This window comes from Hoeflea sp. EC-HK425 (genome assembly GCF_902498795.1).
GTDB classification, from domain to species: domain Bacteria; phylum Pseudomonadota; class Alphaproteobacteria; order Rhizobiales; family Rhizobiaceae; genus Hoeflea; species Hoeflea alexandrii.
Genome location: NZ_LR701572.1, coordinates 3,610,240 through 3,725,582, shown reverse-complemented (window position 1 = coordinate 3,725,582; position 115,343 = coordinate 3,610,240). Strand labels below are relative to the sequence as shown.

The window sequence follows — 115,343 nt, the reverse complement described above, 5'->3', positions numbered from 1 at the left end:
GCTTCTTCCGTGGTGCATTCACTCTGATGCTCAATGTCGAGATCGTCGATCTGCTCGATCTTGATGTCCGGGAACTTGTCACCCCGGTAGGCGATCGCCGTGAATATGTCGTCCACATCCTTTTTGCAGTTCTCTGCGTTGCTCGTGCATCGGTCTTCGAAAACGACTTTGTAGCCATCTGGGAGTATCGCTTCGGCAGCCGCTTCACTTCCGAGTTCCTGAAGGGCGAGAATATCCACATCAAGAGCCTTGATGGTGTCCCGGAGGATTCTGTAGTCGTTTTCCGTTCTGACATGGCCGCGAAGCGCTATGCCCGGGCCTTCAGCAAGATTGGCAATGTTCCAGCTTCCAATCTTCAATTCTTCAGCGTTTGCGGTCGGGGCGGCCAAACAAGAAAACAGGGCCAAAGTGAAACGAGTAGATTTCCAGTTCATGAATCTTACTCCGAGCGAGAGGGCATATCCATCCTGTAGTTGTATCCCTACTATCTTCGCGCCATGTGACATTTGCAAGAATGGTTTTCATATTTATGGGCACGCCGGCGTTGCCGTCAGGCTCTATGCGCTCTCGCGCACCGAACCCGGAGGCGGTTTCGGCCATGGGGTGACGATCCTTCGTGCAAATGGGAGATGAAGGCGCTGCCTTACTCTCCCCGCAAGGGACGGCTCTGCCTCTTCGCCCTTGCCCCCTCTCTATCCGCTCTCGGCGATGCCAGGAGCCATGGCCTTTGCCATGCTCCTGTTTCACCTGCCGGCGTGTGAGGGGCTGTGCTGCATTGTCACTGCACGTACTCGCTTGGCATCGCCAAACTCTTGGAACCCACCTAATGGTGAGATAGGGCAATATACAAATATATACTTGAGGTGGAAATGTTTATGGAATACAATTAATTTAGCAATGGGCCGGATAACGATAATTTTCACGAGGTATTGGTATGAATAATCACGTCGATCCTGAAGCGCTTATTTCGTCTACTGCGTTGAATTTTCTATGGCTTGAGCTTACCAACACCTGCAATCTGGAATGTGTGCATTGCTACGCACAATCAGCACCCGATTGGGTTGATAAAGACCCGCTAAGCGTACGAGAGTACCAGACGCTCCTCGAAGAGGCATATGACAACGGCTGCAGAGCCGTGCAGTTCATAGGCGGAGAACCGACTTTGCACAAAGGCCTGCCTTCGCTTCTTGAGAGGGCGCATACACTTGGTTACGGCATGATCGAGGTTTATTCGAACCTGATTGCGCTTCCGGCTTCGCTGTTGGACGTCTTTACAGTTACTGGCGCGACACTGGCGACTTCAGTCTACTCGTCTGACGCCGAGGTCCATGACTCCGTGACAACGCGTCCCGGCAGTTTTTCACGTACTGCTGCTAATCTGGAGAAGCTGGTGGCTGCGGGCATTCCCGTCCGGGCTTCTTTCATCGAGATGTCCTTCAACAAGGGTCATTTTGAAGCCACACGGACTTGGCTCAACCAGTTGGGTGTGGAGAGCGTCGGATTCGACGAGGCGCGCGCCTTCGGGAGATCCAATCCCGGAACAACGTGCGACATGGGAGAACTCTGCGGAGAATGTGCGAGGGGAACGCTATGCGTCGACCCCGAGGGAAGCGTTTCGCCCTGTATCATGTCGAAGTCCTGGAGCGTCGGCGACCTGAGACAGACGTCGTTGAACAACATCTTGACGTCTACGCGTCTTTCCGACGTGCGCCAGGATATTTTCCGGCACACCTCGGGGCATCAAGGCGCAAGCATGGGGGGCTGCAACCCGAGTTCACCGAACCCTTGCGGCCCAAACCAAGGCGGTCCGTGCAATCCATGCTCCCCTAATGGGCTTTGCGGCCCGAACAAGTGCCAGCCGACGGGTGGCTGAACTCAACCTACCCAAGAAGGCTGCACGTCGAGGCGTCGAGCGCTTACGCGGTGCGCGTGTTTTATCGTATCGTGGTTGCCTTTGTAGGCTTCGAACAAAAGCGTGTGTATGCCGCAATCCGAAAGATGGCAGAAGGTCCGATATTTAAGCCAGGGCCCGGCCCATTTGCCGCGCATTTCAGGTGCGATCATGATAGCGAAGAAGAATGCGCTTCCGCCGCAGGTCTCAGAGAGGACGAAGCTGCATCCGATTGGTACCGGGCCCAGTTTTAACCCAAGGGACAATCCATGCGAGTATGAAATGCGGTGCGCAGGGTTTTGGAAACGGCGCGCGAGTTCTGATGTCGAAATGGGGAGAAGCAGCGAGTGAAGCGCGGCGGCCTCTTCATACTCTCCCGCGCTGATCGTCGTAGTTGCGGCGGTTGCCGGGATCCGGTCACGCCGTTCGAGCCTGAGGACGAGAGGCTCGATATCGGCGATGAGAGCGGGAACGGAAGCTTCGAAGGTGATTTGAGTCATATGCCAAAGAGATCTCCACTTTCCTGCGAGGATCAAGTCCTAATTCAGGATCTGTCCGAGCGTGGGTTTCATATCCTTCCCTCCAGATTATCACAGCCCAGTCTAGGGCGGGTAATCGACTGTCTCAAACAACAGCGACTTCGCCGGACACCGCTGAATGATACGGATCATTCGCATTGGTGGGATGAGGTCGACTGTCCCGCCAACACTATCGCCGCGCAACATCTCTTTACCGAACAAGTGAAGGAACTTGTCTCCCAGATATGGGGTCCTCCGTCCCTGTGTGTTTTCTGGGCAAACGTCTACCGGGCAGGAGAGCGGATTCCCCGGCACCGCGATACGGAAGGCGAGCTTCAAATCATCACTGCCCTCTCTATTCCACCGCATGCATGCGGAGGAGCACTGATCATTCATCATCAGCAATCGCACGAAGTACTTCTTTCTCCAGGAGACCAGCTAATTTTCTCCGCGAGTACGACCGATCACGAAACGTCGGTTTTGAGCGGTACAGCGGATTGTCCCAATCCGATCCGAGCCGTCGGGGTCTGCCGACTTTTCTTCTCTGCCGCAGAAAACGGCTCTGTCGCGAATTCTTCGCTTACGTGACGGCTTATATATGCAGGATCCAGAGTGAGCTTCCTAAGTAAAACTGTCCGCATATTTTTTATGCGCGACAGGACTTACGAATGGCCACGGGTAGCTAATCAGTCTCACTGATACTAAAATTGTGTTGGGCTGTTTTGCCAGCGGCGTTGCTGGCACGCAATGTCACATTTTAGCGGTTGCCACCTGTGCCTGATAACAGAGCGTGAGGGCTTGTGCTGCTCGTCTCCTAGCGCTTGAAAGCAGTTTTACTTACCGAATTTATAGGCGTGTCGTGCAAATGGGAGACGAAGGCGCAGCCTTACTCTCCCCGCAAGGGACGGCTCTGCCTCTTCGCCCTTGCCCCCTCTCTATCCACTCTCGGCGATGCCAGGAGCCATGGCCTTTGCCATGCTCTTGTTTCACCTGCCGGGGTGTGAGGGGCTGTGACGCTTCCGCTGCGCGGGTGTCAGGTGCTTGTTTCTGGCCACCGGCATAAGGAAACAACGCCCACCGCAAATGGGCCAACCTCATGATTACGTTTTACAGCACTGAACTGTTTCGCGCTGGTTTTGCGGCCAGGCGACCCGCCCACTCGAACTGCCGCCCTTCGGGGCGGTTTGTTTTTTTGGAGTTTCTCTCTTTCTTTTGGTTGGTCAGACTGTCGTCCCTTGTACTCGGGTCAACCGGATGCCCGCTCCATATCCGTGTTACCGGTATGACCCTGCGCCAAAGCGACAACGGGCGTTTCTTCATCAACAAAAGGAGAAACGACCATGACAAAAACAAACACACCTCATCCTCGGGTTATTCGAGAGCCAGGTCAGCCCAAAACCTACCGCGTGCAGTTCGTGGAATGGGTGCTGTACGAAGACATCATCGAAGCCGGCAGCTCTGAAGAGGCCATTGACCTTGTGGACCGCAAGGTGGCCGAAAACGGTGTCGACGACCTGCGTGTCCGGGACAACGGCTTTGAAGAGTTCACAGCGACCTTGGAAAGCTGACTCACGCCCGATCGCATTGAGGGCGGCCGATTGGCCGCCCTCTTCTTTAGTCGAGGCGGTAGCCGACGAAATCGCCATGCGCGCCGATTCTTCTGCGTGGCATTCTGCCGAGAGCACCATGCCAGTCGCGCCGAACTGCTGCACATTCTGGAACACGCCGCATTTGGCTCGCGCGAAGCGCCGGCCGCGCGCAACAGCGTCCTCAATGGCTGGAACAAGCGGCGTGGCGTTGTCCCGCCTCCAAGCGGCCACTGCCCGGCTGAGCAGTGTCTGCCATGCCGCCTGCTCGCGTTTGTAGCATTCTGTCATACCCGAGAGACGATTGAGGGCATTCTCATTGTCGGATGCCCCAGCCAAGCAACGGTTGGCGATGAGGCCGATACATGACGCGTAGGCTTGAGTTTCCATCCTTGCGCCAAGGCACTGTACAAGCGCGTTCAACTCACCGTCTGACGCCTTGGCCGGTTCAGGTGAAGCCAGCATCCCGATTACCGCCGCGACCGCCAGAAACGTGCGCGGGGAAACATCCCGCGCACGGTTTTGAGACGAAGTCCTCATGGCTTCGGACCAAATTTCTGCGCCAGATCGCACGTGGCGATCGGCGGTATCAGATTGTGGAGCAGGCCTATGCGGTAGGTGTCTGACAGAATGCCTTCATCCACATGCAGCACCAGCAGCGTGTCGTGCTCCAGCCCCAGAATGCCGCCGCGCCATAGCACACGAAGAACACGGAAACGATCACCGCCTTGAGACCGGTTGGCAGCCAGATACTGTTCCAGTTTGCTCAACAAGGACGGGCTGGCAATGTCAGGCAACACCGAGGTCGCATCAGCAGCGCGCTCAAAACGACCATCCGGCCAGAAGCAGGATATGCCCAAGCGCCCCCACTCCGCTGCCTCCTCTTTCGATAGCTCCTGAGCGCTCACCGTGGCGCTCCCAGCCATAACAACCGTGAGCGCAAGTACAGCAGATCTTGTCAAATTTCGCTTGCTCATTGTCTGCCCTCCTCAGCCCATGTTCCGCATCACGTTCATCGAACGGCGATGCGTGAAGAACAGGATAATGGGGGCGATCACGCCAATGGCGGCGACGTACTGAAGTACCGTGAACATAACCCCGAACTTCGGGGTTGAACGCTGCACATTGATGTAAGCGGCCCAACCGCCTAGGCCCAGCCAGACAGCTACGAAAATCAGAAAGCTGGCTTGCGCTTGACTGTCAAACGAAGCCACCCATCCGGCGAAGCCAGAGAGCAGGGAAAGTAGGACAAGCGCGAACGTCCAGTTTCGGATCATGCCGAAACCATATTGTTCGATTGCCTGCCTTGCGACCTTCATGATGACGAATATCGTTCCCGCCACAATTGCAATCGGAATGATGACAGCGAGTGCTTCCATGTTAGTCCTCCATGTCGGACCGAAACGAGCACTCGCAAGAGCGGATGAAATGTGTCATCCTATTGGAGGCAATAGGGTTCCTTTTTGTCTATACATGGGTTGTTCTTTCCGGTTCCGGTTGAACTCTTTTGTATCAACGCACTAAGGGCCTATAAAACGACTGTTCGCTCAACGGCAAAAGGGAACCCTTTTGTCAAACTGAAAACGCCAGTTTTCCGCGAACTTTCATGCCTAAAACCACCAAAGAAAGACCCAGAATGCGTGTTGGTTACGCCCGTGTATCCACGGCGGAGCAGAGCCTTGATTTGCAACGCAATGCCCTGCGCCAAGCTGGCTGTGAGCGGATATTCGAGGATCATGGCGTCTCGGGCAGCGCCATGCACCGATCGGGGCTTGATGAAGCCTTAGCCGCCTTGGCCAAGAACGATACGCTCGTTGTCTGGCGACTGGATAGGCTAGGAAGGTCCCTGGTCCATCTCATTGATACGGTCAACCTGATTGCCGCCAAAGGCGCACATTTTCAGTCCCTGAATGAAGCCATCGATACCGCCTCATCCGGCGGACGGCTCGTCTTTCACATCATGGGTGCTCTTGCAGAATTCGAGCGTGCCCTTATCAGCGACCGCACCAAAGCTGGTATGGCCGCTGCGCGGCGTGCCGGTACCTCCATCGGCAGGCCGCGGGCTTTGACCCAGAAGCAGATTGAGTATGCCCGTGAGGCATTGGCGGAGCGTGGTGATGACCTGGGCACGCTGGCAGACCTGTTTGGTGTTCACCCGCGCACACTTGCCCGCGCCCTCGACAAGGCATGATGATCGTCACTTTGGAATCTGCGTTTTCCGACACTCAGGTTCTCTGACCCTTCCAGCGCGTTGATCCGTTGTTCTTGATACGCGGTGTCTAAGCGACTCAGCAGCCCGTCGCACAAGGCTCGTCGTCCGTTTTTCTCCCCGCTGACGCTTCCTCGCGAACACTGGGATTGCCACGGCAATCCGTTCCAGAAAGACAAACGTCTCCCCTCTCGACTTTCAGTCTCGCCGTTCGGTGTGCTCGCCGCCGGGTCGCTCTCTCCAGACCCCGTCGAACAACGCGCAACGCGCACATTGAAAGGAGAGAACCATGACCGACAAACAGAAAAAAGCAGATGTCTACACTCAAGTGACCAACACCATCATTGCCGCCATCGAGAAAGGCGCCGGCACCTTCCAGATGCCCTGGCATCAAACAGGCTCAACCCACATGTGCCCCGTGAACATCGATACCGGCAATGCCTATCGCGGCATCAACATCATCTCCCTTTGGGCCTCCGCCCAAGGCCAAGGCTTCACCGATGGCACCTGGGGCACCTACCGTCAGTGGCAGAACCAGGGCTGTCAGGTCCGCAAGGGCGAAAAGTCATCCCTCGTCATCTTCTACAAGGAGTATGAAGCGAAAGACGCATCCGACAATGAAGATCCGGCCGACAATCGCCGCTTTGCAGCTCGTGCATCCTACGTCTTCAATGCCGCTCAGGTTGACGGCTATGAGCCGGTCATCACCGAGACTCCCCCGGCCCAGCCGATCGAAACCCTCCAAGCGGTTGAGCGCTTCGTTCAGGCGACCGGCGCAGACATCCGCATCGGGGGCGAGCGCGCCTGTTACAGCCTTCTGTCCGATCATATCGAGATGCCCGACAAGGCGCTCTTCACCGGCAGCGCAACGAGCAGCGCGACCGAAAGCTGGTACAGCACATTGCTCCATGAGCTGACACACTGGACGGGTCACGCCAAACGCCTGGAGCGGATCAAGCCTATCGGCTCCAGGAAAGCGGACTACGCCCGCGAAGAACTTGTGGCCGAAATCGGTGCAGCGTTCCTATGCGCGGAGCTGGGCGTCACCCTTGAGCCGCGTGCCGACCATGCCGCTTATATCGATCACTGGCTGGAGCTCCTGCGCGAAGACAAGCGCGCCATCTTCAAGGCGTCCAGCGCAGCGTCCAAGGCAGTTGATTACCTCAAAGGGCTGCAATAGGCGGCCTGAAGTCTTATGCGAACAAAACACCCCCGCCAATGGCGGGGGTGTTACTCGATTAGGCATAATACGACCTGCTCATACACATGTTTCTATTGCATGTCGGAAAGATGGGGCGAAATTTTCTGAACTGTGAATTACCAAATCAACCTTTTTCGAATGACATACAAAATTGATGGAATTGATCCCAGAAATGCTAGAGGTATGAGCCAAACTATTTCGCTATTTGTTTTCAACAAGATGGCGATTGTAAAGGGTGTTGCTGAGGCAATGAACCAATGAGCACAGTTATTCATATCAAAATATGCTGACTGCGATGACTTCCAGATGGCTAAAGCCACGAATGGGACAAAACCTAAAACTATTTGAATTGTAGTTATTCCCGGATAAAGTATGCCAAGAAGGAGTGATAAAGCTATCCATAGCATGAAAAAGCTCCAGTACGTCTGAAAAGAAAAAACAGATTGATAGCAAGGATACAATATCATGGATAAAGAAAGAGAGCAAAGAATACTTCTTCTTGCTAATGAGATTAACAATTTCTATTCTGATATTTTGTATAAAAGAGTTGATAGCAAGGAAAAACTAGGATTATTATTAGGTAATATGTGCAGGGTATTTTCTTTTCATATGAGTAATGGTGATTTTGAACACCTTTTCTTCGATTCTCGAGCTTCTGGCGACGTAAACAAAATTCTAGGAGACGCATCGAATTTTCTGGATGCTCTTTCGCAGGAGCGTGAGATCTTACTGCAGGCTGGTATCAATACGCATCTTACGGATCATATAATCAGTTATTCCGTCTCAATTCGTGAGCAACTGATTTCAGAAAAATTTGAACCTGGCGCTTGTTTTGACGCAGTGAGAGAATTTAATGAAAAAATATGCTTTGCAGAACGTCAATTCATTAGTAATGCGGCGTTTCCTGAGGTCAAGGACAAATTTTTTCAAGGTTTTGCATTACTTCTAGGAGGTGCAATCTGGATAACGAATACAGTAGGAATTGTGAAAGGTGCTCAATTTGTTTCTATTTCTTATCCTATTTCAAATAGCATCATGCTCGGCGATGGGTTTCGCAAATTTTTTAAATGGTAATATATTCAATATTGAAACAGCCTCACCATTGCTGGTGAGGCTGTCCCTTTTTTAGGCTGCACACGGTCCCTGCAACTCGCTTTTAATGTTGGGTTGGGACAACACGGTGGCTATCCACCCACCTCGCAAATTCAAGACGATCAATCAAAATCTTGCGTGAGATTTTGAACACCGCCTTATTCAGCCCATTGGCATCTCTGTGAAAAAGATACCAACGAAGCATATCCTTGGTCATCCAAGGTGTCTCATCTACAAGTTGCTCGACAGTACGCAGTTCTCCATAGTTTGCAGCCATATGCCTGCATCCCTTTCAATTGGAAGAAAGAAAGATACAAAACGTCGCGATTGTGCCGCACTCTTTTCACTTGATCAATACCAAGGCGTCTCTACGCATCCATGCGTGACGGGCGCGTTTGTGTCCCCGTAGTCCTCTCCCCTGTCATTTGAAACGCGCTGTTTCTTATGACGGGATAGGAAACCTTGACCGGCCATGGTGCTGCAAGGCCACGTGTTGCTTTTCTCCCCGCCTGCGGCTTCCTCGCGAACACTGGGATTGCTGTTGCATCCGTTCCAGAAAAGCACCCCTTTGGCCTCTCCACATGCGTTGCGCCTGCCGGTGCGCCATGCCCTTCAAGGTTTCAGGTCTTTCCCGCGAAACAGCGCATTTTGCGCCAAATGAAGGAGAGAATCATGAACAAGACAACACCCCTCACACATGGCGGCTATCAGGCCGGCCACCCTTGGTACTACTATCTCGGTGGGCGAATTCCGCGCCTCAAGGAAATCCGGGATGCCGTCATCCAGTCCGGCTATCGCGGCTACATGGCTGAGCGTATCGACACTCTGGAAGCCCTTCCCGAGCCACGCCGCAGTGAGAAGCTTCGCACCTTGCGGGATGATGTGCGCGCCGAGTTGTACCGGGATATCCGTCGCTACCGCGTCGTCGCCCGCGCGCTCCGTTCCTATCGGCATGAGCAGGCAACCACGTCACCTGGCCATAGCTGCGATGACGTTCACACCGCGATGAGCTTGAAATACGCGCACATCTACAATGGGCTTGCCCATCTGCACGTGCTTGACGCGCTGCTTGGCAAACAGCCGGATCTGTTTGCCCTATGAATTGCCTAGGCGCTACCTAGCGCCTTCATAGGCAAATCCGTGTATCGGGATCGGCCGATTCATGCCGTGTCGCACGCGCCGGTAAGCTCAACATAGCCAAAACCATACCCAATTATACCCAATAATACCCGATCGGTGATACTCTCTCTGCGGCACCACGGCCCCGCTGCCGAGTGGCGCGCCCTAGCGCCTACCTATGCGATACCTATTGAATAGCTAGGCGCAACCTAGCCCCTAACTAGGGACTGCCTAGGGACTAACTCGCCACTACCAAGCCGCTATCTATTGCAAATATATCACCTAGCTAGCGGCTATCTGTCGGCTAGGTATGTGTCAGTCATCGCTTACGCTTGCTATGCGAGGCAGATGTGCGGTGCAATAAAGGCAGGAGGAAGAAACTCATGCCAATTATCGTATTCGCAAACTCTAAAGGTGGTGTCGGAAAATCCACATCCGCCGTTGTGCTCGCACAGGTGCTTGCCAAGCGGGGTGCCAGTGTCGCCTTGATCGACGCCGACCCCAACCAACCCCTCGCGGCCTGGAAAAACCGTGACCCGGCCCGCGTGCCCGCAAACCTCGCGCTGATCGCAGGGGTGTCCGAGCACTCTATTGTCGACGCCATTGATGACGCCGTCGAAAAACATGCCTTCGTAATTGTGGACTTGGAGGGGAGCGCCAACATGGCCGTCTCCTACGCCATCGGCCGCGCCGACATCGTGCTTGTGCCGATGCAGGGCAGCCAGCTGGACGCCGACCAGTCCTGTCGGGTTATTGACCTGATACGCCGCGAGGAAAAGGCTTTTCGCCGTGACATCCCTTACGCGGTGTTTTTTACCCGCACCAGTGCGGCCATCCGGTCCCGTGATCTGGCCCACATCCAAAAGGATCTGGCTACGGCAGATATTCCCGTTTTGCCGGTTGAACTCACCGAACGCGCTGCCTTCCGCGCCATCATGCAGCTTGGCGGGACACTCTACGATCTGACCCCCGAGGAAGTCTCCAGGCCTGAAGCCGCCATCGAGAACGCCGAAGCCTTCGGACGGGCGGTTCTCTCGGTTCTGAGCGAGAACACCAAAGAGGAGGCCGCCGCATGACCCGCGAACGACCCAAGACATTCGCTCCGGCGGCAGATCCGCTGAGCAATCTGGCCGACTTCCAACCTAAAATCGTGCGCGCAAAACCTGATCTGAAAGAAGCCGAAAAAGTCGCGGCTGAAAGCGGATTCACCGCCCGACAAGGGCAGGGGGCTCCCGCGCCCGAGAAAAAAGTCATTGATGCGCGCAGCCTCCGAAAGACAGCCCGCACAACACAGCTCAATATCAGCGTATCCCCAGGGACCAAGGAGAAGTTCTGGGACTATGCGATGGCGCAGAACTGCGAGACGGGAGAGGATGCGCTCTTGATGCTCCTGGATCGCATCAAAAGTGCCTTATAAGGCACCTGAGAAGCTTGGAGCGGTCCGCTGGTATCCTTGCAAATTTAAAGTCTGATTTTAAAATTGCAAGGATAACGCATGTTCGGGAAGCGGACATGCAAGCGGACATTTAACCGGTCATGAATTCACTCGGAAAATGAAATTATTTATGATATAAAGACACTTATGACAATTGAGAATGCGGACAAACAAGCGGACATTAACCCGGCAGGTTCCAGCACTGGGCTCATGGAGCCCATGCTGGTGTCTGAGGGGAGTCGTCGGCGCGAAGATCTCGCCGATCTTGCTGTGGAACTCGCATCAGCCTCAGCGGCCTTTCGCGCCCAACTTCCGTCAAGCATCGTATCCGCGCTAGCCGGACTCGTCCGCTCCATGAATTGCTATTACAGCAACCTCATTGAAGGTCACAACACTCATCCCATCGATATTGAACGCGCGCTTAACAACGACTACAGCACAGATCCTGAAAAGCGCGATCTTCAGCTCGAAGCAAAAGCCCATATCATTGTCCAGCGATGGATTGACAACGGCGCTGGACGTGGGCGGGTAGCGCAACCGGAATTTCTTTGTGAGATGCACCGACTATTTTGCGAAGAACTCCCCGAATCCCTTCTTTTCGTTGAAGACCCCAAGACTGGCGAGCGATTTCCCGTCGTGCCAGGCGAATTGAGAAAACGCCACGTCCAAGTCGGCCGACATATCGCTATCCATCCCGATGACGTGCCACGCTTTCTGGCGCGTTTCGAACAGGCTTATGACAAATTGAGCCGAACTGCCTCGATCATCGCCATGGCTGCTGCCCATCACCGTCTGCTCTGGATACACCCGTTTCTTGACGGAAATGGTCGTGTTGCACGCTTGATGTCTCATGCCATGCTTCTCGAAACGCTCGATACCGGCGGTATCTGGTCCGTTGCACGCGGATTGGCGCGCAATGAAAAAGAATACAAAATTCACTTGGCTAACTGCGACTTGCCAAAGCGCAACGACCTCGATGGGCGCGGGACGCTGAGCGAAGAGGCATTGATAGCATTCACAGCGTTCTTCCTGAAAACTTGTCTGGATCAAGTCAACTTCATGCGCACCCTCGTAGAGCCTGAAGCCTTGCGTAAACGCATTGCACAATGGGCAGAGAAGAAAACCAAGGAGGGTGAGCTTCCCGCAAAAGCAAGGCTCGTTCTGGAAGCTATTCTGTACCGAGGAGAATTGCCGCGCGGTGATGTGCCTGGGCTTGTCGGGCTCACAGAAAGGCAAGCGCGACGAATTACCAGCGCACTCCTGGATATGGATGTGATCGAATCCGACGGGCCGAAAGCCCCGTTGAAAATGTCATTCCCAGCCAAGCTTGCACATGAGTGGATGCCAGGCCTCTTTCCCGAAAAGCCATCAGATGACGTCGCATAAACAGGGCGTGAGATCCCCTTACGCCCTATTTATGGAACAGATTCGCGGAATACGGTTCTTCCGAACAACGCGAACTGCGATGAGGAAATCCTGCCCCCCTAGGTCATAATCTGCCGGTCAATCCTCTCGGCCAGCTTTGACTTGTGACCCTCTGACAGATGCGCGTACCGGCGCACCATCTGAAGGGTCTTGTGGCCCAGCATGTCGGCAATCTCCAGGAGGCTTGCCCCCTGCATCGCCAAATAGCTGGCAGTGGAATGCCTCAGGTCATGGAAGCGGAAATTTTGCACGCCAGAGGCCGTGAGCGCGTTCTCCCATGCTTTTCTGATATCTACTGGAGCTAGGAGGTCACGGCGCGGGAAAAGCCATCTCACGTCCGTTTCTGGCGCGATTTCATCGTAACGCTCATTCACCCACGCGATGTGGTCAGCGAGGATATCCCGCAAATGTCCGACAATCGGCACCGACCGCGTTTCCCCGTTCTTCGTATCCCGCAGAATGGCAACCCCACGCGCCAGATTGACGTCTGCTAGGCTTAACCCAAGGATCTCGCCTTTGCGTGCGCCCGTTGACAGCGCGAAAATCACAATCGGATAAAGCTGCGTGTTGGGACTGATGCGGCATTCATGGAGGAGGGACGCGCGCTCATCATCCGCAAGATAGCGGTCCCGCTCATTGCGGATGCGCGTCACCCGATCGACCCCGCTCATGGGGTTGCTCCCGAGCCAACCCCAGTTCTGGGCGCTCTTCAGCGCAACCTCCAATGTGTCCCGGTAATGCTTCAGCGTCTTGCGGCTCTTCGGCCGGGCTTCCTTCCCCTTGATACGCTGATCCGGGGTTTCAGACAGCTTTCGCATTTCATCGGCGATCAGGTCAGGCGTGATATAAGACAGCGCGAAACGGCCAAGGGCTTCCCGCCAATATCTCAGATAGGTCTGAGCGGCGCGCTGAGTGCTTTTGGCGAGGTGGGGAAGGGTATCACGCTCATAGCGATCTAAAACGTCTGAAAATGTCTTACGCTTCGCCGCTGCATTGATAGGCCGATGAGAACCATCTCGGATCTCGGCTTCTGTGCGCGATGCCCAGAGTTTGGCATCCGTCAGACGCCGGAAGGTCTTCTTCTGTCGTGGATATCCCGCAAGCCGAATATCCACCAGATACACCGTTCCGTCTTTGCGTTCGCGCTTCTCAATTGTTGCCACTGCCGCCTCCACCTCATGCCCCTGGACCATCGGGACATTTCAACCTGAAGGGCTGAAAAATCCGCCTTAGGGGCACTTTAGGGGCACAAATATCCGACAAAACACAACGCTGGTCAATACCGTCCAACACATTGTTCCTGATTAAACCATTGAATTATTTATTTTAAATAATTGGCGTGTGTTGAGGAAGGTAGCCGTACAATGGGCTCATAACCTGAAGGTCGCAGGTTCAAATCCTGCCCCCGCAACCAAATCACCCAAATTACCAAGTAATATGTTCAGCCAGCGTCGCTGGCGCGGAAGCTCCGCTTCCGCTGGCGAGGTAGCTCCTCGCGCTATGCGCCATAACCTGAAATCCTCTCGGCGGTTGATGCGCAATGAAATAGTGAATCAGCGGGTCTCGGCTATTCCCTTATATAAATAAACGAGTTCTCGATCGCACGGCTGCACAGCCTCGGCGTTCAATTCCTGATTTGTATCAGCTCGATCCAGGGTGCGATTGTCGACTACGGAGAGCGCCACCGAGCTGGGCTCCGCGTTGCCACGACCCGCGCTGAGTCGGCAGTGAATTCCCTGGTCGGTAAGCGGATGGTGAAAAGCAGCAGATGCGGTGGTCGTTGCACGGTGTGACTATGCTCATGCAGGCTTAAACTGCAGAGGCAAATGGCGACCTTCGAGATCGATTGCGGGAACCTTTTAGACAGCTGCAGCGAACGTGGTACCGCTATCCAAAGCAAAACCGCCCCTCTTGCGTACCGCCTATTCCCAGTGACGTTACCGGTCTCAGTTTATCAGAACTTAGACGCCTTCATGGAGCTCTACTTCTGTCCCGGCAGTGATCACAAACGAAAAATTCCAGCTTCATACGGTACACTTTGGCGGGGGAACATCAGAATCACGCGAGAGGGCATCGCGCACTTTTATACAAATATCCTATATAATTAAGTGGATATGGTTTCATTCCGACCAGAGCTTTACGGTCATTCTCATTCGCACGGAGACGGCTAGATGAGTTTGGTATCAGCAGCAAAGTATCTGGATGTCGCCCTGGCAGGGATCGAAGACGGATTGATCGTCGTTCTTTCACTGGCCGCACTTGCACTCGGGGTGATGCAGGTCACTCTGCGCTACGTCTTCAATACTGGATATGAGTGGAACGAAGCCGCGTTCGTGCTCGTCACCATCACCGCCATGTTGACGGCGGGGGTGAGAGCTGTCCGTGAAGACCGTCACATCAGCGTCGACATTCTTCCCTCCATTGCCCCGCAACCGGTCGCAGCCATCATGAATGTCACGGCGGTTCTGGCATCACTCGGCCTCTGCGTGTTTTTGGCATGGTGCGGATGGCTTTTTGTCGGATTTGCCAGGATGATGGATACGGCGTCGCCCGAGACCGGGATAAAAGACTGGATCGTCTATTCGATCATGCCCACGATGATGTGCCTATTTGCGTTGCGCTATATCATCCGGCTGATCATCGGAGTGCAGAGCAAGCCTTCCCATGAGGAAGGTGCATCGTGACCATTCTCCTTCTTGTCGTCGCGTTTTTCCTGCTCATTGCCATCGGGGCGCCGGTTGCCGTTGCGCTTGGCGGATCCGTGGTCGTCACATCATTGCTGCTCGATCCGATCCCGCTTGCGATCATCGGGCAGAAGGCATTTGCCAACCTCGATCATTTCTCCTTGATGGCGGTGCCATTCTTCTTCCTCGCGAGTGCGCTGATGGACACAGGCGGGCTGGTTCGCCGCCTGATCGCCTTCGCAAACGCCTTCGTCGGTCATTTCACCGGGGGACTCGGCATTACCACGGTCCTGAGCTGTGTGTTCTTTGCCGCGATTTCCGGATCGAGCCCGGCGACGGTCGCAGGCGTCGGACGTATCATGTACCCGGCGCTTATCCGGGACGGTTACACAAGCCGCTATGCGCTTGGGGCCCTGGCCACCGCCGGTTCGATCGGCATCCTGATCCCGCCATCGATCCCGTTGATTATCTACGGCTTCGTCACCGAGACCTCAGTCACCCGGCTGTTTCTCGCCGGTGTCATCCCGGGCGTGATATATGCGCTGGGCATGGTGTTTATGGCGGCGCTTCTGGCCCGGCACTCCGACGCTCCCCGCCACAGCCGGATGCCCTGGACGGAGCGTGCCAGAGTGACCCGCAGCGCCCTGCCAGCCCTGATGCTGCCGGTGATGATCTTCATCGGGATCTACGGTTTGCCGGCCTTCGAGTTCGGACCGATCGCGAGCGACGGCGGAGCCATCTTCACGCCCACCGAAGCTGCCGTCATGGCCATGTTGCTGGCGATTGTCATCGGCATGTTTGTCTATCGCGAACTCTCGCCGCGCGACCTGTTCCGCACGATCGCCGATACCGCGCCGTCGGTCGGCATGATCTTCTTCATCACCACCAACGCGCTTCTGTTCGCCTTCTTCATCACCAAGATTGGCGTCCCTGCAGCCGTGACACGGATGATCGTGGACCTTGGCCTCGAGCAATGGCAGTTCCTGCTGCTGGTCAATGTGCTGTTCCTGATCGTCGGATTCTTTCTCGAAGGTGTGCCGACCATTCTGATGTTCGTGCCCGTACTCTTTCCCACGGCCGTGGCGATGGGCGTCAATCCTGTGCATTTCGGCATCATCGTCATCGTCAACATCGAGCTTGGCCTCGTCACACCGCCGGTCGGCCTCAACCTTTTCGTGGCGTCAGGCGTTTCCGGCAGGCCGGTCCTTGAGGTTTTCAGAGGCGCTCTGCCCTGGATGGCCGTGACCATCTGCGTGCTGATGCTGGTGACGTTCATACCGCAACTCTCACTGTTTCTGCCCGAGCTGGTGTTCGGCAAGTAGAGATCAATTGAAGGAGGAGATACCATGAGAAAACTGTTGCTATCGATCATGTGCAGCGCCGCCATGCTGGTCGGTGTTCATCAAGCCAACGCTGCCGACAGGATCATCCTGTCCAATGATACCAGCGCGCTGAACCTGAAAGGCCAGACCTTCGAAGTTCTGGCAAAGGAACTCAAGGAGCGGCTCGGTGACACGGCCGCGGTGGATGTGTTCCACTCCGGCGCACTGCTCGACCAGAAGACACAGATCCAGGGCCTTCAGCTCGGTTCAGCGACGTTCGTTGCCCCGACATCCGGCATCTATTCGCCACTGGCGGCCGGTCTCAACGCTCTCACGCTGCCATTCCTGCTGACCTCCAGCGAAATGGTCAATACAGCGTGGAACGACCCGGTCGTGCGCGAGGCCTTCGTACCGGAATTGCGCAAGAAGAACATCGAGCCGGTCGCGATCTGGCTGTCGGGGCAGCGTGAGCTGAGCTATCGCGGAAGCAAGCCGATCCTCACGCCCGAAGACATGAAGGGTGTTAAGATACGGGTTCAGTCGGTGCCCTCGGATATCGAGGCATTCAAGGCGGTTGGTGCGAATGTCATCAGCATGGCCTGGGGCGAGGTGGCTTCTGCCCTGCAGCAGGGCGTCATCGATGCGGTTGAACCCACGCCGATGTCGCTTGACAGTGCGGGCATGGTGGAGGTGATCGACCAGATGACCCGTATCGGCTACCAGTACGCGTTCTACATTGTCGGCGCCAACAAGACCTGGTGGGATGGCCTCTCCGACGCGGATCGCGCTTCCGTCCAGGAAGCCCTGGAAGTGGCCAATGCCTTTAACTGGGAAAACGCCGCCAAGGAGAACGAGGCCGCCTATGCCAAGATCCGGGATGCGGGCAAGACGATCCACGAACTGACGCCGGAACAACTGGCCCAGTGGAAGGAAAAGATGCAGCCGGTGTGGGATGAGTTTGGAAGCGAACTTGTCGGTCAGGACGCAATGAACCGGTTGATCGAGATTTCCTCGGGCAACCAGTGATCCGCATGAACCGGTAAGCCTTTCATGCGCTGTGACAGCCACGTTCACGTAGTTGCCCCGGTATCGGAGTGCGCCCAGACCCCCGGGCGTACCTTTCTTGCCGAACCGGCGCCGCTGCAAACCCTTGTCGAGAACGGAAGACCGCATGGCATTGATCATTTCGTGATCACCCAGCCAAGCTTCTACGGCACTGACAACAGTGTTCTGCTCGATGCGCTTGACAGGCTGGAAGGTCGCGGCAGCGGTGTGGCCACATCTGCCGCCGGCATCTCAGACGAGCAACTTGAAGACTGGCGGTCCCGGGGCGTCTCGGGGCTACGCGTCAATCTCTACAGCCCGGCTGCGATGAATGTCGGAGAAGGCAGCGACGATCTCGAGGCGGTGGCATCGATCGCCAGGCGGCACGGGTTTCATGTCGAGATCATCGCACCCTTGCCGGTGCTCGCGGCGCGCTCCGACGCGATCGCAGGCCTGCCCGTCGCCTGCGTCATCGATCACTACGGGTTGTTCGGAAGGGCCCGCCCCGATGATGCCGAAGCACGCATTCTGTTTGATCTGATGAGGGACGAGCACCTGTGGATGAAGCTTTCCTCGCCCTACCGGCATCCGGATCACCCCCTGAGCATCGAGCCTGACCGCGAATGGCTCGATGCCTTTCTCGACATCTGCCCGGACCGCTGTGTCTGGGGCAGCGACTGGCCGCATCCGCCTCCCCACGATGAACACAGGGGTCCCGATGCGGTCGTTGCCTGGCGTTCGCTGTCTTATTCGGGACTGCTGGAGCGGTTCATTGATGCCGTCGGCTCGGACGCACTTGTCGATCAGATCATGTGGGAAAATCCCGCGCGCCTTTATGGGTGGTCGCGGGAAGAATAGCCCGCAGGGTCCTGCAGCCGCAGCAGTATGACCATACCGCAATCGGTGATCAACGCTGAAGCTGTACCCGGCTCTAGAATATCAGGATTGCTCTGAAATCATTCACATTGGTCATAGTCGGACCGGTCACAACCTGATCGCCGATAGAGCCGAAGAAGCCGTGTGCGTCATTGGATGACAGTGCCGCGGACGGATCGATGCCCATCATTCGGGCCTTCGTAAGGGTTTCGGGACCGATGATCGCGCCAGCGATGTCCGCCGATCCGTCCACGCCATCGGTATCACAGGCAATCGCATGAACACCGGGTGCTCCACCGAGCGCGATCGCCAGAGCCAAACAATATTCGGCGTTGGGTCCGCCGATACCGTCACCGCGACGGGTCACGGTGAGTTCGCCGCCCGAGAGCAGCAGCACCGGCGCGTCCTCCGGGCCTCGGTCACGGGCTATGGCGGTCGCCAGTTTTGCGTGTTCCCGTCCCAGATCGCTTGCCTCGCCCTCGAGGGCATCGCCAAGCAATCGGACGTCATAGCCTGCTGCCCGAGCCATTTCCGCTGCGGCCGAGAGGGATTGAGCAGGTGCCGCGAAGATGTGGTTTTCAGTCGTGCTCAGGCGTTTGTCTGAGGGGGCAATGACTCCGCTGCCTGCCCGCAGCGCCTCGGTGACCGAAGCCGGAACCTCGATGTTCCATTTGCTCAGGACGGCAAGAGCATCTTCTGGGCGGGAGGTGTCTCCGACTGTAGGGCCTGAACCGATATCGGCCGGGTCATCTCCGGGGACATCGGACATCAACAGCGTACGAACCCGCGCGGGAAACGCCGCGGCCGCAAGCTGCCCGCCCTTGACCCGGCTGAGGTGCTTGCGCACCACATTCATTTCGCCGATGGGCGCGCCCGAAGCCAGCAGAGCGCAATTCACCGTCTGTTTTTCGGCAAAGCCCACTCCTTCGATCGGCGCGGTCAGCAGTGCAGAGGCTCCACCGGAGATGAGAGCCAGAACAAAATCATCCGGACCAAGGCCGCCCACCAGATCGAGCATTCTCCGGGTCGCATGAACACCCGCAGCATCCGGGACCGGATGCGCCGCCTCGATGATTTCTATGCCCTGACATGGCCGCCCATACCCATAACGGGTGATGACCATCCCCTCGCAAGCCCCCCATGTGGCCTCCACGGCTTCCGCCATCCGGGCGCTGGCCTTGCCCGCGCCGACCACGATCAAACGTCCAGCGGGTCGCTTGGGCAGGTGATCAGCCAGGCTGCGCATCGGGTCAGCGACTTCGACTGCGCGTTCAAAAAGGGAGAGCAGAAAATTCTCGGGGAATTTCAGCACGTGGCGGCTCTTTCGACGGGCAATCCGGAAGCAGGCGATACTCGCCTGTTCAAATGTTGGAGCCGCGGATCGCGTCGCACACAGCGTCGGTCACTTGCTGTGTATTGGCGGTTCCGCCCACATCCGGGGTCATGGTACCGTCCTCGCAGACCTTTTCCACCGCGCGCATCAGCCGGTCGGCCGCAGCATTCTCGCCCAGGTGTTCGAGCATCTGCGCCGCAGTCCAGAAGGTTGCCACGGGGTTGGCGATGCCCTTGCCGGTGATGTCGAAGGCCGAGCCGTGGATCGGTTCGAACATCGACGGATATCGCCGCTCGGGGTCTATGTTGGCGGTCGGAGCAACGCCGAGGCTTCCCGCGAGCGCCCCTGCAAGATCGGACAGAATGTCGGCGTGCAGGTTGGTGGCAACGATTGTGTCAAGACTCTTGGGATCCTTGACCATGCGCACAGTCATGGCATCGACAAGCATCTTGTCCCATCTGACGTCCGGAAACTCCCTGGACACCTCTGCGGCAATCTCGTCCCACATAACCATGCCGAACCTCTGGGCATTGGATTTCGTCACCACTGTCAGAAATTTGCGCGGTCGCGATTGGGCCAGTTTGAAGGCATAGCGCATGATCCGGGTAACGCCGACGCGGGTAAAGATCGCGACCTCGGTGCCGACTTCTTCCGGCAGGCCCTTGTGGGCACGACCGCCATGACCGGAATACTCCCCCTCGGAATTTTCGCGAACGATAACCCAGTCCAGGTCACCGGGTCCCACGTCGGCGAGCGGCGAACTGATGCCCGGAAGGATCCTGGTCGGACGGACATTCGCATATTGGTCGAAGCCCTGGCAGATCGGTAGGCGCAAGCCCCACAGGGTCACGTGATCGGGAACATCCGGGGCTCCCACAGCGCCGAAAAAGATGGCGTCGAACTTCTTCAGTTGCTCGGTCCCGTCTTCGGGCATCAGGGTGCCTGTTCGTTTGTAGCGGTCCGACCCCCAGTCGAATTGGGTGACATCAAGAGTGAAGCCACCGTCACGCTTCGCCAGTGTTTCAATAGCCTGAAGTCCGGCTGCGATTACTTCCGGGCCAATTCCGTCAGCCGGTATCGCCGCAATCCTGTATGTCTTCATAGCCATTTTCCGTTTTCACCCCATCAAACAGCGATCAGTACCGTTGCCACGGTGCTCGCTAGCGGCGCCAATCTCGCAAGTTGTGCTGGTTGCGGCAATGCGTCGATGATCATATAAATAAATGAAATAATGTAAGTGGACGGGTCGATGGAGTTTCTTCAATTGCGCTGTTTTGTGACGGTCGCCGAGATGCTGCATTTCGGCAAAGCCGCGCAGCACCTCGAAATGTTGCCGGCATCGCTCGGGCGCCAGATCCGGCTGCTGGAGGAGCGGCTCGGCGTTCGCTTGTTATCTAGGACAACACGCAATGTAGCGCTGACGGAAGCCGGCAGCATTCTGCTCCCCGAAGCGCTGGAGATAATTTCGCGTGTGGAACGGCTCGAAACCAGGCTTCGGGATCACAAGAATCAGAAAGCCGTCGCACTGCGCATCGGTGCGATTGACAGCGCGGCGGCTGGGTTGTTGCCGCAGCTGCTGCCGCAGTTCCGGGACTTCCATCCCGAGATCGTTGTGCAGCTCATCGAGCAGAAGACCATCAGGCTGTTGCCAAAGATCCTGTCCGGGCATCTTGATATTGCCATCGTACGCCCGCCAGAAACCCCTGATCGGGGGTTGGAGTTTCACCCGCTCTTCCACGAAACAGCAGTCGTGGCCTGCCCTGAAGGGCACGCCCTGGCAGAGTATGAGGAGGTAGACGTTCAGCAGTTGGCCGACCAGCCGCTCATTGTCCCGGACAGGAAATCCCGGCCGCATAGTCATGACTTGAGCATGCAGCTGTTCATCGAGGCTGGCCTCTCCGCCCGGGTTGTCCAGATTGCCGAAGAGAAGCAGACGATCGTCAACCTGGTGGGGCGTGGCATGGGTATCGCCATCGTGCCGCGCTGGGCATCGCGTCTCGGCGTCGATGGTGTCCGGTTTGTGCCGCTCAGGATGCCGGAGAGCCCGATCCGCAACAAACTCGCACTTGCAGCCTGCTGGATGCGGGATACCAAGGACCCGGCCCGCGATGCATTCATGGAGCTGCTTATGCGCAATATCGGAACCATCGCGGAAACAGCTTAGCGATTAGTCGATATTTTTATATAATCGATGGTTCTTGAGGGCCTGCATCGTCAGGCGTTAGCGTCTCCTGAACGACACCATAAGGTGTATTCACGGGAGGAGTGAGCCATGAAATTCATCACCAAATCTGTCATTGCGCTGGCGGTCGCCAGCAGCTTCGCGTTCTCGGCTGCCGCACAAGACAAGACCGGCTGGCCCGAGACTGTGGCATTCGGTACCGGAAGCCAGGGCGGGTCCTACTTCGCCTATGGAAGCGGCTTTGCCGGCCTGATCAGCGAAAAGCTCGGTCTCAACGCAAGCGTGGAGGTCACCGGCGGCCCCGGACAGAACGTCACGTTGGTCCAGACAGGCGATTTGAGCATGGGCTTCGTCACCATGGGCCCGGCCTATGATGCATGGGTCGGCAAGAGCGAAGTCATGCCAGGGGTCGAGCACACTGCGGTTCGGGCAATGTTCCCGATGTATCAGACCCCGCTGCAGGCAGCGGTGCTGGCAAGTTCCGGCATCAAGTCGTTCAAGGACATGGAAGGCAGGCGGATCGGCGTTGGTCCGGCCAGCGGCACTTCAGCCGCTTACTGGCCGCGTTACTTCAAAGCGGCCGGCATGGACGTCAACATCTCTTACGCAGGTGCCAGCGATACCGCCGGACAGTTGAAGGACGGCCTGATCGATGCATTCGTTTATGCTGCAGGCATTCCCAACGGCGCCTATACGCAGCTCGCTGTCGAGAATGACGTTGTCTTCATAAGCATGACCGAAGAGGAACGCGCCATGTTCCTCCAGGCCGAGCCTGCCATGTCGGCCTTCACGATTCCGGCCAACACCTATGAAGACCAGCCGGATCCGGTCGAGACAGTCTCGCTTTGGAACTTCGCGATCGTTCACGAAAGCATGCCAGACAGCCTGGTGTACGAAATCACCAAGCTGGCGATGGAAGAGCATGAGCGCATGCTGCAGGCCCACAAGGCTGCAGCGGAGACCCTGCCGGAGCATTTCGACAAGAACACCTTCATGCCGTTCCACCCTGGCGCAGCCAAGTGGTTCGAGGAGAACGGCTACAAGATCGCCGACGAACTGAAGTAGGGCCTTGACGAATCCGTCCGGATAATCCGGTCGACCGGGGACCAGGAGCAGGGCGGGATTGCACATTCCGCCCTGTTTTTTTGAGCCGGGACGAGACTATCACTGCCGGTGGGAGGGCACACCATGTCAGACGCAAATCCGAAGCAAACCAAAGAAGATGTTCATCACGAGGTGTCACTCGCAGAGGCCGTGTCGCACGTCGATGAAGAACCGGTAGGCTTCAACCAGCGTGTCTTTTCGGGGACGCTGTTGTGGGTGGTGGCAGTCGCTTGCGTGGCCTATTCCGCCTTCCATCTCTACGTCATGAACATCTATCCGCTCGAAACCTGGGCCTACCGCCTGTCGCATATTGGAGGCGGGTTGGCGCTCGGTTTCATGATCTACGCCGCAGGCGCCACCCGGAACGAAGACGTCTCTAAGCGCAATCTTGTCGGAGATACGGTTCTGGCCCTGGCGGCGGTCGGGGTCTTTACCGGTTTCGCCATGATGATCGCCATCTGGTACAATGTAATGCAGACCGGCATGCCTGCGGGGCAGCCCTGGGCGCTGCGCTTCTACGGCATCCCGTTGTTTGCCGGCAGCGTACTGGCCGTGATGCACGGCTGGTTCTTTACCGTACGGCTGAAAGACCGTATCTCTCTCGCGGACGTGCTGCTGGTCGCGGCGACATTCAGCGCCATCGCCTATCTCATCCTGTTTTCGCGACAGTTGCAGTTGCGCGGCGGTATCTCGATGGCGCTGCCGTCGGACATGTGGGCGGCCGTCACCTGCGTGGTGCTGGTGGTCGAACTGACCCGCCGTCTTGCCGGCATGGCGCTGGTCATCATTGCCAGCGTTTTTGTCGGTTATGCCTTTCTCGGGCCTTGGCTGCCCGGGATCCTTTACCATCGGGGCTATGATGCGAAGCGGTTCTTCACCTACATCATTACCGACAACGGCATCCTGAGCGCTCCCATCGCCATCTCGTCGACCTACATCATCCTTTTCGTGATCTTCGCGGCTTTCCTGCAGGCGACCCGCGTCGGTGAGTATTTCGTCAATTTCGCCTTTGCGGCCGCTGGTCACAAGCGCGGTGGACCGGCCAAGGTTGCCGTGTTTGCATCCGGCCTGATGGGGATGATCAACGGAACTTCCGCCGGCAATGTTGTCGCCACCGGCAGTCTGACCATCCCGATGATGAAAAAGGTTGGCTACAAGCCGCAGACGGCCGCCTCGGTCGAGGCCGCTGCATCGACGGGCGGCCAGATCATGCCGCCTATCATGGGGGCGGGCGCCTTCATCATGGCCGAGATCACCGGCATCCCCTACATCAACATCGTCTATGCGGGCATTATTCCGGCGGTCATCTATTTTCTTTCGATCTTCTTCATGGTCGATCTGGCGGCACAGAAATACGGCATGGTCGGTCTGCCTCGGGCCGACCTGCCGAAATTCGGCAAACTCCTGAAGCAGGTCTATCTGTTCACCCCAATTATCGTGCTGATAGGCTCATTGCTTTCGGGCTATTCGGTTATCCGATGCGGCACGCTGGCGATGGTTTCGGCTGCAGTAGTCTCCTGGCTGACGCCACATCGCATGGGGCCGAAGCAATTGTTCAGGGCGCTGGAACTGGGCGCACGCATGGCGCTGCAACTGGTTGCGGTCTGTGCGACGGCCGGCATTATTGTCGGGGTTATCGCGCTCACCGGAATCGGATCGCGGTTCTCCGCGGTGCTGCTCGGACTTGCAGAACACAGCCAGTTCCTTGCGCTTGTCTTTGCGATGCTCGTCTCCATCGTGCTTGGCATGGGCATGCCAACGACTGCCGCCTATGTGGTTGCCGCAAGCGTCATGGCACCCGGCCTGATCAACCTTGGGATCGAACCGCTTACGGCGCATTTCTTCATCTTCTACTTCGCGGTGATTTCGGCCATAACGCCACCGGTGGCGCTCGCGGCCTATGCAGGGGCAGCGCTTTCCGGCTCGGATCCGCTCAAGACCAGTGTGGAGAGCTTCAAGTTCGGGCTTGCGGCGTTCATTGTGCCCTACATGTTCTACCTTTCCGACGAGATGCTGCTGCAGGGAAGCTGGGTTGACTCAATCCACGTCACGGCGACTGCGGCCGTGGGTGTCTATCTGCTGTCGGCTGCTGTCCAGGGATGGTTTTTTGACCGCGCAAACAACGTGGCACGGATCGTTCTGCTCGCGGGAGGTTTGACGATGATTGACGCCGGCTGGCTGACCGATGTTGTTGGCGTGACCGTCGGTATCGCTGTGTATGTCTATCAGAAGGGGTTCGTGCGACCCCGCGATATGGCGCGTGGCGCGGACTGAGCAATAACACTGTTTCAGAATCATGGTCACCGGCTTCGTCCCTAACCGGGACCGCTCAAGGGTGTAGCTGCAAGCGCGCCGTATGGCTTGCTTCCAAGTCGTGTGAACAGTATCTGCAACGTCGGTTGCCATCAGTGGTTCGAAGTGGGTCCTGCGTGTGTCCGGCGGCCAGTCTTCACCGCCGCTTCCATGGCAAGATGAACCGTGGTGCGATGGTCAAGGCGGCAAGCAATGTCTGCCTCGTGGCGGACTCGACCAAGATCAACTTACTTCGTTCACCCGTCTCGGGGCTCTCGAGCCGGTGCATACCTTCGTCACCGATGATGGAACATCGGATGCCGACGCCAAGGAACTCGAACGCCGCAGGGTCGAAGTGCTGATGGCTGAGTGAGGTGTGCGCCGCCGGTTGCGGCAAGCACAGAGCACGGTGGAACCGATTCCGCTTTGACGGCGAAAGAAGGCAGCTTAGAGCCCGGTTTTTGCCTGGATGAAAAAATTGCGGGTTCCCATCTGTCCGCCCTTGAGCGTCACCTCCAACCCATCGATTGCCGCGTCGCGGGAATGAGCACGGCAAACCGGTGCGCCCGGTGCAAGGGGAGCGACCACTGACAAGGCCGTCAACCCAAGCGCGGTCATTGCATGCCCCGACGTGTCCCCGCCTGCAACCACGGCGCGGCGCAACTTCGTCCTCGATCGAACATCGGCAAGCAGCTTCCCCAGACCTGCACCAATCCTGTCGTTGACCACTGCCGCGGAGCTTCCGGAGCTTGTGATTGCCTCCTTGAGGCGGAGGGACGAAGCGTCCGAACCGCGTGCGGTGGCGACGATCACATCGCGCCCCCTTGCAAGTTCTGCAAGGGACATCTGCAGCGCCCGGTCCAGAGCGAAATTCCATTCTGCCGGGTCAAGGGCGCGTGTCGCGTCGAGATCAATGATGAAAAAGCCTTGCGCCTCTGCGGCTGCGATCTGAGCACTGTTGATCGGGGAACAAGAACCTGACACGCAGAATATCCGGTCCACCGCCGCGAGCTGTGGCGGCTCGAAAGTCGGGGCGATCCTCCCGATTGCGCGCAGATGAGCAACCAGCGCGTACTCGACCCCCTGAGATCCGACCGCAAGGACCGGACCGCGACCCTCGTTCCACAGCAACCGACCGGCTTCAGCCAACGTCTGGTCGTCGAGAACATCGATCGCGATGATCTCGGCGCCGACCTTGATCTGCTCCGCCAGAATATGGTCGGTTCGTCCGGATTTAATGCTCGCAAGATCGACCAGTCCGATATTGCGGCAGGTCTGGCGCGACAAATGCAGCTTCACATCAGCTTCGTGCATCGGAGTGACGGGGTGCCGGCTCATCACCGGGTGCCGGTCAAGCCGATAGACATCGTCGTCGGTCCCGGCGAACAGGTTGCCGAAGGCCTGGTAGCGGCGGATGGCCGGTGCGCCGACGATCAGGGGGTGCCAGGCGCCGCCGGCAATCGGCGCACCAATGTCGATGGCCTTGCCGATCGATCCGCGTGTCGGCGATGAATCGAAAGTGGAGCAGACCTTATAGTGCACGATCGGCGCACCGAAATCAGTCAGGGCTGCAAACGACGCTGGCAGGTTATCCTCCATCCAGGCTGGATCACGCGACCTCGCCACTCCGGCGATCCCCATCGCGGCGAGACCCGGAAAAGCCGCAAGATCCTCGGCACTCGGTGGCTCTAGGAACATTGCCGTTGGAATGCCGGCAAACGACAATACCTCCATAACGGCGGAAGATCCGGTGAAATCATCGCCATAGAAGGCCAGTATGGGATCTGCCACTGGATCGTCCTTACGCCGGATAGGCATCAAGCGCGGCCGCGAGCGCCGGGCTGCCCTCAGCTTGAGTTTCGATTGCGACGTCCGACATGGCCGCGTCCCATGCCTCAATCATCGCTTCAACCCCTGCGGCGACCCCCATCGGGTGCGCCACCACGCCGCCACCGGCGGTGAAGATCAGGTCGGGTGATCTGAGCGCTGCCCAGGTGCCGGCGGCCTGCCGGATGGTCTGGCCAGACGAGAACACCGGGACCGCGTTCATCGGCGCGCGTTCAAACAGCGGATCATGCAGGGACCGGGCAGAAGCGATCACGCTGTCATCGGGCTCACTGAACTTGTTGGCAAGTCCGTTGACGTGCAGATGATCGCAACCGGCGAGCCGCCAGAGCTTCGACCAGGCGGTGAATGACCACCCTAGGCTCGGCGCACGGGTGAGCGCTCCCCAGCCGTTGCGATGTGCATGCAGCGGCAACTCGGTGTGGCGCGCAAGCTCCACGATGCCGGCATAGCCGACCGATATCAGGCTGGCCATCACACATGTTCCGCCTTGGCCCAAGACAAAATCATGGCGGCGTTTCATCTCGTCGATTTCTCCGGTGAGATTGAAGGCCACCATGGTCTTCTTGCCTGTCTTGTCCGCCGCCCGGTTCACGGCCTTCATGACGGCTGCAACCCTGTCCTCGAACGGACACGCCGGACTATCCGCCTGCAATTCATCGTCCTTGATGAAATCGATACCGGCGTCTGCGAGCACGCCGACCAGATCGCCGGTGGCCTCGGCTGACAACCCGACGCTTGGCTTGATGATGGTACCGATCAGCGGACGGCCGTGAACGTCCGAGAGCTCGCGGGTGCCGTCCATCCCGAATTTCGGGCCGCGATATTTCTCGGCAAAGGCGCCTGGCAGCCTGACGTCGAGAAGCCGCAGGCCTGAAAAGGCCTTCAACTCAAAAAGATTGCCGGCAATCGTTGCAACCAGGTTTGGCAATGACGGCCCGATGTTATCTATCGGCCAGGACAGGGTCACGAAGGCCCGCCGGTAGACCGGCCTTGAGCCGGACGGAGTACATGCACCCGGAAGCGACGGTGCGGGAACTTCATCGAGGATCCGCAACGTCTCGACCCTTGCTGCCGAGCGGGCCTTCAATTCCGGTGTTTCGCCCGGGACCGCAACGAAGGTGCCCGAGGATTGTTCCCCCGCCATGATTGCTGCCGCCTCAGAGGGGTCGAAGGCTGTTTCAATCAGGTAATCGGCCTCAATACGAACTGGGTCAGGCATCGGCATTCACTTTGCTGGTATTGCGGCGACGTCTGTCTCGACAAACAGAATCGCCCATGGGTTGAGGAGTATGGAACTGGACACCAGTTGCGTACTGGCGTGTTCGAACCACTGCGGATCTCTGACAGCCGCTTCAAAGCTGCTGGTATCGAGGATTGCTGCCCGGCCTGTTTCTGCCAGACGGACCCGTTGCTGCTCCGGGCTGGGGTTTGCAATCACCAGTCGCGTTGCGGTGGCGGTAGCGAAGGCGATGGCAGCCAATCCGGCCGATCCCCCCAACACTCGAAAACGTTGGCTTCCCGCGGCCACAAAGCGAAGGGCATGAAAGATGGGATAGACCACAGCCTCGGGGTGGTCGTCGTACCAGGGGCGGGCAACAGTCCCGGCCCGGGAGACAACTCCAAACGGCCCGGCCGGCGCAGCCAGGGCGATTGCCTCGATGCCGAAACCTTCGGTCTTTGCAAGTGCCCCGATCGCCCAGGCCGCCCCGAATAGTGCACGGGCTCGAGGGTCCGATGTTGCCATTGTCAGCCTGGTCTGCTCAGGGTTTGGCGAGACGGCACTGCCGTAGGGGTTCGAGGGCATGCCGATCGCGGTCAATCCGAGACGATAGCCGAGGTCGCCGCCAATCTCCTGCGCGGTGGCGAAAATATCCGGTAGGGCTTCAAGGGTTTGCGCCACGCTCCAGTCGTCGGCGGCGTGGACGGTTGCCGAGTTCCCGTGGGTGAAGAAATCAGCCGTTTCGTCAATGGGACGGCAGCGGTTGAATTCCGTGAAATTTGTCAGCATGCCGCAGCCGGACCTGGCCTCGGGAAAAGCCTTGCGTGCTGCCTGGCTGGCATCAAGCGGCGACATTCCCTCAGGCCAACGGCCTGTGGGCTGATAGCTTGAGAGATAGGCCGAGGGCAGGGCGATAATGTGCCGCGGAGCAACGCCTTGGGCTCGACAGGCTGATGCAACCCGCTCAAGCTGCGGCCAGGCGGGCGTATCGTCATCCAGAACGATTTCCAGGTCCAGCGATCCGGCAGTTGCGGCCAATGCGTGTGCGGCGCCCTCGACGTCCGAGTCAGCAGTGTGCGGCGTGGTGCGCAACAGCAGGGACGTAAACTGGCCGGACGCCAGAACTGCTGCTTCATGGCTTGTCGGCAGCCACTCGCCCCGCGTTGCGAGAAGCATCTCGGGAAGCGGCTCCGTCAGTGATGGACCTATCCTGATCGCCTGCGGTTCGGTAGATGTTGATGCGGCCGGTGATCCTGAAATCCTCAGCCGGATTTCCTGCCGGACAGTTGAACCGGCACTTATTTCATAGGCAAACGGTTCGATCAGCGGCCGTGAATAGGTCTTGAAGGACGCGTCCGACCAGTTGCGCTGGTCTTCCATCTCGAAGATGTCGCCCTTGAAGCTGATGTCGAGACCCACTCCGTGAACATCAAACGTCAGCCCGGCAATGTTCCTGATCGGTTGGGCCGGGGATATGGCATCCGGCATCGTCTCTTTCAGACGCTCGCCCTCCGGTGTTGTCACCGTCACTGGCAGGCCGGCAACTCCGGAGATCGGGTGCAGCAGTGTAAACCCGGTCCGATTGGTGAGGAAGTTACGCCGGGCTGTCGCCTCGCCCGTGGCGGCAACGGTACCGTCTTCATGTCCTTCAAACACGACGCGGCAGGTCAGGGTACCATCGGCCAGCTCGAAACAACGCTCATGGCGGAACCCGCCCGAGGTCACGTCAAGCCTCTCGGAAATCACGCGTGGCGGAAAAGTCGCCCAATTTTCGTCCCGGACTGGGAAGTCGATCTGGCGGACGACTTCGACCGGACCCAGCGCAATCCGCCTCAATGCACCGTCGTCGATGACCGCTGACAGCTTGCCTGCCTGCACCAGTCTGGGGGCAACTCGGGTTTCGGTCGTTCCGGTTTCGAAGATCTGACGGGTTGTCGAATCCAAGCTGTGCTCTCCTCCATCATCATCGGCTTCGCTGCGGGACTGACTCAATCTGCGATGACGCCACTTGTTGCCCCGGATGTGCGGGCCGCGCACGAATTCGCAGACTCGCTCTTGCATCCGGATAAAACTGGTATAACCTGTTAATGAGGTGACGTCTATCGGAGGATGGAGCTGTCACTCAACATTCTGGGAGGAAGAACTTTGAAAAATCTATTCGCTGCAACGCTGTTTGCTGTTGTGACCGCTACGCCGGCCCTTGTGGCTGCACCCGCCATTGCCGCGGACAAGCCCACCGTGGCGCTAAGCAACGCCTTTCTGGGCAATGCCTGGCGCCGTTCAATGATCACTGCGTTTGAAGAGGCTGCGACCAAGGCCGAGGCTGATGGACTGATCGCCTCGTTCCAGGTGTCCAATGCACCGGGCGAGAACTCGGCTACGGAACAGATCGCGCAGCTCAAGGCGCTTCTGCTCGATGAGCCGGACATCCTTCTCGTCAATCCCGCGTCTCCGACGGCACTCAACCCCACGCTCCATCAGGCTTGCGAGATGGGGATCGTTGTCGTTGTCTTTGACAGCTCGACGGATCTTGAGTGCGTTCACATCGTCACCAACAGCTTCGGCGACTGGGCGCGCCTGTCGACGCAGGCCGTCATCGACGGCATCGGTGGCAAGGGCAATGTCATCATCGCCCGCGGTGTTCAGGGATCACCTCCCGAGATCGAAATGTACGATGTCCAGATAGGGTTGCTGCAGGAAAATCCCGACGTGAAAGTCGTAGGTGAATTCTTCACGTTCTGTGACAGCGCCAAGGCGCAGGAAGCTTTGCTCGGCACCATCGCAAGTCTGCCGGAGGTTGACGGGGTGATCGGTTGCGGTGAAGGGCTGGGTGCGGTCCAGGCATTTCAGACTGCCGGACGTCCTGTCCCGGTCGTCGCGTTCGCGCCAAGCGGACGTGCGCTGAAATTCTGGGGCGAAGGCAATGGCGCGCCGGGCTCGGTCGCGGTCATGTCCGATCCAGGCCAGGGTGTTGCCGCACTCTTTACTGCCATCAGTATCCACAACGGGCAGGACATTCCCCGAACTACGATCTTTCCGCCTGTGGTGGTGAGCGATGATGCCCGCGACCAATGGATTGCTGCTGTCGGCGACGACGAGATCGCCTCTTGGCAGTGGACCCAGGAGCTTGTCGACGCACAGTTGAAAGCCAACATTGATGGAACGGTGACCGCCGCAGCGCTTCCTCCGGTTCCGGTCAGGTAGTCGGGTTTCGGGTCCGCGCCGCCAAACGGCGCGGACCATCTTCTCCAAAATGGTGCAATAGCTGCCGTGCTGACACATACAACACCGACAACACAAAACACGATCACTGCCGAGCGTGAACCTCTGGTTCAGGTCAAACACGCAGTCAAAGCATACGGACCCACGAAAGCGCTATCCGGCGTCACACTTGATGTGTATCCGGGCGAGGTCTTTGGCATTGTCGGCCACAATGGCGCTGGCAAGAGCACTCTGATGCGGGTTCTGAGCGGGCTTGATGCAATCGACTCCGGATCGGTTCAAATCGGTGCAGTGACCAGCCCATCTGTCAAGGGGTATCCAGGTGTTCGCATGGCCTATCAAGAAGGCTCTCTTGCGCTCGAACTCAGCGTTTACGAGAATGTCTACCTCTCCAGCAGGAGCTGGATTCCCGACCGGAGATGGCACGAACCCGCGTCGCGACGCGCGGCCGAACGTCTCGACCAGATTTTCCCCGACCATGGTATCAAGCCGACCGACTATGTCGATGATCTCACGCTTGCCGAGCGGCAGATGGTGGAGATTTCGCGAGCAACGATTGCGGATGATCTGAGACTCCTGATTCTTGATGAGCCGACCGAATCCCTGAGCGGCAGCGCGGTCGATCATCTGTACGCCTATGTGCGCAAGCTGCGTTCAAGCGGTCTTGCCGTCATTCTCGTCTCCCATCGCCTCAAGGAGATTCTTGCCGTATGCGACCGGGTTGCGGTGATGAAGGATGGCGCTGTTGTCTCCACGCACGCGGCGGACAGCGTCACCGAAAAGGATCTGTTTTTGGCCATGGGTGGCGAGGTGGTGACCGAAAGGGTGGGAAGCCGGAAAAGACCTGCCGTCGCCGACAGCTCGCGCCCTGTTGCAGTGAAGGTTCCGATGCCCACCGTCGATGGGGCGCAGACCTGGATTGTGGCCCACAAGGGTGAAGTGATCGGGCTCGCAGGGATCGCCGGGCAGGGACAGGAGCAGGTCCTTGACCTGCTGTGGCGGCGCAGTTCCGATGTGCAGGTCAGTGCTGCCCTGGCCTATGTGCCCGGCGACAGGCAGCGCTCCGGCATCCTGCCGATATGGAATGTCGCCAGAAATCTGACTATCACTGCCTTGCCCAGATTGGGGCGGAACGGACTGCGCCAGGTGGACAAGGAGAATTCCCTCGTCGCGGAGTGGGTCGAGCGCTTGAAGATCCGCGGCGGCGCCGGTGCCTCAATCACGGGCCTTTCGGGCGGAAATCAGCAGAAGGTCATCGTGGCGCGTGCATTTGCGTCTGACGCCGACACGATACTGCTCGATGATCCGTTCCGCGGCGTGGACGTTCATACCAAGGCCGAACTCTACCAATTGATCAAATCGGAAGCCGGGAAGGGGCGGACGATCGTCTGGTACTCGAGCGAGAACACCGAAATGCAGCATTGCGACCGTGCCTATGTCTTGCGCGCCGGTCGCATCGCTGGCGAGCTCCACGGCGGTCAAATCACCGACGAGCGGATCATTTCGCTGTCTTTCGCGGAAGCCAGGGAGTCCAGTTCGTGAGTACCGCGATCCCGGATCGGGCCCGTTTCCGCTTGCCCAAAGGCCTTGCCCGCCGCGTGCTGCCGGGTGTCCTCACCTTCATCGCGATGGTGCTGATCCTGCTGGTTTGCGGGGCAATTCAACCGAGAATCTGGTCACAGAACGGGCTCACCCTCATCATGTCACCGATAGTGGCACTTGCCATCGCCTCGATGGCGCAAATGGTGATGATGAGCATCGGCGACATTGATCTCGGCATCGGCTTCTTCGTTGGAATGATCACAACGATCGTCGCCACTCTGCTCCGGGAAGTTCCTGTGCTGGGCGTGTTGGCTCTGGCGGGCTCGGTCCTCGCCTATGCGCTTCTGGGCGCCCTTGTTCAGCTTCGCTCGGTGCCCTCTCTCATTGCAACACTGGGCGCTTCCTTCGTCTGGCTGGGACTTGGCCTGTTTGTCTTGCCGGTCCCGGGAGGCATGGCGCCGGACTGGCTGTTCAACTACGCGTTCTGGAAGCCGCCCCTGTCGATACCGGCTCCGCTCGTGACCATGGTATTGGCCACAGCGCTGACCTGGTTCGTGACCCGCCGAACCGGGCTTGGGGTCCGGTTTCGCAGCCTTGGCAGCAATCCTGTCGCACTTGTCCGATCCGGAGGGTCCCTCGTCGTTACACGAATGCTTGCCTATGCGGTTGTCGGAGTTCTCGGTGTGCTGGCAGGGATCACACTCACCGCCGAGATCGGCGGCGGGGATGTCAATGCCGTCCCGGGATACACACTGACCACCGTGGCCGCGGTCATATTGGGGGGAGGTATGTTCACCGGTGGCCGTGCGGTGGCCTGGGGAACACTGGCGGGCGCGATCACGCTCGGACTGCTCACGGTGCTGCTTACTCTGCTCAGCCTGTCGTCGAACATTCAGCCGGCGGTTCAGGGCTTCATTGTGATCGCTGTTCTGGCTGGACGGCTTGTTGTGGAGCGCATGGCGCGATGATCAAGTTGCAAAATCACACCATTCCGCCGTGGACCTGGTCATTTCTGGCGGCTATGGCGGTCCTCGTCCTGACCTACATCGTTTCAGGCCGTGGGGGTGCGCAGACTATTACCCTTGCCTTCACTGTTGCACCGTACCTCGTCCTTGTTGGACTGGGGCAGATGCTGGTGATGAGCGCCGGACCGGGCAACATCGATGTATCGGTCGCCAAGGTCTTCTCGTTGGGCGGCCTGACTGCAATCGCCGTGAGTGACCATACAGGATCCTGGGTGCTGGGTCTTGGCGCCGCCGTCGCGGTCGGCTTCGCCATGGCGTCGATCAGTGTTGTTGCCATCCTCCATGTGCGTATTCCACCGATTGTTGCCACGCTCGCCACCAGTCTTATTGCATCGGCAATATCACTCACTCTGGCCAAGAGCTTTCAAGGCTCCGCCGATCCGATACTGAAGGGATTTCTGAATTGGGCGCCCTTCGGCATTCCGGCATTCGCCCTCTTGGTGCTGCTCTTTACCGTTCTCGTGTCCCTGTTTCTCAAATGGAGCACATGGGGCTCTCAAATGCTGGCTGTCGGCCAGGCCCGACGCGCAGCCGAATATGCAGGTGTGAACGCCAGAAAGATCATGGTGTTCGTCTATCTGACTTCCGGCGTTCTGGCGGCGCTGGCCGGAGCCCTGCGTGCGTCCTTCTCGGCTCCGAATGTGGAGCTCGGCAATGATTATCTGCTCGATTCCATCGCCGTGGTAGTCATTGGCGGGACGCTGATGACCGGCGGCCGTGCGGTCCCTGCAGGCGTGTGGGGTGGAGCGCTGTTCTTCATCCTTCTGGACGGTTTGCTCAACCTTATCGGCTGGAGCTATGCGGGCCAGAATGTTCTCAAGGGCTTTCTTGTTCTCGCGGTCCTTTTCCTTGCCAGCGGGGCACCAATCCTGGGCCGTCGCGCGCCGTCGAGCCCCGACGCGGTAAAGGACGAGGATCTCGAAGAGCCAGAGGTCAAGCCATTGACCTGAACTGCCTGGGCTTCAAACCGGCCGGACAGCCCCAAGCATCATTTGCAAGGAGCTGGGAACGAACGGCCACCGAAATTCAAGCCGAGTTTCTCGACCCCGAGTGACGGCGGCTAAACATCAGAGCAGGAGTGAATGGATATGACAAAAATTGCGCTGTTTGGAGCCGGGGGCAAGATGGGGTACCGCCTGTCGACGAACTTCATCGGTTCCCGATATGCAGTAGCCCACGTGGAAGTCAGCGAAGCCGGTTGTGAACGTTTGAAGACCGGACTGAACATCGACACGGTTTCCTCCGACGAAGCGCTGGAAGGTGCAAAGGCCATTATTCTGGCAGTGCCAGACACCCATATCGGCCGGGTGATGTCCGCTATCGAAAGCAAGATCAAGGCGGGTACAATGGTTATTGCCCTTGATGCGGCAGCCCCGTTCGCCGGTCATCTGCCGGACCGGCCGGACCTGACCTATTTCATCACGCACCCCTGTCATCCGCCGATCTTCAATGATGAGACCGACCCTGCGGCGAAGCGCGATTACTTCGGCGGCGTCATGGCCAAGCAGCACATTGTCAGCGCCCTGATGCAAGGCTCCGAAGCGGATTACGCCAGGGGCGAGGAGATCGCGCAGGTCATCTGGGCGCCGGTCATGCGATCACACCGCGTGTCGGTTGAGCAGATGGCTCTTCTCGAGCCGGGACTTTCTGAGACGGTCTGCGCGTCACTTCTCATGGTGATGAAGGAATCAGTCGACGAAGTGGTCAAGCGCGGTGTTGACCGTCAGGCCGCGACCGATTTTCTTCTCGGTCACATGAATGTGCTCGGCGCGGTGATCTTCGGACAGACCGAAGGGGTGTTTTCCGACGCTTGCAACAAGGCCATCGAATTCGGCAAGCCCGTGCTGATGCGCGACGACTGGAAGCGCGTCTTCGAACCCGACGAAATCGCCGCCAGCATTCGCCGCATCACGTAACGCGTGCAAGATATTCTGTAGATGGATTGACCAGGAAACCACGTTGATGGACCGTTTCAAGATGGCCCAGCGGGGTTTGCGCCCGACTGGCAGCGCGGCGTTGCAAAGGGGTTGCGGCGCTGCGCCAATCCACCAATTGGCCAGATCGGACGGATCTGTTCGCCAGGATACCTTACCAGAAAAGATCTTTGGCGCGTGAGAAGAGCAGCAGCTGTCAGGATGCGACGTTCCGCGCATACAGCGCGCGCGACCGCTCAAGATGCTTGATCATGGCATTTTCCGCGGCGCCGGCGTCATGCCGGGCAATGCAGTCGATGATTTCCTCATGTTCGGACAACGTAATGTTTTCCTTGCCGGTCCAAATCAGCATCTCTGTATGGTATTCCTTCAGCCAGCTCAGCATCGCTTCGCTGAAGGCGACGTAGATCGGATTGCCGGAGATGACCGCAATCTGGGTGTGCAAGAGCATGTCGGCAACAATGAAGGCTTCGGCATTGCCAAGCGCCGCCCGCTGTGTTTCCTGGATTTCCCGCAGCCGGGCGATGTCGTCCTTCGATGCCTTTTCCGCAGCTTCTCGGACCATGCCACGCTCAAAGAAAATCCGGGCGGATTTCAGATGTTCCAGGGAATCCTTTGATGAGGCCAGCATCATTTTTGCTGTGGCGTCAACCTGATTGATGATCGATCTGGCGGAGAGCTCCAACACCTTGGCGCGTTCGCCATGGGAAATGGCCACAAGTCCCATACTCGCAAGTGCCTGCATTGCTTCCCGAATAGCAGGACGCCCAACTTTAAAACGGGCCATCAACTCGCGTTCTGATGGCATTTCGTCACCTGGCTGAAGCTCGCCTCCTGCGATCAGACCTTTCAGTCGATCCAGCACCTCATCGGAAAGTTTGCGTCGGATGATAGGTCCAGACTGGTTCATTGCGGAATTGCGCTCCTGTTACAGCATCACAGCTGAGCCGGCTTTGCCACATCTAAATTCGGCTGCCAACCGATTGCAAAGTTTCGCTTATTCAGTTGTTGAGATCAGTATACCAGCTACCCCATCGGATGGAAGAGCTTGTTGGAGGGGGCACTGCAAAAACGGCCTTGTCAGGTGAGGTCTTGAAGCTGACCTGCCTGAACGGTGGTCAGTCGAGGGGTATGGATCGCGTGTCAGTCTTTTGATACTGGCGCGGCGACCGTCATTTTGTGCAATCCGGATGAACGAAGACGGGACGTAGCCGGTGGGTGGGGCGGTTCAGCTTTCCGTCCTACCAAGGAACTGGTCGCCCGCACCCGCGGCCTTCCGCTCACTCCAGTATTCATTGGCGGTACGGCGGTTGGCCTCCAGCATCTGTTCCATTTCATGCCGGGCCAGCGCTCCGTTGCGATCACGAATGGCTTCGGCGACACGGATGTGGCCTTCGCGGAAAGGGGTGCCTCCGTTTTCGGTCTGCACGCCGAATTCATAGGAGATCCGCAAAATGCTGATGATCATCGGGCGCAATTGCCGCATCATAAGGTTGCATGTGGCATCCAGGATGGTGCAGTGGAACCGGCTGTCCTCTGCGTAGAGTTCGCTGGTGTTCAATGCACCGGGATGCAGGGCATGAGCAGCGTCAAGGATGACGCCAATCTGCTCAGGCGTGGCGCGCTGGGCGGCGAGTTCAGCAGCGGCCGGCTCAAAGATACAGCGCAGCTCCGTCGTTTCCACAAACATCTGGCCGATGCGACTGTGCGTTGGCTCGTGCCAGGAAATAACGTCGGAATCGAGAAGGTGCCACTCGCTGATCGGACGAACCTTTGTCCCGTATCGTCTCGCCGTGCGGATCATCCCCTTTCCGGACAAAACCTTGATTGCGTCACGAATGGTGGTTCGGCTCACGCCGAGCGAGACTGCCAGTTCCGGCTCTGTCGGTATGGCTTCGCCCTGCGGGTAGATGTCATTGACGATCCTGCGGCCCAGTTCCTCAACGGCATCCCGCGCCGCGCCGCGCGGCATCGAGGCTGCAACTTCGGTAGGCACAGACGGGTTCAAGGTTTTTTCGCTCATGTTTCCCAACCTGTGGTCTTGGCGACCACCATCCAATATATGTTTCTACATCACATCTAGACTCTAGATACGATCTATGCTAAATCACACCTAGACGCTTACAACAGTTCTGCGGCGATCGCCAGAGTGGTCATTCGTCACAGAAGCCAGAATGGGAGAGGGCATCACTGTGATCAGGGCACGAGGGGGATTTTTCGAAGGAGTTCGCGTGAAATACGGCTCGCCGAACAGTCGGATATGCCGACGACGGCCGGCCGACAGCGCGGGCTCCTGCGCCCGAATCAGGCAATTCCGCTCATGAAAATCACTTCCATACAAACCATTGTGGTCAACGCAGATATTCGCAACTGGGTACTTGTGAAAGTCGTCACCGACCAGCCCGGCCTGTGGGGTTGGGGGGAGGCGACACTGGAATGGAAGACCCGTGCGGTGACCGGGTGCATTGATGATCTGGCGCCACTGGTTGTCGGCGAGGATCCGATGCGGATCAACCATATTGTCAACCGTATGACCCGGTTCAGCTTCTGGAAGCTCGGCGTCATAGGGATGAGCGCGGCCTCCGGAATCGAGCAGGCGTTGTGGGACATCAAGGGAAAGGCACTGGGTGTGCCGGTCTGGCAGTTGCTGGGCGGGCGGGTGCGCGACGGCGTGCGGGTCTACACCCATCCATTGCGGGGCAACCTCGCAGAGACAGCTGAAGCTGCCGACATCTCGGCTGTTTGCGATGATGTCCAGAAGACCGTTGAAATGGGGTACTTGGCGGTCAAGGTCGGGATGATTCCCTATACCGGCTATGACGCCCCGATAGCAGCCGTTCGGCATGTCGCCAAGCTTGCCGAAGCAATCCGGGAGCGGGTCGGCGACGATATCGCGTTGATGACCGATTTCCACGGCCGGCCTGAATCCGCAAGCGCCGCGAAGGCCTATATCGATGTGATTGCGCCGATCGCTCCGCTGTTCGTGGAAGAACCGATCCAGCCCGGCAACGCCCGGCTGATGGCCGAATTAAAACGGCAAGTCGCATGCCCTTTGGCGACCGGAGAGAGGCTACTGCAGCCGGAGCAGTTTTCCGAACTCGTCGAGCATGACGCTGTTACTTACGTGCAGCCGGACCTTGCGCATTGTATGGGTTTTTCCGGCGCGCGCCGGATCGCAGCAATTGCGGAAGCGCACAATATAGGCATCTGCCCACATAACCCCTTGGGTCCGGTCGCCAGCGCTGTTGCGCTGCAGTTCGATGCGGCAACAACCAGTTTCGTCATTCAGGAAGAATGCGTCGGGCTGGTCCCCTGGTTCGAGGACATCTGCTCCGCCTATCCGGTCAGCCTGGTCGATGGTTGCTGGCAGATTCCGGACGCGGCGGGCATCGGCATCGAAATCGACGAGACCGAGGCAGCAAAACATCCATTCAAACAGGAACGCATTCTGGCCAGGGATGCGATCCTGCCAGACGGAACAATCGCCAACTGGTGAGGAGGAACGCTGGTCAAGACCAACGCATACGTAGTGATCAATTGAAAGTTGATACGAAACTCAACTTTTGACTTCAATCAAACTGGGAGGAATGACAATGAAACTCAAAACGATAATGTATGGTTCGCTTACCGCAACCTTTCTGTCGACTGCAGTCGCCAGTGCGCAGGACCTCAAGATCTGGACAATCAATTACACGTCCGACAAGCAGGTCTCGGCGCTTACTGCGGCTGAGGAGGAATTCGAAAAACTCAATCCTGGTGTCGATGTGCAGATCGTCATGCGCGGAACCGACGAGCACAAGACCGCACTGCGCGTGGCCTCAGGTTCGGATACAGGTCCGGATATCTATGCCTACTGGGCAGGACTCGGCCTTGGCGGCGAATATGTTCAGGCCGGCATGAGCGCCGACCTTTCGAAGTATTACGAAAGCTATGGCTGGGGTGACCGCCTTACGGTCCCGTCACTGGCATTTTCGGAAAGTTTCGCCGAGGGCAAGCACGGCATTCCGTTCCGCTTCTCGGGCGAGGCTGTGTATTACAACAAGGAACTCTTCGCCAAAGCCGGCATCGAGGGCGAGCCGTCAAACTATGAAGAGTTGAAGCAAGCCGGTATCAAGCTGAAGGACGCCGGAATTCCGGCCTTCACTTTCGGTGGCACAGTCAACTGGCATGTGATGCGTCTGATGGACGTGATCCTTGAAACCACCTGCGGCGCCGAAAAGCATGATGCGCTGAGGGCGATGGAAAGCGACTGGGCCAGCGAGCCTTGCGCGCTTGAAGCGTTCACCGAGATGAAGTGGTGGACCGACGAGCATTTCCTCAAGCCGTTCATGGGTATCGACAATCGTCAGTCGACAACGCTGTGGTTCGCCGACCGCGCGGCCATGATGCTTGAAGGTGACTGGCACGTACCAACCATCGACGAGAACTCCGACATGTCCAAATACGGCATGTTCCCGTTCCCGACAGGCACTGGCCGCCTCTATGGCTTTGCCGAATACATGTACATCTCGACCAAATCGGACAAGGCTGATCTGGCCGCGAAGTTCCTCGACATGTTTATCTCGGACGAGTTCCAGGTGGCACATATTGGTGCGTTTGGTGCCTTGTCGGTGAACCGGAACGTCAAGCAGGGCGATGACGCTCTTGAGCTTCACAAGGAATGGCTGGACGTGTTCGCCAATGCCAAGGGAACCTTCGTCAATGGCGATCAGGCGTTCCCGCTGGACGTGACGACCGAGTATTTCCGGATCATCAACGAACTGGCCTCGGGAAATCTGGAGCCTCAGGCTGCAGCTGACGCGATGGCTCAGTTCATCGCCAACCGGTAATCCAGGAGCATGGCTTTCGCGGGGTGTATTTCCGCCCCGCGGACCCGTTTGGCCAACACCTCTCCGACACCCTTGTCACGGAAGACCGACCCATGACGACTACGGATTTGTTTCGAACACCGCGCGGCCAGGCCGTCGTCCTGATGGCGCCGGCGCTGGCTGTCTATTCCTTGTTTGCGATCTGGCCGATGATCGATGTGGTGATCCTGAGCTTGCAGGACTGGAACGGTATTGAGGAAAACCGTGAATGGGTCGGACTGCGGAACTATTATCATATCCTCTACAATGATCCTGTTTTCTGGGTCGCGTTCCGCAACACGGTGATCTGGACGATCATGTCGGTGGTGTTTCCGCCGGTGCTCGGCCTGATGCTGGCGCTCGGTTTGAACCAGAACTTGATCGGGCGGGCGCCGCTGCGGGCAATCTATTATCTACCGGTGATCATTGCCCCCATCGCCGTGGCGACCATGTGGCGCTGGATGTACGATCCGTTCTTCGGCCTGTTCACCCAGATGCTGACCGACATGGGCCTGTCCGGCTGGGTCGTCGACTGGCTTGGCGACAAGGATGTCGCGCTCTATTCGATCTTTGTCGCCTATGTCTGGCAGAGCGTCGGTTTTTCGATGGTACTGTTCCTGGCGGGCCTGCAAAGCGTCGACAAATCGCTGATCGATGCGGCTCATATCGACGGCGCCAACCGTCGCGAAATCTTCAAGCACGTGACCTTGCCCGCGCTGCGGCCGACGATCACGATCGTCCTGGTGCTCTCGACAATCTCGTCGCTCAAGGCCTTTGACATTGTCTACGGCATGACCGGCGGCGGGCCTGCCCAATCGACCCAGATGCTGGCGCTCTGGGCCTTTACCCAATCCATGCAGATCTTTGACTATGGCCGAGGCTCCGCCGTATCGGTCGTGCTGCTGGCGATCACCCTGGTGATCGTCGTCCCCTACATGCGCTGGTCGCAACGCCGCGAAGAGGAGGTCCGCTGATGACCGATGTTTCATCGACCATGATCCCCAGGAAGCGGCGCGACCCGGTTCTGATAGGGCTCTGGATATCGCTGGTGGTCGTGGCGTTGATCTGGCTGGCGCCGGTGGTGTTCATCACCTTCACCTCGCTGAAATCCGAAGCCGAGATCTTCTCCTCCGCCGCCTTCGCCTTTCCATCGGAAATCCAGTGGGGCAATTACAGCGTCGCCTGGGCCAAGGGCAATTTCAACCAGACGTTCGTCAACAGTTCGGTGATCACGGTGGTCAAGGTGCCGCTCGGTCTGCTGATCTCCGCGATGGCGGCCTACGCGCTGGCGCAGATCAAGACGGGCTGGAACAAGCTGCTGCTGGTGTTTGTGCTGTTCGGCGCCATGATCCCGTTTCAGGTCATGCTGGCGCCACTGTTCACGCTGGTCAATTCGATGGGCCTGATCGACACCTATCCCGGCATCATTCTGCCCTATCTGGCCTTCGGCGTGCCCTATCAGGTGTTCATCCTGTACGGCTTCTTCAGGGCGGTGCCGAAAGAGCTGACGGAAGCCGCATTGATCGACGGGGCGAGCCACTTCACCATCTTCCGGCGTATTTTCCTGCCGGTCTCGCTGCCGGTTCTGTCCGCTCTGCTGATCCTTGATTTTGTGTCGACCTGGAACGAATTCGCGATGGCACTTGTCTTGCTGCAGGACAAGAACATGTGGAACCTGCCGCTTGGCCTGATGTCCTATCAGGGCCAGTTTTCCAACAATTACGGGCAGTTGAATGCCGCCATCGTGATGACCGTCCTGCCGGCCACGATCGTGTACCTGATTTTCCAGCGCTACTTCGTCAGCGGTCTGACCTCGGGCGCGGTAAAAGGCTGAACCATGAAAAACGAACTGACACGACTGCAAAGGCTTGCAAAATGGCAACTGTAGAGATCGCTGATCTGAAGAAAAGTTTCGGTGCCTTTCCGGTGGTGCATGGTGTTTCCATGGACTTCAAGGATGGCGAGTTCATCATCCTGGTCGGCCCCTCCGGCTGCGGCAAGTCAACCCTTCTGCGGATGATTGCCGGGCTTGAGGATGTCACATCGGGCACGATTTCCATCGGTGGCAAGGTAGTCAATACCCTTTCGCCCAAGGAACGGAACATCGCCATGGTGTTTCAGAACTATGCGCTTTATCCGCAGATGACGGTGGCACAGAATCTCGGATTTTCGCTAGAACTGAGCAAAATGCCCAAGGCCGAGATCGACGTCAAGGTCAACGAATCCGCCGAAATCCTGGGGCTGGCGCCGCTTCTGGATCGCAAGCCGTCGCAGCTTTCCGGCGGCCAGCGGCAGAGGGTGGCCATGGGCCGCGCCATCGTGCGTGATCCGCAGGTTTTTCTGTTTGACGAGCCTCTTTCCAATCTCGACGCCAATCTGCGGGTCAAGATGCGCGCCGAGATCAAGGCGCTGCATCAGCGGCTGGGCTCGACCATCGTATACGTCACCCACGATCAGGTCGAAGCGATGACCATGGCTGACCGTATTGTTGTCTTGCGATCCGGTGTGGTCGAACAGATCGGCACTCCACTGGAGCTTTACGACTTTCCGAAAAACATGTTTGTCGCGGGTTTTCTTGGATCTCCCGCCATGAACTTTCTTCCCGGCAAGCTTGCTGCGGATGGCAGTGCGGCGCTGGTCCTGAACAACGGGGAAAGCGTGGCGCTGGCGCGCCGTCCCGATGTGGTCGGTGACAACGACATCGTGCTGGGGGTGCGCCCGCAGGACATATCGCAAGATCCTGACAACGGCACTGCGGCTACGGTGAAAGTGATCGAGCCCACCGGCGCAGACACCCATGTGCTGGTCGAACTCGCCGGAAACGAGATCACCTGCGTGCTGGGCGCGAGGCTGGACATGAAGCCCGGCGATCAAGTTCGGCTGTCGTTCAAGACACCGGCAGCGCATTTCTTCGATGCAAAAACCGAAGCTCGGCTTGAGGCCTTCTCCAATGAAAACAAGGGACAACAGGCATGACCGTATCAACCACCGCTCAATGGGACCTGATCGAGCACGAGATCAAGGCCGGTGTTTCCGGCAATCCCTATCTCGAAACGGAATTCTGGGGCGTGTTCTCGCAGGACAACCGTCATATCCGTGTTCCGGGCTTTTATGATGGAGACGGGTGCTTCAAGGTTCGCTTCTGTCCGGATCGGCCCGGCACATGGACATTGCGCACGGAATCCGCGACGGCGGCTCTGGATGGTCAGACCGCCAGTTTTGGGGTCACTCGGCCGCGTGATGGCGTGCATGGCCCGGTCAGTGTGCGCAACCGGTTCCATTTCGGCTATGCCGATGGCACCCCATTCAAGCCTTTCACGACCACCTGCTATGCATGGACTCACCAGCCGCTGGAGCAGCAGGAGCTGACCTTGAAGTCACTTGAGTGCCGTGCCTTCAACAAGATGCGCATGTGCGTCTTTCCCAAGCACTACCCCTACAACGAAAACGAGCCGCTGCACCATGTCTATGAACTGGATTCGGACGGCAAGTACGATCCCGACAAGCCGAACTTCGAAGCCTTCCGACATTTTGAAAACCAGATCGCCAGACTGGGCGAAATGGGAATCGAGGCGGATGTCATCATCTTTCACCCCTATGACCGCTGGGGCCATTGCAAGTGGACCGAGGAGCAGGACTACCGCTATCTGCGCTATCTCGTGGCGCGGATAGCGGCCTACCGGAATGTGTGGTGGTCGCTGGCAAACGAGTATGACTTCATGCTCGACATCAAGCCGATGGAACGCTGGGATCGGTTCTTCTCGATCATCGAGGAAGGTGATCCACTGCGCCATCCCAAGTCGATCCACCAGGGCAACCCGTCCATGCTCTACGATCACCGCAAGCCGTGGGTCGATCATGTGTCGATCCAGCATTTCGAAACGGCGCGGACGGCGCAGTGGCGGTCAGATTACGGCAAGCCAATCGTCAATGACGAGATGCATTACGAAGGAGATATCATCCAGTGCTGGGGCAGCATCACCGCTGAAACCATGGTCGACCGGTTCTGGATGACGGTGATGAAAGGCGGCTATGCCGGCCACGGCGAAACCTACAGTCACCCAAAGGATCTGTTGTGGTGGGCCAAGGGTGGCGAGTTACGCGGTCAAAGTGCTCAGCGGATCGCTTTCCTGCGGAAGATCGTTGAAGAGGACGCAACCCATGGCCTGACCCCGTTCGAGGAAATCGACGGCTTGCGCGCATGGCGCAGCCTTGGCGTGTCACGCGACGGAGATGTTACCTATATCTATTTCGGCGAACATCGCCCTGTCATCTGGTCGCTCGGATTGCCTGAAAAGGATGGCGACTGGGAGGTCGATGTGATCGACACCTGGAACATGACGATCACGCCTGCAAAACGGGTTCCGGCACCAGTTCCTGTCGCGATCAAGCACGCGGAAAGGACGGTCGGAGGCAAGGCGGACGCTGCCTTCGGCATCGAGCTTCCGGGCAAACCAAAACTCTGTGTCAGGGTGCGACCGACCAGAAAACACCAGTAGCCGCGAACTTGGGAGAAGTGATCCCTCGCATCTTCATGCCTTGGGATGAGTACGCCAGTCGCTCCGCAGCATTGAAGAACTGGTTCCCGCTCGGATGCGTCAGCCAACATACAAGCACTGTCTGGACAAGCTGACCCGATTGGTCAGCTTGTCCGGCTGCGTCCGTTCGGGTGAGCATTCCGCACCCTGCTGTGAGAGGCTGCCAAAGAAGCGGAGCCTGATAATGCAGCTATTTGTTGGACCAAAATTCTCTCAAGGCACGATAGAACGAGACTATTGACTCAAAACCGGGGTCATCATATCTAATTGTCCTACAAATGGAGACTTGCAAAGTGGCGCGCGACAACGAGACATCCGGATCCAGTCCGATCATTGAGGTCGGTTCGGTGGTCGAGGCAGAGGAAGACGCGACCACTCGCTCATCCTCCCGCTCGGCGGTGGATGAAATGGTGCAAAACATCCGCGGGCTGATCTCAAGCGAGGGACTGACCGTTGGTGACAATCTGCCGACGGAACGGGAACTGTGTGAGCGCTTTGAGGCCAGTCGCAATACAGTGCGGGAGGCGATGCGCATTCTCAAGGCCTACGGCATCGTCTCGGTACGCCCGAAAGTCGGTGCGACGATAATCGATGATCGCATGCAGCGGGCGCTCGATCTGTTCTCGTTCAATACGCTTGAGGTTTCACGCGACACATTTGTCGATGTTCAGGGGTTTCGCGGCCTGCTCGAAGTTGCCTCCGTCGACTTGCTGTTCGACAAGCTCGTTCCGGAGGACATTGCCAGCCTTCACGCTGCCAATGAAGATCTTCGAAAGGCGGAAACCGAACTGGATGCGTCAGAAGCCGATTTCCGGTTTCACACCCGGCTTGTCCAGATCATGGACAATAAGGCTGTGCTTGACGTCTACAAGATCATGAAGCCGGTGATCCTGAGGATCATGCTGCGCGGTAAGACGCGCCAGACATTCTCGACCTTGACGTTCGCCGAGCACGCGGAAGTCCTGCAAGCGCTCGAAGCGCGTGACCGAACTGCATACCAGTACAAGATGAAAACACATCTGGAGAACGGCTTCAGGCATTTCAGCGTCTAGCTGCTGAACGTTCGCTCTGTCGTTGCGCTGGGAGGCAAGACGGCGAGTGGGGAGGGATGACCACCTGGAGTGGCATCAAGACAAGGCGCAGTTGGGCGCCAAGGGAGGAGAGACATGAAGATCAAGACTTGTATTGCCGCGGCTCTAGCCAGCTTTATGCTGTCGACAAGCCTAACACTAGCTGGCCCGGCAGTTGTTGCCGGCCCGGGCGTAAACCCGGAATGTTTTGCGCCGTGGAGCGCTGACACCAAGTACTACCAGTGGCCGGCAAGGGAAGGCCCTTACAAGGTCGCAATCGTCAACGGGTTCGTCGGCAATGGCTGGCGCATTCAGATGATCAAGACCGCAAAGGCCTTTGCGGAAGACCCCTCGATGAAGGACAAGATCGCCGATTTCAAGGTCGTTTCGACAGGTACTGATGCCGCCACTCAGCTCGGAGCCATCGAGGACTTCATCAATCAGGGCTTCGATGCCATCGTGACGATTGCAGTTTCGTCCGAGGGGTTTGATCGTGTGATCAGGCTTGCTGACAAGCAGGACGTTGTTCTGGTCCCATTTGACAATGTGCTCGACACCGATGCCGTCATGCAGGTCAATGAAGATCAGCTGGCGATGGGACGCACCTGGGCGGAGTTTGTGCTCAAGCAACTCGCCGATGCCGGCAAGACCTCGGGCAAGGTACTGGAAGTGCGCGGCTTGGCAGGCAACTCGGTGGATCGCGACCGCTCCATCGGAATCAATGCTGTGCTTGACGAGTCCGGCGGCGACTGGGAGCGGGTTTCCGTTGTCGGCAACTGGGATGACGGAACAGCACAAAAGGTCGTGGCCGACGCTATCGCTGTTCATGGCACTTTCGATGCCATTCTGGCTCAGGGCGGTACGACCGGTGTAGTTCAGGCGATGCTCGATGCCAACCACCCGATGGTTCCTGTTGCTGGCGAATCCGAAAACGGCTTCCGCAAGCTGGTCGCCGCGCATTCGGATAAAGGCCTCAAGGGCATATCGATTGGCCAGTCGCCCGGCCTCGTAGCCATTGCCATGAAAGCGGCCGTTTCCGCTCTTGAAGGTAACGTCATGCCGCAGCTCATCTCGGTGCCGCTGCCCGTGGCGACCTACGATCAGCTGGAAGACGGGGTGAACTACTGGACGGATCTTCCAGACAATTTCTTCACGGTGAACGAGTTCCCGCCTTGCGGCGTGAATATCACCGGTCCGTCGATCATGGCCCAGACCGAGGCCGACGCGAAGTAGTTCCCGCCATCCCGGGAGGCTTGCATCGACTGGTGGATGAAGATGCGAAGGCGGCTCAACCCGCCGCCTTCGCGCCATTTCTCTGCCGGGTGACCTGGCACTCCCGCCATTCAAAAACTCCAATGCTTGCCGGCCGTGCCGGTGCCTGCAATCCGAATGCGGGGAAGAGGGAGCCTCGTCTTGATGTCAGACCAACAACCTGAACCACCGATCGTGCAATTGACCGGGGTATCGAAGTATTTCTCGGGCGCGCGTGCCCTGGAAAGTGTCGACTTTGCCTGCCGAAAAGGCAGCACCCATGCCATCCTGGGAGAAAACGGTGCCGGAAAATCGACCCTGATAAAGATCATGTCAGGAGTGTTGCGGCCTGACAGCGGGACCTTGCGGATTAACGGACAGCCAAGGCAATTTGCATCGCCCTCTGATGCGGCAAAGGCGGGCATCGTCTGTATCTTTCAGGAACTCTCACTCGTTCCCGACCTCAGTGTCGCCGACAATATCTCCATATCCGATCCGCCACGCCGCTTCGGCTTGATCGACGCCAGGGCGCAGCGGCGCCGCGCGGAAGAACTGCTGGCGCGGATCAAGTGCGAGGACGTCAGTCCCAATTCGCTGGTGCGCGACCTTAGCCTTTCGCGGCGGCAAATGGTGGAGATCGCCAAGGCGCTGGGCAAGAAGCCGCAGGTTCTGATTCTGGACGAAGCCACGTCAGCGCTGACGAGCCGCGATGTGGAAACGGTTTACACACTTCTCGCAGACCTCAAGACCGACGGTGTTGCCAGTCTTTTCATCTCCCACCGAATGCACGAGGTCGAGGCCTTGTGCGACACGCTTTCGGTGTTCCGAAATGGCAGTCACGTGGAGACCTTCTTAAAGGGTGAAAAATCTGACGGAGACATTGTCCGCATGATGATCGGCCGCGATGTCGAAGCGCAGTTCCCGGCAAAACCGGCGCCCAGATCACATGAACGGAGCCTTACGGTTGAAAACCTGAAATGGGAAGACCGGCTGAACGGGGTGAACCTTGAAGTCGGGAAAGGGGAAATTGTCGGTCTCGGCGGCCTTGACGGGCAAGGACAGAAGGAACTGCTACTGGCCTTGTTCGGTGTGTTGCGCGGGGTTGAAGGCACCATTTCCGCCGGCGACAAGGCGGGGATCCCGAAGTCGCCCGCCGCATCCAAATCCGGCAATGCCCGTATCGCACTGGTGCCTGAAGACCGGAAGACGGAAGGGTTGATGTTGCCAATGTCGATTGCCGACAATCTGATCGCTGCATCCTATGAGAAGATCTCAAAGGGTTTCGTCATCCAACCGGGAATGGAAAAACAGGCGGTGGCTGACGGCATTGCCAAGCTCCAGATCAAGGTCAATCAGACCGATGATGCGGTGGCGACGCTTTCAGGCGGCAACCAGCAAAAAGTGGTCATCGCCAAATGGCTCATGACCGATCCCGATATCATCCTGCTCAATGATCCGACGCGTGGAATCGACATCGGCACCAAGCAGGAAATCTATCGGTTGATGCGAGACCTTGCCGATGATGGCAAGGCGATCCTGTTCTACTCGACGGACTACGCCGAACTGATTGGATGCTGTGACCGGGTCTCGGTGATGTATGACGGCGCGATTCTGACCGAACTGCGGGGTGATGCGATAACCGAGGAGGCGATCGTCGCGGCAGCTCTCAACATCGATACGGGAGCAGCAGCATGAGTGACTACACAGGCGCCGCTGCGGCCAGCTTTCGACAGAACCGTGGTTTTTATGGCGCCCTTGCGCTGCTGATGGTTATCTACCTGATTTACAATTTCATGCATCCACGTGGTTTTTCCACCGCGGTTCTGGTGCAGAACGCCAACGAAGTGGTGGCTATTGCCTTTGTGGCAATGGCGCAGACATTGCCAGTGCTGCTTGGTGGTCTCGATCTATCGGTTGGTGCAGTCATGACGCTTGCGTCCTGCATTGCATCGGAACTGGTCACCGGTTCTCCGGCGCAGATTGTCTTCGGGATGGGCGTAACCCTGTTGTCCGGTGCCGCCTTTGGCATGATGAATGGGTTGATCATAGTCTACGGGCGTTTGCAGCCGATCATTGTGACGCTGGCAACGGGGGCAATCGCCATGGGGTTGGCACTGTTCATCCGGCCCAATCCCGGCGGCAATGTCGATAGTGATCTCAATTGGGCGATGACCAATTCGCTGTGGGACTTTGTCGACACCTATGGCATTTTCGACCCTGACGCGACCTGGTTCCAGCCGTTCGCATGGATACCCGTACCGCTGATCTTCCTTTTCGGGATTGCGGCGCTGACATGGATTCCCTTCCGTCGCTCGGTCACCGGCCGTACCGTCTATGCCATTGGTTCTGCGGAAGGAGCCGCGTTCATGTCGGGGCTGCCGCTCAACCGGGCGAAAATTGCCGCGTTCACGCTCGGGGGTTTTTTCGCAGCGTGCGGCGGCCTGTATCTGGCCATTCAGACGTCGTCCGGCAATGCCGACATCACACAGGCCGGCAGTTACACGCTGAACTCGATCGCTGCAGTGGTGCTCGGCGGCACATCTCTCATGGGCGGTGTTGGCGGCGCCATTGGTTCGTTGGTCGGCGCCTTCATCCTGAGGGTGATCTCTTTCTATTTCCGTATCGTTTCCATTGATCCGCTGCTGCAGCCCCTGGTGGAGGGCTTTGTCTTGCTCGCAGCGGTCAGCCTTGGCGCCATCCGGACGTTGAGAGTTAAAAACCGGCTCGAACTTTTCCGATAGGTGGCATCCATGCAATCCTACATTTCCCGCATCAAACCTGAAAACAAACCAACGCTCATTGCGTCCGGGTTCATTGTTGTCATCCTCCTCATCGGGACGATCTACACCCTGGTCTCGCATGGGACGGCGCCATTGTTGTCGCCCAACTATGTCTTGCAGCAATTGCAGACAGGGGCGTTTCTTGGAATTGTCGCTGCAGGCATGATGATGGTCATTCTGCTTGGCCATATTGACCTGAGTGTGCCGTGGACGCTGACCACAGCCGCGATGATGGCGACCACGGTGGGTGGCGACATGGCCATCCCGACCGCCATTGGCATCGGCATTCTGGTTGGACTGGCGAACGGAATGGGCGTTGCCTTTCTGCGCATCCCGTCAATGATCTTTACATTGGGAGTGGACTCGGTTCTGCGCGGTCTGATGGTGGCGCATACCGGAGGATTTGCCCCTCCGGACCAAGCCACGGCGTTGATGCGATTTCTCGCTGCAGACAAAATTGCAGGAATTCCGGTGGCGATTTTCGTTTGGGCGCTGGTGTCGGTTTTCATCGCATTTATGCTGAAGAGAACCGGCTTTGGAAAGTCGATCTACGCAACAGGCAATCGGGAAACCGCAGCCTATCTGTCTGGTATCAGGACCCGTCGGGTGATTGTCGGTGCGTTCATCGTTTCTGGTGTCTGTTCGGCCCTTGCGGGCGTGTTGTTGGCTGGCTATTCCGCCAAGGCCTATCAGGGTATGGGCAACGCGTTCTTGCTGCCGGCGATTGCGGCCGTCGTTCTCGGTGGCACCCGCATTCTTGGTGGCCAGGGTCGCTACCTGGGCACTGTTGTCGGCGTCATTCTGATTGTTCTGCTCAATTCGGTTCTTTCCATAATGCAGATGCCTGAAGCCGGGCGGCAGGTCATTTATGGCTCAGTGATCGTAGGCATGCTGCTGGTCTACGGACGTGGCCAGAAAATCGTGTCGTAGGAGGAGATGATGTCATTGCTTTATGATGTTCGTGATGATCGCTTTGCCCAGCTGACCCACAGCCATGCCCGGCTTGATACGCTGTGGACTGGAGGGCGATGGTGCGAAGGGCCAGCCTATCTGGCGGCCGGGAGATACCTTGTCTGGTCCGACATTCCCAACGACCGGGTCATGCGGTGGGATGAAGCTGATGGCTCGGTTTCGGTTTTGGAGCAACCCTGTCTCAATCATAACGGACATACGGTAGATGGCGCCGGCCGCTTGATCAGCTGCGAACATGGAGGGAGAGCCGTCAGCCGGATCGATTACGACGGGACCCGTCACGTTCTTGCTGGTCGCTTTTCAGGCAAGCAGCTTAATTCTCCAAATGATGTTGTGGTGAAATCGGATGGAACGATCTGGTTCAGCGATCCGACCTACGGAATTGACAGTGACTATGAAGGCAATGTCGCAGTGTCGGAGATTGGCGCCAGCAATGTCTACCGGATAAATCTTGATGGCACGATTGATGCGGTCGTTACCGATATGGTGCAGCCGAACGGATTGGCGTTTTCGGTTGACGAGCGGCTGCTGTATGTCTCCGATACAGGGTTCACCCATCAGCCCGACTGCAAACCGAAGATAAGGGCTTACCCGATCTCGGCCGATGGCGAAATGATTGGCGAAGGTCACGATGTCGCCGTTTCGGAAAGCGGTCTTTTTGATGGCTTCCGCGTTGATACCAATGGCAACTTGTGGTCCTCCGCTGCCGACGGCGTGCATTGCTTCTCGCCAAGTGGTGAATTGCTTGGAAAAATTCTCGTTCCCGAAGTGGTGGCGAATGTCTGCTTTTTCGGGCCCAAGCGGAACCGGCTCGCGATTTGCGCAACCACGTCTGTCTATTCCATTTACGTCAATGCGCGGGGCCTCTGAGGTCACGGCTCGATGTGTGCACACAAGCATCCAGGAACTGAGAGCGAACGGTCTGCTCGAACACCGAGGAGATGAGCAATGGTCCCTATGGGCGGCAATGGGTCCGCGACCTCAAACAGCGTATGAAAGAGGAAGAATATGTCAAAGCGGAAAACAGCTGACGCGTTGCGTTCACGGCTCTGGTTCTCCAATCCCGATAATCCCGAAATGACTGCGCTATATGTCGAGCGCTATGTCAATTACGGTCTGACACGCGCAGAACTGCAGTCAGGAAAACCGATTATCGGGATAGCCCAGACAGGCTCTGATCTCTCTCCGTGCAACCGGCATCATGTGGAGCTGGCAAAGCGCGTCCGGGACGGAATCATTTCCAGCGGCGGCGTGCCTTTCGAGATTCCGGTGCACCCTATTCAGGAAACGGGCAAACGCCCGACTGCGATGCTCGACCGGAACCTTGCATATCTGGGTCTGGTAGAGGCCCTGTACGGTTACCCGATCGATGGCGTCGTGTTGACCATCGGCTGTGACAAGACCACGCCCGCGCTGCTGATGGCAGCTGCGACGGTCGATATTCCAGCAATTGCGTTCTCTGTCGGCCCGATGCTGAACGGTTATTTCCGCAACGAGCTGACCGGATCGGGCACCATCGTATGGAGAGCCCGGGAGTTGCATGCGGAAGGCAAGATCGATGACGAGCAGTTTGCAGACCTGGTAACGTCCTCGGCGCCGTCGGTCGGGTACTGCAATACGATGGGAACGGCCTCGACGATGAACTCGCTGGCTGAAGCGCTGGGCATGCAGCTGCCCGGATCGGCTGCGATTCCCGCGCCCTACCGCGAGCGAGGCCAGATGGCCTATGCTACCGGCCAGCGCATCGTCGAGATGGTGTGGGAGGATCTCAAACCTTCCGATATCATGACCCGTCCGGCATTTGAAAACGCCATCGCGGTCAATTCGGCGTTGGGCGGTTCAACGAACGCCCCGATCCACATCAATGCGATTGCCCGGCATATCGGTGTACCGCTTTGCAATGATGATTGGCAGGCGTTCGGCTATCACGTTCCCTTGCTGGCCAACATGCAACCCGCTGGCGCCTATCTCGGTGAGGATTTTCACCGAGCCGGTGGAGTTCCTGCGGTCATCGGGGAGTTGATGGACGCAAACATGTTGCCCAACCCGGATGTGATGACCGTGAACGGGCGCACGATCGGAGAGAATTGCAGCAACCGCCTCAGCGAGAACAAGGAGGTGATTTTCCCGACCGGAAATCCGATGCTGGCAAATGCCGGCTTCCTCAACATGAAAGGCAACCTGTTCGACAGCGCAATCATGAAAACATCGGTGATATCGCCTGAATTCCGACAGCGGTATTTGTCGGACAGGACGCACCCGGGTGCTTTTGTCGGACGGGCTGTCGTTTTTGACGGTCCCGAACAATACAACGCCACGATCGATGATCCGGCGCTCAAAGTGGATGAGAATTGCATTCTGGTGATGCGCGGCGCCGGCCCTCTGGGCTATCCGGGAGGAGCGGAAGTGGTGAACATGCGGCCGCCCGGCTACCTGCTCAAAAGGGGCATCACCTCCTTGCCCTGCATTGGTGACGGACGGCAATCGGGCACATCTGCCTCCCCGTCAATCCTGAATGCCTCGCCAGAGGCGGCGGCGGGCGGCGGGCTGGCCCTGCTGAGAACCGGTGATTCCATCCGGATCGACCTCAACAAATGCCAGGTTGATGCCTTGGTGCCTGCGGCAGAATGGGCGCAAAGAGCGGTCGATCTTGCCGCGAGTGGCGGATACCCCGTCCCGAAGAGCCAGTCGCCCTGGCAGAGATATTTCCGTGACCTGGTTGAGCCGTTCTCCGAAGGTATGGTGCTGCGCGGTGCGACGGATTTTCAGGCGATCGCTCGGAAATCGACGCCACGGGACAATCACTAGGGAGTGTCGCAGATGCTTGAGAACACGGAAACCGGAACATATCTTGGCCGCGCATGGATTGATAGCGAAGGGGGACCCTGCGTTGTGACAGTCCGCGACGGATACCTGATCGACATTACCAGCCGGCTCGCCCCCACCACCCGGGATGTATGCGAAACTGAAAACCCGGCGGACTTTGTCAGCAATGCGAAGGGTCGTGTTGTTTGCGCCATTGCCGAACTGGAACGCCACCCGGATGTCAGACTGCTTGCACCGAGTGATCTGCAGTCGATCAAGGCGTGCGGCGTGACCTTTGCCGAATCCATGGTTGAGCGTGTGATCGAGGAGCGCGCGGGCGGCGACCCGGCCAAGGCCAATGAACTGCGTCAGCGGATTGGAGCCGATATCGGGGCAAGCCTGAGTGAGGTTGTGCCCGGATCTGAAAAGGCGCAGCTGGCGAAGCAGGCGCTGATCAAGGAAGGTCTGTGGTCTCAGTACCTCGAAGTCGGGATTGGGCCCTTTGCAGAGGTGTTCACAAAATCGCAGCCGATGTCGGCTGTCGGGACGCTTTGTGATGTTGGAGTCCATTCTCAATCCCTTTGGAACAACCCGGAACCGGAAGTGGTGCTTGCGGTCAACTCCCGGGGGGATATCGTCGGAGCTTCGCTTGGCAATGATGTGAACCTGAGAGATTTCGAGGGGCTGTCAGCGCTGCTTTTGGGCAAGGCCAAGGACAACAATGCATCCTGCGCCATCGGCCCGTTGATACGGCTGTTCGATTCCACGTTCGGGCTTGATGATGTCCGCAGCGCCGAACTGCAGCTGACGGTCACGGGAGCCGATGGCTATCTGCTGTCCGGTCACTCCAGCATGCGGATGATCAGCCGAGACCCCACGGATCTGGTCGCGCAAACCATCGGCGAGAACCATCAGTATCCGGACGGGTTCATGCTGTTTCTGGGAACGCTTTTCGCGCCCGTCCAGGACCGTGATGTTCCTGGAATGGGCTTCACGCATCAGATCGGTGACCGGGTTGAGGTCACCAACGCCAAGCTTGGAACCTTGCAAAACACGGTGCGCCTGTGCAGCCAGTGTCCGCCCTGGACCTTCGGCGCCAGCCATCTCATGCGCAATCTGGTGCAACGCGGTCTCGTCTGAAGGCTGCTATCAACCCCGTTTTCGCCGAGTCCGGGATGAGCGAAGGAGACTTGATTGCGCGCCTGAATTGGCGTGTGGGCGCGCGGCTGGCCTGCTCGCGAACGGTCTCGGCAGCGTGCTGCCGAGACGCTGAGGCAAAGTGAAGAGCGATCCTTCCTAGAGGAAGAACGTCACAATGTTCGGCCACAGCAACAGCACCAGCAGCGCCAACAGCTGAATGCCGATGAATGGCAGGAAGCCCTTGAAAATATCCGTCAGGGTAATGTGCGGCGGGGCGACCGACTTCAGATAAAACGCGGCCGGCCCGAAGGGAGGCGTCAGAAAGCTGACCTGCATGTTCATCGTGAACAGCACTCCGAACCAGATGGCGATGTATTTGGGCTCGATGTTGCCGAAGAAGCCCAGTTCGTCGGGCGGAAGTGCCAGCACGATCGGTAGGAAGACCGGCATGATCAGCAAGACGATGCCGATCCAGTCCATGAACATTCCCATGATCAGAAAGACCAGCATCATCACCATGATGACGCCCATGGTCGGAAGCTCGGCATCGACAATGAGATTGGCGACATAGGTTGGACCGCCGGCGAGCGTATAGGACGCTGCCAGTGCCGCAGCTCCGACAGTCACCCAGATGATGGTTCCGGTGGATTTCATGGTACGCATCAGCGACACCCAGACAATATCGAAGCTCATTTCGCCACGCGCCAGGGTTATCAGGAAGACTGCGACCACTCCCATGGCCGCAGCCTCGGTAATGCCGGTCACGCCGCCATATATCGATCCCAGTACGACGCCGATGACGATCAATGGTGCGACCAGTCCCTTTCCCATTTCCCAGCCGGTGCGGACTCTCTCGCGACCGATCACGAACTGGACAAGCAGCGCGCAGACGATCAGGACACCAATCAGGAAGCTCACGTTGGATGTCATTCCGGCGGTTTGCACCATGCCATCTTCGTCGACATCCGCTCCGGCTGCAGTGGAAATCAGGGCCCGGACCAGCAGGAGCACGGTCGCGCCCATTGTCAGAACAGTCAGGAAACCGGCGAAATAAATCGCCTTTTCCTGAAATGGTGGATCGTCGGGATCAGGTTCGGGAAGCGGGGCCTCATCTGGGTGCAACTGTGTTCTGATAATGATGTAGATGATGAAGAAGGACGCCAGCATGAAGCCGGGCAGGAACGAGGCCGTGAACAAAGCCTTGATTGAGGTTTCCGTGACAAGACCGTAGAAAATCAAGACGATGGAGGGCGGGATCATGGTTCCAAGCGACCCGCTGGCGCAGATGGTGCCGATCGCCAGATTCTGGTTGTAACCGAGCCGCAGCATCTGTGGCAGGGCGATCAGCCCCAGCAGAACAACCTCACCGCCGATAATGCCGGACATTGTCGCCATGATCACAGCCATGATCGAGGTGACGATGGCAATGCCACCGCGGGTGCGGCTCAGCCAGACATTCAGTGATGAATACATATCCTTGGCGATGCCGCTTCGTTCAAGCAGCGCTGCCATGAAGATGAACAATGGCACCGAGATCAGGACATAATTGGTCATCTGCCGGTAGACAGCCTGGGCGACCACGGCCAATGGCCCGCGCCCGAAGTCGCGGAAGAGAAGATCGGGTCCAAATTTCATCACCAGAACCGCACAGGCCAATGCGGCCGATGCAAAGCCCAACGGCATGCCCATTGCAAGTAGTGCAAACAGTGCGACCAGCAGAATCAAAGACAGCGTTCCCATATCCATCGGACTATTCCTTGATGCTCTTGCGGATGTTCTGGATTTCCACCTCGTCGATCTCGTCGAGGGGTGAATGATGCTCGGGCATCTTGTTCCAATCCGCGATCAGGTTGGACAGCGCCTGAATTGCCACCAGCGCCATGACAATCAGGATGGCGGGTTTGATGGTCGCGGGGAGCGGAGGATCCCAGGCGGTCCCGAAGGTTTCCCAGCGCAGGAACTTGTCGCGCGCCTCGTTGTAGCCGCCCCAGATCAGCAGGAAGGTGAAAACCCAGATCAGCAGGACCGATGTGATGTCGGACAGCTTCTGCAACCAGCGGGGAAAGAGGTCGTAGACGACATATATGCGGATGTGACTGCGCTGCTGCATGGCATAGAGGCCCGCAAGCAGAAACAGGAATCCGGCCATCCACAACGATAATTCATTGGCCCACAAGGTGGGTTTTTCGAACAGGTAGCGCGACACCACTTCAAAAAACATCACCAGAACGACAGCCGTCGTGCCGATCATCGACAGGCGGGAGCAGATCAGGCTGACGATATCGAAAAACCCCGAAGGCTGCTGTTCAATGGCGCCGCATGTATCGGACAGGTAGACGCTGGCTGAAAACAGGGCGACGGCGCCGGCGACCATCGTCACCAGCACGAAGGGAGCTTCCGCCGGCGAGAGAAAATCCCTCATGTTTGTATCAAGTTCGAAGAAGAACTGGCCCAGGATCAGCATCGCGGACAGGGCGACAGTTGCAGATAGGCTCGTTGCCATTATCCAGTACATCGGCCTGCGCGCAGGTCCTAGCCACAAACTTTCAGCATTATCAGCCATTGATGCCGCCCCCCTTGTGAAGCTGCCACTATGCGGCAACGAGCCCCGAGGGGCTCGTTGCCTGCCTTGAGTTCAAGTGCGCCGGAGCTTACTCGATCTTGCCGGTTTGGCGCAGGAAGGTGCGGTGCGCTTCGACCAGGGCCTTGGCTTCCGGAGTCTTGTCAGCCCAGCCATCCCAGGCGCGCTGTGCGCCTGCACGGAACGCCGCGCGATCTTCAGCCGACCAGTCGTACAGATTGACGCCTTGTTGCTTGAGCTTGGTTGCAGCTTCCGCGTTGGCGACGTCGATGGTCATGGCAGTTTGCAGGGCAAGTGCCTGTGTGGCGACCTCGAAGATTGCCTTGATGTCGTCCGGGAAGCTGTTCCAGACATCGAGATTGAACGTCACATGATCGACCGGCATCGAATGGAAACCCGGATAGGTCGCGTGGTTTACCAGATCGTAGAGGCCGAGACCGACATTGTTGGCAAGGCTTGACGCATCCGCACCGTCGATGATGCCCGTCTCCAGCGATGTAAACACTTCGGTGAAGTCCATGACGATAGGGGAAGCTCCGAGTTCGGCGAAGATCTCGGTTTCCAGACCTGGAGGCGAACGGAACTTCCAGCCCTTGAGATCTTCAGGACCTCGAAGCGGCTTGGAGGAAGACAGCGATTCCTGTCCACCGGTCCACCAGCCAACGAGGTGCATGTTGTAGGCTTCGTAAAGGGCGTTAGCGGCTTCCTGGCCTCCGCCAAAATAGAAGAAGCTGTACAGCTCATATGGCGTATCGTAGCCCCCCATGGGGTCGCCAACAAACTGGAAAGCCGGGTTCTTGCCGGTCTGGTATGCGCCGCCATGCATTTCCCCATCAAGGATGCCGCTGGCAGCCGCATCGAATCCCTCAACAGTCGCGACGACGGATGAGGACCAGAACATTTCGATGGCCACCCGGCCACCCGACATGGCTTCGACATTGTCGATGAAGCGCTGTGCCAGCTTTCCGGATACTGTTTCGGCGCCGTATTGTGTCTGCATGCGCAGATTGAAATCGGCGGCGTACGCATTCGACGCCACGAGTGCCGCGGCAGTGCCGGCGGCAAGCAATAGAACTTTCATTTTTTCCTCCCAGAAAAATCAAATGATCGCGACGCTCTGCATTCCCCTCCAATGATTTCCTAGCCCTGTGAAAATGCAGGCCGCAAAGTAGACGTATACAGATTATACCAGTTGGTCAAGTTTGGTATACCAAATATGGCATAAACACGATAAGGATCGGATCGGTGAAAAAATCCGTGCCAAATGTGAGAACCATCCGTGCCACTGAAAAAAAAGACTTCCACCAAACTGACGGCCATTGCGCGCCAAAGCCTCGGCGAACAGGTCGCGGACATTCTGCGAGAGCAGATCTTGCTGGGTGACCTGAAGCCGGGCGACAGCATTCCCGAACGAGAAACCTCCACAGCTCTGGCCGTCAGTCGCACACCCTTACGAGAGGCACTATTGATGCTTGAGGCGGAGGGTCTGGTCGAAATGGCGCCAGCCAGGACTCCTGTTGTTGCTAAGCCATCGTTGCTCGATGTGACGCATCTTCTGCTTGTGCAGTCGGCACTGGAGGCGCTGGCGGGCGAGTGCTCCTGTGACGAGGCGACCGAGGCAGAGATCGAGGAGATCGAGGGAATGCACCAGATCATGCTCGGGACGATGAACAATCCTGATCCGGTCGAGTTCTTCAAGGTCGACATGGGGTTTCACGAGGCGATCGTCGCTTCAACCAAAAATCTTGCACTGATCAAGACCCACAAGCAGTTTCATGCCCGGCTGTGGCGGGCCCGGTTTCTATCGGCGCGACGCCGGAGTGCGCGCGAAACGGCGATGATAGATCACGGACGCATTGTCGAGGGGTTGCGGCGTCGCGACAAGGAACTGGTGTCATCGGCTATGAAGGAACATTTGCGGCTGGCCATAGACAACGTCAGGGTCGCGTTCGCGCTTGAGGAAGCTGAAAGCAACTCGCTTGCGCCCGGCAGCGACAAGCCTGGTTCAAATGACAGGTGAGCCTGATCCCGGCCCTTTTTTCGACAGCCCGTGTTTCGCCAAGGGAGTTTCGGTAATGACAGGCAAACGCTTCGACGTTTCAAACACCACGGTTCTGGTTTCTGGCGGTAGTAGGGGCATCGGATTGGCGATTGCAGAAGCCTTCGCGCAGGAAGGCGCACGAGTGGTCATATCCGGCCGCAACGAAGCCACCCTTTCGGCGATCTGCGAAGCCGCGCAATCCACCAAGTTTGCAATGGCCTACCAGACCTGCGACGTGTCCGACCCCGAAGCGATCGCCGCCTGTGTCGACGCGGTGGTTGCAGATTGCGGCGGTATCGACACGTTGATCAATTGCGCCGGTGTCAACATGCGCATGCCTGCCCTGGATTACACGCCGGCGCAGTATGATAAGATCATGGACATCAATCTGCGTGGAGCGTTCTTCATGGCCCAGGCGGTTGGCAGGCAGATGGTGCGCCAGGGTAGCGGCAACCAGATCAATATCGACAGCCTGTCGACCCACAGCGCACTGTCCCAGGTTGCGCCCTACGGCATGTCAAAATCCGGCCTATCCAGCATGACCCGTGCGCTTGCGTTGGAATGGGGAAAGCATGGTGTGCGGGTGAACGGGCTGGCCCCCGGGTTCATATTGACTGATCTGACGGAGAAACTCTGGTCATCCCCAAATCTGCGGGCGTGGAACCAGACTGTCACGCCGCTGCGCCGCATGGGCGCGGTTGAGGATCTGGTGGGGGCTGCCATCTTTCTTGCATCACCAGCCGCAGCATTCCTGACCGGACAGATCATCCGTGTCGATGGTGGTGTTTCCGCTGGCCTCAGCTGGCCGATTGACGAGGCGCACTAAGGTTTACGCTACATGGCAGAGAATACCCTTGAGGCAGTGGTCCTGGTAGCTTGCATAGAAGGCGTTTCGATTTCCTCGTTCGATGACCTGATGACGGCCATGGACATGTCCGGCACCTTCAGGAGCCAAGTTCCCGGCTTTGCGAGGAGATCGACAACAAGGTGAAGGCTATCCGCCCTCCCTGTGGATTGATGCCACTTATCTGAAGGTCAGCCGCGGTGGCTGGTCCGTCTCCTTGCGGCTGTTCTTGCTTATGACGTTGCCGCAAGCAACCATTTGCGAGCCGAGGATCGCTTACCTCCGCCGTCTACTCCCCGGACGTTCATCAACGCGGGAGATGCCGCCTGATAAGCCATCGGCATTTCTTCAACAGCGCCAGGGTCCACTTTATGCGCAATGTTCCGGCTCGCCTGAGCATATGGCACTTGGCTCCGCTTGCTTGTCAGTGCCTGGTGATCGCCATCACGAGTGTTTGCACCAGCGCCACGGCGCCTGAAATCGGTTGCAGTCGGGTTGCGGTGTCTGCCCCCAGCAGCAATGCCACCTCAGCGTAGGTGGCCAGAGGGCTTTCGGTGCTGTCGGTCATGGCGACGATCCGGCGGCCGGAGACATGCGCATCAAGCACGACATCCACCACGGGCTGGGAATAGGGCGGGAAAGCGATGGCGAAGAGAACGTCACCGGACCTCATGGTGGCGATCTGGGGACCGGCCATTCCGCCTGAGAAGTCCAGCGTCGAACAGGCTTTCTCGCCACGGATCATTCCGTAGTGAAAGTAATCTGCGATCGGGCGCGACCGCCGCAGGCCGGCAACATAGATGTGCCCGGCCTGACGCATGATCTGGATGGCACGGTTCAGCGCTTCGGTATCGCATTCACGCGCCAAACGCTCAATCGCTTCCGTGTGGGCCTTCAGGCAAGCTTCAAATGTGGCGCGCGTATCTGGCGGCGCGGCCGCTTCATCCCGGGCCAGAACCTCATCGCGGACAGTGACCTGTCCCTCGATCAAGCGCTGCCTGAAGACGCGTTGCAGGTCCGAAAACCCCGAATAGCCGAGTTCCTTTGCAAAGCGTATCAGTGTGGAGGGCTGGATGCCAAGTTCTGCGGCAATCACCGGTGTGGTGTTGAGCGCGAAGGCGTTGGTTTCCTCCAGCGAGGCGCGGGCAATCCGCTGCAGATGCGGACTAAGAGTGGGGAAGCGATCGCGGATTCTCTGCCTGAGGGCATCGAATGTTTCTCCGCTTTCGGATGGTTGGGGTTCGGACTTCTTGATCATGCCGCATCACATAGCATGGATTTCCGGAGGCGAAAATGCTTTCTATCCGATAGAAAAATAATTCCTTGACGTGAATTGAAAATATTTTTAACAACAGTGATAAGGTTTTCTATTTCTCGGGGAGGGTGTCGGAAGGCCTTGTTTCGCCCGTCATGTGCGGGCTCGCTTTTTGGGAGGAATGAATGTCCAGTTCGAAATTTACGCGCCGCGGCATGCTGCGCTCTGCCGCCGCGGTCAGCGGCCTCGCTGCCTTTAGCGGCCCATGGAAACACAATCGCGCTTACGCGCAGGCAACCGACAAGCCGATCCGGCTCGGGCTCACCTCAGATGCCAGCGGGCAATACGCCAACTCCGGTGCTTCCGATCGCCGCGGCATGCTGATGGCCGTCGCAGAGGCGAACGCCGCTGGCGGAGTTCTCGGCCGGAAGATAGAAACAGTCCACCTCGATACGGAAACGACCGCCGCAACGGGAAGCCGCGTTGCCGAGCGCATGATCACCCGGGAAGAGTGCGGCTTCCTTGTCGGTGCCGTCAGTTCGGGCGTTGCCAACGCGATCAGCCAGGTGGCGCAGCGCTATGGCGTGATCTACATGAACACCAATTCGTCCTCGCCGACGGAATCGGGCGAAAACTGCCACCGCGTGAAGTTCGTCTGGGACGGCAACGGAGCCAATTTCTCCAAGGCGGCGATCAAGAACTCCATCGATGCCTATGGCGGCGACTTCATGCTGCTGACCAATGACTATGTCTGGGGGCACGATACGGCGCGCGCCACCCGCGTGCTTATCGATCAGTATGGCGGATCGGTGAGCGACGAGATCCTTGTGCCGCAGGGCACGCGGGATTTCACCGCGGCGTTGCTGAAGATCCAGCAGGCCAAGCCAAACGTGGTTGCAGCAGCCGTCGGCGGTGACGACCAGATCGCCCTGCGCCAGCAGGTGGCGCAGCTTGGCATGGGTGACAAAATCGCCTGGATCAACAACCAGCAGGACTGGCCGGATATTTACGGTCTGCCCGCCGATAACCTGTTCGGCGTTTTCGGCACCACCTGGTACTACAAGCTGGATCTGCCGGGGGTTAAGGAGTTCGTCGGCCGCTATCAGGCGATGTACCCGGAAACATTGATGCGCGTGCCCGGCAATGTCTTCTACAATGGCTACATGGCCACGAAGAACCTGCTCGAAGCCATCGAGCGCGCCGGCACGACAAACAACATCGCCGTGATCAAGCAGCTTGAGGGTCACGTGATGTCCGCGGAAAGCCGCATGCAGCACCACGATGCGGTGGTCGATCCGAATACCCACCAGGTCCAGCAGTCGATCTACCTGGCAACGGGCAACCCTGCGCCGACGGAAGACGACGACCTCTTCAAGATCCTGACCAGTTCAGCGCCTGAAGACGTGCGTGACCAGGATAGCCTCGGCAGTTGCAAGCTGGAAAGCTACGACGATACGCCGACCTTTGACGCCTGAGGCGGCTCAATACTGCGCGGCCGGTTGGCCCGTGGGCAAATTGCCCGGTCCGGCCGCGCGGATGCTCTCTGCCTGATGAAGAGGCCTGCGAGGATTTTCATGATCGAACTCATACCCCACATTGTGAACGGGCTCACGCTCGGCTTGCTGTTTGCCCTGATTGCGCTTGGCTTCACGTTGATCGTGGGCGTGATGGAGGTGATCAACCTCGCCCATGGCGCTCTTTTTGCGCTCGGCGCGTATCTTGCCATGACAACCATTGGCGGCGACTGGTTTGGCTCAAGCGAATTCGGTGTCTGGTGGCGTGAACTGCCTCTCTCCACGCGCTATGCACTCGGCGTGGTGGCCGGCCCGCTTCTGGCGGCATCAGTCGGGATGGTGCTGGAACTCTGCCTGCGCCCGACCTACGGCAAGCCGCCGCTCTATGGTCTGCTTCTGACATTCGGTGCGGCGCTCGTCATAGAGGAACTGATCCGGCTGATCTGGGGTACAGGCGAGCAAAGTCTGGCTGTTCCACGGGCTCTCAACGGAGCGTTCTTCATGGGTGGTCTGATTTTCTCGACCTACAAGTTCTTTGCCGCGGGGTTTGCCATTGTCGCCATAGGCCTGGTTTGGCTGTTCCTTGAGCGGACACCTTATGGCGCCACTATCAAGGCCGGCGCCCATGACAGCGAAATGGTCCGCGCGCTGGGTTACGATCTGTCGAAACTGCGGCTTCTGGTCTTTGGCTTCGGCGCTGCGCTTGCCGCCCTGGCCGGGGTGGTGATGGCGCCAATCTGGGGCCTGCGCCCGCATATCGGTATCGATGTCATCATTCCCGCATTCCTGATTATCGTCATCGGCGGGGTCGGCAGTTTCTGGGGCGCGGTCCTCGCCGCGCTGCTGGTTGGCCTCTCGGTCGGGATCACCGGTGCCTACGCGCCTGCCTGGTCGATGCTGTCGATGTACCTGCTGCTGATCGCAATCGTCGGCTTCCGCTCCCGCGGGCTCCTGGGCCGCAAGTCCGCCTTGGAGAACTAGACCATGCGCATGATCACACTCAGCGACATTTCCGCACGCGGTGGTTCGCCGCTGACCCCGGCCATGGGCCTGTTCATGCTGGCGCTGGCCACCGCGCCTTTCTGGCTGCCGGCTGTCGGTCTCTATCAGTATCTCGGCATCGAGGTGGCGATCTGGCTGATCTTCGCGCTCGGGTTCAACCTGCTCTTCGGCTACATCGGTCTGCATTCCTTCGGCCATGGCGCCTATCTCGGGATCGGGGCCTATGCGTTTGGCCTGTTTCAGCAGGAGGTCATGGTCAGCCTTTGGGGCGGACTTCTGGCCGCCATTCTGGCCGCGTCCCTGGCCGGAGCCCTCGTCGGCGCCTTTCTGTCGCACCGTCGCGGGATCTACTATGCGCTGATGACCATCGGGTTCGGCCAGATCGTCTGGTTCTGCGCGATCAAGCTGCATGGTGTTACGGGCGGAGAGGATGGTCTGCTGGGCATTCCGCGGCCGGACTTTGTCGTGGGCCCTATCCGCTACAGCCTCGCTGACAATTATTCGCTGTACTGGTTTGTGGCCGCGATCCTGGCGATCGTCGTCGTCGCGCTCTGGCGCCTGGTGAATGCCCCTTTCGGGCGGGTCTTGCAGGCAATCCGCCAGAACGAGACCCGCGCACGGTTTGTCGGATACGATGTCTGGTTGATCAAATGGCTGACCTTCATCCTGTCGACAGCTTTTGCCGGGCTTGCCGGCGGCTTGTTCTCGATGGCCCAGGAGGGGGCGTATCCGGACGTGATGAGCCTGCACCAGTCCGGCCTGATCGTCATGATGGTGCTGGTCGGCGGAGGCCTGGTCAGCTTCTGGGGGCCGGTGCTCGGCGTGATCCTGTATTTCGTCGCTCGCGACATTATCGGGGGTATTACAGAAACCTGGCTGCTGTGGTTCGGCCTGATGTTCGTGATCATGGTCATGACTCGCCCGGAGGGGCTTGCCGGTCTCATTCATGTCGCAGGCGCGCGTCTTCGCAAGAAGCCTGCACCGGGCGTGGTCCCCGTTCGGAAGGAGGCTTGAGCATGGCGCTCTTTGTTGCCGAAAACCTCCGCAAACGCTTCGGCGCCCGGGTGGTCCTGGAAAACATCAGCCTTTCCATCGAGGAAGGCAGCGTGCACGGGATCATGGGTCCCAACGGCGCCGGGAAGACGACCTGTTTCCACGTTCTGACCGGTCATCACAGGCCGGACGGCGGGCGGATCACCTTCGACGGCAGGGATATCACGGGCAGGAAGCCGCACCAGATCGCCCGGCTTGGCGTATCGCGCTCGTTCCAGATCATGAACCTGTTCGATGACACCGTGGTGATCGAGAATGTCATCCTGGCGCTGAAGCAATTTCGCAGGAACGGCATGAACCTGCTGCGCGACGTCTTCAGTGACACGAAGCTGATCGACCAGGCAATGGATGTGCTCGACCAGGTCGGCCTTGCGCATCGTGCCTGGGAAAAGGCGGCGGAGCTTCCCTACGGCGAACGCCGGGCGCTCGAGATCGCCGTGGCCCTGGCCCCCGAGCCGCGGATCGTGTTCCTGGACGAGCCGACATCTGGTCTGGGAACGGAGGCGACGCGGGCGCTGGCGGTGCTGATCCGCAAGCTTCGCGCCCGCTACACCATCGTGCTGATCGAGCATGACATGCGTTTTCTCTTCGATCTCGCCGACCGGATCTCGGTGATCCACTGGGGCCAGGTCATCGACGAAAACACGCCTGAAGAATTGCAGTCCAACAAATGGGTGGCGCGCTCGGCGTTGGGGGAGGTGGCCTGATGCTGAAGGTCGAAAACATCGAGACATTCTACGGCGAGACGCAGGCTCTGTTTGGCACCAGCATCGAGGTTGGCGCGGCTGAAGTTGTCACCCTTCTGGGCCCCAACGGGGCGGGCAAGACCACCACGATCCGGTCGATCCTCGGTCTTTCGCATCCGAGGTCCGGCCGGATCAGCTTCGACGGGCACGACCTCACCCATATGCCCACGCACCGGATATCGCGGCTCGGGATCTCCTGGGTGCCCGATGACCGCCGCGTGTTTCCCTCATTGAACGGAAAGCGCAATCTCGCGCTCGGCACGCGCAAGACGCGGTTCCGCAGCTGGACGGAAGCCGAAGTGGTCGAAATCTTCCCGGCGCTGGAACACCTGCTCAACCGCGAGTGCGAGAACATGTCGGGCGGCGAGATGCAGATGGTCGCGATCAGCCGGGCGCTGCTCGGCTCTCCCGGACTTGTCCTGTTCGATGAGCCAAGCCAGGGGCTCGCTCCGAAAATCGTGCAGGACGTGATGCGGACCGTATCGCGGTTGAAGGCGGCCGGCATCTCCAGCCTGATCGTCGAGCAGAATGCGCTGGCGGCGCTCGAGGTTTCCGATCGTGTCTACGTGATGGACCGCGGGCGGATCCTTCACGAAGGGGCCGCACAAGAGCTTTTGGACAATGCGCCGCTGCGTCGACGCCTGATCGGGATGTGAACGATGACCGCGATGCTTGAAGTCAGGAACCTTGAAAAGATCTATACCAGGAGCCGTTTCGACCGGACGCCAACCTTTCGGCTGACGGCGGATTTCACCGTCGAAAAGCCGGGAATCGTGGGAATGATGGGTCCGAACGGATCCGGCAAGACCACCTTGTTCGAACTCATTACCGGGTCAAACGCGCCCACCTCCGGTGAGGTGACAGTCTCGGGCCGCAACATCCACAGGGTTCGGACCGATCAGCGCGACCGCCTGGCGATTCACTATCACCAGTCCTACCAGGTGCGGCATTTCCGGTCCTGGAAACCCAATGTGCTGATGGAGCCCGCAGGATCGGACTATCCGATGCTGCATCTGTTTGACGAACCGCAGTTCAATACCCAGGACGGCTATATCGGCTTCATGCTCGATTTCTTTCGTCGCCTGCGCGAGGAGGGCCGTCTCGTGTTCCTGTGCGTTCACCCCAATGAGCGGTTTCACCTCGAGATCGTCGAAGAGATCTGCGAGAGCTTCGTCTTCGTCAACAGGGGCAGCGTGACACCCCTGCCGGACTACGCCTCACTCCTCGCCCACCAGCCCGCCCGTGCCTATCTGGGCGATCTGGTGACGGAGTGCGCGGCATGATCAAGGTGTTTCAAAAGGGCGCCTACGTCCCTCCGGTTTCCGAGAATGCCGTGGCCGCGGATTTCCCGGATTTTTCCTTCGGCGTTTTCCGCGATCCCGCCGGTCAGGTGTGGGCCGATTTCATCCACGACACCGATGAATTCGTCGTCGTCGCCGAAGGCGAATTGGAGATCGAGGTTGCCGGAGAAGTCGCCCAATGCTGTCCGGGGGATCTGGTGAAGATCCCGGCCGGCGCCAGCCACAGTCTGCGGACGTCGATGAATGGCGGCAGCGTCTGGTATTACGGCTATGGCAGGTTCGGAGGCAATCATGACTGACGGCTTGCGCGTTGCGCTGGTGGGTTGCGGTCTCATCAGCCTTTATCATCTGAGGGCCTGGCAGGCCGCCGGTGCTGAGATCGTCGCACTCTGCGATATCGATCTGGCAAAGGCGGAAGCGCGCGGGGCGGAATTCGGGGTGACGCGTCTCCACACGGACGCGGCGGAAATGTTCAGGCAGGGCGGTTTCGACGCGGTGGACATCGCCGCCTCGGTTGGCGCCCACGCGCCGGTTGCGCGGATGGCGGCGGATCATGGTGTGCATATCATGTGCCAGAAACCGTTGACCGAAACGGTGGCCGAAGCGGAAGAACTGATCGCCTATGTCGGTGAGCGGGTGCGTTTCATGGTGCATGAGAACTACCGGTTCCGGCCCCACTACATGACCGTGCGGCGCTGGATTGCCGAAGATCGTATCGGCACGGTCCGGCATGTGCAGATTTCCTGCCGCGGATCGGGGCTGTGCCCGCGCGAAGACAATGTGCCCTTCCTTATCGAGCGTCAGCCCTATCTCACCGGCTTCCGCCGGAATCTGGTTTTCGAAACAATGATCCATCATCTCGATGTGCTGCGCTGTCTGTGCGGGCCGTTGAAGGTGATCGCGGCACGGCTGAACACACTGGCTGAAGGACTGCCGGGGGAGGATACGGCGGCGATCCTTCTGCAAGGACGGGACGGGCTCATCGCGACGGCGGATGGCTGTCTCGTCGCGCCGGGCTATCCTGAGCTGCATGGCGACCGGCTCGAGGTGATTGGAGCCAAGGGCACCATCGTTATGGAATTGAACAAGACGTACCTGGTTGGCGCCGAGGAAACTGCCGAAGAAGTGGATCTGCCTGGCCGCTACCAGGAGTGCTTCGACACGATCATGGCGGACTTCGTTCGGGGCCTGCGCCAGGGAACAGAATTCGAGACCGATCGGCTCGACAATCTTGAAACATTGCGGCTCATGGAAAGCGTCTATCAGGCTGCAGGCTTGGAGATCACAGAATGAATCAGGCAACAAGCCTCACACCCGCAGTCGACACCGAGCGGCTTGACCGATTGTTCGATGTGAAGGGATTGCGGGTTTTTGTGCCTGGTGGCTATGGCGCAATCGGTGAAGCGGTTGCCACTGGGATGGCGCGCCGCGGCGCCGTCGTCACGATCGCGGGGCCGTCGCCTGACAAGGCCAGAGCACTGGCCTTGAGCCTGGGAGACAACGGTGCCACAGCACACGGAATTGCGCTCGACGCCAGCAATGTAGCCGACATCATGCGCGCCACCTCCGAGGCTGTCGGACTGATGGGCGGCATCGACGTGCTGGTCAATTGCGTCGGCATCCAGCGTGAACAATCGATTCTGGAGGTTACCGAAGAGACATTCGACGAGGTCTACGAGACCAATCTCAAATCGGCGATGTTCATGGCCCAGGCCGTGGCGCGAGACCAGATCGAACGCGGCAACGGCGGGAGGCAGATTCATCTGTTGTCGGTTCGCTCGCAACTTGCGTTGCGCAACCGGGGCTATTCCGCCTATTGCGCGACCAAGGGCGGCCTGGTGATGCTGGTCAAGCAGCATGCCATGGAACTTGCGCCCTATGGCATCACAGTCAACGGGGTCGCGCCGACATTCATCCAGTCGGACCGCATCCGCGCGCATCTTGATGATCCGGCATTCCGCAAATTCATGCTCGAGCGAAATCCCTTGGGGCGTATCGGAGACCCGGTCGAAGTTGTGGGCCAAGTCATCACCATGGCCGCTCCGGCGGGCAGCTACATGACCGGCCAGGTGGTCTACATAGACGGCGGGGTCACGGCATCACAATGAAACGGAACTTGCGCTCCGCACGCTGGTTCGAACCGGACGATCTGCGCGGATTCGGGCACCGGTCCCGGCTCATGCAGATGGGGTATTCGAAGGAAGACTGGCACGGCCGGCCGGTCATAGCCATCGTCAACACCTGGTCGGATATCAATCCCTGCCATGCTCATTTCCGGAGCCGAGTGGAAGACGTAAAGCGCGGCGTGCTCCAGGCCGGCGGGTTTCCGATCGAGCTGCCGGCGCTGTCGCTGAGCGAGAATTTCGTCAAGCCGACGACGATGCTCTACCGCAATCTTCTGGCGATGGAGACGGAGGAGCTTCTGCGCTCGCACCCCGTGGATGGGGCTGTCCTGATGGGTGGCTGCGACAAGACAACACCGGGGCTGCTGCTGGGAGCGATCAGCATGGATCTGCCCTGCATTTTCCTGCCGGCCGGCCCGATGTTGCGGGGCAATCTGCGCGGCGAGGTGCTGGGTTCGGGCGCGGACACGTGGAAATACTGGGACGAGCGCCGTGCCGGCAAGATCGGGATCGAGGAGTGGCAGGGTGTCGAGGCAGGTATCGCCCGGAGCTATGGCCACTGCATGACGATGGGCACGGCCGCAACGATGACCGCGCTGGCGGACGCTTTGGGACTGTGCCTGACCGGTTCATCTTCCATTCCCGCGGCGGATGCGAACCACATCCGCATGGCCGCGGCCTGCGGACGCCGCGCTGTGGAAATGGTCAACGAGGATCTGCGCCCTTCCAACATTCTCAGCCGGGCATCGTTTGGCAATGCGCTCAGTGTCGCCATGGCGATGGGATGTTCGACCAATGCCATCATTCACCTGATCGCCCTGTCGCGTCGGGCCGGGTTCCCGCTGACGCTTGATGATTTTCACGCCGCCGGGCATCGCGTGCCGGTGCTGGCCAATATCCGCCCCTCGGGTGAACGTTACCTGATGGAGGATTTCTTCTATGCCGGCGGGCTGAAGGCATTGATGGCACAAATGGGAGACCTGCTGGATGGCACGGCGGCAACCGTGACGGGACAGAGCCTCGGGGCCGAAATCGCCGGCGCTGAAACCTATCTGCCCGATGTCATCCGCAGTCTCGACAACCCGGTGTCCCTGGAGCCGGCAATGGCGGTGTTGCGCGGCAATCTGGCGCCGCAGGGTGCGGTGATGAAGCCCTCTGCCGCAGATCCGCGCCTGCTTAGCCATCGCGGCCCGGCGCTGGTGTTCGACAGCTATGCAGACATGAAAGCGCGGATCGACGATCCAACTCTCAACGTGACGGCGGACACGGTGCTGATCATGCGCGGCGCCGGACCGCAGGGCGGACCGGGCATGCCGGAATGGGGCATGTTGCCGATCCCCAAATACCTGCTCGAGCAGGGCGTGCGCGACATGGTTCGCATTTCGGACGCCCGCATGAGCGGGACCAGCTACGGGGCCTGCATCCTGCATGTTTCGCCCGAAGCCCAGGTCGGCGGGCCGCTGGCGCTGGTGCGGACCGGCGACATCATCGCGGTCGATGCCCGGGCAGGACGTATTGACATGGAGGTGCCCGAGGACGAACTGGCCCGTCGCCGTGCGGCCTGGGCCGCTCCGGCGGCGAAGGCCGGGCGCGGGTATGGCTGGGTCTATGCGCAGCACATCCTGCAGGCAGACCAAGGCTGTGATTTCGATTTTCTGGAAACCGGGTTCGGGGCTTCCGCGCCCGAGCCGGAAATTCTCTGACCGACAGGTGAAAAGATGACCAAGATGCAGCCGAAACTCCTGATAAACGGCGAGTTCCGAAACCGCGGCCAGGCAGATGCTATCCCCGTGATTAACCCCTGCAACGGCGAGACGCTTTGGGAGCAGCCTGCCTGCGGACCGGACGATGTGGCGGAAGCGCTGGCCCATGCCCGCACGGCGCAGGCGAGATGGTCGAAGGTGCACGGATGGGAGCGTGGCCGCATCCTGCGGGCCGTGGCATCCGAGATGCGCGCGCGCACGGACGCCATTGCTTCCGCGCTGTCGCTGGAAATCGGCCGGCCGATTTCCCAGGCGGCGGGTGAGGTCGGGGCCGCGATCGAGCAGTTCGAATGGTTTGCAGGCGAAGCGGAGCGGCTGTTCGGCGACGTGATCGCCTCGCGTCAGGGCGGACGGCTTCTGACCGAGCATGAACCGGTCGGCATATGCGCAGCCTTCACGGCGTGGAATTTTCCGGTCAACCTGCCGGTGCGCAAGATCGCGCCCGCACTGGCCGCCGGCAATGTCATTCTCGTTCGTCCCTCCGAGCAGGTGCCGATGACCTCGACGCTGATCGCCGAGGCCTGCGTCGCCGGCGGCGTTCCTGCAGGTGTCGTGCAGTTGTTGCTGGGCCGGGCAGCAGACGTGTCGGCGCCGATCATGGCCGCCAACGAGGTCCGCAAGATCTCGCTGACCGGTTCGACCAGGGTCGGGCAGATGCTGATGGCGGAGGCCGCCAAAACAGTCAAACGCTGCTCGATGGAACTGGGTGGGCATTCCGCCGTGGTTGTCTGTGCCGATTCAGACGTCGAGGCGGCCGCTGCCCAGTGCGCGTTGTTCAAGTTCCGCAATGCCGGGCAAGTCTGCATCGCGCCGAACCGTTTCTATGTCGAGGAGAGCGTGTCGGAGAGGTTTCTCGCCAGGATGCAGGCTGACGCGGAGGCGCTGGTGCTCGGCGACAGCCAGGACCGGGCAACCACAATGGGACCTCTGACGCTGGCCTCGGGACGTGACAAGGTCGAGCGGCTGATCGCCGACGCGATCGGGCATGGCGCCCGTCTGGTCACCGGTGGCAAAAGGCCGGAAGGGCGCAACAGCGGATATTTCCTGGAGCCGACGGTTCTCGGAGATGTTCCAGATCATGCCGCCATCATGTCGGAGGAGCCGTTCGGGCCAGTCGCGCCCGTGGCGAGTTTCTCCGATCTCGATGAGGCCATCGAGCGTGCCAATTCAACCCCTTACGGCCTCGCCGCCTATGCCTTCACCTCCAGCCAAAGCAAGGCCGACACCCTGTCGCGCGGACTGCATGCGGGGATGGTCGGCATCAATACCTTCATGGTTGCCCATGCCGAAGCACCCTTCGGCGGTGTAGATCACTCCGGAATGGGCCGGGAAGGCGGGCGCGAGGCGATCCGCGATTACCAGAATACAAAGTTAACTCACATGATGGCGGTTTGAGATGATGACCAATTCCATCAATAAGCTGCACGGGATCTGGGCCGAGGGGCGGTGCGCCCTCAATGGCTGGATTGCCGCCCCGTCGGCGATAACGGCCCAGGCAATGGCCGCCGCCAGGTGGGACGCCCTGACCGTCGACCTGCAGCACGGGACTGCCGACTACCACGACCTTCTGACCCTGTTGCCCATAATCGAAGCCTCCGGGTCTTCGCCGCTGGTGCGGGTGCCCTGGCTGGATGAGGCGATCATTATGCGGGTGCTCGATGCCGGCGCCATGGGCGTCATTGCGCCGATGATCGAAACCGCGGACCAGGCCGCGCGCCTCGTTGCGGCCTGCCGTTATCCGCCCGAGGGCGGGCGCAGTTTTGGCCCCGTGCGCGCGCGCTTTTCCTGGCCAGCGGATTACTCGGTCGCATCGGCAAATGCCTCGGTGCTGGCTTTCGCGATGATCGAGACCCGCGCAGCTGTAGAGGCGGTCGATGACATCGTTGCCGTGCCCGGGCTGTCGGGCATTTACATCGGACCCAGCGACCTGGCGCTGAGTTACGGCCACCCGCCCCGGTTTGATTCCGAGGTCGCTGAAATCGTGGAATTGATCGCGCTCATTCGCCGCAAGACAGCCGAGGCCGGGATCCGGTGTGGGCTTCACTGCGGGACATCTGCCTACGCGGTCAAGGCCGCAGGCTGGGGCATGGACCTGGTCACGGTGGGGTCGGATGCGCGTTTCGTGGAGGCGGGCGCCGCCGAAGCGACGACGGCCTTTCGGGACGGTCTGGCCGCCCAGCGCTGAAGCGAAATGGCCCATTTCTGAGGATGGATTGATGCAACAGTTCTTTTTTGAAGTGAAAATCCGGACCCAGGGCAAGTCGCTTACGCCTATCGACGACCTGCTGGCGCAGGAGATCCAGACCCGCGGGCTTGACGCAGGACTTCTGACGATCTGGTGCAAGCATACGGGAGCGTCTCTCCTGGTACAGGCGAATGCGGACGACGATGTGAAAGCCGATATTCTCGCCTTCTTCGATGATCTGGCCCCCAAGAAACCGGGGCGTTACCGTCACAAGCCTGATCAGCCAGACAACGCACCGTCGCATCTTCGGGCGCTTCTGACGCAAACCCAGATCTCGCTCCCGGTCCGCGACGGATTGCTGCCGCTCGGCGACGTGCAGAGCCTGTATCTCTTCGAGCACCGCGAGGCCTCGAAAACACGCCGGCTGTTGGCCCATTACATTGGTGACGCACTACCTGATGAGACTAATTTTTTGGTGATGTGAATGGCTGGCATTGCCAAGAGCTACATCAACCGGCCGAGAATGTTGTTGAGCTTGGCCACTTCGCTTTCTCCGAGCAAGCTGCAGATCGCCTCGTCCTGGCTCTGGACGACGCCGCGGACTTGCGCCATCCGCTTGCGCCCCAGGTCGGTGAGCATCAGGTTGACCTGCCGCTGATCGGTCTTGCCGGCCTGGCGGTGAACGAGCCCCTCCATGACCATGCGATCGACCATCTTGGTCAGCGTCGGCGGGTTCATCAGCACGATCCTGGCGAGTTCCCCCATGGTCTGGCTCGGCTCAGCGTCCAGCGTCTCGAGCACGCGCCAGACCTCCACCTGCACACCATGTTCCTTCAGCGCAGCCGTCAGCGACTGGTGCACGGCCCGGTGCGCAGCCGCCAGCGTATAGGAGATATAGGAGTCGATCGGGTTCTTCATGGTTCATCCAAGTGTCAGGTTGCATAGAAAATAGTTGACTTGGAAAATAATTTCAATTGCAATGACAAAAATCCCTCAAGCACGGCTGATAGGGGACACGTGCATGGAGTTTTCCCGGACCGTAGTGGCATTTCCGGCAGAGTTGAACGACCTTCGCGACTGGGCTTCGGTAAGCTCGGCGGGCTTTTATCGCGTCGCGCTGCTGATACCGATGTGCGGCTCGGCCGGGATCTGGGCGCCGTCCTGCATTTCCTCGGCTCAGTTGGCGGTTGAAGAGATCAACCGGTGCAACGGCATCGCCGGTCGCCAGGTGCAATTGATCATGATCGATTCAGCGCTTGAGGCGAAGGTTCCGGTCGAGGAGATCGTCAACGACCTGATCGAGACCAACGCCATAGACGCGATCGTCGGCATGCACATCAGCGCCATCCGCCAGCGGCTGAGCAAGGTCGTGCGGCAGCGGGTGCCCTATGTCTACACGCCGCTTTACGAAGGCGGGGAGAACACGCCCGGGATCTTTGCCATCGGCGAGACGCCGCATGAGCAACTGGGGCCGGCGATCGAAACGTTGCAACAGCAGTTCCGGCCGAAGCGCTGGGCGTTGATCGGCAATGACTATGTCTGGCCCCACACATCGCATTCCTATGCCAAGACCAAGCTGAAGGAACTGTCCGTCGGGCTTTGCTATGAACGGTACCTGCCGTTTGGCGTGCGCAACATGTCGCACTATATCGACGAGATTGCGCATTCCGGTGCGGAGGCGCTGCTGATCTCGCTTGTCGGCCAGGACGCAGTGACCTTCAACCGGGCATTCGGGGCGGCGGGACTGGATGGCAAGATGATCCGGCTGTCATGCTGCATCGAGGAGAATGGCCTGCTCGCCTGCGGCGACCGCAACCTCAAGCGGTTCTTCTCGTCTGCGAGCTATTTCGGGTCGCTGAGAACCGAGGGCAACTGTGCCTTCAAGGAAAGCTATTATGGTTTGCACGGCGACAAGGCCCCGGTGCTCAATGTGATCGGGCAGTCGACCTATGAGGGTGTTCACTATCTGTCGGCGTTGATAGACGACAAATCTGGCGATTGGCGCGAGCGCAATATGCTTTCGGGGTCGGCTTTCCGCTATCGAAGCGTGAAGCGTGCTTTCTCTCTGAAGCGGCCGGTGGCACGCGCCCCAATCTACCTGGCTCGCGCTGACGGAATCATGTTCGAGGTGATAAAGCAAATATAAATCATATAGATACCAATTAATTTGAATTGGAAAACAAAATACTTGAAAAGGAAAATAAAATTCTCCATGGTTATGTGACGCCGATACCCCCGGTCCAAAAAGGGGGACGGCGACCGTCATGCCTCAGGGGGATTTTGCCTTGGTCTGGTTTTTTTCGCTGCTCGCTCTTGCGCTTCTGCTGATCATCGCGATCTGGTTCCTGCAGCGCTATTATGCCAAGGCGACACTGGACACCGCGCTTGTCCGTACCGGACTGGGGGGCAAGCGTGTCGTCATCGATGGCGGCTGTTTCGCCTTGCCGATCCTGCACCAGATCCAGCGTGTCTCGATGGGGTCGGTGACATTTCCCGTCCATCGCAAGGGCCGTGAATCGCTGTTGACGAAGGATCAGCTGCGCGCCGACATCGAAATGGAATTCGAGCTCCGGGTCGAGCCGACGGCGGAAGGCATCGCCACCGCCGCGCAGGTTCTCGGGATGCGGATCGCCCGCGGCGGCGACGCCATCCGCGAGGTTGTTGGCGGTGCCCTGATCAACGCCATGCAGGATGCCGCCGCCCGGCGTAACCTGGCCGACATCCACCTAGACCGTTCCGGCTACACGGCGGAAGTGACACAGGCGGTGGCCGAGCATGCCGCGCGCCTGGGGCTTGCCATGGTTTCGACTTCGCTGGTCAGCGTCGATCAGAGCGATCTGAGCCAGCTCAACGAAAGCAACGCCTTCAACGCGCAAGGCATGCGGCGGCTCGCCGAGATGGTGGCCGAACAGCGCAAGGCGCGGATCAAGGTCGAAACCGAGACCGAGATCGCCATCCGCGAGAGCCGGCTGGCGCAGCACCAGAGGCAACTCGAGTTGCAGCGCGCCGAGCAGGAAGCCGAAATCGCCCAGCAGGAGCACCTCAAGCGCATGCAGTCGGAAGCCCGGGCGCGGTCGGACCAGGCCGAGGCGCAGGCCGAATTCGCCACCGAACAGGCCCGGATCGAGAAGACCCAGCGGGTCAAGGCGGCCCAGGTCGCCAATGACGAGGCGCTGCGGCGCGCGGAGATGACGGCAGTCCTCGCACTTGAGGAAACGCGGATTGAAAACGAGGTCCAGCTCGCCAAGCGGCGGATCGAGGAGGCCTCGACCAAGGCCGCGGAAGAAGATGCGCGTGCGCAGGTGCTGCTCGCTGCCGAGCGGGTTCAGGTGCAGAAGGAGCGCGCCATCGTCGAGCGCGAGCAGGAGATCTCCAATCTCAGGCAGAAGAAGGATCTCGCCCTCGAAGACGCACGTGTCCAGAGCGATGTGGGCACCCTGCTTGCGAAGGCGAAGGCCGAGGCCGAGGTCGCCCGCTCTCTCGCGGAAACGGAACAGCGGCGGATGGAAGCCGAGGCTGCCGGACGCCATGCCCTCAATCAGGCCGAGAATACACTCAGCGAATCCGTGATCCGGATGCGGTTGGAGGAGCGCAAGCTCGATCGCCTGCCGGAAATCATGACCCAGATGATGAAACCGGTCGAGAAGATCGATTCGATCCGCATCAACCAGATCAGCGGCATGGGCGGTGGTAATGGCAGCGGTGGAACCGGCGGCACCGGTGTCGACAACGCCTTCGGCGCCGCGATGGACCAGATCCTCGGAATGGCCGTGAGGCTGCCCGCGATGAAGCAGATGGGCGAGGAAATCGGGCTGGATTTCGATGCCAACCTGGCTGGCCGCACTGCCGATTACGCCCAGAGAATCAAGCAGAAAGACAAAGACTGAGACCACCCGTCCCGGGTGCCCGACCGCAACCCAACCATTTCACGGAAGGAACACGACATGTCGATCAACAGACGCCATTTTCTCGCCTCCGCCGCCGCTGCTATAGGTGCGCTGATGATGCCTCGAGCCGTCATGGCCGCAGACACGATCAAGCTCGGCTCGGTGCTTGATGTTTCCGGTATCTTCGACGCCTATGGCAAGCCGATGGACATGGCGATGCGGCTTGCCGTCAGCCAGATCAACGCTGCGGGCGGGTTGCTGGGCAAGCAGGTCGAGGTCGTCGGCTACGACACCCAGTCCGACATGGCGCTCTATTCCCAGTATGCCCAGCAACTTGTCCGGGAGGACAAGGTCGACGTGGTGCACGGCGGCATCCTGTCGGCTTCGCGTGAGGCGATCCGCCAGACCCTGCACAAGAACAAGACGCTCTATTTCTACAACGTGCTTTACGAAGGCGGCGTCTGCGACCGCAACATCTTCATCAACGGCGTGACCCCGGCCCAGCAGGCCGAGGCACTGGTGCCCTACGCCATGGGCAAGTCCGGCAAGAAGGTCTACATCGTCGCCGCCGACTACAATTACGGACAGATCACCGCACGCTGGCTGCAGAAATTCGTCGCCGACAATGGCGGCGAGACGGTGGGTGTCGACTTCTTCCCGCTCGATGTCTCGGATTTCGGCTCGACCATCGCCAAGATCCAGACCGCCGGTGCGGACCTGGTTATCGCGCCGCTGGTCGGCGGGGCGCATCTGTCGTTCTTCCGTCAATGGGCGGCAGCAGGCATGAAGGACCGGATCGCGCTGGCGTCGACCACCATGGGTGTCGGCAATGAGCACAAGGTGCTGACCGCCGAAGAGGGCAACGGCATCATGGTTGCCTATAATTACAGCCAGGAGCTCGATACGCCTGAGAACGCTGCGTTCAAGGAAGCCTGGGTTGCAGCCGGTGGTGACGCCGGCGGTATGCACGAACTGGCGGTGTCGAACTATCACGGTGTGCTCACCTGGGCTGAAGGTGTGCGTATTGCCGGAACACTGGAGCGCGACGCGGTTGTGGAGGCACTGGAAACCGGCGTTTCCATCACAGGTCCCGGCGGCAAGGTCACGGTCGACCCGAAGACCCATCATGCCGTTCTCGATGTTCACCTGATGGAAGTCGAGAACCAGGGGATGCGCGTCGTCGAAACGCTGCCGCAACGCCAGCCGATCGACACCCAGGCTGTCTGCGATCTTGGCGCCAATCCGGACGACAACACCCAGTACGAAATCCAGATCTGACACCCTCCCAAGGTCAGGGAGGGGCCGCCGGTCGCGCGGCCCCTCCATCCCCATTGCAACCTTCCAAGGCAACCCGTTCATGGATCTGGTATTCGTCATCATCGTCGAAATGCTCTACGCGGTCGCCTCGCTGGTGCTGATCAGTGCGGGTCTCGCCATCGTGTTCGGCATGATGAAGATCATCAATCTGGCGCATGGCGAGTTCATGATGATGGGCGGCTATGTGACGATCACGGCGGTCACGCTGGGCGCCAATGTCTTTGTCGCCATGCTCCTCATCGCCCCGCTGGTTGTCGGCCTGATCGGGCTGGTGGTCGAACGGCTGGTGATCCGGCATCTCTATGGCCGGCTGGTCGACACGATGCTCGCGACATGGGGATTGAGCCTGTTCTTCATCGGACTGGCGACCATGATCTTCGGCAACACGACGACGGGAATCTCAACGCCGATTTCAGGGTTCACGGTCGGCAATTACCAGGTCAACGGCTACAACTTCTTCATCATCCTGATCGCGATCGTGTTGCTCGGGCTCATGTATGCGGTGCTCAAGGGCACACGGCTGGGGCTGATCGCGCGCGGTGCGATGCAGCTGCCGGATATGGCCGCGGCACTGGGTTACTCTCCGGAGCGCATCTACATGGCGACGTTCTTCTGCGGTTCGGCGCTGTCGGGGCTCGCGGGCGCGATCCTGGCGCCGCTGGTCGGCCTGGTGCCGACATCGGGCGGAGCCTACATCGCCAAGGCCTTCATCACGGTGATTGCCGGCGGTCCGTCGCTGATCACCGGATTGATGGCCAGTTCCGGTCTCTTCGGCTTCATCAGCCAGATCTTCACGTTTGCGGTCTCGCCGGTGATGGGCGAAGTGGCGCTGCTGGTGGCCGCGGTGGTGCTGCTCAGGTTGCTGCCGCAGGGTGTGACCGGCAAGTTCTTCCGGGGACGTCTGTGATGGCTTCCTTCTGGGCAAGAGAGGTGCCGGCCACCATTCTCGTCGCGGCCCTGCTGATCTGGATCATGCCGATGATGATCGGCACCTATACGCTGACAGTGCTCCTGATCTACGGCATGCTCGGCTTCAGCCTCGGCCTGATCTGGGGCTTTGGCGGGATCCTCTGTTTCGGCCAGGCGGCGTTCTTCGGGCTCGGGGCCTACACCTACGCGATCGCCGCCATCAATATCGGCGACAGCACCATTCCGATGCTGCTTGCAATTCTTGTCCCCGCGGCCTTCGCCGCCCTGCTCGGCGCCATGATGTTCTATGGCCGGTTGACGGATGTCTATCTCGGCGTGATCACGCTGGTGGTCACGCTGATCCTGTTCAAATTCATCTCTTCGACTGCCGGCCCGGACTATGTGATCGGCACGGCGCGGCTCGGCGGCTTCAACGGTATCCCCGGTTTCCAGACGCTGAACGTGCCGGGGCGGCCGAATGACTATATCTACGGTGATCCCTATTTCTATTTCTGCGCGGTCCTCCTGCTTATTGTCTATCTGCTGGTCAGCTGGCTGCTGAAATCATCCTTCGGGCGCGTGGCTGTCGGCATCCGCGAGAACGAAGTCCGCGTCGCCCTGATGGGCTACGACGTCAGGGCGCGCAAGACCGTGCTTTTCGCGACAGGCGCGGCGATTGCCGGACTGGCGGGTGCGCTGTTTGCCAATTGGGGCGAGATCGTTACGCCCAATCTGTTCAGTCTCGGCCAGTCTGCCGAGATCATCATCTGGTGCATCGTCGGTGGTCTGGGCACGCGCATCGGCCCGATCGTCGGGGCAGCCGGGCTTGCCTATCTCAAGTTCCTGCTCGGCCAGCAGAGCATGATCGACAACACGCTCCTGACCGGCATCATTCTTGTCCTGTTCGTGCTGTTCCTGCCGAAGGGCCTCGTTCCGGCCATAGCGTCTCTCTGGCGGATCAGCTTCGGGCAACGTCGCAAGCTGCCACGGCACGGCGCGCGCCGCATTCGCAGCGGGGGCGCCAGGCATGGCTGAAATCGTACTTGAAACGGCGGGCCTGACGATGCGGTTTGGCGGCGTGGTCGCTGCCGACAATGTCGACTTCAAATTGAAGGCTGGCGAGTTGCGCTGCCTGATCGGCCCGAACGGAGCCGGGAAGTCGACGTTCTTCAAATGCGTCACAGGGCTGCTGACGCCCACCGACGGCCAGGTGTTCATGCGCGGGCATGAAACCACCGGCTGGAACCCGCACCAGGTCGCAGCCCTTGGAGTGGGCATCAAGACACAGGTGCCCAACCTGATGGACGGGCTCGATGTCTTCGAGAACATCTGGATGGCGGCGCGGCGGTTCCTGCCGATGCAGGATGCGATGCGCAAGGCGTCCGAGGTGATCGAGCGGCTGGCCCTCGGTCCGATCGCGCGAACGGAACTCGGACGACTGGCGCATGGCGAGCGGCAGCGGGTCGAACTGGGTCTGGTGGTTGCCGGCGATCCCTGGCTGGTGCTGCTTGATGAACCCGCAGCCGGGATGAGCGCCGACGATGTGGAACGTATGAGCGACATCATCCGCGAAATGACCCGCACCGCGGCCGTGGTGATCGTCGAGCACGACATGCAGTTCATCCGCTCGATCGCCAGCACCGTGACCGTGTTCCATCAGGGCGCGGTGCTGATGGAGGACAACGTCGACCGGGTGATGGCGGATCCCACGGTACGCAACGTCTACTTGGGAAAGAAAGCCTGATGATGGCCGAGGAGCGGAAGACCTGCTTGGATATCAAGAGCCTGTCGGGAGGCTACGGCAAGGTGCCGATCCTGCACGGGATCGAGTTTTCGGTGGCGGAGAACGAGGTCGTCGGCATTCTCGGCCACAATGGCATGGGCAAGTCCACCCTGCTCAAGACCATCATGGGTTTCCTGCCGGCGAGTTCCGGCACGGTCCGGTTCCACGGCGTCGAGATCACCCGCCTGTCGCCCTACGAGCGCGCCGGGCTCGGGATCGGTTACGTGCCACAGGGACGGGGGATCTTTCCGCAACTGAGCGTGCGCGACAATCTCCGTTTTGCCTGGCACGACTATTCCGGCGGCGGCGAGGATGAGGTGATCGAAGCCGTGCTCGCCGATTTCCCGCGGCTGGCGCGGCTGCTTGACCGCATGGGTGGCGCGCTGTCGGGCGGCGAACAGCAGCTGCTGGCCCTGGCACGAAGCCTGATGGGTGATCCGGAATTCCTGCTGCTCGACGAGCCGACAGAGGGTATCCAGCCTTCTATCATCGAGGAGATGTCGGAAACCCTGCTGCGCCTGCGAGAAAGGCGCGGTCTGTCTATCCTGCTGGTCGAGCAGAATTTCGACTTCATCGCCGATCTGTCGGACCGGGTCCTGGTGCTGGAGCGCGGGCGGATTGCCGGCGAACTTTCCAAGGTCGAGCTGGCCGATCAGGCCAAGGTCGACCAGTTCCTGGGTTTTGGCGCCGCGCGCTCGACGCGTGGCACTGCGACGGGAACCACGCGTGCAGGACCGGCCCCGGCGCCCAGGCCCCCGAGCCAGCAGCAAGATGCACATCCTGCTCCCATCACCCCCCAGCCCCTGGTGACAAGCATGACAGTCAAACGCCCCAGCCTCTCGCAGATGCGCGCCATGGCGAGCCGTTTCGGCATGAACCTGACGGATACGGAACTCGGCGAGTACAGCCAGATCATGGAGCCCTATATCCAGGCCTATGACCGGCTCGACGCCCTTCCCGACAATCTGCCCGAAGTGCGCTATCCGCGCTCGCCGGGGCGCTTTCCGGATCCAACGGAAAATCCGCTCAATGCCTGGTATGTCAAGACGGAAGTGCGCGGCGCACCCGACGGACCGTTGCGCGGCAAGCGCATCGCACTCAAGGACACGATCTGCCTGGCCGGCGTGCCGATGATGAACGGATCGTCGATCATGGAGGGCTATACGCCCGAGATCGACGCCACCATCGTCACGAGGATGCTCGATGCCGGCGCCATCATTGCCGGAAAGGCGCATTGCGAGAATTTCTGCCTGTCCGGTGCCTCCCACACCAATGCCAAGGGGCCGGTGCACAATCCCTGGAAGCGTGGCTACATGGCCAACGGCTCTTCCAGCGGATCGGCAGCCCTTGTCGCGACGGGTGAGGTGGATATGGCGATCGCGGGCGACCAGGGCGGCTCGATCCGGCTGCCGTCCTCGGCCTGCGGCGTCTATGGCATGAAGGCCACCCACGGGCTGGTGCCCTATACGGGCGTCATGCCGGTGGAAATGACCATCGATCATGTCGGTCCGGTAACCTCCACGGTCGCCGACAATGCGCTTCTGCTCGAGGTGCTGGCTGGCGAGGACGGGCTTGATCCGCGCCAGTACAATCCAAAGGTTTACCGTTACACGGAAGCCCTTGGCCGTGGCGCGCAGGGGCTGCGAATCGGCATCCTGAAGGAAGGGTTTCACCGTCCCGAGAGCGAGTCTGATGTCGACGACAAGGTGCTCGCGGCGGCGGAGCGGTTCAGGCAACTGGGCGCCATGGTCGAGGAAATCTCCGTGCCTGAGCACACTCTGGCAGTCGATTGCTGGACGGCGATCACCGTGGAGGGCATGCAGGACCAGATGATGCACGGCAACACCGCAGGCACCAATTACCGCGGCCTGTTCCTGCCATCGATGATCGACCAGATGTCGCAGTGGCGCAACCGGGCTGACGAGCTCAGCCATTCGCTGAAAACCTGCATGTTCCTCGGCGAGCATTTCCAGACCCAGTATCGGGGTCGCTTCTATGGCAAGGCCCAGAACCTCATGCGCCGCGTCAACGAAAAATACGCCCAGGCACTCAAACGTTTCGATGTGCTGCTGATGCCGACCATGCCGATGAAACCGCAGGAAATTCCGCCTGCAGACTGTTCGATCAGCCTTTACGTTCAACGGGCCTTCGAGATGATCGGCAATACCGCTCCGTTCAATGGCGGCCTGCCGGCAATGAGTGTGCCTTGCGGCTTGAGTGAAGGCTTGCCAATCGGCATGATGCTGGTGGGACCGAGTTTCGGCGAGATGAAGATTTACCAGGCGGCGCATGCCTTCGAACAGAGTGAAGACTGGCGCAGCATGTGAGGGGGGAAAGCGATGTCGATTCTGAACGAGAGCCTGGCAGGACGACTTTCCGATTTCGGCCGGACCGGTAGCCCGCAGGCGGCTGAATCGACGGCGCCGGAAAACGACCTTTCCTATGTTCGCGGCAGCACCCATCTGCCTCTGCGTTACATGACCATCCCGCAATTGCTGCGCGAGGCCGTCTCGCTGTTCGGCCCGCGCGAGGCAATCATCTGCCCACAGCAGGACATTCGCCTCAGCTACTACGAATTCGACCGCGCGGTCGACGAACTGGCATCCGGCTTTCTTGCCATGGGTCTGCAGAAGGGCGACCGTATCGGCATCTGGTCGCCCAATCGCTACGAGTGGGTGCTGACCCAGTTCGCCACGGCGCGGATCGGGCTGGTGCTGGTCAACATCAATCCGGCCTACCGGCTTTCGGAGCTGGAGTACGCGCTCAACAAGGTTGCCTGCAAGGCGCTGGTGACGGCGCGCGCGTTCAAGTCCTCCAACTATCTCGAGATGATCACGTCACTGGCGCCGGAGATCACGGAGTGCGAACCCGGCCGATTGCGGGCAGCGAAACTGCCGCATCTTAGGTCGGTGATCGTGCTTGGCGAGGCCGGCGAGCCGGGGGTCTTCTCGTTCGACCGGGTGAGGACGCTCGGCGGTCCGGCGCAGCAGTTGCGGCTGCCGGCGATCGAGGCGGAACTCGGTCCGGACGACGCCATCAACATCCAGTTCACCTCGGGCACGACAGGTCACCCCAAAGGGGCCACGCTGTCGCATTACAACATCGTCAACAATGCCCGCTACGTCACCGACCGCATTGCGCTGACGGAAAGCGACCGGCTGTGCATTCCTGTGCCGCTCTATCATTGCTTCGGCATGGTGATGGGCGTGCTGGGCGCTGTCAGCAAGGGGGCGGCCATGGTGTTTCCGGGCGAGGCCTTCGATCCGGTGGCAACCCTGTCGGCGCTGGAAGCTGAACGCTGCACCGCCGTCTACGGCGTGCCGACCATGTTTGTCGCCATGCTCGAGGAACTCGACCGTTCACCGCGCAACCTGACGCAGCTGCGCACCGGGATCATGGCCGGGGCGCCGTGCCCCGTCGAGGTGATGCACCGGGTGATGGAGCGGATGCACATGCGCGAGGTGACGATCTGCTACGGCATGACCGAGACATCGCCGGTGTCGTTCCAGAGCTTCACCGACGATCCGATCGACAAGCGCTGCGAAACCGTCGGCCGTATCCACCCGCATCTCGAGGTCAAGATTGTCAACGATGACGGCCGGATCGTGCCGGTCGGCGTTCGCGGCGAGCTCTGCACCCGTGGCTATTCGGTGATGAAGGGGTACTGGGACGATCAGGAGAAGACCGCTGAGGCGATCCGGGACGGGTGGATGCACACCGGCGATCTGGCCGTGCTGGACGAGCAGGGATTCTGCGCCATCGTCGGGAGGGTCAAGGACATGATCATTCGCGGCGGCGAGAATGTCTATCCGCGCGAAATCGAGGAGTTTCTCTTCCGCCATTCGAAGATCTCGGAGGTTCAGGTGTTCGGAGTGCCGGACGTCAAGTATGGCGAGGAGGTCTGCGCCTGGGTGGTCGCCAAGCCGGGCGCCAGTCTTGACGGGGAAGAACTCAGGGCCTTCTGCAACGGCCAGATCGCGCATTACAAGATCCCCAGATACATCCGGGTCGTCGATGCACTGCCAATGACGATTACCGGCAAGCCGCAGAAGTTCATCATGCGCGAGCAGATGCAGGAAATGCTGAAGCAGGACGGCCGCAAGGGCTGACCTCGCACCTTCGAACCCGCCTCCAGTCTCACCGTCGCGAGGGACCGACGGCGGAGAGCGTCATCGCGCCGGCGGGAAACCGCCGAGGCCGGGACAACTCTTGACCTGGATCTGATCACAGCAGGGGCCGGGATTTAGGTTTTCCCGGCCCCTGCTGGTTCTTTGTTGAACCTACTGTCCAAGCCCGAGGGATTGCAGATAGGCAACGGAATCCGGGATCCTGGTCTTGTCGCGGATCTCGACGATCAGGCGCGGATTGGAGGTCAGTGTGCCAAGAGCGGCAAAGATCGGGTGCCAGCGGATGATGCCTTCGCCGAGGCTCCAGTGGCGGTCGGCGTAACCGTCGGCGTCCTGCAAGTGGACATGCTGCAGCAGGTTGCCTGCGGCTCCGACATAATAGTCGACCGGCGGCGCGCCGGTGGAGCCATGGGCGTAGCAGGCATGGCCGGTATCGATCGACACGGCAATGGCCTCGGACTGGAAGCTTTTCACCAATTCCACCCGGGCATGCGGGTCAACATCCTCGATGTTCTCGACCACCAGAACGCAGCCCATGTCTTCCGCGCGCTTGACGATCTCGCCGATGGCGTCATGGGTTCGCTCGACGACCGAGGCGCGGGCATTCGGGAGATTGTCGAGATTGTTGTAGTCCCATGTGGAGTAGGGCGAATGGATGACCATCTGGTTGGCGCCGATCGCCTCGCAGACATCGAGACCCTGGTGAAACCGCTTGCGGACGATGGCACGCACATCGGGATCCTGTGAAGCAATGTTGAAGCCCCAGAACGGGCCGTGAATGCCGATGCGGCCCTCGTGGCCGTCGAGCAGCTTGCGGGCGTGCGCCGCCACGGAAGCCCAATCGCCATTGAGCAGGCTGGCGTCAAAAAAATCCTGGATCTCGATGTCGCGTGGCAATTCACGCATGAATTCATAATGGGTTTCGTAAGTGGCGATTGTCATCGCCGCGCCGATTACAGGCAAATCACTCATGGCCGGACCTTCTCCTGATTGGGCGAGGTCGATCGGGCCCCGCCTGCATGATCGGCTATAGCGCCGTGCATGCGACAGGCGGATATCAGAACCGTGACGGATCGATGAAGGTTGGCGGAGAGCTGAAGGTATCACGCGTCTGTAGCATGTCTGTCGCATTGAGGGTGCATGCTTGCCGGAGGTGACAAAAAGGAGACGAAAGCAGTGTCAACCAAGGTCGCGCGCGTGGTGATTGCCGTATTTGACGGGCTTCGGCCCGACCGCATTTCAGAAGAGTTGACTCCCAACCTGCATCGCTTCGTGACCGGCGGGCTCTGGTACCGGGAGGCCCGCTCGGTGTTTCCCTCCATGACCCGTGTTGCCACCACCAGTTTCGCAACCGGATCGCACCCTACCCAACATGGGGTGGTCAACAACGCTTTCTTTCATCCGGCAATCAGCGGCGGAGAGCCGCTCGATACGTCACGCGCGGCCCACATAAGGGTCGCCAACACCTGGCATGACGGCGAATTTGTCGAGGCCAAGGGCCTCGGCTGCGCACTGGCCGCCGCCGGCAAGCGGTTGGCTGTCGTGCATTCGGGATCGGCCGGCTCGGCCTGGCTGCTCAACCATCGCGCCAGGGAGCATGATCACTGGACGTTTTCGATCCACGGTCGGGATCACACCGACACCCCGGAAGCCGTAGATCAATCTATCGCGCGCTTTGGCCCGCTTCCCGGCGGAAAGACACCCAAGCTCGACGAGGCCTCCTACGCCACGCGGGTGCTGACGGAGCTGGTCTTGCCCGAAGTGAAGCCGGATGTCGCCATCATATGGTTTTCAGAGCCCGACACCTCCTATCACTTCCACGAGATCGGCTCTCCCGAATCCGACTTGGCGACTGCTCATGTCGACGCCTGTTTCGGCAAGATCGTCGATGCCATCCGCGCCTCGGACCATGTGGACGAGACAATGCTGGTCGTCATGAGCGATCACGGCCAGATCTCGACCACCTCGGCCTTCGATCTTTTGGGTGCGCTGAGGGAAAACGGCTTTGCCGCCGGATGCCGGGCCGAACCGGGCGTCGAGGTGCTGGTGACGCCGGGATCGGCTGCCGGATTGACGCTGGCCGATGGGGATCTGTCGCGGCTGCAAGCCCTCGGGGCGGCGCTGATGGAGATGCCCGAAACCGGGCTGTTGTTCAGCGGGGCAGGTGAAAGCGGAGAGCCGGTCATCAGCGGTGCGTTCAATCGCGCCCTGGTTGGCGCTGATCATCCCCGGTCGCCCGACCTTTACTGGGTTGGACGGTCGTCGACCGAGGCCGATCAGCACGGGTTGGCCGGCGCCGGCGTCTACACGACCGGCGTCAATGTGCCGGTCGGGGGCGGCATGCATGGCGGCCTCAATCCCTTCGAGATGAATACGCTGCTTGCCTTTGGCGGCGCCAACATGCCCGCAACCTGCGTCAGCGATCACGCCAATCTGACGGATATCGTTCCGACCGTGCTGGCTGTTCTGGGCGTTGACCGGCCCGCCACGATGACAGGCGTGCCTCTCGATCAAGTGCTTGGAAAGCAGGCTCCCGAAACACGGCGGGTCCGTCTCGAGGCTGGGACTGGCGATTTCTGGCAATATCTCGTCCTTGGCTCCGCCGAGGGACGGCAACGCATGGCGTTGAGTGGCGGTCGCATCTGAAAGCAGGGATCACCGCCTGTGGCGGTGTCTGTGCATTGTCATCAAAAATTTACCAAGACGAATCCTGACCGTCACATCCCGCCGTTACCTGTGCCCTTGTCTTTGGGCCTGCACTAGGGACCCCGGGCGAGATCATGAGATTTACAATCACGCACAGATGCGAAGTTGAGGAACGGAACATGACCCACAGCCGCACGCTTAAAGGCGCCATGATGATTGGTGCATATCTCCTTGCAACGACAATGCTCACGATGCCCGGGCAGGCTTTGGCCGAGGATCGCCCAGAGATCACGGTTGCAGTCCAGCAGATCGTCAATGCCGGCGCACTCGATGTGCTGCGCGAGCAGTCCAACGTCGGAGCCCGGGTGTTCTACTCGATCTTCGAAACCCTGATCGACTACGACCGCCAGAACGCTGACCTGCCGCAGAAGCCGGGTCTTGCCACCGAATGGAAGCGCATCGACGACAAGACCGTCGAGTTGAAGCTGCGCCCCGGCGTCAAGTTCCACAACGGCGATGTCATGACGGCAGACGATGTCGTCTTCACCTTCTCGAAGGAGCGCTTCGGTCTTCTCGACGAGCAGGACAGTGCGCGCAAGGATGGCAAGACACTGTTCACCGCGAGCGCCAGTGCCGCGGTTGGCGGCAAGGTCCCGCCAGCCGAAGTCGCAGCCGTGGCAAAGCGTGCCTGGCCCAATCTCGACCGCGTTGAAAAGGTCGACGACATGACCGTCCGCTTTGTCTCGACGGTTGCCGATCCGACGCTCGAAGGCCGCATTTCCCGCTATGGCGCGGAAATCCTCTCCAAGCGCGCCTATGAGGAGGCCGAGTCCTGGCTCGCCTTCGCCCAGAAGCCGGTCGGCACCGGGCCCTACAAGGTTGTTGAATTCAAGCCCGACAACATTCTCGTTCTCGAAGCCCATGACGATTACTGGGGTGGCACGCCGCCGGTCAAGACCCTGCGCTTTGCCGTGGTTCCCGAAGTCGCAAGCCGCGTCAACGGCCTTCTCTCTGGCGAATATGATTTCATCACCGACCTTCCGCCGGACCAGATCAACACGGTTGAATCCAATGCCGCGTTCGAAGTTGTCGGCGGTCCGATCACCAACCACCGCCTGATGGTGTTCGACAAGAACAACGGCCCGATGCAGAACGCCAAGATCCGCCAGGCAATGACCCATGCGATCGACCGGGAGACCATCGTCGAGACCCTCTGGGACGGCCGCACATCGGTCCCAGCCGGCCTGCAGTGGTCCTACTACGGTGACATGTTCCTCTCCGACTGGACCGTGCCTGAATACAACATGGAACTGGCAAAGAAGCTGGTCCAGGAATCGGGATATGATGGCGAGGAAATCACCTTCCGCGTTCTCAACAACTACTACACCAACCAGGTCTCCACCGCGCAGATCAATGCCGAATCCTTCCGCCAGATCGGTCTCAACGTGAAGATCGAGATGAAGGAAAACTGGCAGCAGATCTTCGACAAGGAGAGCGGCCCGCGCATGGTTCGCGACTGGTCGAACTCGGCTCCTTTCCCGGATCCGGTTTCCTCGATCGTCAACCAGCATTGCCAGAACGGCCAGCAGCAGCAGGTCGGCGAATGGACCAATGAAGAGTTCAACGCGCTTTGCATCAAGCTCGAAACCTCGACCGATCTTGAAGAGCGCCGTGCTTCCTTCCGCCGGATGCTCGAAATCGCCGAGCGCGAAGATCCTGCCTACACTGTGCTGCACCAGAGCGCGATCTTCTTCGGCAAGCGCAAGGACATCGAGTGGAACTGGTCCGGGCTGCAGTCGATGGACTTCCGGGCGGCCAACTTCCAGGTTGTTGCGCCGGGCAACTAAAGCCAAGGGCCGGGGCGCGAACTGCGCGCCCCGGCCCTTTTTGTTGCAACGGAGAACCGGCCCATGGAAACGCTTCTTTCAATCAAGGACCTGACGATCGATTTCGACCAGGGAAAGCGCTTCGTCAGGGCGCTGCACGGTGTCAGCCTGAATGTTGCCAGGGGCGAGGTTCTGGGTGTTGTCGGCGAATCCGGTTGCGGCAAGTCGATCACCTGGCTGGCGGCATTGGGGCTGCTCGGCAGCAAGGCGCGCATTTCCGGCTCTGTCCGGCTCAACGGGCAGGAGATAGCCAGAGCTCCGGAAAACGATCTTGCGGGCTTACGTGGCGGTCGCATCGCCATGATCTTCCAGGACCCCTCGAGTTCCCTCAATCCGGTGCACCGTATCGGCCGGCAGATCGTTGAAGCACTGAAGCTGCACCGGGGCTTGACCGGAGCCTCGGCCAATGCGGAGGCGGCGCGTCTTCTCGACCGGGTCGGCATCGCCAACGCCACCCGGCGTCTGCGCGAATATCCGCACGAAATGTCGGGCGGCATGAACCAGCGCATCATGATTGCCATGGCGCTTGCGGGTGAGCCCGACCTGCTGATCGCCGATGAGCCGACCACGGCGCTTGACGCTACCATCCAGGCGCAGATCCTTGATCTGCTGACTGAATTGCGTCGCGATAGCGGGATGGCGCTAGTCCTGATTTCCCATGATTTGGGCGTCGTTGCCGACATGAGCGACCGGGTGGCGGTGATGTATGGCGGCCGTGTGATTGAGGAAGCCGACACCGGTTCGCTGTTTGACAGCCCGGCGCATCCCTACACCAAGGGGCTCATCGCGGCGCTTCCGGACATTGACGGTCCGCGCCGGCGTCTCGAATCCATTCCCGGAACCGTGCCGGCTCCCGACCAGCTGCCTCCGGGCTGCAGCTTTGCACCCCGCTGCGCACTCGCCAGCAAGATCTGCGATGCCAGGTTGCCGTCATTCCTGCCCTATGGCGACAAGCAAAGCCATTTTGCCGCCTGCATCAAATGCAGGGGAGACGCACCGACTGAAACGGCGTCGATGCCCGGCAACAAGAGCGCGCTGGTGCCGGCATGACCAACCTGCTGCGTGTAAACGATCTCAAGCGGCACTACGAGGTCCATGTTCCGGAGGGCCTGTTTGGCCGGAAGGCCTCGCTCAAGGCTGTCGATGGCGTTTCCTTTTCCATCGAGAAGGGCCGTACCCTGGGTCTGGTCGGGGAGTCTGGTTGCGGCAAGTCGACCACGGCCAAGCTGGTACTCGGTCTGATACCGGCGACCGCGGGCACGGTTGAATTCGCTGGAACGCGCGTGACGGCCAGGCACGATGCACAGTGGCGGGCGATGCGGCGACGCATGCAGATGATCTACCAGGATCCGCTTGGCGCGCTCGACCGGCGACTGCCTGTGATCACCCAGATCGCCGAACCGTTCGAGATCCACTATGCGCAAATGCCTGCCGCCGAGCGAACCGACCGCGCTGCAGTGTTGATGGACTCCGTCGGGCTCAGGCCGGATATGGCCATGCGTTATCCGCACGAACTTTCGGGCGGGCAACGCCAGCGCGTGGTGATCGCGCGGGCGCTGGCGCTGGAGCCGGACCTCTTGGTCTGCGACGAGCCGGTGTCTGCGCTTGATGTCTCGATCCAGGCCCAGGTTCTCAACCTGCTCGACGACCTGCGCGAGCGCACCGGATTTGCCGCCCTGTTCATCAGCCATGACCTGAAGGTTGTTCGCCAGATGTCGGACCAGGTCGCGGTGATGTATCTCGGACGCATCGTCGAATCCGGGCTGCCGGAAGAAGTGTTCCGGCGCCCGCAGCACCCCTACACCAAGGCCCTTGTCTCGGCCATTCCGACACCTGCACGGCGGGGAAAGCGTGAGCGGATCGTGCTCGAAGGTGATCCACCCAGCCCTGTTGATGTGCCCTCCGGCTGCAGCTTTCACACCCGCTGCCCGATTGCTCAGGCTTCCTGCCGAAACGCGGTTCCGCAGCTGGTGGCAAGTGGCGGCCATGCGGTGGCGTGCCACCTCGTCAATGCTGGTGCCACCCCGGCTGTTCAGGCGGCGGAGTAGGGATCATGGTTCAGTATTTGTTGATGAAGATTTTCCGCGCTCTGGTGACAGTAACACTGATTGTCTCAGCGGCCTTCGTTGTGCTCAGGCTGTCGGGCGATCCGGCGATCATCATTCTGGGACCGGAAGCGCCGCCGGAAGCCTTTGAAGCGTTCCGGCGGAACTGGGGCCTCGACCAGCCGATCTGGGTTCAGTACTTCAAGTATTTCGCGGCCGTGTTCCAGGGCGACCTTGGCAACTCGATGCGGGACGGGCGCTCGGCGCTGGTCGTCGTCGGTGAGCGGATCCCGCTCACTCTCGCTATCACCTTGCCGGCGCTCTTCATCAAGCTTGCCATCGGTCTGCCGGCCGGCGTGATGGCGGCGCTCTATCGCAATACCTGGGTGGACAGGCTGATCATGATGCTGTCGGTGGCCGGATTTACTGTGCCGAGTTTCGTCCTCGGACTGGTGTTGGCGATGATCTTCGCGGTCTGGCTCGGATGGCTTCCATCCGGCGGTTCGGACACCTGGGCGCATGCGGTGCTGCCGACGGTGACCATGGGCCTGGTGGGCGCCGCCGTCATCGCCCGCTTCACGCGCTCAGCCATGCTCGAAGTATTGGGGCAGCCCTACATCCGGACGGCCTCGGCCAAGGGATTGCTGTGGCGCGATGTCGTGCGCAACCATGCGCTGCCGAATGCCGCGATCCCGACGCTGACGATCATCGGTTTTCTGGTCGGTTCGCTGGTGGCAGGTGCGGTGGTGGTGGAGAGCGTCTTCTCATGGCCGGGCGTCGGGCGGCTTCTGGTCAATGCGGTGGCCAACCGGGACCTGGCCGTTGTCCAGGTGATCCTGCTTCTTGTCGGCCTGACCATGGTCGGCGCAAATCTCACTGTTGATATTCTCTACGGGATCGTCGATCCACGTCTTCGCATCAAGCGGCTTCAGGCCGGGAGCTGACCATGACAATCGACACCACGCCGGACCTTGAACCGGCCTCTCCCACACAGGCAAGCGGCAGCGTATTCACGTCGAAAAGCCGGCTTAGGGCCTTCTTCGAAGCCTGGCCGCCGCTGGTCCTGATTGCACTGTTCTGGGTCGGGGTGATTGCAGTCGTGGTTGTTGGCGCAAAGTGGATCGCGCCCTACGACTTCATGGCGCTTGACCTGAGAGCCCGGTTGATCCCCCCGGTCTTCATGGGGGGCGACTGGACTCATCCGCTGGGAACGGATGAGCTGGGCCGGGACGTGCTGTCCCGGCTGATTGTCTCGATCCAGATTTCGATGGTCATCGCGTTCCTGTCGACGCTGATCGCCGCCATTGTCGGGGTGTCGCTCGGGTTCATTGCCGCCTATTTCAGGGGGCGTATCGAACAGGTCATCCTGATGCTGATCGACGCCCAGGCCGCCATGCCGTTCATGATCATCGCCCTGGCCGTGCTTGCCTTTCTCGGCAGTTCTCTGTTCTTGTTCACGATCCTCATGGGCTTTTACGGCTGGGAGCGGATCGCGCGTATCTCCAGAGGATTGGCGATTTCCGCCAATGAGCGCGGCTATGCCACAGCCGTGCGCGACCTCGGCGCGACGCCTTTCCGGATCTATTCGCGGCATATCCTGCCCAACATCGCCTCGACACTGATCGTCTCGCTGACGCTGAACTTCCCGGAAGTGATCCTGCTCGAATCCGGTCTGTCGTTCCTGGGCCTTGGTGTACAGCCGCCGATGACCTCGCTTGGCAACATGGTCGGGTATGGCCGCGACTATATCCAGTCCGCGCCATGGATCATGCTGGCGCCGAGTGCCGCAATCGTGCTGACAACCCTGTCGATCTCGATCCTCGGGGACTGGATGCGCGACAAGTTTGATCCGACCCTCGATTGAGGCGCGTTACTCCCCTCTCGCCTTGTGCTTGGAAGCGTCGCAACAAGGGCTAGCATTCCGGGCGCGGGACTGTTTCTTATCCGGCTCTGATGGCACCTGATTGAAGATCCGGAGGCATTCTCAGGTAGCATTTGATGTCCGGGGAAAGGCGAACGGAGCCAAGGTCTTGTTTCACGGGCTTGAAATCCGGTGCGCCGGTTGCCGGCCACCCGGCCAAGAGTGCCGGTGATCTGGTGGCCTGGCTCAGGCCTTCTTTCGCCGAAGCGTCTGGATCTTTACGACCTGCGTCCCGCCTGGCCGCTGGCGACCATGACCAGCTTGTGCCCTTCCATAAGTGTCACCTTCTGACGGCTCGATTTCACCCATCCGGCATGTTCCCAGCCACTGAGAAGGCGGGACACCGTGTGAAGAGTAGTGCCGGTCATTTCCGAGATGTCCTGACGGGAAATCGGAAAATCGATGAGTGTGCCCTCTTCGGTCTTGCGTCCCGACTGGTTGGCCAGTTTGAGGACCGCGTTTGCCACGCGCTGCTCGACCCGCTCGGTCGCAAGCTCAACCACCTTGTCCTGTGTTTCGAGCAGGCGCTCACCGAGCATTGCATAGGTATTGGTGGCGAAGCCCGGGTGGGCCGAGACAATGCTCTCCCACAAGTGCGATGGCCAGGCGAGCAGCACACAGTCAGCTGCCGCAACGGCGTTTGCCGGATAGCTGTCCCTGCCGATTGCCTTGGCAATGCCCAGCAATTCGCCGCTGGCTATAAATCGGACAATCACCTGCTCGCCGTCCGGAGCCAGCTTGACCACCCGCACATAACCGTCCAGCAGCAGATAAAACGAATGAGCTTCCTCTCCCTGACGAAAAACGTGGGCATTTTTCGGCTGTCGAAGTGGTTTTGCACCTTCGAGAATGTGTTCGAGCGCAGGCTGATCCATACCCATGAACGGCGGCAGGCCCGCGAGCAGGGAAGGATCGAGACGGCTCATCAAGTTTCTCCAGTTTGTGCAATTGCAAAGAACCCGGCTTCCAACTTGATAGGGTCATAGTCAAGCCAATGCAATCGCGCCAAGGGAGGCGGGTGCGCCGGTTGCACAGCGGTGCGACCTGCAGACGGCAGATATGCGCAAAGACCGAAGCAGAGTCCCATCATGGCAATTCCGAGAACCCGCCCCTACAAGGGGCCAGCACTCCTGAGTTACGGGTTTCGCCCGTTTTTCCTGTTCGGGGCCCTGTATTCAGGGCTCTCAATCCTGCTGTGGCTGCCGCAGCTTTACGGTCAGCTCAGTCTTTCAACTCTTTTTGCGCCAACCGACTGGCATGTTCACGAGCTCTATTTCGGCTTCCTTCCGGCCATCGTGACGGGTTTTCTGTTTACCGCGGTTCCCAACTGGACCGGCCGCATGCCGCTGCAGGGGATGGGTCTTCTGATGCTGCTGCTGATCTGGATTGCCGGGCGGGTGGCTGTCACGTTCTCGAGCCATATCGGCTGGCAGGCGGCGCTGGGTATCGACGCCGCTTTTCTGATCGCGGTGGCCATGACCATCGCCCGCGAAATCATTGCCGGTTCCAACTGGCGCAACCTCAAAGTGTTGTTGCCTCTTCTGATTTTGACCGCTGCCAACATCACCTTCCATCTGGAAGCCCATAACAGCGGCGTGTCCGATATCAGCAGGAGGCTTGCGGCGCTTGCAGCCATCACACTGATCATGCTGATTGGTGGCCGCATCGTCCCGAGCTTCACCCGGAACTGGCTTGTGCGCGAAAATCCCGGCCGGCTGCCGGCTGCTTTCTCCAGCTTTGATGTCGTCTCGATCGCAATTGCAGTTGTTGCTCTGGCTGCGTGGGCTGCATGGCCGGACTCGGTGACAACGTCGGCTCTCATGGCACTTGCGGCCATGGTACAGCTTCTCAGGCTGGCCCGCTGGGCAGGGCACCTGACGCTGCGCGACCCATTGGTCTGGATGCTGCATGCCTCCTACCTGTTCGTGCCTGTCGGTTTCGGCCTTATCGCCGCTTCCGGGTTCTGGCCGGTGTGGTTGTCTCCGCTTGCGGGAATTCATGCATTGGGTGTCGGTGCGGTCGGCGGCATGACGCTCGCCGTGATGATCCGGGCTTCGCTCGGCCACACGGGTCAGCCCCTAAGAGCCGGCCTATCGGGAACCCTGATTTTTTCCGCCTTGCTGGTCGCAACTCTCGCCCGCATCGTGGCGGTGGTAAGTGACGCCAATGCTGACCTTGGCCTGCAGGTAGCCGCATTCGCCTGGATGGTAGCCTTCATCGGTTTCGCGGTTGCCTTCGGACCTGCGCTTTGCCGCAGGCGCAAAACCAGGGCTGCTCAGTAGAGGCATGCCAACCGAGAGAGCCGGTGGTGTCATCGATGATGATGGCAAGACATTGTCGCGGCAACGATCAATCCGGGATGGAACCCGAGGGGATCGGTTCGTACGGTAATAGATAGCATATCCAACATATAACATATTGAAATCAGGCTGCATTTCGTTCCGGAGATTGCATTTTCGCAAAGAGCGGAATCTGTCGCCACAGTAGTTTCGCGTTGAAAAAACCGGATGAAGTGACGCGAAATGATGAAGCCCGATAAAGGCCGATCCTGGGTAATTGCAGCGCTTGCGATTGTCATCGGATTCTTGGCAGGCACTGCCCAGGCTGAGCCGCTGGTCATGAAATTCCTGGACAAGGCAAATGTCGGCGACATCGTCCCCGGCGCCACGGAGTATGGCCAATTGCGGCCGGACATTCCCGTGGTCGAGGCGCTCAAAGACGGCAAGGTCGTCGGCTACGTCTTCCTGACATCGGACTTCGTGACGACAACCGGCTATTCCGGCAAGCCGATCCACACCCTCATGGGTGTGGATGACAATGCCAAGGTGACCGGCGTCCGCCTGGTCAAGCATTCCGAACCGATCGTGCTGATCGGCATTCCCGAATCCAAGATCACCGCGGTGACGGAAAAATACGCCGGACTGGATCTCATCGCCGAGGCCGCCGCCGGCGGCTCGGCGCATGATCTCGACATCGTCTCGGGCGCCACCGTGACCATCATCGTCATCGACGATTCCATCGTTCGCGCCGGGCTGAAAGTGGCGCGGTCTCTTGGCCTTGGCGGACTGGAGCCCGAACTGGCTAGCGCCGCGCCAACGAGATCGCTTGCGATGCCGAGCGGTGGTGACGTCAAGATATCCGACTGGCAGACGCTTGCCGGAGACGGGTCGATCCGCAGCCTGCGGCTTGATATCGGTCAGGTGAACACGGCATTCGAGGAGACCGGTGACGCCCGCGCCATCAAGCGCCCGGAAAAAGGCGCGCCCGATGATACGTTTATCGACATGCAGATGGCGCTGGTCAGCGCGCCTGAAATCGGCCGCACCCTGCTTGGCGACGATGAGTATGCCAACCTGCTCGAATGGCTCGATGAAGGCGACCAGGCGATCCTGGTGGCTGGCCGCGGCAAATATTCCTTCAAGGGATCGGGCTATGTGCGCGGCGGCATCTTTGACCGCATCCAGCTGATCCAGGGCGATACCGCGGTTCGCTTCCACGACAAGCAGCACAAGCGTCTCGGCAAGCTCGCGGCTCAGGATGCTCCGTCGTTCACCGAACTTGATATCTTCAAGATCAAGGCCGGCAGCGGCTTTGATCCGGCGGAACCGTTCAGGCTGCAGCTCTTGGTGCAGCGCGCCGTCGGCGCCATCGACAAGGCCTTCATCACCTTTGATCTCGGCTACCGCATTCCAGACCGCCATACCGAAAAGCTCGCGGCCGAGACGGTTGAGGTCGCAAACCCGCAGATCCAGAGCGACGTGGCTGTCTCTGACACCAGCGAGCTGAGCCATTTGTGGAAGCGCATCTGGCTGCAGAAGCGCGTCGAGGTCGTGGTCCTGATTGCGGCCCTGGTCATCCTGACAGGCGTGTTCTTCTTCCAGATGCAGGTGACCCGGCATGAGCGGTTTACCTACTGGTTCCGCATAGGCTTCCTGGTGTTCACGCTGGTGGGGCTCGGCTGGTACGCCAATGCGCAATTGTCGGTGGTCAATGTGCTGGCATTCTTCTCGGCGGTGATGGCAGGCTTCTCCTGGTCGGCCTTCCTGATGGATCCGCTTGTCTTCATCCTGTGGTTTTCGGTGGCGGCGTCGCTGCTGTTTTGGGGCCGCGGCGTCTATTGCGGCTGGCTCTGCCCGTTCGGTGCGCTGCAGGAACTCACCAACAAGATCGCCCGCTTCTTCAGGATTCCGCAATACACGGTGCCCTGGGGCCTGCATGAACGGCTGTGGCCGATCAAGTACATGATCTTTCTCGGCCTGTTCGGCCTGTCGCTCTATTCGCTGGAACTGGCCGAGCAGTTCGCGGAAGTCGAACCGTTCAAGACGGCGATCATCCTCAAGTTCCAGCGTGGCTGGCCCTACATCCTGTTCGTGGTCGTGCTCATAGGTGCAGCGCTGTTCATCGAGCGGTTCTACTGCCGCTACCTGTGCCCGCTTGGCGCGGCGCTGGCGATCCCGGCGCGGCTCAGAATGTTCGACTGGCTCAAACGCTACAAGGAATGCGGAGATCCGTGCCAGCGTTGCGCCAAGGAATGCATGGTTCAGGCGATCCATCCCGAAGGCAATATCAATCCCAACGAATGCCTGCAGTGCCTGCACTGCCAGGTGCTCTACCAGAGCGCCACCAAGTGCCCGGTTTGCATCAAGACTGAAGCCAAGCGCGCAAAATTCTGCAAGCAGAACGGTCTCGATCCCATCGCTCCGGCATCGACCGGCATCGGGCAGCCGCGCGTGGGAAATAATTCAACACCACAACCATCAACCTGAAGGAGACTGCAAATGTCAGCCGAAGAAACCAAACAGAAAGGCCTGTCACGGCGATCCCTCATGTCCGCCACGGCAGGAGGAGCCTTCCTCGCCGGATCCGGAATGGGATCCGAGCTGCTCAGCGGTGCGCTTGTCAGCAAGGCGCATGCTTCGACGCCGAAACTGAACTTCGAGCCGGGTGAGCTTGACCCCTATTACGGCTTCTGGTCGTCGGGCCAGAGCGGCGAGTTGCGCATTCTCGGTTTTCCGTCGATGCGCGAGCTGATGCGGGTTCCGGTGTTCAACCGCTGCTCGGCCACGGGCTGGGGCCAGACCAATGAGAGCCTGAAGATCCTCACCGAAGGCCTGACCGAGGAGACCAAGGCGTTTCTCGCGGCCAAGGGCATGAAGACCTACGACAATGGCGACCTTCACCATCCGCACATGTCGTTCACCGAAGGCACCTATGACGGTCGTTACATCTTCGCCAACGACAAGGCCAACACCAGGGTCGCACGCATTCGCTGCGACGTGATGAAATGCGACAAGATCATCGAGATCCCGAACGCGCATGACATCCACGGCATGCGGCCGCAGAAATATCCGCGCACCGGCTATGTCTTCGCCAATGGCGAACATGAAGCGCCGTTGGTCAATGACGGCAAGATCCTTGATGATCCGTCGCAGTATGTGAACATCTTCACCGCCATCGATGGCGACGAGATGAAGGTCGCCTGGCAGGTCATGGTGTCGGGAAATCTCGACAACACCGATTGCGACTATCAGGGCAAGTATGCCTTCTCATCGAGCTACAACTCGGAAATGGGCATGAATCTGGCCGAGATGACCGAGAGCGAACTCGACCATGTGGTGGTGTTCAACCTGAAAGCCATTGAGGACGGCGTTGCCGCCGGCGATGTGCAGATGCTCAACGGCGTGCCGGTCATCGACGGGCGCAAGGGCCAGAACAAGAAATACACCCGCTACATCCCGATCCCGAACAGCCCGCACGGCGTCAATGCCGCGCCGGACAAGAAGCACATCATGATCAACGGCAAGCTGTCGCCGACCGTCTCGATCATCGACGTGACAAAGCTCGACGCCCTGTTCGAGGAAGATGCCGATCCGCGGTCCTGCATCGTTGGTGAACCCGAACTGGGACTCGGGCCGCTTCACACGGCCTTTGACGGCAAGGGGTTTGCCTACACGACGCTGTTCCTCGACAGCCAGATCGTCAAGTGGGACATCGACAAGGCCATCCGTGCCTTTGCCGGCGAGGATGTCGACCCGATCGTCTCAAAGGTCGATGTCCACTACCAGCCGGGTCACAACTCGACCTCAATGGGCGAAACCGCGGAAGCCGACGGCGCCTGGCTGATCTCGATGAACAAGTTCTCCAAGGACCGGTTCCTCAATGTCGGCCCGCTGAAGCCGGAGAACGAACAGCTCATCGACATCTCGACCGATGACATGAAGGTGGTTCACGACGGACCGACTTTTGCCGAGCCGCACGACAGCATCATCGTGCGGGCGGACATCGTCAATCCGGTCAATGTGTGGTCGCGCGAAGACCCGGTGTTTGCCGATGCCTACGCCCAGGCGAAAGCCGATGGCGTGGATCTCGATTACGACGACGTCGTCATCGAGGAAGGCAACAAGGTGCGCGTCTACATGACTTCGGTCGCCCCGCAGTTCGGCCTTGAGAAGTTCACGGTCAAGCAGGGTCAGGAAGTCACGGTCTATGTGACCAATCTCGACGATGTCGACGACGTCACCCACGGTTTCTGCATTTCGAACTATGGCATTGCGATGGAAGTCGCTCCGCAGGCGACCGCGTCGATCACGTTCACGGCTGATCGTCCCGGCGTTCACTGGTTCTACTGCCAGTGGTTCTGCCATGCCCTGCACATGGAAATGCGCGGCCGCATGTTTGTCGAACCGCGCAACAGCTGAGGCCATGAGACCATGAAACTGACCGCCCGCATAATCTCAGTGCTGCTCGGAACCGCCCTTCTCACCGGATCGGCGAACGCCGCCGATATCCGCGTCGAACCGCGTCCTGATGCACTGGTGCGGGCGGTCGAACTGGCCCGCCCGGGTGACAGACTTGTGTTGTCGCCGGGGGCCTACAACGGCGGGATTGTCCTGACCAAGTCGGTTGAGCTGATGGGCGACGGAAAGGCCCATGTTGTCGGCACGGGCAGCGGCTCCGTCATCACCATCGATGCGCCGGATGTGGTGATAGACGGCTTAAGGCTGACCGGGTCGGGCTCCTCGCACGAGACCATCGACAGCGGTGTGCAGATGACCAGGAATGCAACCCGCGCCATCGTCCGCAACAGCCATATCGAAGGCAATCTCTACGGGGTCGACATCCATGGCGCCCGCGATGCCCGTGTCGAAGGCAACACCATCATTGGCGGCGACGACAGGCTGATGAGCCGTCGCGGCAATGGCGTTTATGTCTGGAACGCGCCCGGAGCGACGGTATCGGGCAACACGATCCGGCAAGGTCGGGACGGCATTTTCGTCAACACCAGCCGCAAGAACAGCTTCACCAACAATCGTTTCGAGAAGCTGCGCTTCGCCATTCACTACATGAATGCCGATGACAGCGAAGTTTCCGGAAACACCTCAATCGGCAACCATCTTGGCTACGCCGTCATGTTTTCAAAGCGCGTGACCCTGCGCGACAATATCTCGCTGGATGACCGCGATCACGGCATCATGCTCAATTATGCCAACAACGCCGTCATCGAAGGCAACGCCGTTGTCGGCGGCGGCGAAAAATGCCTGTTCGTCTACAATGCCAACAAGAACCGCATTCGAGGCAACCGCATCGAAGGTTGCGAGATCGGCATCCACTTCACCGGCGGCTCGGCGCGCAACGAAATCACCGGTAATGCCTTCATCGGCAACCGCACCCAGATCAAGTTTGTCAGCACCAGGGATCACGTCTGGTCCGGCAATTACTGGAGCGACCACGCGGCCTACGACGTCAATGGCGACGGCATTGCCGACCAGGTATTCCGCCCCAATGACGCGATGGATCAGGTGCTGTGGACCCAGCCATCGGCGAAACTTCTGCTGGGCAGCCCCGCTGTGCAGTTGGTGCGCTGGGCGCAGAGTGAATTTCCGGCGCTGCTGCCCGGCGGCATCGTTGATGACCGGCCCTTGATGAAACCGCATGCGCTGCCCGAAACCGCGCGCAAATGGAAAGAATCGCTGCAATGACCGAGATCGTCAAAGCCAGGAATGTGAGCATGAAATTCAAGGCCGTCGAGGCGCTGACCGATGTCTCGCTCGACGTGGCGCCGGGTGAACAGGTTGCCTTGCTCGGCCACAATGGTGCCGGCAAGACCACATTGTTCCGCCTGATCCTCGGGTTCATCAAGCCAACCGCCGGTTCCATTTCCATTGCCGGTTTCACGCCGGGCAGCGATGCGGCGCGGCGGGTTGTCTCCTACCTGCCCGAGCAGGTGGCGTTTCCGAAAATGCTGACCGGCCGCGAAGTTGTCCGCTTCTACGCCAGGCTCAAGGATGCAGCGCCCGAGGATGTGCAGGCGGTGCTCGACAAGGTCGAACTCGTTGAGGCGGCCGACCGCCGTGTGGACACCTATTCAAAGGGGATGCGGCAACGGCTGGGGCTGGCGCAGGCGCTGGTCGGAAACCCCCGGCTGCTGTTGCTCGACGAGCCGACCTCCGGCCTCGACCCGCTTTCAAGACAGCATTTCTACGAGTTGATCGCCGATGTCAGCCGGCGGGGCTGCTCGGTACTGTTGTCCTCGCACGGGCTCAGCGAACTCGAAGCCAGGACCGACCGCGTGGCCATCCTGCGCAAGGGGCGGCTGGTTGCCGACGGGCCATTGGCCGAACTGCAGCATCAGGCCGATCTTCCGATCCGCATCCGCGTGCGCGCCGCTTCCGGTGCCGTTGGCTCCGTCCATGCGGCGATCGGTGGCGGCCGCATCAATTGCGCCTCGGTTGAGCTCTACTGCGCCAAGGCAGACAAGATGCGCATCCTGTCAAAGATCAGTGGACTAGGCGCGCAGGTGGAGGACGTCGATGTCGCTTCCCCGACGCTGGACGAGGTCTACCGGTATTTCTCCAACAACGGGATTGAACAAACCCGGAGAGGTGACATCCAATGCACGGCGTAATCACCATCGCTGCAACAGAAATCTGGATCGGTCTTCGCAACCGCTGGATCATCCTGTCGTCGCTCATTCTTCTGGCCTTCGCACTCATCCTCGTGCTTCTGGGCAGCGCGCCGGGTGGCGAAGTCAAGACCGATGCGGTCACCGTTGTCGTTGCCAGCCTGTCGACGCTGTCGGTCTATCTGGTCCCGCTGATTGCCCTGTTGTTGGCCTTCGACGCCATCGCCGGCGAGATTGACCGGGGCACGTTGCAACTGGTGCTCGCCAGCCCGGTCTCCCGTGGCGCCGTGCTTTTCGGCAAGTTTCTGGGCCATGTTGCCGTTCTCGCCATCGCGGTCAGTTTTGGCTACGGCATTGCCGGTCTCGTGGCGTTTTTCGCCAGTGGTGGAGTTGACGCCGTTGCCCTGATTGGTGTCGGCCGCCTGATCGCAAGCTCTATGATACTCGGCGCGACCTTCATCGCCATCGGCTATATCGCCAGCGCCAGCGTGCGCCAGACCGGGACGGCGGCAGCACTTGCGATCGCGATCTGGCTGTTTGCCGTAGTGCTCTATGACTTGGCGCTTCTGGGCGGATTGCTGGCCAGTCAGGACGGCTTCTTCGCCCGTGTCGTGTTCCCCTGGTTGCTGGTGTTCAATCCGGCGGATGCATTCCGGCTTTACAACATGAACGCCATCGATGCGATCGCCGTCGGCAGTAATCTGGGCGGCTCCGGTTCGGGGCTGCCTGTTTCCGGTCTCGTTATCATGCTCAGCCCAATGGCCTGGACCGCCATCGCCCTGGGACTCTCAACCTTCATTCTCAAAGGGGTCAGGCCATGAACATCTTCGTGCGGCTGTCAGCCATTGTTGCGATGGCGATCACCATTTCGGCTTGCAGCGAGCAAGAGGCAAAGATCGAGATCCCGCAGCCTGTGGCGCTGAGCGAAGAGTCGGTCGGGCACTACTGCAACATGACTATTCTCGAGCACACAGGACCCAAGGCGCAGATCCACCTGGTCAACAATCCCCACCCGATCTGGTTCAGTCAGGTGCGGGATGGCATCGCCTTCCTCCGCTCGCCCGAAGAAAATTATGAAACGGTCGCGGTCTATGTCAACGACATGGGCAAGGCGGAGGATTGGGACTTTCCCGGAGACGACACCTGGATTGACGTGCAGAAGGCGTGGTTTGTCATCGGCTCAGCCAAGACCGGCGGCATGGGGACGCCGGAGGCGATTCCGTTTGGCGACGAGCAAACTGCATCCGCCTTTGCAACCGAAAATGGCGGTGTGGTGGTTCGACTGGCTGAAATCCCCGATGCCTATGTGCTCGGTCCCGTCGGTTTCGATCAGAAGCAGGAAGTCTCGATGACAGGAGCAAGCCAATGAGCTTTTCCCGACGCCGTTTCATCGCAATTGCGGCAGGCTTTGCGCTGTCCGCCAAGCCCGGCAGCGCCGCACCCGGTGATGGTGCACGCTGGCGCGGAGTCACCCTTGGCGCCGAGACGGACCTGCGCATTGTCGGCATGCCGTGCCCGCAAGCCGAGCACCTTATCGGCGTAGCCCGCGCGGAAATCGAACGTCTCGCAAAGCAGTTCAGTCTCTACCGGCAAGACAGCGCGCTTGTTTCGCTCAACGGTGCCGGTTTTCTGCGGGATCCTTCACCGGATATGCTCGAGCTGCTCAGCCTGGCCGGGTCCGTGCACGAGGCAAGTGAAGGCATGTTTGACCCGACCATTCAGCCATTGTGGAAGGCCTATGCGGAGAGCGGCGGGCGGCCTGGTCGTGCTTCGACCCGCAGGGCCCTTGAGCGGGTCGGCTGGAACATGGTCGAAGTGTCGCCGGCGATTGTCCGGCTGCCAAATGGCGGTGCGATGACGCTGAACGGCATTGCGCAAGGGTTCATTACCGACAAGGTCGTCGCGCTGCTCAAATCGTTTGGCCTCGAGCATGCGCTGGTCAATGTTGGCGAGATTAGTGCAGTTGGCAGGCCGGCAGGGTTTGAGGCCTGGCCGGTGCATCTGGATGCAGCGGGCACATCGCGCAAGACGGTTGGACTGAGGGACCGTTCGGTGGCAACGTCGGGCGCGGTGGGAACCACGCTGGATGCGTCTCAGTCTGTCAGCCATATTGTTGATCCGCGCAATGGAAAGCCCGCACCGGTCCTATGGCGCAGAATGAGCGTGATGCATCGTTCCGCGGCACTGGCTGACGGGATCTCCACAGCCGCGGTCTTGATGGAGGCAGGCCAATTGACCGCCATGGCGCATCAGTTTGATGGTCTGTCTATCGACGCCATATCCCGGAACGGCTCTTCATTTCTGCTTTGACACGATATCCCTGATTTCCGTCCGATCCGCGCACTGGCAAGCCAGAGCCGATCTGACTGGCCGCCTGGTGCTCATTTGACCCGGTGGCAGAAGACGATATGAGTGTGTTCAAAATCGATTGGCGGGAACGGCCCAGGCGCGCCTGATCCGGAAGTGGTGAAATTGGAATTCGTTCTTGGCTGGTAGCGGACATTCGAAGATAGACTCCAATTCGGCCTGGTGGCTGCTACTGCCCGCATTGCTCGTCCTGGCATTTGTCGGCGTTCTGCCGCTTTTGACCATCTTCAACTACTCGTTCTTCGATATTTTCACGCTGGAAGACCGGTACTGGGTCGGAACGGAATGGTACCGCGAGATCCTCGCCTCAGAACGCTTCCTGCATAGTCTGGGGCGAAGCCTGCTGTTTTCCGCCATTGTCCTGTCGATCCAGATTCCGCTGGGGGTCTACATCGCGCTGCTTCTACCGAGGGAAGGCCGTGTCAAAACGGCGATCCTGATGGTGCTTGCGCTTCCGTTGATGGTGCCGTGGAACACAGTGCCGTCGATGTGGGTCAGTTTCATGGATGAGCAATCCGGTTTTGGAGGTCAGGCGGTTTCGCTTCTGGGGTTCGATTTCGACTACAAGTTCAATGCCGTTCACACTTGGATCCTGCTTGTGGCGATGGACACCTGGCACTGGATCGGACTGGTCGTCATCCTCTGCTATTCCGGTCTGTCGACGATCTCCCCTGCCTACTATCAGGCCGCAGCAATCGACGGAGCGTCGCGGTTGCAGGTCTTCCGGTATGTGGAACTGCCGAAAATGAGCGGTGTGCTTATGATGGCGGTGCTGCTGAGGTTCATGGACAGCTTCATGATCTACACGGAGGCGTTCCGGGTCAATGCCGGTGGGCCGAACCATGCCACAAGCTTCCTGTCCCTGGACCTGGGGGAGGAAATCGCGGCATTTGACTATGGACCTGCAGCAGCGCGATCGATCATCTATTTCGTTATCATTCTGACGGTGGCCTGGGCCTTCAAGACGATCATGAACATCCGCCAGGGCGAGAGCCGCCGGGTGGGTGCCTGATGGTGCGCGCCAGATCAACAGCCAGCAGACTGAAGACCTTGATGGTGTATGTCTTGCTGACCGCGCTTGTGGGTTTCGTGCTTTTGCCATTCGTGCAGATGCTTGTGCTCAGCTTCACCTCTACCCTGCCGAGAGACGGCATTGCCCAATGGCAGTTCAGCACCATCAATTTTCAGAGCATCATCGCGTCACCGCTGCTTTCAGGCTCGATTGTCAACTCGATCATCTATGTCAGCCTGAATGTCATCGTAACACTGCTGGTTGCAATTCCGGCGGCCTATGCCATTGCGCGCTATCGGTTTACCGGCGACAAGCATGTCTTCCTGCTTCTGATTGCCTTCCGGATAACACCACCCGTTGTCCTGACCCTTCCGGTCTTCATCCTGTTTGCCAAGGTCGGGCTGGTGAACACTCCGGTGGGCATCGCGTTGGTGCATTGTGTCTTCAACATCCCGATCGCCATATGGATTCTTGAAAGCTTCATTTCGGCGGTACCCAGAGAGCTTGATGAAACGGCATTTCTCGACGGCTACTCGCTGCCGCGGTTCTTCGTCCGGCAATTGTTGCCGCTGATTGCGCCCGGTGTCGGAGTGGCGGCGTTCTTCTGTTTCATGTTCTCGTGGGTGGAAGTGGTGTTTGCGCGGATACTGACGGTGACCGGTGGCAAGCCCATCACCATGGCCATCAACACGCTTTACGGCTTCAGAACGGATATCGGGCTGGTCATGGCCATGACGCTTGTGTCTCTCATCCCCGGACTGGCCGTCATCTATTTCGTCAGGAACCATATTGCCAAGGGGTTCATCGTCAGGACCTGAAGCAATCGCATGTCCTCGCCGGTTCAGGCTGCTTGTTTGTTTCGCTGTCGGGTTGAGTTGAACTCCGACTGTGGCTATCTGGTGCCAAACACGGGCGGGACTGCGGCCAAATACAAGGCATTTTTGCAATGAAACCAGATTACCTCGTTACCCATTCCGGCGGCTTTCATGCCGATGAGTTGCTGTCCAGCGCGGTGCTGACGCGGCTGTTCCCGAATGCGGAGATCGTCCGCAGCCGGGCGCCGGAATGGATCACACCCGGGGCAAACCGGATCATCTATGATGTCGGTGGCGCCTATGACGCCGAAGCGGGGATCTTCGACCACCACCAGCGCGGTGCGCCGCTGCGTGATGATGGGCAACCCTTCAGCTCGTTCGGCCTGATCTGGAAGCATTTCGGCCATGACTATCTTGCCGCGATCGGACTGCCGGATGCCCATATCCACCCTGTGTATGCGGGTCTTGACGAAAGCTTCGTCCTGCCGATCGATCTGCTCGACAACGGGGCGATGAGCCCGGCGGTGGCAGGCCCCCTGGCCGTGCTGACCTTGCCGGTCTTGCTTGAAACCCTCAAGCCCGTCTTCGACGAGCCGGATCCGGAGGCGCTGCGACGGGCATTCGATCAAGCGCTGACAATCGCGCGGAGTTTTCTCGAAGCCCGGATCGCCGGAAGTGCTGCAAAGCTGCGGGCCGAAGATCTTGTGCTGCAGGCAATTGCGACTTCGGGCGAAAACCGGGTTCTGGAACTTCCGATGGGAATGCCTTTCCGCCCGGCGATCATGAAGGCAGGCGCGGATCATCTGCTGTTCGTGGTTCACCCGCGCGACAAGGATTGGTGCCTGACCGGCATTCGCCAGTCGGACGAGGGATTCGAACAGCGTGCGGATCTGCCCGCAGCCTGGGCTGGCCTGACAAATGGCGATCTGGAGGCCGCCTGCGGCGTCGAGGGAGCGAGTTTCTGCCACAATGGCCGCTTCATCGCCGCGGCAAAGACCCGTGAAGCTGCCATGGCGATGGCGCAAATCGCGGTAATGGAAGCCATTGCAACCGGGCAGGCCTGAAGTACCTCAGATACCGGAACCGGTTGACGCCACTACTTGTGCCTACAGATCCATAAGGTAGGTGTTTTCGCTTCTGGAGCGGGCGTAGAGATCGGGATCGATATCCACCGTCAGCAATTGCTCCGACAGTCCCGCGGATGCCAAAGCCGTGCCGTCGGGTGCTGCGATGATGGACCGTCCCGCATAGTCGAAGTCGCCGTCCCGGCCGATATTGTTGACATAGGCGATGAAGATCTGGTTCTCGAAGGCGCGCACCGGGATCATTTTCTCGGCGATGAAGGTGCCCGAGGCGCCCTTTGGCGTGGCCGTCGGCACGAGGATCATCTCGGCACCGGCCCGGGCCAGCCGGCGGACATTCTCCGGGAACTCGACATCGTAACAGATCAGCATTCCGAGCGTCATGCCGCGATGGCTGAACAGGCAGGTCGATGGCTTCTCCGGCGTAAACAGGTTGCGCTCGTAATCACCGTAGAGATGCGACTTGCGATAGACGGAGGGCTTGCCGCTGCCGTCGGTGTAGACGGCGGAATTGTAGACCGTCTCCCCGGCCTTTTCGGCGAAACCAGCCACGAGGGCGACACCGGTCTCGCGGGCGATCTCGCCTAGCCGGGTCACGAGCGCGCCATCTGCCGGTTCGGCCAGTGCCAGGATCTTTTCGCCGCCGCCATAGCTGGTGATTCCGAGCTCCGGAGTGACCAGAAGCGTCGCTCCGGCTCGGGCGGCCTCATGGGCGGCGGCTTCGATGCGGGCGAGATTGGCGGTCGTATCAGCGCCTGCCGTCTGCATCTGCAGGGCCGAAAGACGGATCATGGTTTTTCCTCCGAATTGGCGCCGAGCAGCTTCAACAGATCGCCATAGCGGGCGATCAGCGAATAGATCACGGCGGCCAGGACCACAAACAGGACGGTGACCGAGGCCATGGTCGGCGTGTAGCCGTACCTGAGAGCGTTGAAGATCTTGATCGGCAGCGTTTCCATGGTGAAGCCGACGGTCATGTAGGCAACGATGTATTCGTTGAGCGACAGCACGAAGGCAAAGGCATAGCCGGAGACCAGGTAGGGCGTGATCAGCGGCAGCACGACGGTGCGGAAGATGGTGCGGTCATCGGCGCCCATGGTGGCCGCGGCCTCGACCAGCGAGCGGTCGATGGCGGAAAAGCCGAGCGACAGCGTGACCAGCGGCAGTGTGACGAAAAAGATCGCGTGGCTGATCACCGCCGTCCAGGGCTGGCCGTAAAAGCCGGTAGTGGCCCAGAAGGTGAGCAATCCCAGCGCGGTGATCACCGGCGGCAATGTGAAGGGCGCGATGCCGAGCAGCTGGAAGACGTTGGCCCATGGCGCAATCCTTCGCCACAGGAACCAGCTCAGAGGCAGCGCGATTGCCACGGCAAGTGCTGCAGACAGGGTTGCCAGTGTCAGCGAGGCGAATAGCGCGTTGCGCCAGCCGGTGTCAGCAAAGATCTCGATGTACCAGTCCAGCGAGAAGCCCTGCGGAGGAAAGGCCAGCGTCTGCCTGGCATTGACCGAGACGCCGGTGACCACGATCAGCGGCGCGGCCAGGAACAGGCCGACGAGGACGAAATAGAAGCGGCGCAGGAAGAGGCTCATGCGGCTGCCTCCGGCTTGCGTCCGGCAAACAGGGTGAGCGCCACCATGGCGAGCGTGACCAGCACCAGGAACACGGCCATGGCGGCCGCGAACGGCATGTTGGACTGGTAGATGGCCTGATCGGTGATCAGCACCGACAGCGTCCAGTGCTGTGGCCGGCCTAGGATCTGCGGCAGCAGGTAGGAGCCGAGCGCGAAGATGAAGACCATGATCAGCGTGGCGAGAATGGTGGTTCTAAGCGCCGGGACGACCACGGTGAAGAACGCCCGCAGCGGCGACGCGCCGAGCGTTCGCGCCGCTTCGGTCAGCGTCGGGTCAAGCCGCACCAAGGCCGGATACAGAACGAGGATCGTGTAGGGGAGCGCCTGGTAGACCATGGCGGTGAGCAGCGCCGGAAATCCGGGTGACAGCGCCACCGCCTTTTCCATCAGCCCGAGCGTCACCAGGAGGTTTGTGATGCCGGCGGTACGGGAAAACAGTGTTGACCAGGCAAAGCCAATGATCACTTCCGACAGGGACAGGACGGAAAGCAGGGCCACCATCCAGACGATCTGCGCCCGCCGGCTCATCCGGGTCAGGAGATAGGTGAACGGGACACCGATGGCGACGCAGCAGATGGCGACGAGGACCGCCAGCATCAGCGAGAAGCCAAGCACGTTGGCGAAAAACAGGCTGGCGAAGCGCTCGTAATTGGAGAGCACAAAGGCGGGTGTGTAGAAGCCGCCCTGCTGGCGCTGGAAGAAACTGACCGCGATCATGGTTCCGAACGGAATGACGAAGAAAAGCGTCAGCATGATCGCCGGGAAGGCGAGCGGAGCGTAATCGGTCAGCTTTTGCGGCGCCTCGCGTCTCATCTGTCGAGCACCACGCAGACGCCGGGATCGAGCACCACGCCTACCGGCTGGCCGACGGAGACTTCCGGACGGGCGCGCGGCGTCGAGACCGCAATCAGTGGCCTGCCGGAGCAATCGATGAAGGTTTCGATAGTGCCGCCGAGATCGCGGACGAAGGTCACGGTGCCGGTGATGGCGCCGTCGCTGCCAGGCGCGGCCAGCTGGACGTCTTCCGGGCGGACCGACAGGATCGCCTTGCCGCCACCGGGCGCGGACAGGCCGGAAATCGCCTGGCCCAGCACGATGGCACGGCCGGCGCTGTCGGTTTCCATGTCGATGAGATTGGTCGAGCCGATGAAGTCGGCGACGAAGGTGTCGGCGGGCCGACGATAGATTTCCATCGGGCTTGCCGCCTGGCGGATCTCGCCCTGGTTCATCACGACAACAGTGTCGGCCATGGTCATGGCCTCGCGCTGGTCGTGGGTGACGACGATGGTGGTGATGCCGAGCTGCTGCTGCAACTGTCTCAGTTCCACCTGCATGGCTTCGCGTAGCTTGGCATCAAGCGCGGAGAGCGGTTCGTCGAGCAGGAACAGCTTGGGCGAACGGGTCAGCGCACGGGCGATGGCCACGCGCTGGCGCTGGCCCCCGGACAGCTTTGCCACCGGGCGGTCGGCATAGCCGGGGAGATGGATCATTGCCAGCAATTCATCGACGCGGCGCTTCTGCTCCTCGCGCGGTGCGCCGCGGATCCTGAGCGGATAGGCGATGTTTTCGCCGACGGTGAGATGCGGGAACAGCGCCAGGGACTGGAACACCATGCCGAGATTGCGCTTGTGGGTGGGGACGGCAGTGATGTCTTCACCATCGAGCCGGATTTCACCGCTGGTGGGGAGATCCAGGCCTGCGATCATCCGCAGCAGAGTGGTCTTGCCGCAGCCCGATGGTCCGAGCATGCAAACGAAGGTGCCGTGCGGAACGGTCAGTTGCACGTCATTGACCGCGGTGAAGCCGCCGAAGTCCTTGCGGACGGAATTGAGGGTCAAACCAGACATCGCGTCCCCATGGGTCTTGCCCCGGATTTGCCGGGGTGGGGAGGGCGGCGAAACTGCCCTCCCGCTTTCAGGCAATCACGTCCCCGTGCGGGACGCAAGCAGACGTCAGCCGACGATCATCTCGGTCCACTTCTGGTTCAGCCAGTCCGATTTGGTCTGGTAGAGGTCGTAGCGCGGGATGATCGGATCGATGTCCGAGGAGACGCTGGCGAACTCTTCGGCGGTCAGATCAAGCAGATCACGCTTCAGTGTGGGCGCGGTGCCGACCTTGCGCGACAGCGTGGCCTGGATTTCCGGCTGGCTCATGTAATCAATGAAGACATGGGCTTCCTCGACCTTGTCGGAAGCGCGCGACAGCGCCCAGCAGCCCGAATCCTGAATGCCGCCTTCCTTGGGGAAGGTCGAGCGGACCGGATTTCCGTCGGCGGCGGCGAGGCCGGTGACGTCATGGTAGTACTGGCCCATCGGGATTTCTCCTGATTTCAGCGCCTGCTCGAACTGGGCCTCGTCGCGGTACCACAGACGCACGTTTGGCTTGACTTCAGCGAGCTTTTCAAACGCCTTGTTGAGGCCTTCCTCAGTGTCGAGCGCAGCGGTACCACCCAGATAAGTCTTGGCGGTGACCTCGAGCAGGAAGGAGTTCGACACCAGCGCCAGCAGGCCGAGCTTGTCGGCGTTGGCCGGATCCCAGAGTGCTGCCCAGCTGTCGGGGGCTTCCGGGTAGGCATCGGTGTTGGTGACCAGGGTGATGTACCAGGCCACCGCGCCGATGCCGGCAACGCGGCCATCGGGGTACTTGTTGACGAACTGGCCAAGCAGGTCGTCATAGTTCCTGATCTTCGAGGTATCGATCGGCGCCCAGAGGTCGGTGGACTGGCCCTTGAGCATGGCGACCTGTGACATCATCGAGACATCGGCGGGCGCGACGCCGGCCTTGGCCGCCTGCTCGAGCTGGACCAGCCAGGCTTCGCCCGTCGGTTCGGCAATCGATTCCACTGCAATGCCTGTGGCTGAGGTGAAGTCCGGGAAGATGTTGGCGTCGAACGAATCCTTGAAGTAGCCGCCATAGACGCCGACCTTCAGGGAGCGGTCCTGGGCGCGCAGGATCGACGGCATCGACAGGGCGCCGATGGCTGCTGCCGTGCCGCCGAGGACTGCCCGGCGGCTGATGGGGCTGTTGAGAAACTTGGTCATGAACTTCTCCTTTGTTGGCCGGTCTCAGACCGGTGTTCCCTTGCGGTTCTGCTTGAGGTTCTGTGCCTCAATGGATGGTCCTTGCCGCATTGCCACGATGGTTTTGAATGCGGATCGTTGTCTTAGAAAGAGGCGCCGGTCAGGCCTTCCCGCCTGCAATGGCCGGGCTGAAGACCATCAGGCTGAGAATCTCGAACAGCACCTGGGCGCCAGCATGGGCCGTGTTGGTGGTGGAATCATATTGCGGCGCAACTTCGACGACGTCGCCGCCGACGATGTTCATGCCCTTCAGGCCGCGGATCAGCTCCAGCACTTCGCGCGTCGTCAGTCCGCCAACTTCCGGCGTGCCTGTGCCCGGTGCAAAGGCCGGGTCAAGGCTGTCGATGTCGAAGGACAGGTAGGTCGGCCCGTCGCCGATGATCTGCCTGGCGCGTTCTATGATCGCCGGCATGCCCATGCCGGTGACTTCTTCGGCGTGGATCACGGTCATGCCGGCCTCGTAGGAGAATTCCCAAAGATACTCGGCCGGGCCGCGGATGCCGATCTGGATCGTCCGGGTCGGGTCGAGCACGCCATCGAGCACCGCATTGCGGAACGGGCCGCCATGGTGGAACTTGGTCATGTCGAAGGCGCCGCCGGTGTCGCAATGGGCGTCGATGTGGATCATGCCGACTGGACTGTTCTTGCCGACGGCCTTGAGGATCGGGTGGGTGATCGAATGGTCGCCGCCAATTGAGAGCGGCAGCACGCCGGCATCGACGATCTGGTGCAGCCGGCGCTCGATGTCCTCATGGCAGAGTTCGAGCCGGTAGCGGCTCCTGAAACTGACATCGCCGATATCTGCGACGTTCAGTTCGTGCACGGGGGCGCAGTCAAGCACGTGGTTGTAGGGGCCGATGCGTTCGATGGTGCGCAACGCGCGCGGGCCGAAGCGCGAGCCGTTCCGGTTGGTGACGCCCAGATCCATCGGCATGCCGATCATTGCCACCTGCAGGTCGCCGAAATCCGGATTGTCGTTGTCGATTTCGACATGGGGCGCTGTGAGGAACGTCGGGATACCGGAATAGGGCGCCAGCCGTGTGCCGCTTTCGGTGAAGATCTTTTCGGCCACCCGGCGGAACTTCGGATTGAAAAGTTCGCCACCATGGCTCTCGCCATATTTGCTCTTCAGCTCGTCGAGCTTTGTCTTGTCCCACGTCATGTGAATGCCATCCCGAGATCATGCGGTGTCGCGACAACCGACACCGTTGCCGATTAAAATGTTGCAAAGCAGCGAAAGGAAAGCAATTGATATTGTTAGCGCCATTTATGTGAAAATTTCTCACATCAGGATTGAGCCCATGACCCAGAGACTGCCGCCGCTGAACCCGCTTCGGGCCTTCGAGGCGACTGCGCGAAACCGCTCCCTGACCAAGGCGGCGAAGGAACTCTGCGTCACCCATGGCGCGATCAGCCATCAGATCAAGGCGCTGGAAGCGTCATTGAAGGTCAAATTGTTCAACCGCGCCGGGCAGAGACTGACGCTGACCGAACATGGGGCCGACCTGTTGCCCTCTGTAACATCGGCGTTTGCGGAAATCGCCGCTGCCACCGCGCGGATGACAAGGCCTGCGAAATCCGGCTCGCTGTCCATCACCTGCGTGTCGGCGCTCTTGTCGCTGTGGCTGATGCCGCGGCTGGCGAGTTTTACCGCGCGGTATCCGGATATCCGGCTGACACTCAATGCGGCCAATGATCCGGCGGCTATCCACTCGCCTGACGTCGACATAGCCATTCTCTATGGCGACGGCAGCTGGACCGATTGCTGGCTCAAGCTCTGGTCGCATCTCGACCTGTTTCCGATCGCCAGCCCGTCGCTAATCAACAACCGGCCGATCCGCACTGCGCGGGACTTGGCGGAGCACACTATTCTGCACGGCGATGATGGCCATGAATGGCATATCTGGCTGACGCAAGCCGACGTGCATGGGATCTCAGGCGTGCAGCAGCATCACTTTTCCGACGCGCGGCTTGCAATCGAAGGCGCATTGCTCGGCCACGGTATCGCGCTCGGTGATAC

At 59.6% G+C, this 115,343-nt stretch carries 102 protein-coding genes (2 of these 102 only partly in view); 75 read left to right on the top strand and 27 right to left on the bottom strand.

Annotation, left to right across the window (positions count from 1 at the left end; all coding sequences use genetic code 11):
- Positions 1 to 434, bottom strand: the start of a protein-coding gene (locus tag SPHINGO391_RS20520) for an endonuclease/exonuclease/phosphatase family protein (protein ID WP_152010586.1). It extends 661 nt beyond the left edge of the window; 434 of the gene's 1,095 nt are visible here — the first part of the coding sequence; its start codon is at positions 432 to 434; its stop codon lies off the left edge, out of view.
- Positions 435 to 934: 500 nt separating this feature from the next.
- Here SPHINGO391_RS20520 and SPHINGO391_RS20515 point away from each other — a divergent pair, with 500 nt between their 5' ends.
- On the top strand, positions 935 to 1,873 hold the full coding sequence (locus SPHINGO391_RS20515) for a radical SAM protein (protein WP_152010585.1): 939 nt from the start codon (positions 935 to 937) through the stop codon (positions 1,871 to 1,873).
- A gap of 2 nt (positions 1,874 to 1,875) precedes the next feature.
- On the opposite strand, the gene SPHINGO391_RS20510 is transcribed toward SPHINGO391_RS20515, so the two are convergent.
- The 4 genes from SPHINGO391_RS20510 to SPHINGO391_RS20495 form a co-directional block, all read right to left on the bottom strand.
- Positions 1,876 to 2,391, bottom strand: a complete 516-nt coding sequence (locus SPHINGO391_RS20510) for a hypothetical protein (RefSeq protein WP_152010584.1) — start codon at positions 2,389 to 2,391, stop codon at positions 1,876 to 1,878.
- Positions 2,392 to 3,728: 1,337 nt separating this feature from the next.
- Positions 3,729 to 4,460, bottom strand: a complete 732-nt coding sequence (locus SPHINGO391_RS20505) for a hypothetical protein (protein ID WP_152010583.1) — start codon at positions 4,458 to 4,460, stop codon at positions 3,729 to 3,731.
- A gap of 71 nt (positions 4,461 to 4,531) precedes the next feature.
- Positions 4,532 to 4,972, bottom strand: a complete 441-nt coding sequence (locus SPHINGO391_RS20500) for a hypothetical protein (RefSeq protein WP_152010582.1) — start codon at positions 4,970 to 4,972, stop codon at positions 4,532 to 4,534.
- Positions 4,973 to 4,984: 12 nt separating this feature from the next.
- Positions 4,985 to 5,374, bottom strand: coding sequence for a hypothetical protein (locus SPHINGO391_RS20495; protein ID WP_152010581.1), 390 nt, complete (start codon positions 5,372 to 5,374; stop codon positions 4,985 to 4,987).
- 227 nt (positions 5,375 to 5,601) lie between these two features.
- Here SPHINGO391_RS20495 and SPHINGO391_RS20490 point away from each other — a divergent pair, with 227 nt between their 5' ends.
- From SPHINGO391_RS20490 to SPHINGO391_RS20480, 3 genes are all read left to right on the top strand, one after another.
- The gene (locus tag SPHINGO391_RS20490; RefSeq protein ID WP_244615285.1) at positions 5,602 to 6,186 is read left to right on the top strand and encodes a recombinase family protein; all 585 of its coding nucleotides are present in this window, start codon (positions 5,602 to 5,604) and stop codon (positions 6,184 to 6,186) included.
- Between the two features lie 307 nt (positions 6,187 to 6,493).
- Entirely contained in the window at positions 6,494 to 7,384 is an 891-nt protein-coding gene (locus tag SPHINGO391_RS20485) for a zincin-like metallopeptidase domain-containing protein (protein ID WP_152010580.1), read from the top strand.
- A gap of 486 nt (positions 7,385 to 7,870) precedes the next feature.
- Entirely contained in the window at positions 7,871 to 8,479 is a 609-nt protein-coding gene (locus SPHINGO391_RS20480; protein ID WP_152010579.1) for a hypothetical protein, read from the top strand.
- An 82-nt stretch (positions 8,480 to 8,561) separates the two neighbouring features.
- Here the strand turns inward: SPHINGO391_RS20480 and SPHINGO391_RS20475 are convergent, their stop codons facing one another.
- Positions 8,562 to 8,774 (bottom strand): DNA-binding protein, encoded by a 213-nt coding sequence (locus SPHINGO391_RS20475; protein WP_152010578.1) that lies wholly within the window; start codon positions 8,772 to 8,774, stop codon positions 8,562 to 8,564.
- Between the two features lie 395 nt (positions 8,775 to 9,169).
- Here SPHINGO391_RS20475 and SPHINGO391_RS20470 point away from each other — a divergent pair, with 395 nt between their 5' ends.
- The 4 genes from SPHINGO391_RS20470 (at position 9,170) to SPHINGO391_RS20455 (ending at position 12,437) form a co-directional block, all read left to right on the top strand.
- A complete protein-coding gene (locus SPHINGO391_RS20470; RefSeq protein WP_152010577.1) occupies positions 9,170 to 9,598 on the top strand; it encodes a hypothetical protein in 429 nt (142 codons plus the stop codon).
- Between the two features lie 401 nt (positions 9,599 to 9,999).
- Positions 10,000 to 10,692 carry a ParA family protein gene (locus SPHINGO391_RS20465; protein WP_152010576.1) on the top strand — a complete coding sequence of 231 codons (693 nt, stop codon included), beginning with the start codon at positions 10,000 to 10,002 and terminating at the stop codon, positions 10,690 to 10,692.
- Positions 10,689 to 11,033 (top strand): hypothetical protein, encoded by a 345-nt coding sequence (locus SPHINGO391_RS20460; RefSeq protein ID WP_152010575.1) that lies wholly within the window; start codon positions 10,689 to 10,691, stop codon positions 11,031 to 11,033. Before SPHINGO391_RS20465 ends, SPHINGO391_RS20460 begins: the two co-directional genes overlap by 4 nt.
- Before the next feature lie 165 nt (positions 11,034 to 11,198).
- A complete protein-coding gene (locus SPHINGO391_RS20455) occupies positions 11,199 to 12,437 on the top strand; it encodes a Fic family protein (RefSeq protein ID WP_152010574.1) in 1,239 nt (412 codons plus the stop codon).
- A gap of 98 nt (positions 12,438 to 12,535) precedes the next feature.
- Here the strand turns inward: SPHINGO391_RS20455 and SPHINGO391_RS20450 are convergent, their stop codons facing one another.
- Positions 12,536 to 13,639, bottom strand: coding sequence for a site-specific integrase (locus SPHINGO391_RS20450; protein WP_152010573.1), 1,104 nt, complete (start codon positions 13,637 to 13,639; stop codon positions 12,536 to 12,538).
- Between the two features lie 1,008 nt (positions 13,640 to 14,647).
- On the opposite strand from SPHINGO391_RS20450, the gene SPHINGO391_RS20445 reads away from it, so the two are divergent.
- From SPHINGO391_RS20445 to SPHINGO391_RS20430, 4 genes are read left to right on the top strand one after another with little or no spacing between them, the layout of a single operon-like run.
- Positions 14,648 to 15,160, top strand: a complete 513-nt coding sequence (locus SPHINGO391_RS20445; RefSeq protein WP_152010572.1) for a TRAP transporter small permease subunit — start codon at positions 14,648 to 14,650, stop codon at positions 15,158 to 15,160.
- Positions 15,157 to 16,482, top strand: coding sequence for a TRAP transporter large permease (locus SPHINGO391_RS20440; RefSeq protein ID WP_193217360.1), 1,326 nt, complete (start codon positions 15,157 to 15,159; stop codon positions 16,480 to 16,482). The genes SPHINGO391_RS20445 and SPHINGO391_RS20440 overlap by 4 nt, the downstream gene beginning before the upstream one ends.
- 24 nt (positions 16,483 to 16,506) lie before the next feature.
- Positions 16,507 to 17,508 carry a TRAP transporter substrate-binding protein gene (locus tag SPHINGO391_RS20435; protein ID WP_152010570.1) on the top strand — a complete coding sequence of 334 codons (1,002 nt, stop codon included), beginning with the start codon at positions 16,507 to 16,509 and terminating at the stop codon, positions 17,506 to 17,508.
- Positions 17,509 to 17,532: 24 nt separating this feature from the next.
- Positions 17,533 to 18,384 (top strand): amidohydrolase family protein, encoded by an 852-nt coding sequence (locus SPHINGO391_RS20430; protein WP_152010569.1) that lies wholly within the window; start codon positions 17,533 to 17,535, stop codon positions 18,382 to 18,384.
- Positions 18,385 to 18,457: 73 nt separating this feature from the next.
- Here SPHINGO391_RS20430 and SPHINGO391_RS20425 read toward each other — a convergent pair whose 3' ends face one another.
- The gene (locus SPHINGO391_RS20425; RefSeq protein ID WP_152010568.1) at positions 18,458 to 19,714 is read right to left on the bottom strand and encodes a glycerate kinase; all 1,257 of its coding nucleotides are present in this window, start codon (positions 19,712 to 19,714) and stop codon (positions 18,458 to 18,460) included.
- A 49-nt stretch (positions 19,715 to 19,763) separates the two neighbouring features.
- Entirely contained in the window at positions 19,764 to 20,837 is a 1,074-nt protein-coding gene (locus tag SPHINGO391_RS20420) for a tartrate dehydrogenase (RefSeq protein ID WP_152011657.1), read from the bottom strand.
- A 147-nt stretch (positions 20,838 to 20,984) separates the two neighbouring features.
- Here SPHINGO391_RS20420 and SPHINGO391_RS20415 point away from each other — a divergent pair, with 147 nt between their 5' ends.
- From SPHINGO391_RS20415 to SPHINGO391_RS20405, 3 genes are all read left to right on the top strand, one after another.
- Positions 20,985 to 21,899, top strand: a complete 915-nt coding sequence (locus SPHINGO391_RS20415) for a LysR family transcriptional regulator (RefSeq protein ID WP_152010567.1) — start codon at positions 20,985 to 20,987, stop codon at positions 21,897 to 21,899.
- Positions 21,900 to 22,007: 108 nt separating this feature from the next.
- Entirely contained in the window at positions 22,008 to 22,982 is a 975-nt protein-coding gene (locus tag SPHINGO391_RS20410) for a TAXI family TRAP transporter solute-binding subunit (RefSeq protein ID WP_193217359.1), read from the top strand.
- 123 nt (positions 22,983 to 23,105) lie between these two features.
- Positions 23,106 to 25,295, top strand: coding sequence for a TRAP transporter permease (locus SPHINGO391_RS20405; RefSeq protein ID WP_152010566.1), 2,190 nt, complete (start codon positions 23,106 to 23,108; stop codon positions 25,293 to 25,295).
- A gap of 465 nt (positions 25,296 to 25,760) precedes the next feature.
- Here SPHINGO391_RS20405 and SPHINGO391_RS20400 read toward each other — a convergent pair whose 3' ends face one another.
- Genes SPHINGO391_RS20400 through SPHINGO391_RS20390 form a run of 3 tightly spaced genes read right to left on the bottom strand, consistent with a single transcriptional unit; the run spans position 25,761 to position 30,324 of the window.
- Positions 25,761 to 27,104, bottom strand: a complete 1,344-nt coding sequence (locus SPHINGO391_RS20400) for a four-carbon acid sugar kinase family protein (RefSeq protein WP_244615284.1) — start codon at positions 27,102 to 27,104, stop codon at positions 25,761 to 25,763.
- A gap of 10 nt (positions 27,105 to 27,114) precedes the next feature.
- Positions 27,115 to 28,380, bottom strand: coding sequence for a ribulose-bisphosphate carboxylase large subunit family protein (locus tag SPHINGO391_RS20395; protein ID WP_152010564.1), 1,266 nt, complete (start codon positions 28,378 to 28,380; stop codon positions 27,115 to 27,117).
- A 6-nt stretch (positions 28,381 to 28,386) separates the two neighbouring features.
- Complete coding sequence (locus SPHINGO391_RS20390) at positions 28,387 to 30,324, bottom strand: hypothetical protein (protein ID WP_152010563.1); 1,938 nt, start codon at positions 30,322 to 30,324, stop codon at positions 28,387 to 28,389.
- 201 nt (positions 30,325 to 30,525) lie between these two features.
- Between SPHINGO391_RS20390 and SPHINGO391_RS20385 the strand changes: the two genes are divergently transcribed.
- The 5 genes from SPHINGO391_RS20385 to SPHINGO391_RS20365 all read left to right on the top strand — a co-directional run bounded on the left by SPHINGO391_RS20385 (position 30,526) and on the right by SPHINGO391_RS20365 (position 36,085).
- Positions 30,526 to 31,584: an ABC transporter substrate-binding protein gene (locus SPHINGO391_RS20385; protein ID WP_193217358.1), complete on the top strand. Its 1,059-nt coding sequence runs from the start codon at positions 30,526 to 30,528 to the stop codon at positions 31,582 to 31,584.
- A gap of 66 nt (positions 31,585 to 31,650) precedes the next feature.
- On the top strand, positions 31,651 to 33,144 hold the full coding sequence (locus SPHINGO391_RS20380; RefSeq protein WP_193217357.1) for a sugar ABC transporter ATP-binding protein: 1,494 nt from the start codon (positions 31,651 to 31,653) through the stop codon (positions 33,142 to 33,144).
- Positions 33,141 to 34,112, top strand: a complete 972-nt coding sequence (locus SPHINGO391_RS20375) for an ABC transporter permease (protein ID WP_210385804.1) — start codon at positions 33,141 to 33,143, stop codon at positions 34,110 to 34,112. Before SPHINGO391_RS20380 ends, SPHINGO391_RS20375 begins: the two co-directional genes overlap by 4 nt.
- Positions 34,109 to 35,119 (top strand): ABC transporter permease, encoded by a 1,011-nt coding sequence (locus tag SPHINGO391_RS20370; RefSeq protein WP_152010560.1) that lies wholly within the window; start codon positions 34,109 to 34,111, stop codon positions 35,117 to 35,119. Before SPHINGO391_RS20375 ends, SPHINGO391_RS20370 begins: the two co-directional genes overlap by 4 nt.
- 138 nt (positions 35,120 to 35,257) lie before the next feature.
- Entirely contained in the window at positions 35,258 to 36,085 is an 828-nt protein-coding gene (locus SPHINGO391_RS20365) for a phosphogluconate dehydrogenase C-terminal domain-containing protein (protein ID WP_152010559.1), read from the top strand.
- A 214-nt stretch (positions 36,086 to 36,299) separates the two neighbouring features.
- On the opposite strand, the gene SPHINGO391_RS20360 is transcribed toward SPHINGO391_RS20365, so the two are convergent.
- Both SPHINGO391_RS20360 and SPHINGO391_RS20355 read right to left on the bottom strand, forming a co-directional pair.
- Positions 36,300 to 37,013 (bottom strand): transcriptional regulator NanR, encoded by a 714-nt coding sequence (locus SPHINGO391_RS20360; protein WP_152010558.1) that lies wholly within the window; start codon positions 37,011 to 37,013, stop codon positions 36,300 to 36,302.
- A gap of 318 nt (positions 37,014 to 37,331) precedes the next feature.
- On the bottom strand, positions 37,332 to 38,126 hold the full coding sequence (locus SPHINGO391_RS20355; RefSeq protein ID WP_152010557.1) for an FCD domain-containing protein: 795 nt from the start codon (positions 38,124 to 38,126) through the stop codon (positions 37,332 to 37,334).
- A 297-nt stretch (positions 38,127 to 38,423) separates the two neighbouring features.
- Here SPHINGO391_RS20355 and SPHINGO391_RS20350 point away from each other — a divergent pair, with 297 nt between their 5' ends.
- From SPHINGO391_RS20350 to SPHINGO391_RS20285, 14 genes are all read left to right on the top strand, one after another.
- Positions 38,424 to 39,599 carry an enolase C-terminal domain-like protein gene (locus tag SPHINGO391_RS20350; protein WP_152010556.1) on the top strand — a complete coding sequence of 392 codons (1,176 nt, stop codon included), beginning with the start codon at positions 38,424 to 38,426 and terminating at the stop codon, positions 39,597 to 39,599.
- Positions 39,600 to 39,696: 97 nt separating this feature from the next.
- Complete coding sequence (locus tag SPHINGO391_RS20345) at positions 39,697 to 40,932, top strand: extracellular solute-binding protein (RefSeq protein ID WP_152010555.1); 1,236 nt, start codon at positions 39,697 to 39,699, stop codon at positions 40,930 to 40,932.
- A gap of 92 nt (positions 40,933 to 41,024) precedes the next feature.
- Complete coding sequence (locus SPHINGO391_RS20340; RefSeq protein WP_152010554.1) at positions 41,025 to 41,924, top strand: sugar ABC transporter permease; 900 nt, start codon at positions 41,025 to 41,027, stop codon at positions 41,922 to 41,924.
- The gene (locus SPHINGO391_RS20335) at positions 41,924 to 42,784 is read left to right on the top strand and encodes a carbohydrate ABC transporter permease (RefSeq protein WP_152010553.1); all 861 of its coding nucleotides are present in this window, start codon (positions 41,924 to 41,926) and stop codon (positions 42,782 to 42,784) included. Before SPHINGO391_RS20340 ends, SPHINGO391_RS20335 begins: the two co-directional genes overlap by 1 nt.
- A 41-nt stretch (positions 42,785 to 42,825) precedes the next feature.
- Positions 42,826 to 43,926, top strand: a complete 1,101-nt coding sequence (ugpC, locus tag SPHINGO391_RS20330) for a sn-glycerol-3-phosphate ABC transporter ATP-binding protein UgpC (RefSeq protein WP_152010552.1) — start codon at positions 42,826 to 42,828, stop codon at positions 43,924 to 43,926.
- Positions 43,923 to 45,449, top strand: a complete 1,527-nt coding sequence (locus tag SPHINGO391_RS20325) for a DUF5060 domain-containing protein (protein ID WP_152010551.1) — start codon at positions 43,923 to 43,925, stop codon at positions 45,447 to 45,449. The genes ugpC and SPHINGO391_RS20325 overlap by 4 nt, the downstream gene beginning before the upstream one ends.
- Before the next feature lie 332 nt (positions 45,450 to 45,781).
- The gene (locus SPHINGO391_RS20320) at positions 45,782 to 46,540 is read left to right on the top strand and encodes an FCD domain-containing protein (RefSeq protein ID WP_193217356.1); all 759 of its coding nucleotides are present in this window, start codon (positions 45,782 to 45,784) and stop codon (positions 46,538 to 46,540) included.
- Positions 46,541 to 46,654: 114 nt separating this feature from the next.
- The gene (locus SPHINGO391_RS20315) at positions 46,655 to 47,791 is read left to right on the top strand and encodes a sugar ABC transporter substrate-binding protein (RefSeq protein WP_152010549.1); all 1,137 of its coding nucleotides are present in this window, start codon (positions 46,655 to 46,657) and stop codon (positions 47,789 to 47,791) included.
- 183 nt (positions 47,792 to 47,974) lie between these two features.
- On the top strand, positions 47,975 to 49,504 hold the full coding sequence (locus tag SPHINGO391_RS20310; RefSeq protein WP_152010548.1) for a sugar ABC transporter ATP-binding protein: 1,530 nt from the start codon (positions 47,975 to 47,977) through the stop codon (positions 49,502 to 49,504).
- The gene (locus tag SPHINGO391_RS20305; RefSeq protein WP_152010547.1) at positions 49,501 to 50,550 is read left to right on the top strand and encodes an ABC transporter permease; all 1,050 of its coding nucleotides are present in this window, start codon (positions 49,501 to 49,503) and stop codon (positions 50,548 to 50,550) included. The genes SPHINGO391_RS20310 and SPHINGO391_RS20305 overlap by 4 nt, the downstream gene beginning before the upstream one ends.
- Before the next feature lie 9 nt (positions 50,551 to 50,559).
- Complete coding sequence (locus SPHINGO391_RS20300) at positions 50,560 to 51,519, top strand: ABC transporter permease (protein ID WP_152010546.1); 960 nt, start codon at positions 50,560 to 50,562, stop codon at positions 51,517 to 51,519.
- 9 nt (positions 51,520 to 51,528) lie between these two features.
- Complete coding sequence (locus SPHINGO391_RS20295; protein ID WP_152011654.1) at positions 51,529 to 52,431, top strand: SMP-30/gluconolactonase/LRE family protein; 903 nt, start codon at positions 51,529 to 51,531, stop codon at positions 52,429 to 52,431.
- A gap of 138 nt (positions 52,432 to 52,569) precedes the next feature.
- Positions 52,570 to 54,369 carry an IlvD/Edd family dehydratase gene (locus SPHINGO391_RS20290; protein WP_152010545.1) on the top strand — a complete coding sequence of 600 codons (1,800 nt, stop codon included), beginning with the start codon at positions 52,570 to 52,572 and terminating at the stop codon, positions 54,367 to 54,369.
- 12 nt (positions 54,370 to 54,381) lie between these two features.
- Positions 54,382 to 55,506, top strand: a complete 1,125-nt coding sequence (locus SPHINGO391_RS20285; RefSeq protein ID WP_152010544.1) for a fumarylacetoacetate hydrolase family protein — start codon at positions 54,382 to 54,384, stop codon at positions 55,504 to 55,506.
- Positions 55,507 to 55,662: 156 nt separating this feature from the next.
- Here SPHINGO391_RS20285 and SPHINGO391_RS20280 read toward each other — a convergent pair whose 3' ends face one another.
- From SPHINGO391_RS20280 to SPHINGO391_RS20270, 3 genes are all read right to left on the bottom strand, one after another.
- Positions 55,663 to 57,252, bottom strand: coding sequence for a TRAP transporter large permease subunit (locus SPHINGO391_RS20280; protein ID WP_152010543.1), 1,590 nt, complete (start codon positions 57,250 to 57,252; stop codon positions 55,663 to 55,665).
- 4 nt (positions 57,253 to 57,256) lie between these two features.
- Positions 57,257 to 58,009, bottom strand: a complete 753-nt coding sequence (locus tag SPHINGO391_RS20275; protein WP_244615282.1) for a TRAP transporter small permease — start codon at positions 58,007 to 58,009, stop codon at positions 57,257 to 57,259.
- A gap of 148 nt (positions 58,010 to 58,157) precedes the next feature.
- Positions 58,158 to 59,168, bottom strand: a complete 1,011-nt coding sequence (locus tag SPHINGO391_RS20270) for a TRAP transporter substrate-binding protein (RefSeq protein WP_152010541.1) — start codon at positions 59,166 to 59,168, stop codon at positions 58,158 to 58,160.
- Positions 59,169 to 59,366: 198 nt separating this feature from the next.
- Here SPHINGO391_RS20270 and SPHINGO391_RS20265 point away from each other — a divergent pair, with 198 nt between their 5' ends.
- Both SPHINGO391_RS20265 and SPHINGO391_RS20260 read left to right on the top strand, forming a co-directional pair.
- Positions 59,367 to 60,107: a GntR family transcriptional regulator gene (locus SPHINGO391_RS20265; protein ID WP_152010540.1), complete on the top strand. Its 741-nt coding sequence runs from the start codon at positions 59,367 to 59,369 to the stop codon at positions 60,105 to 60,107.
- A gap of 55 nt (positions 60,108 to 60,162) precedes the next feature.
- Entirely contained in the window at positions 60,163 to 60,954 is a 792-nt protein-coding gene (locus SPHINGO391_RS20260) for an SDR family oxidoreductase (protein ID WP_193217355.1), read from the top strand.
- Positions 60,955 to 61,396: 442 nt separating this feature from the next.
- On the opposite strand, the gene SPHINGO391_RS20255 is transcribed toward SPHINGO391_RS20260, so the two are convergent.
- Positions 61,397 to 62,230, bottom strand: a complete 834-nt coding sequence (locus tag SPHINGO391_RS20255; RefSeq protein ID WP_152010538.1) for a MurR/RpiR family transcriptional regulator — start codon at positions 62,228 to 62,230, stop codon at positions 61,397 to 61,399.
- 182 nt (positions 62,231 to 62,412) lie between these two features.
- Here SPHINGO391_RS20255 and SPHINGO391_RS20250 point away from each other — a divergent pair, with 182 nt between their 5' ends.
- From SPHINGO391_RS20250 to SPHINGO391_RS20190, 13 genes are all read left to right on the top strand, one after another.
- Positions 62,413 to 63,702 carry an ABC transporter substrate-binding protein gene (locus SPHINGO391_RS20250; protein ID WP_152010537.1) on the top strand — a complete coding sequence of 430 codons (1,290 nt, stop codon included), beginning with the start codon at positions 62,413 to 62,415 and terminating at the stop codon, positions 63,700 to 63,702.
- Between the two features lie 99 nt (positions 63,703 to 63,801).
- Positions 63,802 to 64,722 carry a branched-chain amino acid ABC transporter permease gene (locus SPHINGO391_RS20245; RefSeq protein WP_152010536.1) on the top strand — a complete coding sequence of 307 codons (921 nt, stop codon included), beginning with the start codon at positions 63,802 to 63,804 and terminating at the stop codon, positions 64,720 to 64,722.
- Positions 64,723 to 64,725: 3 nt separating this feature from the next.
- On the top strand, positions 64,726 to 65,757 hold the full coding sequence (locus tag SPHINGO391_RS20240; RefSeq protein ID WP_244615280.1) for a branched-chain amino acid ABC transporter permease: 1,032 nt from the start codon (positions 64,726 to 64,728) through the stop codon (positions 65,755 to 65,757).
- Positions 65,758 to 65,759: 2 nt separating this feature from the next.
- The gene (locus tag SPHINGO391_RS20235; protein WP_152010535.1) at positions 65,760 to 66,503 is read left to right on the top strand and encodes an ABC transporter ATP-binding protein; all 744 of its coding nucleotides are present in this window, start codon (positions 65,760 to 65,762) and stop codon (positions 66,501 to 66,503) included.
- Complete coding sequence (locus SPHINGO391_RS20230) at positions 66,503 to 67,198, top strand: ABC transporter ATP-binding protein (protein ID WP_193217354.1); 696 nt, start codon at positions 66,503 to 66,505, stop codon at positions 67,196 to 67,198. The genes SPHINGO391_RS20235 and SPHINGO391_RS20230 overlap by 1 nt, the downstream gene beginning before the upstream one ends.
- Positions 67,199 to 67,201: 3 nt before the next feature.
- Entirely contained in the window at positions 67,202 to 67,825 is a 624-nt protein-coding gene (locus SPHINGO391_RS20225) for an ATP-binding cassette domain-containing protein (protein WP_152010534.1), read from the top strand.
- On the top strand, positions 67,822 to 68,142 hold the full coding sequence (locus tag SPHINGO391_RS20220; RefSeq protein ID WP_152010533.1) for a cupin domain-containing protein: 321 nt from the start codon (positions 67,822 to 67,824) through the stop codon (positions 68,140 to 68,142). Before SPHINGO391_RS20225 ends, SPHINGO391_RS20220 begins: the two co-directional genes overlap by 4 nt.
- Complete coding sequence (locus SPHINGO391_RS20215; protein WP_193217353.1) at positions 68,135 to 69,136, top strand: Gfo/Idh/MocA family oxidoreductase; 1,002 nt, start codon at positions 68,135 to 68,137, stop codon at positions 69,134 to 69,136. The genes SPHINGO391_RS20220 and SPHINGO391_RS20215 overlap by 8 nt, the downstream gene beginning before the upstream one ends.
- The gene (locus SPHINGO391_RS20210) at positions 69,133 to 69,951 is read left to right on the top strand and encodes an SDR family oxidoreductase (protein ID WP_152010531.1); all 819 of its coding nucleotides are present in this window, start codon (positions 69,133 to 69,135) and stop codon (positions 69,949 to 69,951) included. The genes SPHINGO391_RS20215 and SPHINGO391_RS20210 overlap by 4 nt, the downstream gene beginning before the upstream one ends.
- A complete protein-coding gene (gene araD, locus SPHINGO391_RS20205; protein ID WP_152010530.1) occupies positions 69,948 to 71,669 on the top strand; it encodes an L-arabinonate dehydratase in 1,722 nt (573 codons plus the stop codon). Before SPHINGO391_RS20210 ends, araD begins: the two co-directional genes overlap by 4 nt.
- Before the next feature lie 15 nt (positions 71,670 to 71,684).
- Complete coding sequence (locus tag SPHINGO391_RS20200; protein ID WP_152010529.1) at positions 71,685 to 73,124, top strand: NAD-dependent succinate-semialdehyde dehydrogenase; 1,440 nt, start codon at positions 71,685 to 71,687, stop codon at positions 73,122 to 73,124.
- 1 nt (position 73,125) lies between these two features.
- Complete coding sequence (locus tag SPHINGO391_RS20195) at positions 73,126 to 73,914, top strand: aldolase/citrate lyase family protein (RefSeq protein WP_152010528.1); 789 nt, start codon at positions 73,126 to 73,128, stop codon at positions 73,912 to 73,914.
- Between the two features lie 31 nt (positions 73,915 to 73,945).
- Positions 73,946 to 74,398, top strand: coding sequence for a secondary thiamine-phosphate synthase enzyme YjbQ (locus SPHINGO391_RS20190; protein ID WP_152010527.1), 453 nt, complete (start codon positions 73,946 to 73,948; stop codon positions 74,396 to 74,398).
- Positions 74,399 to 74,418: 20 nt separating this feature from the next.
- Here the strand turns inward: SPHINGO391_RS20190 and SPHINGO391_RS20185 are convergent, their stop codons facing one another.
- Positions 74,419 to 74,832, bottom strand: coding sequence for a MarR family winged helix-turn-helix transcriptional regulator (locus SPHINGO391_RS20185; RefSeq protein ID WP_152010526.1), 414 nt, complete (start codon positions 74,830 to 74,832; stop codon positions 74,419 to 74,421).
- 103 nt (positions 74,833 to 74,935) lie between these two features.
- Between SPHINGO391_RS20185 and SPHINGO391_RS20180 the strand changes: the two genes are divergently transcribed.
- From SPHINGO391_RS20180 to SPHINGO391_RS20145, 8 genes are all read left to right on the top strand, one after another.
- Positions 74,936 to 76,060: a substrate-binding domain-containing protein gene (locus SPHINGO391_RS20180; RefSeq protein ID WP_152010525.1), complete on the top strand. Its 1,125-nt coding sequence runs from the start codon at positions 74,936 to 74,938 to the stop codon at positions 76,058 to 76,060.
- Positions 76,061 to 76,199: 139 nt separating this feature from the next.
- Positions 76,200 to 77,801, top strand: a complete 1,602-nt coding sequence (locus SPHINGO391_RS20175) for a flotillin domain-containing protein (protein ID WP_210385803.1) — start codon at positions 76,200 to 76,202, stop codon at positions 77,799 to 77,801.
- 57 nt (positions 77,802 to 77,858) lie between these two features.
- Positions 77,859 to 79,079: an ABC transporter substrate-binding protein gene (locus tag SPHINGO391_RS20170; protein WP_152010523.1), complete on the top strand. Its 1,221-nt coding sequence runs from the start codon at positions 77,859 to 77,861 to the stop codon at positions 79,077 to 79,079.
- 79 nt (positions 79,080 to 79,158) lie between these two features.
- Positions 79,159 to 80,025 carry a branched-chain amino acid ABC transporter permease gene (locus tag SPHINGO391_RS20165; RefSeq protein ID WP_152010522.1) on the top strand — a complete coding sequence of 289 codons (867 nt, stop codon included), beginning with the start codon at positions 79,159 to 79,161 and terminating at the stop codon, positions 80,023 to 80,025.
- Positions 80,025 to 81,062 (top strand): branched-chain amino acid ABC transporter permease, encoded by a 1,038-nt coding sequence (locus SPHINGO391_RS20160; RefSeq protein ID WP_152010521.1) that lies wholly within the window; start codon positions 80,025 to 80,027, stop codon positions 81,060 to 81,062. Before SPHINGO391_RS20165 ends, SPHINGO391_RS20160 begins: the two co-directional genes overlap by 1 nt.
- Positions 81,055 to 81,771 (top strand): ATP-binding cassette domain-containing protein, encoded by a 717-nt coding sequence (locus SPHINGO391_RS20155; RefSeq protein WP_152010520.1) that lies wholly within the window; start codon positions 81,055 to 81,057, stop codon positions 81,769 to 81,771. Before SPHINGO391_RS20160 ends, SPHINGO391_RS20155 begins: the two co-directional genes overlap by 8 nt.
- 26 nt (positions 81,772 to 81,797) lie before the next feature.
- Positions 81,798 to 84,137, top strand: coding sequence for an amidase (locus SPHINGO391_RS25290; RefSeq protein ID WP_244615278.1), 2,340 nt, complete (start codon positions 81,798 to 81,800; stop codon positions 84,135 to 84,137).
- Between the two features lie 150 nt (positions 84,138 to 84,287).
- The gene (locus tag SPHINGO391_RS20145; protein WP_244615459.1) at positions 84,288 to 85,919 is read left to right on the top strand and encodes an AMP-binding protein; all 1,632 of its coding nucleotides are present in this window, start codon (positions 84,288 to 84,290) and stop codon (positions 85,917 to 85,919) included.
- 171 nt (positions 85,920 to 86,090) lie between these two features.
- On the opposite strand, the gene SPHINGO391_RS20140 is transcribed toward SPHINGO391_RS20145, so the two are convergent.
- Positions 86,091 to 86,909 (bottom strand): sugar phosphate isomerase/epimerase family protein, encoded by an 819-nt coding sequence (locus tag SPHINGO391_RS20140; RefSeq protein WP_152010518.1) that lies wholly within the window; start codon positions 86,907 to 86,909, stop codon positions 86,091 to 86,093.
- Positions 86,910 to 87,113: 204 nt separating this feature from the next.
- On the opposite strand from SPHINGO391_RS20140, the gene SPHINGO391_RS20135 reads away from it, so the two are divergent.
- The 6 genes from SPHINGO391_RS20135 (at position 87,114) to SPHINGO391_RS20110 (ending at position 94,378) form a co-directional block, all read left to right on the top strand.
- A complete protein-coding gene (locus tag SPHINGO391_RS20135; protein ID WP_193217352.1) occupies positions 87,114 to 88,583 on the top strand; it encodes an alkaline phosphatase family protein in 1,470 nt (489 codons plus the stop codon).
- Between the two features lie 212 nt (positions 88,584 to 88,795).
- On the top strand, positions 88,796 to 90,430 hold the full coding sequence (locus tag SPHINGO391_RS20130; RefSeq protein ID WP_244615457.1) for an ABC transporter substrate-binding protein: 1,635 nt from the start codon (positions 88,796 to 88,798) through the stop codon (positions 90,428 to 90,430).
- A 63-nt stretch (positions 90,431 to 90,493) separates the two neighbouring features.
- Positions 90,494 to 91,519: an ABC transporter ATP-binding protein gene (locus tag SPHINGO391_RS20125; RefSeq protein WP_152010515.1), complete on the top strand. Its 1,026-nt coding sequence runs from the start codon at positions 90,494 to 90,496 to the stop codon at positions 91,517 to 91,519.
- The gene (locus SPHINGO391_RS20120; protein ID WP_152010514.1) at positions 91,516 to 92,517 is read left to right on the top strand and encodes an oligopeptide/dipeptide ABC transporter ATP-binding protein; all 1,002 of its coding nucleotides are present in this window, start codon (positions 91,516 to 91,518) and stop codon (positions 92,515 to 92,517) included. The genes SPHINGO391_RS20125 and SPHINGO391_RS20120 overlap by 4 nt, the downstream gene beginning before the upstream one ends.
- Before the next feature lie 5 nt (positions 92,518 to 92,522).
- The gene (locus SPHINGO391_RS20115) at positions 92,523 to 93,458 is read left to right on the top strand and encodes an ABC transporter permease (protein WP_152010513.1); all 936 of its coding nucleotides are present in this window, start codon (positions 92,523 to 92,525) and stop codon (positions 93,456 to 93,458) included.
- 2 nt (positions 93,459 to 93,460) lie between these two features.
- Positions 93,461 to 94,378 carry an ABC transporter permease gene (locus SPHINGO391_RS20110; protein WP_152010512.1) on the top strand — a complete coding sequence of 306 codons (918 nt, stop codon included), beginning with the start codon at positions 93,461 to 93,463 and terminating at the stop codon, positions 94,376 to 94,378.
- A gap of 275 nt (positions 94,379 to 94,653) precedes the next feature.
- On the opposite strand, the gene SPHINGO391_RS20105 is transcribed toward SPHINGO391_RS20110, so the two are convergent.
- On the bottom strand, positions 94,654 to 95,361 hold the full coding sequence (locus SPHINGO391_RS20105; protein WP_152010511.1) for a Crp/Fnr family transcriptional regulator: 708 nt from the start codon (positions 95,359 to 95,361) through the stop codon (positions 94,654 to 94,656).
- A gap of 162 nt (positions 95,362 to 95,523) precedes the next feature.
- Between SPHINGO391_RS20105 and SPHINGO391_RS20100 the strand changes: the two genes are divergently transcribed.
- The 11 genes from SPHINGO391_RS20100 to SPHINGO391_RS20050 all read left to right on the top strand — a co-directional run bounded on the left by SPHINGO391_RS20100 (position 95,524) and on the right by SPHINGO391_RS20050 (position 108,595).
- On the top strand, positions 95,524 to 96,717 hold the full coding sequence (locus tag SPHINGO391_RS20100; protein ID WP_152010510.1) for an NnrS family protein: 1,194 nt from the start codon (positions 95,524 to 95,526) through the stop codon (positions 96,715 to 96,717).
- Positions 96,718 to 96,957: 240 nt separating this feature from the next.
- Positions 96,958 to 99,201: a NosR/NirI family protein gene (locus SPHINGO391_RS20095; protein WP_152010509.1), complete on the top strand. Its 2,244-nt coding sequence runs from the start codon at positions 96,958 to 96,960 to the stop codon at positions 99,199 to 99,201.
- 12 nt (positions 99,202 to 99,213) lie between these two features.
- A complete protein-coding gene (gene nosZ, locus SPHINGO391_RS20090; RefSeq protein ID WP_152010508.1) occupies positions 99,214 to 101,133 on the top strand; it encodes a TAT-dependent nitrous-oxide reductase in 1,920 nt (639 codons plus the stop codon).
- Positions 101,134 to 101,145: 12 nt separating this feature from the next.
- Positions 101,146 to 102,414: a nitrous oxide reductase family maturation protein NosD gene (locus tag SPHINGO391_RS20085; protein ID WP_152010507.1), complete on the top strand. Its 1,269-nt coding sequence runs from the start codon at positions 101,146 to 101,148 to the stop codon at positions 102,412 to 102,414.
- Positions 102,415 to 102,443: 29 nt separating this feature from the next.
- Positions 102,444 to 103,340, top strand: a complete 897-nt coding sequence (locus SPHINGO391_RS20080; protein ID WP_244615276.1) for an ABC transporter ATP-binding protein — start codon at positions 102,444 to 102,446, stop codon at positions 103,338 to 103,340.
- A complete protein-coding gene (locus tag SPHINGO391_RS20075; protein WP_152010505.1) occupies positions 103,328 to 104,158 on the top strand; it encodes an ABC transporter permease subunit in 831 nt (276 codons plus the stop codon). The genes SPHINGO391_RS20080 and SPHINGO391_RS20075 overlap by 13 nt, the downstream gene beginning before the upstream one ends.
- Positions 104,155 to 104,706, top strand: coding sequence for a nitrous oxide reductase accessory protein NosL (locus SPHINGO391_RS20070; RefSeq protein WP_152010504.1), 552 nt, complete (start codon positions 104,155 to 104,157; stop codon positions 104,704 to 104,706). The genes SPHINGO391_RS20075 and SPHINGO391_RS20070 overlap by 4 nt, the downstream gene beginning before the upstream one ends.
- Positions 104,703 to 105,647 carry an FAD:protein FMN transferase gene (locus tag SPHINGO391_RS20065; protein ID WP_152010503.1) on the top strand — a complete coding sequence of 315 codons (945 nt, stop codon included), beginning with the start codon at positions 104,703 to 104,705 and terminating at the stop codon, positions 105,645 to 105,647. The genes SPHINGO391_RS20070 and SPHINGO391_RS20065 overlap by 4 nt, the downstream gene beginning before the upstream one ends.
- 175 nt (positions 105,648 to 105,822) lie before the next feature.
- The gene (locus SPHINGO391_RS20060) at positions 105,823 to 106,716 is read left to right on the top strand and encodes a sugar ABC transporter permease (RefSeq protein ID WP_244615274.1); all 894 of its coding nucleotides are present in this window, start codon (positions 105,823 to 105,825) and stop codon (positions 106,714 to 106,716) included.
- Between the two features lie 41 nt (positions 106,717 to 106,757).
- Positions 106,758 to 107,534: a carbohydrate ABC transporter permease gene (locus SPHINGO391_RS20055; RefSeq protein WP_152010502.1), complete on the top strand. Its 777-nt coding sequence runs from the start codon at positions 106,758 to 106,760 to the stop codon at positions 107,532 to 107,534.
- 128 nt (positions 107,535 to 107,662) lie between these two features.
- Complete coding sequence (locus tag SPHINGO391_RS20050) at positions 107,663 to 108,595, top strand: MYG1 family protein (protein WP_152010501.1); 933 nt, start codon at positions 107,663 to 107,665, stop codon at positions 108,593 to 108,595.
- A gap of 42 nt (positions 108,596 to 108,637) precedes the next feature.
- Here the strand turns inward: SPHINGO391_RS20050 and SPHINGO391_RS20045 are convergent, their stop codons facing one another.
- The 6 genes from SPHINGO391_RS20045 to speB form a co-directional block, all read right to left on the bottom strand.
- Positions 108,638 to 109,405, bottom strand: coding sequence for a carbon-nitrogen hydrolase family protein (locus SPHINGO391_RS20045; RefSeq protein WP_152010500.1), 768 nt, complete (start codon positions 109,403 to 109,405; stop codon positions 108,638 to 108,640).
- The gene (locus tag SPHINGO391_RS20040) at positions 109,402 to 110,202 is read right to left on the bottom strand and encodes an ABC transporter permease (RefSeq protein WP_152010499.1); all 801 of its coding nucleotides are present in this window, start codon (positions 110,200 to 110,202) and stop codon (positions 109,402 to 109,404) included. The genes SPHINGO391_RS20045 and SPHINGO391_RS20040 overlap by 4 nt, the downstream gene beginning before the upstream one ends.
- Positions 110,199 to 111,056, bottom strand: coding sequence for an ABC transporter permease (locus SPHINGO391_RS20035; protein ID WP_152010498.1), 858 nt, complete (start codon positions 111,054 to 111,056; stop codon positions 110,199 to 110,201). Before SPHINGO391_RS20035 ends, SPHINGO391_RS20040 begins: the two co-directional genes overlap by 4 nt.
- Positions 111,053 to 112,090 carry an ABC transporter ATP-binding protein gene (locus SPHINGO391_RS20030; RefSeq protein WP_152010497.1) on the bottom strand — a complete coding sequence of 346 codons (1,038 nt, stop codon included), beginning with the start codon at positions 112,088 to 112,090 and terminating at the stop codon, positions 111,053 to 111,055. Before SPHINGO391_RS20030 ends, SPHINGO391_RS20035 begins: the two co-directional genes overlap by 4 nt.
- A gap of 105 nt (positions 112,091 to 112,195) precedes the next feature.
- A complete protein-coding gene (locus tag SPHINGO391_RS20025; RefSeq protein WP_152010496.1) occupies positions 112,196 to 113,284 on the bottom strand; it encodes an ABC transporter substrate-binding protein in 1,089 nt (362 codons plus the stop codon).
- Positions 113,285 to 113,423: 139 nt separating this feature from the next.
- A complete protein-coding gene (speB, locus tag SPHINGO391_RS20020; RefSeq protein WP_152010495.1) occupies positions 113,424 to 114,485 on the bottom strand; it encodes an agmatinase in 1,062 nt (353 codons plus the stop codon).
- Between the two features lie 139 nt (positions 114,486 to 114,624).
- On the opposite strand from speB, the gene gcvA reads away from it, so the two are divergent.
- A protein-coding gene (gene gcvA / locus SPHINGO391_RS20015) for a transcriptional regulator GcvA (protein ID WP_152010494.1) crosses the window boundary here: on the top strand, positions 114,625 to 115,343 show its 5' portion. Its footprint extends 271 nt past the window's final position; 719 of the gene's 990 nt are visible here — the first part of the coding sequence; the start codon lies at positions 114,625 to 114,627; the stop codon falls past the right edge of the window.

Coding starts and splice junctions, on each gene's coding strand:
- SPHINGO391_RS20515 (WP_152010585.1), top strand. CDS start 935: ATGAATAATCACGTCGATCCTGAAGCGCTTATTTCGTCTACTGCGTTG.
- SPHINGO391_RS20510 (WP_152010584.1), bottom strand. CDS start 2,391: ATGACTCAAATCACCTTCGAAGCTTCCGTTCCCGCTCTCATCGCCGAT.
- SPHINGO391_RS20505 (WP_152010583.1), bottom strand. CDS start 4,460: ATGCTGGCTTCACCTGAACCGGCCAAGGCGTCAGACGGTGAGTTGAAC.
- SPHINGO391_RS20500 (WP_152010582.1), bottom strand. CDS start 4,972: ATGAGCAAGCGAAATTTGACAAGATCTGCTGTACTTGCGCTCACGGTT.
- SPHINGO391_RS20495 (WP_152010581.1), bottom strand. CDS start 5,374: ATGGAAGCACTCGCTGTCATCATTCCGATTGCAATTGTGGCGGGAACG.
- SPHINGO391_RS20490 (WP_244615285.1), top strand. CDS start 5,602: ATGCCTAAAACCACCAAAGAAAGACCCAGAATGCGTGTTGGTTACGCC.
- SPHINGO391_RS20485 (WP_152010580.1), top strand. CDS start 6,494: ATGACCGACAAACAGAAAAAAGCAGATGTCTACACTCAAGTGACCAAC.
- SPHINGO391_RS20480 (WP_152010579.1), top strand. CDS start 7,871: ATGGATAAAGAAAGAGAGCAAAGAATACTTCTTCTTGCTAATGAGATT.
- SPHINGO391_RS20475 (WP_152010578.1), bottom strand. CDS start 8,774: ATGGCTGCAAACTATGGAGAACTGCGTACTGTCGAGCAACTTGTAGAT.
- SPHINGO391_RS20470 (WP_152010577.1), top strand. CDS start 9,170: ATGAACAAGACAACACCCCTCACACATGGCGGCTATCAGGCCGGCCAC.
- SPHINGO391_RS20465 (WP_152010576.1), top strand. CDS start 10,000: ATGCCAATTATCGTATTCGCAAACTCTAAAGGTGGTGTCGGAAAATCC.
- SPHINGO391_RS20460 (WP_152010575.1), top strand. CDS start 10,689: ATGACCCGCGAACGACCCAAGACATTCGCTCCGGCGGCAGATCCGCTG.
- SPHINGO391_RS20455 (WP_152010574.1), top strand. CDS start 11,199: ATGACAATTGAGAATGCGGACAAACAAGCGGACATTAACCCGGCAGGT.
- SPHINGO391_RS20445 (WP_152010572.1), top strand. CDS start 14,648: ATGAGTTTGGTATCAGCAGCAAAGTATCTGGATGTCGCCCTGGCAGGG.
- SPHINGO391_RS20435 (WP_152010570.1), top strand. CDS start 16,507: ATGAGAAAACTGTTGCTATCGATCATGTGCAGCGCCGCCATGCTGGTC.
- SPHINGO391_RS20430 (WP_152010569.1), top strand. CDS start 17,533: ATGCGCTGTGACAGCCACGTTCACGTAGTTGCCCCGGTATCGGAGTGC.
- SPHINGO391_RS20420 (WP_152011657.1), bottom strand. CDS start 20,837: ATGAAGACATACAGGATTGCGGCGATACCGGCTGACGGAATTGGCCCG.
- SPHINGO391_RS20415 (WP_152010567.1), top strand. CDS start 20,985: ATGGAGTTTCTTCAATTGCGCTGTTTTGTGACGGTCGCCGAGATGCTG.
- SPHINGO391_RS20410 (WP_193217359.1), top strand. CDS start 22,008: ATGAAATTCATCACCAAATCTGTCATTGCGCTGGCGGTCGCCAGCAGC.
- SPHINGO391_RS20405 (WP_152010566.1), top strand. CDS start 23,106: ATGTCAGACGCAAATCCGAAGCAAACCAAAGAAGATGTTCATCACGAG.
- SPHINGO391_RS20395 (WP_152010564.1), bottom strand. CDS start 28,380: ATGCCTGACCCAGTTCGTATTGAGGCCGATTACCTGATTGAAACAGCC.
- SPHINGO391_RS20370 (WP_152010560.1), top strand. CDS start 34,109: ATGATCAAGTTGCAAAATCACACCATTCCGCCGTGGACCTGGTCATTT.
- SPHINGO391_RS20365 (WP_152010559.1), top strand. CDS start 35,258: ATGACAAAAATTGCGCTGTTTGGAGCCGGGGGCAAGATGGGGTACCGC.
- SPHINGO391_RS20360 (WP_152010558.1), bottom strand. CDS start 37,013: ATGAACCAGTCTGGACCTATCATCCGACGCAAACTTTCCGATGAGGTG.
- SPHINGO391_RS20355 (WP_152010557.1), bottom strand. CDS start 38,126: ATGAGCGAAAAAACCTTGAACCCGTCTGTGCCTACCGAAGTTGCAGCC.
- SPHINGO391_RS20350 (WP_152010556.1), top strand. CDS start 38,424: ATGAAAATCACTTCCATACAAACCATTGTGGTCAACGCAGATATTCGC.
- SPHINGO391_RS20345 (WP_152010555.1), top strand. CDS start 39,697: ATGAAACTCAAAACGATAATGTATGGTTCGCTTACCGCAACCTTTCTG.
- SPHINGO391_RS20340 (WP_152010554.1), top strand. CDS start 41,025: ATGACGACTACGGATTTGTTTCGAACACCGCGCGGCCAGGCCGTCGTC.
- SPHINGO391_RS20335 (WP_152010553.1), top strand. CDS start 41,924: ATGACCGATGTTTCATCGACCATGATCCCCAGGAAGCGGCGCGACCCG.
- ugpC (WP_152010552.1), top strand. CDS start 42,826: ATGGCAACTGTAGAGATCGCTGATCTGAAGAAAAGTTTCGGTGCCTTT.
- SPHINGO391_RS20325 (WP_152010551.1), top strand. CDS start 43,923: ATGACCGTATCAACCACCGCTCAATGGGACCTGATCGAGCACGAGATC.
- SPHINGO391_RS20315 (WP_152010549.1), top strand. CDS start 46,655: ATGAAGATCAAGACTTGTATTGCCGCGGCTCTAGCCAGCTTTATGCTG.
- SPHINGO391_RS20310 (WP_152010548.1), top strand. CDS start 47,975: ATGTCAGACCAACAACCTGAACCACCGATCGTGCAATTGACCGGGGTA.
- SPHINGO391_RS20305 (WP_152010547.1), top strand. CDS start 49,501: ATGAGTGACTACACAGGCGCCGCTGCGGCCAGCTTTCGACAGAACCGT.
- SPHINGO391_RS20300 (WP_152010546.1), top strand. CDS start 50,560: ATGCAATCCTACATTTCCCGCATCAAACCTGAAAACAAACCAACGCTC.
- SPHINGO391_RS20295 (WP_152011654.1), top strand. CDS start 51,529: ATGTCATTGCTTTATGATGTTCGTGATGATCGCTTTGCCCAGCTGACC.
- SPHINGO391_RS20290 (WP_152010545.1), top strand. CDS start 52,570: ATGTCAAAGCGGAAAACAGCTGACGCGTTGCGTTCACGGCTCTGGTTC.
- SPHINGO391_RS20285 (WP_152010544.1), top strand. CDS start 54,382: ATGCTTGAGAACACGGAAACCGGAACATATCTTGGCCGCGCATGGATT.
- SPHINGO391_RS20280 (WP_152010543.1), bottom strand. CDS start 57,252: ATGGATATGGGAACGCTGTCTTTGATTCTGCTGGTCGCACTGTTTGCA.
- SPHINGO391_RS20275 (WP_244615282.1), bottom strand. CDS start 58,009: ATGGCAACGAGCCTATCTGCAACTGTCGCCCTGTCCGCGATGCTGATC.
- SPHINGO391_RS20270 (WP_152010541.1), bottom strand. CDS start 59,168: ATGAAAGTTCTATTGCTTGCCGCCGGCACTGCCGCGGCACTCGTGGCG.
- SPHINGO391_RS20260 (WP_193217355.1), top strand. CDS start 60,163: ATGACAGGCAAACGCTTCGACGTTTCAAACACCACGGTTCTGGTTTCT.
- SPHINGO391_RS20255 (WP_152010538.1), bottom strand. CDS start 62,230: ATGATCAAGAAGTCCGAACCCCAACCATCCGAAAGCGGAGAAACATTC.
- SPHINGO391_RS20250 (WP_152010537.1), top strand. CDS start 62,413: ATGTCCAGTTCGAAATTTACGCGCCGCGGCATGCTGCGCTCTGCCGCC.
- SPHINGO391_RS20245 (WP_152010536.1), top strand. CDS start 63,802: ATGATCGAACTCATACCCCACATTGTGAACGGGCTCACGCTCGGCTTG.
- SPHINGO391_RS20240 (WP_244615280.1), top strand. CDS start 64,726: ATGCGCATGATCACACTCAGCGACATTTCCGCACGCGGTGGTTCGCCG.
- SPHINGO391_RS20235 (WP_152010535.1), top strand. CDS start 65,760: ATGGCGCTCTTTGTTGCCGAAAACCTCCGCAAACGCTTCGGCGCCCGG.
- SPHINGO391_RS20230 (WP_193217354.1), top strand. CDS start 66,503: ATGCTGAAGGTCGAAAACATCGAGACATTCTACGGCGAGACGCAGGCT.
- SPHINGO391_RS20225 (WP_152010534.1), top strand. CDS start 67,202: ATGACCGCGATGCTTGAAGTCAGGAACCTTGAAAAGATCTATACCAGG.
- SPHINGO391_RS20220 (WP_152010533.1), top strand. CDS start 67,822: ATGATCAAGGTGTTTCAAAAGGGCGCCTACGTCCCTCCGGTTTCCGAG.
- SPHINGO391_RS20215 (WP_193217353.1), top strand. CDS start 68,135: ATGACTGACGGCTTGCGCGTTGCGCTGGTGGGTTGCGGTCTCATCAGC.
- SPHINGO391_RS20210 (WP_152010531.1), top strand. CDS start 69,133: ATGAATCAGGCAACAAGCCTCACACCCGCAGTCGACACCGAGCGGCTT.
- araD (WP_152010530.1), top strand. CDS start 69,948: ATGAAACGGAACTTGCGCTCCGCACGCTGGTTCGAACCGGACGATCTG.
- SPHINGO391_RS20200 (WP_152010529.1), top strand. CDS start 71,685: ATGACCAAGATGCAGCCGAAACTCCTGATAAACGGCGAGTTCCGAAAC.
- SPHINGO391_RS20195 (WP_152010528.1), top strand. CDS start 73,126: ATGATGACCAATTCCATCAATAAGCTGCACGGGATCTGGGCCGAGGGG.
- SPHINGO391_RS20190 (WP_152010527.1), top strand. CDS start 73,946: ATGCAACAGTTCTTTTTTGAAGTGAAAATCCGGACCCAGGGCAAGTCG.
- SPHINGO391_RS20185 (WP_152010526.1), bottom strand. CDS start 74,832: ATGAAGAACCCGATCGACTCCTATATCTCCTATACGCTGGCGGCTGCG.
- SPHINGO391_RS20180 (WP_152010525.1), top strand. CDS start 74,936: ATGGAGTTTTCCCGGACCGTAGTGGCATTTCCGGCAGAGTTGAACGAC.
- SPHINGO391_RS20170 (WP_152010523.1), top strand. CDS start 77,859: ATGTCGATCAACAGACGCCATTTTCTCGCCTCCGCCGCCGCTGCTATA.
- SPHINGO391_RS20165 (WP_152010522.1), top strand. CDS start 79,159: ATGGATCTGGTATTCGTCATCATCGTCGAAATGCTCTACGCGGTCGCC.
- SPHINGO391_RS20160 (WP_152010521.1), top strand. CDS start 80,025: ATGGCTTCCTTCTGGGCAAGAGAGGTGCCGGCCACCATTCTCGTCGCG.
- SPHINGO391_RS20155 (WP_152010520.1), top strand. CDS start 81,055: ATGGCTGAAATCGTACTTGAAACGGCGGGCCTGACGATGCGGTTTGGC.
- SPHINGO391_RS20145 (WP_244615459.1), top strand. CDS start 84,288: ATGACCATCCCGCAATTGCTGCGCGAGGCCGTCTCGCTGTTCGGCCCG.
- SPHINGO391_RS20140 (WP_152010518.1), bottom strand. CDS start 86,909: ATGAGTGATTTGCCTGTAATCGGCGCGGCGATGACAATCGCCACTTAC.
- SPHINGO391_RS20130 (WP_244615457.1), top strand. CDS start 88,796: ATGATTGGTGCATATCTCCTTGCAACGACAATGCTCACGATGCCCGGG.
- SPHINGO391_RS20125 (WP_152010515.1), top strand. CDS start 90,494: ATGGAAACGCTTCTTTCAATCAAGGACCTGACGATCGATTTCGACCAG.
- SPHINGO391_RS20120 (WP_152010514.1), top strand. CDS start 91,516: ATGACCAACCTGCTGCGTGTAAACGATCTCAAGCGGCACTACGAGGTC.
- SPHINGO391_RS20115 (WP_152010513.1), top strand. CDS start 92,523: ATGGTTCAGTATTTGTTGATGAAGATTTTCCGCGCTCTGGTGACAGTA.
- SPHINGO391_RS20110 (WP_152010512.1), top strand. CDS start 93,461: ATGACAATCGACACCACGCCGGACCTTGAACCGGCCTCTCCCACACAG.
- SPHINGO391_RS20105 (WP_152010511.1), bottom strand. CDS start 95,361: ATGAGCCGTCTCGATCCTTCCCTGCTCGCGGGCCTGCCGCCGTTCATG.
- SPHINGO391_RS20100 (WP_152010510.1), top strand. CDS start 95,524: ATGGCAATTCCGAGAACCCGCCCCTACAAGGGGCCAGCACTCCTGAGT.
- SPHINGO391_RS20095 (WP_152010509.1), top strand. CDS start 96,958: ATGATGAAGCCCGATAAAGGCCGATCCTGGGTAATTGCAGCGCTTGCG.
- nosZ (WP_152010508.1), top strand. CDS start 99,214: ATGTCAGCCGAAGAAACCAAACAGAAAGGCCTGTCACGGCGATCCCTC.
- SPHINGO391_RS20085 (WP_152010507.1), top strand. CDS start 101,146: ATGAAACTGACCGCCCGCATAATCTCAGTGCTGCTCGGAACCGCCCTT.
- SPHINGO391_RS20080 (WP_244615276.1), top strand. CDS start 102,444: ATGAAATTCAAGGCCGTCGAGGCGCTGACCGATGTCTCGCTCGACGTG.
- SPHINGO391_RS20075 (WP_152010505.1), top strand. CDS start 103,328: ATGCACGGCGTAATCACCATCGCTGCAACAGAAATCTGGATCGGTCTT.
- SPHINGO391_RS20070 (WP_152010504.1), top strand. CDS start 104,155: ATGAACATCTTCGTGCGGCTGTCAGCCATTGTTGCGATGGCGATCACC.
- SPHINGO391_RS20065 (WP_152010503.1), top strand. CDS start 104,703: ATGAGCTTTTCCCGACGCCGTTTCATCGCAATTGCGGCAGGCTTTGCG.
- SPHINGO391_RS20055 (WP_152010502.1), top strand. CDS start 106,758: ATGGTGTATGTCTTGCTGACCGCGCTTGTGGGTTTCGTGCTTTTGCCA.
- SPHINGO391_RS20050 (WP_152010501.1), top strand. CDS start 107,663: ATGAAACCAGATTACCTCGTTACCCATTCCGGCGGCTTTCATGCCGAT.
- SPHINGO391_RS20045 (WP_152010500.1), bottom strand. CDS start 109,405: ATGATCCGTCTTTCGGCCCTGCAGATGCAGACGGCAGGCGCTGATACG.
- SPHINGO391_RS20040 (WP_152010499.1), bottom strand. CDS start 110,202: ATGAGCCTCTTCCTGCGCCGCTTCTATTTCGTCCTCGTCGGCCTGTTC.
- SPHINGO391_RS20035 (WP_152010498.1), bottom strand. CDS start 111,056: ATGAGACGCGAGGCGCCGCAAAAGCTGACCGATTACGCTCCGCTCGCC.
- SPHINGO391_RS20030 (WP_152010497.1), bottom strand. CDS start 112,090: ATGTCTGGTTTGACCCTCAATTCCGTCCGCAAGGACTTCGGCGGCTTC.
- SPHINGO391_RS20025 (WP_152010496.1), bottom strand. CDS start 113,284: ATGACCAAGTTTCTCAACAGCCCCATCAGCCGCCGGGCAGTCCTCGGC.
- speB (WP_152010495.1), bottom strand. CDS start 114,485: ATGACGTGGGACAAGACAAAGCTCGACGAGCTGAAGAGCAAATATGGC.